Annotated in this window: 84 protein-coding genes, 2 tRNA genes and 2 pseudogenes; 43 read left to right on the forward strand and 45 right to left on the reverse strand. The window is 61.1% G+C overall.

Annotated elements, in window-relative coordinates; genetic code table 11:
* Position 1: 1 nt before the first annotated feature.
* From ugpE to tldD, 7 genes are all read right to left on the reverse strand, one after another.
* Entirely contained in the window at positions 2-850 is an 849-nt protein-coding gene (gene ugpE / locus JJJ17_RS11695) for a sn-glycerol-3-phosphate ABC transporter permease UgpE (protein WP_200686558.1), read from the reverse strand.
* The gene (ugpA, locus tag JJJ17_RS11700) at positions 850-1,728 is read right to left on the reverse strand and encodes a sn-glycerol-3-phosphate ABC transporter permease UgpA (protein WP_200686560.1); all 879 of its coding nucleotides are present in this window, start codon (positions 1,726-1,728) and stop codon (positions 850-852) included. The genes ugpE and ugpA overlap by 1 nt, the downstream gene beginning before the upstream one ends.
* A gap of 66 nt (positions 1,729-1,794) precedes the next feature.
* Positions 1,795-3,114: a sn-glycerol-3-phosphate ABC transporter substrate-binding protein UgpB gene (ugpB, locus tag JJJ17_RS11705; RefSeq protein WP_200686562.1), complete on the reverse strand. Its 1,320-nt coding sequence runs from the start codon at positions 3,112-3,114 to the stop codon at positions 1,795-1,797.
* Between the two features lie 218 nt (positions 3,115-3,332).
* On the reverse strand, positions 3,333-4,328 hold the full coding sequence (locus tag JJJ17_RS11710) for a DUF808 domain-containing protein (protein WP_200686564.1): 996 nt from the start codon (positions 4,326-4,328) through the stop codon (positions 3,333-3,335).
* Positions 4,329-4,522: 194 nt separating this feature from the next.
* Positions 4,523-7,216, reverse strand: coding sequence for a type I DNA topoisomerase (gene topA / locus JJJ17_RS11715; protein ID WP_200686566.1), 2,694 nt, complete (start codon positions 7,214-7,216; stop codon positions 4,523-4,525).
* Between the two features lie 115 nt (positions 7,217-7,331).
* A complete protein-coding gene (gene dprA, locus JJJ17_RS11720) occupies positions 7,332-8,444 on the reverse strand; it encodes a DNA-processing protein DprA (RefSeq protein WP_456152412.1) in 1,113 nt (370 codons plus the stop codon).
* Between the two features lie 91 nt (positions 8,445-8,535).
* On the reverse strand, positions 8,536-9,957 hold the full coding sequence (gene tldD, locus JJJ17_RS11725) for a metalloprotease TldD (protein ID WP_200686570.1): 1,422 nt from the start codon (positions 9,955-9,957) through the stop codon (positions 8,536-8,538).
* Positions 9,958-10,168: 211 nt separating this feature from the next.
* Between tldD and coxB the strand changes: the two genes are divergently transcribed.
* The 10 genes from coxB (at position 10,169) to JJJ17_RS11775 (ending at position 19,294) form a co-directional block, all read left to right on the forward strand.
* Complete coding sequence (gene coxB, locus JJJ17_RS11730; RefSeq protein ID WP_200686572.1) at positions 10,169-11,077, forward strand: cytochrome c oxidase subunit II; 909 nt, start codon at positions 10,169-10,171, stop codon at positions 11,075-11,077.
* 47 nt (positions 11,078-11,124) lie between these two features.
* Positions 11,125-12,042, forward strand: coding sequence for a heme o synthase (gene cyoE / locus JJJ17_RS11735; protein ID WP_200686574.1), 918 nt, complete (start codon positions 11,125-11,127; stop codon positions 12,040-12,042).
* Entirely contained in the window at positions 12,042-12,263 is a 222-nt protein-coding gene (locus tag JJJ17_RS11740) for a hypothetical protein (protein WP_200686576.1), read from the forward strand. Before cyoE ends, JJJ17_RS11740 begins: the two co-directional genes overlap by 1 nt.
* On the forward strand, positions 12,260-12,835 hold the full coding sequence (locus JJJ17_RS11745) for a cytochrome c oxidase assembly protein (RefSeq protein ID WP_200686578.1): 576 nt from the start codon (positions 12,260-12,262) through the stop codon (positions 12,833-12,835). Before JJJ17_RS11740 ends, JJJ17_RS11745 begins: the two co-directional genes overlap by 4 nt.
* Positions 12,836-12,864: 29 nt before the next feature.
* The gene (locus JJJ17_RS11750) at positions 12,865-13,695 is read left to right on the forward strand and encodes a cytochrome c oxidase subunit 3 (RefSeq protein WP_200686580.1); all 831 of its coding nucleotides are present in this window, start codon (positions 12,865-12,867) and stop codon (positions 13,693-13,695) included.
* A gap of 96 nt (positions 13,696-13,791) precedes the next feature.
* On the forward strand, positions 13,792-14,463 hold the full coding sequence (locus JJJ17_RS11755) for an SURF1 family protein (RefSeq protein ID WP_200686582.1): 672 nt from the start codon (positions 13,792-13,794) through the stop codon (positions 14,461-14,463).
* Between the two features lie 10 nt (positions 14,464-14,473).
* Positions 14,474-15,856, forward strand: a complete 1,383-nt coding sequence (thrC, locus tag JJJ17_RS11760) for a threonine synthase (protein WP_200686584.1) — start codon at positions 14,474-14,476, stop codon at positions 15,854-15,856.
* Positions 15,857-15,918: 62 nt separating this feature from the next.
* On the forward strand, positions 15,919-17,127 hold the full coding sequence (locus tag JJJ17_RS11765) for a M16 family metallopeptidase (RefSeq protein ID WP_200686787.1): 1,209 nt from the start codon (positions 15,919-15,921) through the stop codon (positions 17,125-17,127).
* Positions 17,127-17,708 carry a GNAT family N-acetyltransferase gene (locus JJJ17_RS11770; RefSeq protein ID WP_200686586.1) on the forward strand — a complete coding sequence of 194 codons (582 nt, stop codon included), beginning with the start codon at positions 17,127-17,129 and terminating at the stop codon, positions 17,706-17,708. The genes JJJ17_RS11765 and JJJ17_RS11770 overlap by 1 nt, the downstream gene beginning before the upstream one ends.
* Before the next feature lie 185 nt (positions 17,709-17,893).
* Positions 17,894-19,294 carry an FAD-binding oxidoreductase gene (locus JJJ17_RS11775; protein ID WP_200686588.1) on the forward strand — a complete coding sequence of 467 codons (1,401 nt, stop codon included), beginning with the start codon at positions 17,894-17,896 and terminating at the stop codon, positions 19,292-19,294.
* Between the two features lie 70 nt (positions 19,295-19,364).
* On the opposite strand, the gene JJJ17_RS11780 is transcribed toward JJJ17_RS11775, so the two are convergent.
* From JJJ17_RS11780 to JJJ17_RS11790, 3 genes are all read right to left on the reverse strand, one after another.
* The gene (locus JJJ17_RS11780; protein WP_200686590.1) at positions 19,365-19,970 is read right to left on the reverse strand and encodes a hypothetical protein; all 606 of its coding nucleotides are present in this window, start codon (positions 19,968-19,970) and stop codon (positions 19,365-19,367) included.
* Positions 19,971-20,171: 201 nt separating this feature from the next.
* The gene (locus JJJ17_RS11785) at positions 20,172-20,705 is read right to left on the reverse strand and encodes an adenine phosphoribosyltransferase (protein ID WP_200686592.1); all 534 of its coding nucleotides are present in this window, start codon (positions 20,703-20,705) and stop codon (positions 20,172-20,174) included.
* A 1-nt stretch (position 20,706) separates the two neighbouring features.
* Positions 20,707-21,309: a flavin reductase family protein gene (locus tag JJJ17_RS11790; protein ID WP_200686594.1), complete on the reverse strand. Its 603-nt coding sequence runs from the start codon at positions 21,307-21,309 to the stop codon at positions 20,707-20,709.
* Between the two features lie 108 nt (positions 21,310-21,417).
* Between JJJ17_RS11790 and JJJ17_RS11795 the strand changes: the two are divergent.
* Together JJJ17_RS11795 and JJJ17_RS11800 are read left to right on the forward strand one after the other, a co-directional pair.
* A pseudogene (locus JJJ17_RS11795) lies at positions 21,418-21,897 on the forward strand (GNAT family N-acetyltransferase); the annotation flags it as partial.
* An 85-nt stretch (positions 21,898-21,982) separates the two neighbouring features.
* Positions 21,983-22,771: an EcsC family protein gene (locus tag JJJ17_RS11800; protein WP_200686598.1), complete on the forward strand. Its 789-nt coding sequence runs from the start codon at positions 21,983-21,985 to the stop codon at positions 22,769-22,771.
* Positions 22,772-22,812: 41 nt separating this feature from the next.
* Here the strand turns inward: JJJ17_RS11800 and JJJ17_RS11805 are convergent, their stop codons facing one another.
* Positions 22,813-24,339, reverse strand: a complete 1,527-nt coding sequence (locus tag JJJ17_RS11805; protein WP_200686600.1) for an ATP-dependent DNA helicase — start codon at positions 24,337-24,339, stop codon at positions 22,813-22,815.
* Positions 24,340-24,463: 124 nt separating this feature from the next.
* On the opposite strand from JJJ17_RS11805, the gene JJJ17_RS11810 reads away from it, so the two are divergent.
* A complete protein-coding gene (locus JJJ17_RS11810) occupies positions 24,464-25,735 on the forward strand; it encodes an aromatic amino acid transport family protein (protein WP_200686602.1) in 1,272 nt (423 codons plus the stop codon).
* 65 nt (positions 25,736-25,800) lie between these two features.
* Here JJJ17_RS11810 and gdhA read toward each other — a convergent pair whose 3' ends face one another.
* Both gdhA and ccrA read right to left on the reverse strand, forming a co-directional pair.
* Positions 25,801-27,162 carry an NADP-specific glutamate dehydrogenase gene (gdhA, locus tag JJJ17_RS11815; protein WP_200686604.1) on the reverse strand — a complete coding sequence of 454 codons (1,362 nt, stop codon included), beginning with the start codon at positions 27,160-27,162 and terminating at the stop codon, positions 25,801-25,803.
* Between the two features lie 138 nt (positions 27,163-27,300).
* Entirely contained in the window at positions 27,301-28,590 is a 1,290-nt protein-coding gene (gene ccrA / locus JJJ17_RS11820; RefSeq protein ID WP_200686606.1) for a crotonyl-CoA carboxylase/reductase, read from the reverse strand.
* 209 nt (positions 28,591-28,799) lie between these two features.
* Between ccrA and JJJ17_RS11825 the strand changes: the two genes are divergently transcribed.
* Together JJJ17_RS11825 and JJJ17_RS11830 are read left to right on the forward strand one after the other, a co-directional pair.
* Positions 28,800-30,758, forward strand: coding sequence for a protein meaA (locus JJJ17_RS11825; RefSeq protein WP_200686608.1), 1,959 nt, complete (start codon positions 28,800-28,802; stop codon positions 30,756-30,758).
* A 112-nt stretch (positions 30,759-30,870) separates the two neighbouring features.
* The gene (locus tag JJJ17_RS11830) at positions 30,871-31,809 is read left to right on the forward strand and encodes an acyltransferase family protein (RefSeq protein WP_200686611.1); all 939 of its coding nucleotides are present in this window, start codon (positions 30,871-30,873) and stop codon (positions 31,807-31,809) included.
* Positions 31,810-31,909: 100 nt separating this feature from the next.
* On the opposite strand, the gene rpmE is transcribed toward JJJ17_RS11830, so the two are convergent.
* The 11 genes from rpmE to JJJ17_RS11885 form a co-directional block, all read right to left on the reverse strand.
* Positions 31,910-32,131, reverse strand: coding sequence for a 50S ribosomal protein L31 (rpmE, locus tag JJJ17_RS11835; protein ID WP_200686613.1), 222 nt, complete (start codon positions 32,129-32,131; stop codon positions 31,910-31,912).
* Positions 32,132-32,145: 14 nt separating this feature from the next.
* On the reverse strand, positions 32,146-32,529 hold the full coding sequence (rplS, locus tag JJJ17_RS11840) for a 50S ribosomal protein L19 (protein ID WP_200686615.1): 384 nt from the start codon (positions 32,527-32,529) through the stop codon (positions 32,146-32,148).
* Positions 32,530-32,531: 2 nt separating this feature from the next.
* Positions 32,532-33,416, reverse strand: a complete 885-nt coding sequence (trmD, locus tag JJJ17_RS11845; RefSeq protein ID WP_407673354.1) for a tRNA (guanosine(37)-N1)-methyltransferase TrmD — start codon at positions 33,414-33,416, stop codon at positions 32,532-32,534.
* Positions 33,413-33,907, reverse strand: coding sequence for a ribosome maturation factor RimM (rimM, locus tag JJJ17_RS11850; protein ID WP_200686617.1), 495 nt, complete (start codon positions 33,905-33,907; stop codon positions 33,413-33,415). The genes trmD and rimM overlap by 4 nt, the downstream gene beginning before the upstream one ends.
* Before the next feature lie 206 nt (positions 33,908-34,113).
* Positions 34,114-34,485 carry a 30S ribosomal protein S16 gene (rpsP, locus tag JJJ17_RS11855; RefSeq protein ID WP_200686619.1) on the reverse strand — a complete coding sequence of 124 codons (372 nt, stop codon included), beginning with the start codon at positions 34,483-34,485 and terminating at the stop codon, positions 34,114-34,116.
* A 48-nt stretch (positions 34,486-34,533) separates the two neighbouring features.
* Complete coding sequence (locus JJJ17_RS11860) at positions 34,534-34,830, reverse strand: chorismate mutase (RefSeq protein ID WP_200686791.1); 297 nt, start codon at positions 34,828-34,830, stop codon at positions 34,534-34,536.
* Positions 34,831-34,915: 85 nt separating this feature from the next.
* Positions 34,916-35,440: a GNAT family N-acetyltransferase gene (locus JJJ17_RS11865; RefSeq protein ID WP_200686620.1), complete on the reverse strand. Its 525-nt coding sequence runs from the start codon at positions 35,438-35,440 to the stop codon at positions 34,916-34,918.
* Entirely contained in the window at positions 35,437-35,991 is a 555-nt protein-coding gene (locus JJJ17_RS11870) for a GNAT family N-acetyltransferase (protein WP_200686621.1), read from the reverse strand. Before JJJ17_RS11870 ends, JJJ17_RS11865 begins: the two co-directional genes overlap by 4 nt.
* Positions 35,992-35,997: 6 nt before the next feature.
* Entirely contained in the window at positions 35,998-37,494 is a 1,497-nt protein-coding gene (ffh, locus tag JJJ17_RS11875) for a signal recognition particle protein (protein ID WP_200686622.1), read from the reverse strand.
* Positions 37,495-37,691: 197 nt separating this feature from the next.
* On the reverse strand, positions 37,692-38,102 hold the full coding sequence (locus tag JJJ17_RS11880) for a TonB family protein (RefSeq protein ID WP_200686624.1): 411 nt from the start codon (positions 38,100-38,102) through the stop codon (positions 37,692-37,694).
* A 128-nt stretch (positions 38,103-38,230) separates the two neighbouring features.
* Positions 38,231-38,818 (reverse strand): FMN-dependent NADH-azoreductase, encoded by a 588-nt coding sequence (locus JJJ17_RS11885; RefSeq protein WP_200686626.1) that lies wholly within the window; start codon positions 38,816-38,818, stop codon positions 38,231-38,233.
* Positions 38,819-38,937: 119 nt separating this feature from the next.
* Between JJJ17_RS11885 and JJJ17_RS11890 the strand changes: the two genes are divergently transcribed.
* Positions 38,938-39,783, forward strand: a complete 846-nt coding sequence (locus JJJ17_RS11890) for a LysR family transcriptional regulator (RefSeq protein WP_200686628.1) — start codon at positions 38,938-38,940, stop codon at positions 39,781-39,783.
* Positions 39,784-40,242: 459 nt separating this feature from the next.
* On the forward strand, positions 40,243-41,532 hold the full coding sequence (locus JJJ17_RS11895) for an integrase family protein (RefSeq protein WP_200686630.1): 1,290 nt from the start codon (positions 40,243-40,245) through the stop codon (positions 41,530-41,532).
* 24 nt (positions 41,533-41,556) lie between these two features.
* Here JJJ17_RS11895 and JJJ17_RS11900 read toward each other — a convergent pair whose 3' ends face one another.
* The gene (locus tag JJJ17_RS11900; protein WP_200686632.1) at positions 41,557-42,108 is read right to left on the reverse strand and encodes a recombinase family protein; all 552 of its coding nucleotides are present in this window, start codon (positions 42,106-42,108) and stop codon (positions 41,557-41,559) included.
* A gap of 235 nt (positions 42,109-42,343) precedes the next feature.
* Here JJJ17_RS11900 and JJJ17_RS11905 point away from each other — a divergent pair, with 235 nt between their 5' ends.
* Positions 42,344-42,538: a hypothetical protein gene (locus tag JJJ17_RS11905; protein ID WP_200686634.1), complete on the forward strand. Its 195-nt coding sequence runs from the start codon at positions 42,344-42,346 to the stop codon at positions 42,536-42,538.
* Positions 42,539-42,743: 205 nt separating this feature from the next.
* Positions 42,744-43,337: a hypothetical protein gene (locus JJJ17_RS11910; protein ID WP_200686636.1), complete on the forward strand. Its 594-nt coding sequence runs from the start codon at positions 42,744-42,746 to the stop codon at positions 43,335-43,337.
* Positions 43,338-43,464: 127 nt separating this feature from the next.
* On the opposite strand, the gene JJJ17_RS11915 is transcribed toward JJJ17_RS11910, so the two are convergent.
* The 4 genes from JJJ17_RS11915 to JJJ17_RS11930 form a co-directional block, all read right to left on the reverse strand.
* Positions 43,465-45,546, reverse strand: a complete 2,082-nt coding sequence (locus JJJ17_RS11915; protein WP_200686638.1) for a DEAD/DEAH box helicase — start codon at positions 45,544-45,546, stop codon at positions 43,465-43,467.
* Between the two features lie 8 nt (positions 45,547-45,554).
* The gene (locus JJJ17_RS11920) at positions 45,555-46,409 is read right to left on the reverse strand and encodes a HamA C-terminal domain-containing protein (RefSeq protein ID WP_200686640.1); all 855 of its coding nucleotides are present in this window, start codon (positions 46,407-46,409) and stop codon (positions 45,555-45,557) included.
* 554 nt (positions 46,410-46,963) lie between these two features.
* Positions 46,964-47,038 (reverse strand) — tRNA-Asn (locus JJJ17_RS11925).
* A gap of 59 nt (positions 47,039-47,097) precedes the next feature.
* A complete protein-coding gene (locus JJJ17_RS11930) occupies positions 47,098-47,964 on the reverse strand; it encodes an MBL fold metallo-hydrolase (protein WP_200686642.1) in 867 nt (288 codons plus the stop codon).
* A gap of 33 nt (positions 47,965-47,997) precedes the next feature.
* Between JJJ17_RS11930 and JJJ17_RS11935 the strand changes: the two genes are divergently transcribed.
* The 8 genes from JJJ17_RS11935 to JJJ17_RS11970 all read left to right on the forward strand — a co-directional run bounded on the left by JJJ17_RS11935 (position 47,998) and on the right by JJJ17_RS11970 (position 55,530).
* On the forward strand, positions 47,998-49,353 hold the full coding sequence (locus JJJ17_RS11935; RefSeq protein ID WP_200686644.1) for an ATP-binding protein: 1,356 nt from the start codon (positions 47,998-48,000) through the stop codon (positions 49,351-49,353).
* Positions 49,354-49,520: 167 nt separating this feature from the next.
* The gene (gene lon, locus JJJ17_RS11940; RefSeq protein ID WP_200686646.1) at positions 49,521-51,935 is read left to right on the forward strand and encodes an endopeptidase La; all 2,415 of its coding nucleotides are present in this window, start codon (positions 49,521-49,523) and stop codon (positions 51,933-51,935) included.
* A 153-nt stretch (positions 51,936-52,088) separates the two neighbouring features.
* Positions 52,089-52,409, forward strand: a complete 321-nt coding sequence (locus JJJ17_RS11945; protein WP_200686648.1) for a DNA-binding protein — start codon at positions 52,089-52,091, stop codon at positions 52,407-52,409.
* A 132-nt stretch (positions 52,410-52,541) separates the two neighbouring features.
* Positions 52,542-52,616: transfer RNA gene (locus tag JJJ17_RS11950), tRNA-Val, on the forward strand.
* Between the two features lie 684 nt (positions 52,617-53,300).
* Positions 53,301-53,471, forward strand: a complete 171-nt coding sequence (locus tag JJJ17_RS11955) for a hypothetical protein (RefSeq protein ID WP_200686649.1) — start codon at positions 53,301-53,303, stop codon at positions 53,469-53,471.
* A complete protein-coding gene (locus JJJ17_RS11960; protein ID WP_200686651.1) occupies positions 53,468-54,232 on the forward strand; it encodes a hypothetical protein in 765 nt (254 codons plus the stop codon). Before JJJ17_RS11955 ends, JJJ17_RS11960 begins: the two co-directional genes overlap by 4 nt.
* A 53-nt stretch (positions 54,233-54,285) precedes the next feature.
* Positions 54,286-55,080, forward strand: coding sequence for a hypothetical protein (locus tag JJJ17_RS11965; protein ID WP_200686653.1), 795 nt, complete (start codon positions 54,286-54,288; stop codon positions 55,078-55,080).
* Between the two features lie 171 nt (positions 55,081-55,251).
* The gene (locus JJJ17_RS11970; protein WP_200686655.1) at positions 55,252-55,530 is read left to right on the forward strand and encodes an SH3 domain-containing protein; all 279 of its coding nucleotides are present in this window, start codon (positions 55,252-55,254) and stop codon (positions 55,528-55,530) included.
* 137 nt (positions 55,531-55,667) lie between these two features.
* On the opposite strand, the pseudogene JJJ17_RS20720 reads toward JJJ17_RS11970, so the two are convergent.
* The 4 genes and pseudogenes from JJJ17_RS20720 to JJJ17_RS11985 all read right to left on the reverse strand — a co-directional run.
* A pseudogene (locus JJJ17_RS20720) lies at positions 55,668-55,769 on the reverse strand (IS481 family transposase); the annotation flags it as partial.
* A gap of 110 nt (positions 55,770-55,879) precedes the next feature.
* Positions 55,880-58,933, reverse strand: coding sequence for an efflux RND transporter permease subunit (locus JJJ17_RS11975; protein WP_200686658.1), 3,054 nt, complete (start codon positions 58,931-58,933; stop codon positions 55,880-55,882).
* Positions 58,930-60,162 (reverse strand): efflux RND transporter periplasmic adaptor subunit, encoded by a 1,233-nt coding sequence (locus JJJ17_RS11980; protein ID WP_234464041.1) that lies wholly within the window; start codon positions 60,160-60,162, stop codon positions 58,930-58,932. The genes JJJ17_RS11975 and JJJ17_RS11980 overlap by 4 nt, the downstream gene beginning before the upstream one ends.
* 91 nt (positions 60,163-60,253) lie before the next feature.
* The gene (locus JJJ17_RS11985) at positions 60,254-61,024 is read right to left on the reverse strand and encodes a division plane positioning ATPase MipZ (protein WP_200686662.1); all 771 of its coding nucleotides are present in this window, start codon (positions 61,022-61,024) and stop codon (positions 60,254-60,256) included.
* A gap of 291 nt (positions 61,025-61,315) precedes the next feature.
* Between JJJ17_RS11985 and JJJ17_RS11990 the strand changes: the two genes are divergently transcribed.
* Positions 61,316-61,582 carry a hypothetical protein gene (locus JJJ17_RS11990; RefSeq protein WP_200686664.1) on the forward strand — a complete coding sequence of 89 codons (267 nt, stop codon included), beginning with the start codon at positions 61,316-61,318 and terminating at the stop codon, positions 61,580-61,582.
* Positions 61,583-61,590: 8 nt separating this feature from the next.
* Here the strand turns inward: JJJ17_RS11990 and JJJ17_RS11995 are convergent, their stop codons facing one another.
* The 9 genes from JJJ17_RS11995 to JJJ17_RS12035 form a co-directional block, all read right to left on the reverse strand.
* Complete coding sequence (locus JJJ17_RS11995; protein ID WP_234464042.1) at positions 61,591-62,493, reverse strand: DMT family transporter; 903 nt, start codon at positions 62,491-62,493, stop codon at positions 61,591-61,593.
* 2 nt (positions 62,494-62,495) lie between these two features.
* Positions 62,496-63,422, reverse strand: coding sequence for a DMT family transporter (locus JJJ17_RS12000; protein ID WP_200686666.1), 927 nt, complete (start codon positions 63,420-63,422; stop codon positions 62,496-62,498).
* A 67-nt stretch (positions 63,423-63,489) separates the two neighbouring features.
* Positions 63,490-64,065 (reverse strand): peroxidase-related enzyme, encoded by a 576-nt coding sequence (locus JJJ17_RS12005; protein WP_200686668.1) that lies wholly within the window; start codon positions 64,063-64,065, stop codon positions 63,490-63,492.
* Between the two features lie 168 nt (positions 64,066-64,233).
* Complete coding sequence (locus tag JJJ17_RS12010) at positions 64,234-65,544, reverse strand: pyruvate dehydrogenase complex dihydrolipoamide acetyltransferase (RefSeq protein ID WP_200686670.1); 1,311 nt, start codon at positions 65,542-65,544, stop codon at positions 64,234-64,236.
* 12 nt (positions 65,545-65,556) lie between these two features.
* On the reverse strand, positions 65,557-66,933 hold the full coding sequence (locus JJJ17_RS12015) for a pyruvate dehydrogenase complex E1 component subunit beta (RefSeq protein WP_200686672.1): 1,377 nt from the start codon (positions 66,931-66,933) through the stop codon (positions 65,557-65,559).
* Between the two features lie 13 nt (positions 66,934-66,946).
* Entirely contained in the window at positions 66,947-67,987 is a 1,041-nt protein-coding gene (gene pdhA / locus JJJ17_RS12020; RefSeq protein WP_200686674.1) for a pyruvate dehydrogenase (acetyl-transferring) E1 component subunit alpha, read from the reverse strand.
* Between the two features lie 134 nt (positions 67,988-68,121).
* Positions 68,122-68,415, reverse strand: a complete 294-nt coding sequence (locus JJJ17_RS12025; protein WP_200686676.1) for an FtsB family cell division protein — start codon at positions 68,413-68,415, stop codon at positions 68,122-68,124.
* Between the two features lie 138 nt (positions 68,416-68,553).
* Positions 68,554-69,333 carry a 23S rRNA (adenine(2030)-N(6))-methyltransferase RlmJ gene (locus tag JJJ17_RS12030; RefSeq protein WP_200686678.1) on the reverse strand — a complete coding sequence of 260 codons (780 nt, stop codon included), beginning with the start codon at positions 69,331-69,333 and terminating at the stop codon, positions 68,554-68,556.
* A gap of 671 nt (positions 69,334-70,004) precedes the next feature.
* Positions 70,005-70,232 carry a DUF1127 domain-containing protein gene (locus JJJ17_RS12035; RefSeq protein ID WP_200686680.1) on the reverse strand — a complete coding sequence of 76 codons (228 nt, stop codon included), beginning with the start codon at positions 70,230-70,232 and terminating at the stop codon, positions 70,005-70,007.
* A 346-nt stretch (positions 70,233-70,578) separates the two neighbouring features.
* Between JJJ17_RS12035 and JJJ17_RS12040 the strand changes: the two genes are divergently transcribed.
* Positions 70,579-71,700 carry an Mrp/NBP35 family ATP-binding protein gene (locus JJJ17_RS12040; RefSeq protein WP_200686682.1) on the forward strand — a complete coding sequence of 374 codons (1,122 nt, stop codon included), beginning with the start codon at positions 70,579-70,581 and terminating at the stop codon, positions 71,698-71,700.
* 16 nt (positions 71,701-71,716) lie between these two features.
* Here JJJ17_RS12040 and JJJ17_RS20640 read toward each other — a convergent pair whose 3' ends face one another.
* Positions 71,717-72,634: an AraC family transcriptional regulator gene (locus JJJ17_RS20640; RefSeq protein ID WP_200686684.1), complete on the reverse strand. Its 918-nt coding sequence runs from the start codon at positions 72,632-72,634 to the stop codon at positions 71,717-71,719.
* Positions 72,635-72,732: 98 nt separating this feature from the next.
* On the opposite strand from JJJ17_RS20640, the gene JJJ17_RS12050 reads away from it, so the two are divergent.
* The 11 genes from JJJ17_RS12050 to JJJ17_RS12100 all read left to right on the forward strand — a co-directional run bounded on the left by JJJ17_RS12050 (position 72,733) and on the right by JJJ17_RS12100 (position 85,165).
* Positions 72,733-73,491: an SDR family NAD(P)-dependent oxidoreductase gene (locus JJJ17_RS12050; RefSeq protein ID WP_200686686.1), complete on the forward strand. Its 759-nt coding sequence runs from the start codon at positions 72,733-72,735 to the stop codon at positions 73,489-73,491.
* Positions 73,492-73,548: 57 nt separating this feature from the next.
* The gene (locus JJJ17_RS12055) at positions 73,549-74,493 is read left to right on the forward strand and encodes an alpha/beta hydrolase family protein (protein WP_200686688.1); all 945 of its coding nucleotides are present in this window, start codon (positions 73,549-73,551) and stop codon (positions 74,491-74,493) included.
* Positions 74,494-75,211: 718 nt separating this feature from the next.
* Positions 75,212-75,727: a division/cell wall cluster transcriptional repressor MraZ gene (locus JJJ17_RS12060; protein ID WP_200686690.1), complete on the forward strand. Its 516-nt coding sequence runs from the start codon at positions 75,212-75,214 to the stop codon at positions 75,725-75,727.
* A 3-nt stretch (positions 75,728-75,730) separates the two neighbouring features.
* The gene (rsmH, locus tag JJJ17_RS12065) at positions 75,731-76,699 is read left to right on the forward strand and encodes a 16S rRNA (cytosine(1402)-N(4))-methyltransferase RsmH (RefSeq protein ID WP_200686692.1); all 969 of its coding nucleotides are present in this window, start codon (positions 75,731-75,733) and stop codon (positions 76,697-76,699) included.
* Positions 76,699-77,028, forward strand: a complete 330-nt coding sequence (gene ftsL / locus JJJ17_RS12070) for a cell division protein FtsL (protein ID WP_200686694.1) — start codon at positions 76,699-76,701, stop codon at positions 77,026-77,028. Before rsmH ends, ftsL begins: the two co-directional genes overlap by 1 nt.
* Positions 77,029-77,032: 4 nt before the next feature.
* Positions 77,033-78,865: a peptidoglycan D,D-transpeptidase FtsI family protein gene (locus tag JJJ17_RS12075; protein ID WP_200686696.1), complete on the forward strand. Its 1,833-nt coding sequence runs from the start codon at positions 77,033-77,035 to the stop codon at positions 78,863-78,865.
* Between the two features lie 12 nt (positions 78,866-78,877).
* The gene (locus tag JJJ17_RS12080) at positions 78,878-80,362 is read left to right on the forward strand and encodes a UDP-N-acetylmuramoyl-L-alanyl-D-glutamate--2,6-diaminopimelate ligase (RefSeq protein WP_200686698.1); all 1,485 of its coding nucleotides are present in this window, start codon (positions 78,878-78,880) and stop codon (positions 80,360-80,362) included.
* Positions 80,359-81,729, forward strand: coding sequence for a UDP-N-acetylmuramoyl-tripeptide--D-alanyl-D-alanine ligase (locus JJJ17_RS12085; protein WP_200686700.1), 1,371 nt, complete (start codon positions 80,359-80,361; stop codon positions 81,727-81,729). Before JJJ17_RS12080 ends, JJJ17_RS12085 begins: the two co-directional genes overlap by 4 nt.
* Before the next feature lie 16 nt (positions 81,730-81,745).
* A complete protein-coding gene (gene mraY, locus JJJ17_RS12090) occupies positions 81,746-82,828 on the forward strand; it encodes a phospho-N-acetylmuramoyl-pentapeptide-transferase (protein ID WP_200686702.1) in 1,083 nt (360 codons plus the stop codon).
* Positions 82,829-82,908: 80 nt separating this feature from the next.
* Positions 82,909-84,303: a UDP-N-acetylmuramoyl-L-alanine--D-glutamate ligase gene (gene murD, locus JJJ17_RS12095; protein WP_200686704.1), complete on the forward strand. Its 1,395-nt coding sequence runs from the start codon at positions 82,909-82,911 to the stop codon at positions 84,301-84,303.
* A 52-nt stretch (positions 84,304-84,355) separates the two neighbouring features.
* A complete protein-coding gene (locus JJJ17_RS12100; protein ID WP_200686706.1) occupies positions 84,356-85,165 on the forward strand; it encodes a PhzF family phenazine biosynthesis protein in 810 nt (269 codons plus the stop codon).
* On the opposite strand, the gene JJJ17_RS12105 is transcribed toward JJJ17_RS12100, so the two are convergent.
* Positions 85,148-85,792: a hypothetical protein gene (locus JJJ17_RS12105; protein WP_200686708.1), complete on the reverse strand. Its 645-nt coding sequence runs from the start codon at positions 85,790-85,792 to the stop codon at positions 85,148-85,150. The two genes, JJJ17_RS12100 and JJJ17_RS12105, sit on opposite strands and share 18 nt — an antisense overlap.
* 272 nt (positions 85,793-86,064) lie before the next feature.
* Entirely contained in the window at positions 86,065-86,850 is a 786-nt protein-coding gene (locus JJJ17_RS12110; RefSeq protein WP_200686710.1) for an enoyl-CoA hydratase, read from the reverse strand.
* Positions 86,851-86,906: 56 nt separating this feature from the next.
* Here JJJ17_RS12110 and JJJ17_RS12115 point away from each other — a divergent pair, with 56 nt between their 5' ends.
* From JJJ17_RS12115 to rpsI, 3 genes are all read left to right on the forward strand, one after another.
* On the forward strand, positions 86,907-87,329 hold the full coding sequence (locus tag JJJ17_RS12115; protein WP_200686712.1) for a PaaI family thioesterase: 423 nt from the start codon (positions 86,907-86,909) through the stop codon (positions 87,327-87,329).
* Between the two features lie 153 nt (positions 87,330-87,482).
* Complete coding sequence (rplM, locus tag JJJ17_RS12120; RefSeq protein WP_200686714.1) at positions 87,483-87,947, forward strand: 50S ribosomal protein L13; 465 nt, start codon at positions 87,483-87,485, stop codon at positions 87,945-87,947.
* Between the two features lie 2 nt (positions 87,948-87,949).
* Entirely contained in the window at positions 87,950-88,441 is a 492-nt protein-coding gene (rpsI, locus tag JJJ17_RS12125) for a 30S ribosomal protein S9 (protein WP_200686716.1), read from the forward strand.
* Positions 88,442-88,922: the final 481 nt, after the last annotated feature.

Raw genomic sequence — 88,922 nt, forward strand, 5'->3', positions numbered from 1 at the left:
TTTACTTCTCCGTATCGACAAGACCTTTGACGAACAACCGCTGCATGCCGATGACCACCGCGACGGGCGGCAACATCGCCAGCATGGCCGTCGCCATGACCAGATGCCATTGAGGAACGCCATCCACCGCGTCGGCCAGCCGCTTGATGCCGGCGACGATGGTGTAATAATCGCTGCTGGTGGTGACCAGCAGCGGCCACAGATATTGGTTCCAGCCATAGATGAACAGGATGACGAACAGAGCCGCCATATTGGTCCGCGACAACGGCAGAAGGATGTCGCGGAAGAATTTCATCGGGCCTGCGCCGTCGATGCGGGCGGCCTCGGTCAACTCGTCAGGGATGGTCAGGAAGACCTGCCGGAACAGGAAGGTCGCCGTGGCCGATGCGATCAGCGGGACCGACAGGCCCCAGTAGCTGTTCAGCATCCCCAGATCGGCAACGACCTTGAAGGTCGGCACGATCCGCACCTCGACCGGCAGCATCATCGTGATGAAGATGCACCAGAAGGCAAGATTGCGGAACGGGAAGCGGAAATAGACGATCGCGAAGGCCGAGGTCATCGAGATGGCGATCTTCCCGATGGCGATCATCAGCGCCATGATCAGGCTGTTCATCATCATCGTGCTGACCGGCGGGGTGCCGCTGCTGGACACGCCCGAACCCAGCATCCGCGAATAATTCGTGATCAGATCGGGGCCGGGCAGCATCGGGATCGTCCCCGAGACGAATGCGCTTGGCGGGTGGGTCGAGGCGACGAAGGCGATCCAGACGGGCAGGGCGACGATGGCCACCCCAAGGATCAACACCAAATGGGCCAGAAAATCCAGGCCGGGACGGTTCTCGATCATCAGTAAGCCACCTTCTTCTCGACATAGCGGAACTGAACCACGGTCAGCACGATCACGATCAGCATCAGAACCACCGACTGTGCGGCCGAGCTGCCCATGTTCTGTCCGACGAAGCCATCAAAATAGACCTTGTAGACCAGAATATTGGTGGCCTGCGCGGGTCCGCCTTCGGTGGTGGCGTCGATGACGCTGAAGGTGTCGAACATGGCATAGACGATGTTGACGACCAGCAGGAAGAACGTGGTCGGCGACAAAAGCGGGAAGGTGATGTCAAAGAAGCGCCGGACCGGACCCGCGCCGTCGATGGCCGCAGCCTCGCGCAGCGATGCCGGGATCGACTGAAGCCCCGCCACGAAGAACAGGAAATTATAGCTGATCTGCTTCCAGGCGCTGGCAATGACGACCAGGATCATGGCGTCCGATTTCGACGTCATGTGGTTCCAGTCATAGCCGACCATTTCCAGCAGATAGGGCAGGATACCGATGGTCGGGTTGAAGATGAACCACCACAGGATCCCCGCAACCGCCGGGGCCACCGCATAGGGCCAGACCAGCAGCGTCGTATAGATGCTGGTGGACCGGATCATCCTGTCCACCGCCACCGCCATCAGCAGCGCGACCCCCATCGACAGCACCGTCACACAGATCGCGAAGATCGCCGTGACTTGCAGCGAGTTCAGATATTGCGCGCTTCCGGTCAGTGCCTTGAAGTTCGCAAGGCCGACGAATTGCGTGCTGATGCCAAAGGCATCCTCGCGCAGAAAGCTTTGCCGAATGGCCTGCGCGGCAGGCCATAGGAAGAACACGAAGGTGATGATGAGTTGCGGCGCCAACAAAAGCCACGGCAACAACTGATTGGTAAAGGCGGTGCGCTTCATCGGTTTCCTGATGGAAAAGCGAAGGGAAAAAGGCCGCGCAGGTCGCGCGGCCTTCGAGATCTTCGGTTACTGGCTTTGCGCCTGGAACTCTTCCAGCAGCGCGTCGCCACGCTCGACCACCGAATCCAGCGCGCCCTTTGCATCCTTGGAGCCAGACAGAAGCTGCTCGAACTCTTCGTCGATGATGCCGCGGATCTGGACATAGTTGCCGAAGCGCAGACCTTTCGAGTTTTCGGTCGGCTCGTTCAGGGTGATTTGCTCGATGCTGACCTCGGTGCCGGGGTTCGCGTCGTAATAGCCCTGCTCCTTGCCCAGCTCATAGGCGGCCTGCGTGATCGGCAGATAGCCGGTGAACTGGTGCCAGTCGGCCTGAACCTCGGGCGTCGAGAGGTATTCGAAGAACTTGGCAACGCCCGCATATTCTTCGTCCGAACGACCCGACAGAACCCACAGCGTCGCACCGCCGATGATCGAGTTCTGCGGCGCGCCCTCGACATCGTCGTAATAGGGCAGCATCCCGAAGCCGACTTCGAAATCCGGGGTGTTCGCTACGATACCCGCACGGCTGCCCGAGCTGGCCATGTGGATCGCGCATTCCTGCGAATAGAACAGCGGGCCAGAGCCATCGCCGCCGACAGGGCCGCCATATTTGAAGATGCCTTCATCGGCCCAACGCTTCATGTTCTCCCAGTGCTTCACCTGCACCGGGCCGTTCAGCGACAGCCGCGCGTCGGTTCCGCCAAGGCCGTTCTCCAGCGTGCCGATCGGCTGATTGTGCCAAGCGCTGAAATTCTCGGTCTGGATCCAGCTGATCCACTGGCTGGTAAAGCCACAGCTCGCAGCACCCGATTCCTTGATCTTGTTCGAGAATTCTTCAAGCTCGGCCCAGGTTTTCGGGGGCGTTTCCGGGTCAAGACCGGCCTTCTCGAACACGGCCTTGTTGTAATAGAGGATCGGGGTCGAGCTGTTGAACGGCAGCGACAGCATATTGCCGTCAACATCGCTGTAATAGCCCGCGATCGCCGGGATATAGGCCGCGGGGTCGAAACCTTCGCCGTGATCGGCCATCAGTTGATAGACCGGGATGATCGCGCCTTCGGCCGCCATCATGGTGCCGGTGCCGACCTCGAAAACCTGCACGATAGCCGGCTGCTGCTTGGCGCGGAAGGCGGCAATCGCGGCGGTCATCGTCTCGGGATAGGTGCCCTTATAGGACGGCACGATATTGAAATCTTCCTGGCTGTCGTTGAAGCCCTTGGCGATCTCTTCCAGCTTGGCGCCCAGCTCGCCACCCATGGCGTGCCACCACTGGATGTCGGTCTTGGCATGGGCTGCCGATAGCGACGCAATTAAAGCGACCGCCGAAGCGGTGAAAATTCGTGACATTGGTATCCTCCCCATTGGAGTTGCGATTCAGCATCGGGCGTAACGGGCCTTGGTGACGCTGCCGCAACAATCTTGTGAGGGAAATGTGACAGTGTTTGCACAGCTGGTCAACGCTGTGTTTTTTCTTTTATGCGCGAAAATGTTCGAAATCGCGGGTCTTTCGGGCTGTCTATCCCGTAGTGGTTGTTCGGTGCGCGTCTAAGCGCACCGAAACCGAATCATGCGCCGCCGAAGGCGTTCCTGAGGCGCGAGATCAGGGGAATCACCGTCGCCTGCAACGCCGGGTTGATCAGATGCTTGATCACGGGGATCAGGATCAGGCCAAGTATCAGACCGAAAATGCCGTCGAAGAAGACGGTGACGGCCCAAGCGGCGATCCCCGCGGCCTGCGGAAATGCCTGTGCGGCGGCCTCGGCCATGTGGTGAATCCAGTCATAGGGAGCGCTGAATCCCATCTCGGCCAGCCCGTGCAGGATGATTTGCCCGCCAACCCAGATCATCGCGGCGGTGCCGACCACGGTCAGCACCTTCATGAAGCCGGGGGTGAATTTGACGATCCCGCGCCCAAGCGCGGCGGTCGCGGCATTCGCGCGCTGCGACAGGCTGATGCCCACATCATCGGCCTTCACGACCAGCGCGACGAAGCCATAGACGGCGACGGTGATGCCGATGCCGACAACGGCAAGGATCAGCGCCTTCATCCACAAAGTATCCTCTGGCGGGATGGTGGACAGCGCAATCGCCATGATCTCGGCCGACAGGATGAAATCGGTCTTGATCGCACCGGCCACCCGCTGTTCCTCCAGCGCCGCGCCATCGCCTTCCGGGTGAATGTGCTTTTCGCTGTCATGGGTGTCGTTCTGCCCGAAGGCATGGGCGACCTTCTCGGCGCCTTCGTAACACAGATAGGCGCCGCCGATCATCAACAGCGGCGCGATGGCCCATGGCGCAAAGACCGACAGCAGCAGTGCGGCTGGCAGCAGGATCACCATCTTGTTGAACATCGAGCCCTTGGCAATCTTCCAGACGATCGGCAATTCGCGGCTGGCATCGAAGCCCTGCACATATTTCGGTGTGACGGCGGCATCGTCGATCACCGCCCCCGCCGCCTTGGCCCCTGCCTTCGCCGCCTGACCGGCAACATCGTCGATCGACGCCGCCGCCACTTTCGAGATTGCCGCCACATCGTCCAGAAGTGCCAGAAGTCCGCTCATCCATTCCTCGCTGTCATGGGCCGCCCGGACCCGTTGGTTTCAGCATTTGGCGTGGAACGCGACAAAGGCAAGCCCGGTTCATATCAACCAGCAAAGCGCCGCGAATGACGCGGTGAATGTGCAACGCTGCGGGGCATTTGATGCCGCCGCGGACGTGGCGAGGGTTGATCCCGCCGCGCCCGCTGACTGACGGTTTACTCGGCGACTTTCTTTGAAGTCGCCTTTTTGGCGGCAGGTTTCTTCGCCGCAGTCTTCTTGGCGGCAGGCTTTTTCGCCGTCGCAGCCTTGGTGCTGGCTTTCTTCGTGCCCTTCTTCGGCGGTTTCGCAGCTTTGGCCGCGATCAGTTCCAGCGCCTGTTCGACGGTAATATCCTCGGGCGTCATGTCACGGGGCAGGGTGGCGTTGACCTTTTCCCATTTGACATAGGGACCATAGCGCCCGTTCATCACCTGAATCGCGCCGCCATCCGGGTGGTCGCCCAGTTCCTTCAATGGAGCCGCTACCGCGCCGCGTCCCCGGCTTTGCTTCGCCGCCAGAACCTCGACCGCGCGGTTCATGCCGATGGTGAACACCTCTTCGATATCCGCAACATTGGCGTATTTCGAACCGTGCTTCACATAGGGACCAAAACGGCCAAGCCCTGCCTCGATCAGCACCCCATCCTCGGGGTGAGGACCGACGGGGCGCGGCAGCGACAGCAACTGCACCGCCCGATCCAGATCCAGCGATGCCGCGTCCCAGCCTTTCGGCAGCGAAGAGCGGGGCGGCTTCGGCTGTTCCTCGGTGGCCTCGCCGCGCTGAACATAGGGGCCGAAACGCCCGACCTTCAGGCTGATCTGGTCGCCGTTATCATCGCCCAGAATGCGGTCGCCCACGGCTTCCTCGCCATCGGGCGCGGATAGCGGGCGGGTATAGCGGCATTCGGGATAGTTCGAGCAGCCGATGAACGCGCCGCCGGACCGGGCGGTTTTCAGGTTCAGCCGTCCCTTATGGCACAGCGGGCATTCACGCGGATCGCCGCCATCGGCCCGCGCCGGGTAAAGATGCGGGGCCAGAGCCTCGTCAATCGCGTCCAAAACCTCGCTGATGCGCAGTTCCGATGTGCCTTCCAGCGCCTTCGAAAAATCTTTCCAGAACCGCCCCAGAACCTCGCGCCAGACAAGATCGCCGGCGCTGATTTCGTCCAGCTCGTTCTCAAGATCGGCGGTGAAGTCATAGCTGACATAGCGCGGGAAATATTTGACCAGAAAGGCGGTGACCAGACGGCCTTTATCCTCGGGGATCAGGCGGTTCTTGTCCTTCGCGACATATTCGCGGTCCTGAATCGTCGTGACGATGCTGGCATAGGTCGAGGGGCGGCCAATGCCCAGCTCTTCCATCCGCTTGACCAAAGTGGCTTCGGTATAGCGGGGCGGCGGTTGCGTGAAATGCTGACGCGCTGCGGTCGAAGCAGCCTCGTTCACCAACAGGCCGGGTGCCGCGCGCTGACCGGCATGCGCATCGGGCAGGGGGTCGTCCTTTTCGCTGGCCTTGGCGAATTCAGTATCGAAAGCCTTGGCAACCAGCTTTGCCGCCTCGCCTTCGCTGATCGCGGGCAGGCGGGCGCTGTCTTCGCCGTCATCGTCATCGCGGCCTTGGTCATAGACGCGCAGGAAACCATCGAACAGCATCACCTGACCCGTGGCGCGCAGGCCGACCTGATGATCGGGGCTTTCGATTTCCACCGTCGTCCGCTCCATCCGGGCGGCTTCCATCTGGCTGGCAATGGTGCGCTTCCAGATCAGATCATAGAGCTTGCGTTGATCATCCGCGCTGACCCGCAGCTTGTCGGGCGACAGCATCATGTCGGTCGGGCGGATACATTCGTGGGCTTCCTGCGCGTTCTTGGCCTTGTTCTTGTACATGCGCGGGCTTTTCGGCACATAATTTTCGCCGAACCGCGCCTTGATCGCGTCGCGGGCGGCATGCACCGCCTCGGGGGCCATGTCGATGCCGTCGGTCCGCATATAGGTGATCAGCCCGGCCTCATACAGCCGCTGTGCCGCCGACATGCAGGCTTTCGCGCCCATGCCCAGCTTGCGGCTGGCTTCCTGCTGCAAGGTCGAGGTCATGAAGGGCGGCCACGGATTGCGGCTGGCAGGCTTGGCCGCGACGCTGCTGACTTTCAGGTCACGGCTTGCCACCGCGCTGACCGCCATCGCGGCTTTTTCGGCATCGGGTAGGTCGAAGCGTTCCAGCTTCGATCCGGCGAGCGAGACCAGTTGCGCGTCATATTCATCGCCCTGCGGCGTCGCCAGCCGGGCATGGACCGACCAGTATTCGCGGGCCTTGAACGCCTCGATCTCCATTTCGCGATCAACGATCAGCCGCAGGCAGACCGACTGCACGCGGCCAGCGGATTTCGCGCCCGGCAGCTTGCGCCACAGGACCGGCGACAGGTTGAAGCCGACCAGATAATCCAGCGCGCGGCGGGCCAGATAGGCATCGACCAGCGCCTGATCGATCTCGCGTGGCTGCGCCATCGCCTCGGTCACGGCGTTCTTGGTGATGGCGTTGAAGGTCACGCGGCTGACCGCGCTGCCCTTTTTCAACGAGGGTGACAGGGCTTCCAGCAAATGCCACGAAATCGCCTCGCCTTCGCGATCGGGGTCGGTGGCGAGGATCAGGTTCTGATCGTCCTTCAGCGCGTCCTTGATCGCCTTCAGGTGCTTCTTGCTGTCGGAAGCGACCTCCCATTTCATATCGAAATCATGTTCGGGATCGACGCTGCCGTCCTTGGGTGGCAGGTCGCGGACATGGCCGAAAGAGGCAAGCACCCGGTATCCCCCGCCGAGATATTTCTCGATGGTTTTGGCCTTTGCGGGGGATTCGACGACGACAACGGGCATTATAACCTCAAGGCACCTGACAATGGCTCGGCAACATGGGTGCGTCAGCGGTTCCTGTCAACGGGGCGTTCTGTCACCCGGACATGATCGTGATCGGCGAAAGCGGGCTGCGCGGTCAGGCCAGCGCCAGCCTGCCGCCCGGCATCCGGGTCAGCCGCCCCTGCAATTCAAGCGACAGGATGGCAGCACTGGCATGCTGAGTCGGAAGCGCAAGATCGCGGATCAGGTCGTTCTCTTCGGTCGGGCTGGGGCTTAGCCGGGCAAGGATAAGCGACTCGATTTCGCCACCATCGGGCGAGGGTAGCGCACGGGGTGATTCTGGCGGGGAGGGGGCCTCGGGCCCGGCGGGCAAATCTGCCTGCAAGGCCGCCACCACATCTGCCGCGCTGCGGACCAGCAAGGCGCCGTCGCGGATCAGCATGTTGCAGCCCGCCGCGCGGGCATCCATCGGATGACCCGGCACCGCCATCACCTCTCGCCCCTGATCCAGCGCGTTACGCGCCGTGATCAGCGAGCCAGAGCGATGCGCGGCCTCGATCACCACCACCGCCTGCGAAAGCCCCGAAATGATGCGGTTTCGCGTCGGGAAATGCCGCGCTTGCGGTTCGGTGCCCGGCGGCTGCTCGGACACCAGCGCGCCTCGTTCGGCGATCTGGGCGGCCAGAACGATATTCTCGGACGGGTAGATCACATCGATCCCGCCCGCCATCACCGCAACGGTCCCGGTCTGCAGCGCCGCATTATGGGCTGCCGTGTCGATCCCGCGGGCCAGACCCGCGACCACGGTTTGCCCGGCCTCGCCCAGAGCCGCCGCCATCCCACGCGCCATCCTGAGCCCCAAGGACGAGGCATTGCGCGCGCCAATCACCGCAATCGGCGCCAGCGACAGAAATGCCGGATCGCCGCGCAGCCACAGGATCGGCGGCGCGCCGTCGATCTGGCGCAAGGCGGGGGGGTAATCGGGCGAATCGAAGCGGATCAGCCGCGCACCCGCCCGGCGACCGGCGGCAAGTTCGGCGGCTGCGACGCCTTCGGGGCAAATCTGATACTCGGCCAAGCCTGCCTGTGCCGCGATCTCCGGCAAAGCCATCAATGCCGCCGCGACGCTGCCATGTTCAGCCAAGAGCCGGTGAAAGGTCGCAGGACCGACGCGGCGCGAGCGGATGAGACGGAGAACGGAAAGATCGTCGTCCCCAAGGGAGCACGGGGATTGCGAGTTCCGTATCAGATCTGCACCTGCCACTACATCCTCCGTCTCAGCCGCGATCAGCCATAGCGGAGCAGGGATTAAAAAACCGTTAGCAGGCGCAGATTTGTCGTCAGGCGGCTGATCCGCCCACGGTCAGGCCGCCGATCATCAGCGTCGGCTGCCCCACACCCACCGGCACCCATTGGCCCTGCTTGCCGCAATTGCCGATGCCGGGATCAAGCCGCATGTCGTTGCCGATGGCGCGGACCTGTTGCAGAGCCGTCGCCCCGTCGCCGATCAGCGTCGCCCCGCGAATCGGATCGCCGACGATGCCGTTTTTCACCCGATAGGCCTCGGTGCAGGAAAAGACGAACTTGCCGTTGGTGATGTCCACCTGACCGCCGCCAAAGCCCACGGCGTAGATGCCGTCCTTCAGATCGGCCAGAATCGCCGCCGGATCGGCATCGCCGCTGGGCATGTAGGTGTTGGTCATCCGCGGCATCGGCGCATGGGCGAAACTTTCGCGGCGGCCGTTCCCGGTTGGCGCGACACCCATCAGCCGCGCATTCTGCCGGTCCTGCATGTAGCCGACCAGAATCCCGTCCTCGATCAGCACGTTGCGGGCGGGGGGCGTGCCTTCGTCATCAACGCTGATCGAGCCGCGACGGTCGGGAATGGTGCCGTCATCGACAACTGTCACGCCGGGGGCTGCAACGCGCTGCCCCATCAGCCCGGCAAAGGCCGAGGCTTTCTTGCGGTTGAAATCGCCCTCAAGCCCGTGGCCCACCGCCTCGTGCAGCAAAATCCCCGGCCAGCCCGAGCCAAGCACCACATCCATCACCCCCGCAGGCGCCGCGACCGAGCGCAGATTGACCAGCGCGATCCGCAGCGCCTCGTCCACGGCGGGCTTCCAATGCGCCGGGTCCATCAGGCCCGTCAGCGAGACACGCCCGCCGCCGCCATGCGAGCCGGATTCCCGCCGGTCGTTGTTCTCGACGATGACCGAGACATTTAGTCGCGCCATTGGTCGGATATCGCTGACCAGCCCGCCCTCGGGCCGAAGAATGAACACTTCCTGCACCGCCGAGGCCAGCGACACCGAGACCTGCACCACACGCGGATCGGACGCGCGGGCATAATCGTCGATCTCGCGCAAAAGCGCGATGCGGGTGGCAAAGGCGATCCCCTCGGCAGGGTCGATCGCGGGATAGAGCGGGGTCACGGTCATGGGCGAGGGATCGGCCAGCGCGCCCCCTGCATCGCCCACCGCCAATCGCGCCGTTTGAGCCGCGCGTTTCAGCGAAAGCTCTGATATCTCTGTCGAATGTGCGTAGCCCGTGACCTCGCCCCGCACCGCGCGCAGGCCAAAACCTTGATCGGCGGTATAGCTGGAATTCCGCAGCCGCCCGTCATCGAAGACCAGCGTTTCGCCCACCGAACGCTCAAGAAAAAGCTCTCCGTCATCGGCACCTGCCACTGCTTCACGCAGGATGACAAGCGCGCGATCCTGGTCCAGCAAGCGGCCGAACGGGTCGAAATTTTCGCGGTTCATCAGGAAATCTCCGTCTTTGCGGCAACGCTTCGGCAGGGGGCCGGGGTGGGTGCAACCTGCGCCAGTGGCAGGGAAATCACACAAACCGGCATAGGTATCACTTGCCCGTAGGGTCGAGATATGGTCATAGAACGGACATTGTGAAAGGGAAAGGGTCGGCCCTCGGGCGGCCCTTGCGGCCCTGCGGGTCGTACCAAGGCAACGGGATGGGATGATGGCAAAAGCGATGATTCGCCGTGCAGTTGGCGCAGCTTCCGGGCTGGCGACGGCGGGAATGGTAGCCAGCTCGGCTCTGGCGCAGGACGTTCTGGGCGACCTGCCGACGATCGGCAAACCGCATGCGCGCGGGACCGGCTTTCAGGAGCCGGTGACGGAACTGGCGCATGATCAGCAATGGCTTGACCATTTCGTGCTGATCATTATCGCGGTCGTGACCGTGTTCGTCTGTATCCTGCTGCTGATTGTGATCTTCCGCTACAACAGCCGCGTGAACCCGGTCCCGGCCCGTTTCACCCATAACACCCCGGTCGAGATCGTCTGGACATTGGTTCCGGTGCTGATTCTCGTCGTGATCGGTGCCTTCTCGCTGCCGGCTCTGTTCCGCAGCCAGGAGATGCCGTCAGACCCCGACGTGGTGATCAAGGCCATCGGCAACCAGTGGTTCTGGTCCTACGAATATCCAGATAACGGCATCGCCTTTGATTCGATCATGCTGAACAAGGATCAGCTTGCCGAATATGGCTATGCCGAGGATGAATATCTGCTGGCGACCGATACCGCCGTGGTCGTTCCGGTTGGTCAGACCGTGCTGTTGCAGGTGACTGCCAACGACGTGATCCATAGCTGGACCATCCCCGCCTTCGCCATCAAACAGGACGCCGTTCCGGGCCGGATCGCGCAAGCCTGGTTCAATGTCGAGAAAGAGGGCATCTATTTCGGCCAGTGCAGCGAACTTTGCGGTATCAACCACGCCTATATGCCCATCGTGGTGAAGGCCGTCACGCCCGAGAAATACGCAGCCTGGGTCGCCGAACAGGGCGGCACCATGGGCGAAGAAGAACAGGAAAGTGCAGCGATTGACGCTGCGGCGGCGGAGGTCGAGTTGGCTGAAGCCAACTGATCGCCCGCCGGACCGCCAGCCAGAGAGCCAGACAAGACCGAAACGCGATGACCGACATTCATGCATATGACAACGCCCCCGAGGCAGAGTTCGGCGATTATGTCGCCCTGCTGAAGCCGCGGGTGATGTCGCTGGTGGTGTTCACCGCCTTTGTCGGGCTGATCATCGCACCGGTCGATGTTCACCCGTTCATCGCCTTCTGTTCGGTTCTGTTCATCGCGCTTGGCGGCGGTGCCTCGGGTGCGCTGAACATGTGGTATGACGCCGATATCGACGCCGTCATGCGCCGCACACAGGGCCGTCCGATCCCCGCAGGTCGGGTGACGGGCGGTGAGGCGCTGGCAATCGGGCTGGTGCTATCGGGCATTGCGGTGATGATGCTGGGGCTGGCCGCGAACTGGTTCGCGGCGGCATTTCTGGCCTTCACCATCTTCTTTTACGCCGTCATCTACACGATGTGGCTGAAGCGCTGGACGCCGCAGAACATCGTCATCGGTGGCGCCGCTGGTTCCTTCCCGCCGATGATCGGCTGGGCCTGCGCGACCGGCGGTATCAGTATTGAATCGCTGCTGATGTTCGCGCTGATCTTCTTCTGGACGCCGCCGCATTTCTGGGCGCTAGCGCTGTTCATGAAGGAAGACTACCACAAGGCGGGCGTGCCGATGCTGACCGTGACCCATGGTCGCGCCGCCACCCGTCGCCATATCTTCGCCTATACGCTGGTGCTGGCACCGTTCTCGATCTGGCTGGGGCTGACCTCGGTCGGCGGGCCGATCTATCTTGGCGTGTCGATTGTGCTGAACCTGCTGTTCATCCTTGGCGGCTGGCGCATCCTGCGCCGGGGTGAGGATGCAGCGACCGCAGATCAGTATGCGGTCGAGAAGCGCGTCTTCAAATTCTCGCTGTCCTACCTGTTCCTGCATTTCCTTGCGCTTCTGGTGCAGCACTGGATCGGAGGATGGTGATGGCCCTGAAAACCGAACATGAACTGCACGGTCGCCGCCGCTCGCGCAATGTCGGGCTGGCGGTGGTGCTGGCGCTGTTCGTGGCGCTGGTTTTCGGGCTGACCGTCGTGAAGGTTCAGCAGGGCGACATGATGGAGGCGTTCGATCACCAGCCGCGCACCTCGCTGCTGCCGGTCGAAGAACCCGCACCCGCACCTGCAACCGGGGAGGCAAGCCAATGACCCGCCGCACCAGCCGTGAGACCCGGACCGTGATGATGCTGGTCGGCGTCGTGCTGACCATGGGCGCGCTGTCCTGGGCCGCCGTTCCGTTCTACAACTGGTTCTGCCGCGTGACCGGCTTTGGCGGCACCACGCAGGTCGCGACACAGGCATCCGACGTGACGCTGGAAGAGGTCGTTCGGGTGCGCTTTGACGCCAATGTCGACAAGAACCTCGACTGGACCTTCCGGCCGATGCAGACCCGGATGGATCTGAAGATCGGAGAGAACGGGCTGGCCTTTTACGAGGCGATCAACAATTCCGACGAAATCATCACCGCAACGGCCAGCTACAACGTGGCTCCCGAGGTGACGGGCTTCTATTTCGACAAGATCGAATGCTTCTGCTTCACCGAACAGACGCTGAAACCGGGCGAGCGGATCGAGATGCCGGTCAGCTTCTATGTTGACCCGGAATTGGTGAACGACACGGATGCAAGCTGGATCAGGGACATCACGCTGTCCTATACCTTCCATCGTACCGAACCGAAACAAGCGGCGCTTGACGCCGATCGGGTCGATAACGTCAACTGATACTGGAACGAGAGTCGACGGGGACCGCCATGGCGCATGCAAAGAACCACGATTACCACATCCTGCCACCCTCGGTCTGGCCGTTCATCGGTGCGATTGCGGCCTTCCTGATGCTGTATGGCGCGGTCGGCTGGATGCATTCGGGCGAGGTTCACCTGTGGTTCATCCCGGTCAACGGGCCGTGGCTGTTCCTGATCGGCTTCGTCGCCGTGCTTTACGTGATGTTCAGCTGGTGGGTCGATGTCGTCCGCGAGGGCGAGGCGGGCGATCATACCCCGGTCGTGCGGATCGGCCTGCAATACGGCTTCCTGCTGTTCATCATCTCCGAGGCGATGTTCTTCGTCGCCTGGTTCTGGAACTTCATCAAGAACGCCATGTATCCGATGGGGCCGGAAAGCCCGATCAAAGACGGCGTCTGGCCGCCCGAGGGCATCGTCACCTTCGATCCCTGGCACCTGCCGTTCATCAACACGCTGATCCTGTTGCTGTCGGGCGTCGCCGTCACCTGGGCGCACCACGCTTTCGTGCATGAAGGCGACCGCAAGACGACCATCAACGGCCTGATCGTCGCGATCATTCTGGGCGTGTTGTTCTCGATCCTGCAGGCTTACGAATACAGCCACGCCGCTTTCGGTCTGGCCGATACCGCCTATGCCAGCGCCTTCTATCTGGCGACCGGCTTCCACGGTTTCCACGTCATCGTCGGGACGATCTTCCTTGCCGTCTGCCTGTATCGCTTCACCCGCGGTCAGATGACCCAGGAACAGCATATCGGCTTCGAGGCTGCCGCCTGGTATTGGCACTTCGTTGACGTGATCTGGCTGTTCCTGTTCGCGCTGATCTATGTCTGGGGCAGCTAAGCCCCGCTGCTGACAACAACAAGCGCGCGGGGCCCAATGTCCCGCGCGTTTTTCTTTGTCCGACCTGAACGGCACCACCCGAAAAGCTGACCCGCAATGCGCCGCTATATCTTCCCCCTGATCCTCGGCATCGTCGGCTGCGCCATCCTGATCCAGCTTGGCCTGTGGCAACTTCGCCGGATGGACTGGAAGGAAGGCATGCTGGCCGAGATACAGGCCCGCATCGACGCCCCCGCCGTGCCCTTGCCGGCCCACACCGATCCATCGATGAAATACATGCCTGTCAGCGTCGGCGGCACCACGACCGGGAAGGAAATCGACGTTCTGTCCGGCACCAAAGAGCAGGGCGGCGGTTATCAGGTCGTGTCCGGCTTCGTGACCGATGACGGTCGCACCATCCTGCTTGATCGCGGCTTCATCCCGCAGGAAATGCGGCATGTGGAACGCCCGCCTGTCCGCCTGCAAGTTACCGGCAACCTGCACTGGCCGGACGAGAAAAGCAGTTCCACCCCCGACCCGAACCTTGACGAGAACATCTGGTTCGCCCGCGATGTCGCCGCCATGGCCAAGGTGCTGGACACAGAACCGATCCTTGTCGTCGCCAGCTTCGTTCAGGGCGACGTGCAGGGCGTCGAGCCGATCCCCGTCGCCATCGAGGGCATCCCCAACAATCACCTGTCCTACGCGGTGCAATGGTTCCTGATCGCGGCGACATGGGCGGGGATGACAGTGGCGCTGATCTGGCGTATCAGGCAGCGGAAATATTGAAGGATCGCAGATGCGTTACGTCTCGACTCGGGGGCAGGCCCCGGTTCTGAACTTCGAACAGGCGATGCTGACGGGCCTTGCCCGCGACGGTGGCCTGTATCTGCCCGAAACCATCCCGGCATTTTCGGGGATCGAGCAGCTTGACGGCCTGTCCTACGAGGAAGTCGCCTTCCGCGTCATTCGCCCCTTCACCGGCGACAGCTTTACCGATGCCGAACTGCGCGGCGCCATCGACCGCGCCTATGCCCGGATCGAGCATGTCGCCAAGGCGCCGCTGCGCCAGCTTGCCCCCGGCCATCACCTGCTGGAACTGTTCCACGGGCCGACGCTGGCCTTCAAAGACTTCGCGATGCAGCTTATCGCGCAACTGTTCCAGATCGCGCTGAAACGGTCGGGCGAACGGATCACCATCGTCGGCGCAACCTCGGGCGATACCGGCTCAGCGGCGATCGAGGCGTTCAAGGGCATCGATAATGTGGACGTGTTCATCATGTTCCCGCATGGCCGCGTGTCCGAGGTGCAGCGCCGCCAGATGACCACGCCCGAGGCGCAGAATGTCCACGCCCTCGCGCTGGACGGCCATTTCGACGATTGTCAGGCGCGTCTGAAGGATCTCTTCAACGACCACGCCTTCCGCGATCAGGTCGGCCTTGCCGGGGTGAACAGCATCAACTGGGCGCGGGTCGTGGCGCAGATCGTCTATTACTTCACCGCCGCCGCCAGCCTTGGCGCGCCCGCGCGTGAGATCGACTTTACCGTGCCGACCGGCAATTTCGGCGACATCTTCGCAGGCTCCATTGCCCGCGCCATGGGCCTGCCGATCCGTCGCCTGATCGTTGCCACCAACCAGAACGACATCCTGCACCGCGCTTTGACGACCGGCGAATATCGCACCGGCACGGTCGAGCCGTCGATCAGCCCGTCGATGGATATTCAGGTCAGCTCGAACTTCGAACGCGCCCTCTATCTCGCCTATGGCGGCGACGCTGCGGCGATCAGCCAGATCATGGACGAGTTGAAAGCAGGCGGCTTCACCATTTCCCAAGGCGCGTTGCAGGCGCTGCGCGAGCAGTATCTGTCGGGCCGCGTCGGCGAAGATGAAACGCTGGCGATGATCCGCACGATCCGGCAGGAGACCGGCGAAATCCTGTGCCCGCACAGCGCCGTCGGCGTTGCTGTCGCGCGCCAACATATCGAACCCGGCGTGCCGATGGTGACGCTTGCCACGGCGCATCCGGCGAAATTCCCCGATGCCGTCGAAACCGCCATCGGTATCCGCCCCGGCCTGCCGCCGCATATGTCGAACCTCTTCGACCTGCCCGAGCGTGTGACCCGGGTTGAAAACGACGTGGATGCGCTTAAATCGCTGATCCTCGACCGGAGGACCAATTGAGCAACGATCCCGCCATCCGCCTGACCACGCTGCCGAACGGCCTGCGTGTCGCCACCCGCCACATGCCGGGCCTGCATTCCACCGCGCTTGGCATCTGGGTCAGCGCGGGCGGCCGCAACGAGCGGCTTGAACAGAACGGCATCGCCCATTTCCTTGAACACATGGCGTTCAAAGGCACCGCGACCCGCACCGCCCTGCAAATCGCCGAGGCGATTGAGGATGTGGGCGGCTATATCAACGCCTATACCTCGCGCGACACAACCGCCTATTACGTCCGCGTGCTAGAGGCCGATGTGGCACTTGGCTTTGACGTGATTTCCGACATCGTGCTGAACCCGATCTTCGACGAGCGCGAGATCGAGGTGGAGCGCGGCGTGATCCTGCAGGAAATCGGGCAGTCGATGGACACGCCCGACGACATCATCTTCGACTGGCTGCAAGAGGCCGCCTATCCCGATCAGGCAATGGGCCGCACCATCCTTGGCCCGGCCGAGCGTGTCAGCAGCTTCAAGAAGACCGATCTTTCGGGCTTCGTTGCCGAAAACTACGGCCCCGGCCAGATGATCGTGGCCGCCGCCGGTGCGGTCGATCACGAGGCGATCGTCCGTCTGGCCGAGAACGCCTTTGGTCACCTGTCCCCGGTCCATCAGGCCGTGCGTGAGGCGGCACAGTGGCGCGGTCTTGAAACCCGCAAGGTCAAGAAGCTGGAGCAGGCGCATTTCGCGCTGGCGCTGGAAGGGCCGGGCTATCTCGCCCCCGATTTCTACGCCGCGCAGATTTTCTCGTCCGCGCTTGGCGGTGGCATGTCCTCGCGCCTCTTCCAGAAAATCCGTGAGGAACGCGGGCTTTGCTATACGATCTTCGCCCAGTCCGGCTTTCATGACGATACCGGGATGCTGACGATCTATGCAGGCACCGGCGCGGAAGACATTGCCGATCTTGCCAACCTGACCATCGACGAAATCCGCCGCGCTGCCGAGGATCTGACCGAGGCCGAGGTGGTTCGGTCCAAGGCGCAGTTGCGCGCCAGCATGCTGATGGCGCTGGAAAGTCCGACCTCGCAGGCGGAACGGATGGCGCGGACGCTGGCGATCTGGGGCCGCATTCCCGATCCGGCTGAGGTGGCCGAGCGTCTGGCCTCGGTCAGCATGGCCGAAATCCGCGACCACGCCGCAAGGCTGATCCAGACCGCGAAACCGGCGCTGGCTCTTTACGGCCCGGTGAAATCCGCGCCGTCGCTTGAGAAACTGGCGCAAAGGCTCGCCGCCTGATGTTCATGCGTCGCCGTCCGGTCAGGCTTGAAGCCGAGCGGATCGTGCTTCGCCTGCCCGCGCATTCCGATTACATGGCCTGGACGGCCCTGCGCTCGACCAGCCGCGATTTCCTGACCCCGTGGGAGCCGGTCTGGGCGCCGGACCACCTGTCCCGCAAAAGTTTCACCAACCGCGTCTATTGGGCCGCCCGCGCCAGTCGCGGCGGCACCGCGCTGCCGCTGTTTCTGGTGCGCCGTGATGGCGTGCTGGTCGGCGCGATCACCTTGGACAATATCCGCCGCGGTCCGGCCCAGTCCGGCACCATCGGCTATTGGGTCGGCCAGCCCTTCGCGCGCCAAGGCTATATGCGCGAAGCCATCGGCGTTCTGGTCCACCACGCTTTCACGACGATGGACCTGTCCCGGATCGAGGCCGCCTGCCTGCCCGAAAACGCCGCCTCTCGTGGTGTGCTGGAGCAGTCCGGCTTCAAATACGAAGGCGTCGCGCAAAGCTATCTGCAGATCGACGGGCGCTGGCGGAACCACGTCCTCTACGCCAACCTGCGCAGCGACCGCAGGGGGCGCACCGATGCGCGCTGACCCGCAACCCCCTCGAAGTAACAGTACCCAACCGGCCGGGCACCTCGTCACCGTCCCGCGCTACAGATCTGTTCGACGGTGCGGCACCATAAAGCGCCCGGATACAACTGTCGCCGTGCCCATCCGCGGCTGACCTCTGCCCTCATCTCTGACAAGCGACCCCACAACCGCCAAGGAACCTCTTGATGCATAACCCCGCCGATCAATCCCTGGCCAAAAAGCTCCCGCAGGGCACCCTTCGCGACATCACCCCCGCTTATCTCGAAGAACCGCGCAGCCGCTTTCACGGCCAAGCCGGGCTGATCGCCGCGCCCCATGATGCCGCGGAAACCGCCGCCATCATCCGCGCCTGCGCCGAGGCCAATGTCGCCATCGTCACGCGCGGCGGCGGCACCGGCCTTGTCGGCGGTCAAGTTATGCCCGACGGCCCCGCACCGCTGATCCTGTCGCTTGAACGAATGACCGCGATCCGCGCCATCTTTCCCGAGGAAAACGTCCTTCTGGCCGAGGCGGGCTGCACCCTGCAACAGGCCCGCGACGCGGCATCGACCGCGGGCCGTCAGTTCCCCCTGTCGCTCGCCTCGCAAGGCACCGCCCAGATCGGCGGTGTGCTTTCCACCAATGCAGGCGGCGTCAACGTCCTGCGCTATGGCAATGCCCGCGCCCTCTGCCTTGGGGTCGAGGCCGTCCTGCCCTCGGGCGAGATCATCCACGACCTGAAACGCCTGCGCAAAGACAATACCGGCTACGACCTCCGCGACCTTCTGATCGGGGCCGAGGGCACGCTTGGGGTCATCACCGCCGCCTCGCTGGTCATGGCTCCGATCCCGCCCGAGATCGGCACCGCCATGATGGTCGTCGAAAGCCCCGCCGCCGCCCTTTCCCTGCTGGCGCTTGCACAATCGCGCATGGCGGGCTGCGTCACCGCGTTCGAACTGATTTCGGGGCAGGGGCTGCGCTTCCTCGACACCGCTTTCCCCGACCTGCGCCAACCCTTCGCCGACCGTCCCGACTGGCTGGTCCTGATCGAAGTCGGCCTGCCCACCGGTCTTTCCGCCGACGAGGCGCTAGAGGCGCTGTTCGTGGACGGCGCCGAAAGCGGTCTGGTCAGCGACGGCGTCATCTCGCAATCCGGGCAGCAATCGACGGATCTGTGGAACATCCGCGAAACCATCCCCGACGCCAATCGCCAGATCGGCGCCATTGCCAGCCATGACATCAGCCTGCCTCTGTCCGAAATCGCCCGCTTCATCACTGACGCCACCGCCATGCTGTCGGCACAGGGCGACATGCGGATCAACTGCTTCGGCCATCTGGGCGACGGCAACCTGCACTTCAACCTCTTCCCTGCCGAGGGCCGCTCGCGCGACGAATATGACCCGATCCGCAAGGATCTGTCGCGTGCGATCCACGAAATGGTGGTGTCTCGCGGCGGTTCGTTCTCTGCCGAACACGGCATTGGTCGCCTGAAAGCCGCCGATCTTGCCCGCTGGGCCGACCCCGCCCGCCTTGCCGCCATGCGCGCGGTCAAGGCGGCGCTGGACCCGAAGGGCATCATGAATCCCGGTGTGATCTTCCCGACCTGACCGGCGCGACCAAGGAAACGCGACGGACCTCCCACCGCTGATGACGTCCTCTGTCCGGCAGCGCGGTTAATCAAGCCTCAGGCGAAAAGACCGCATTCACCCGCGCCAAGCCCGCGCCGGGCTGCATGAACAAATCCAGCGCCCGCAGCGCAAGCAACTCTGCTTCGTCCGATATCTCTGCGGTCAGATAAAGCCGTTCGACAGGCTCGTCCCCCTCCGACCATGGCGCAAGCAATTCCACCCATGTCCTGACCGGGGAACCCGAATGCTGCTCCTCGGCTGTTTTCAGCGCCTCCGCATAAGACAACGGAAGTCGCATCGCATCGGTGATCGGGAAATCCTCTCCAAAGAGGGCGCGAAGCTCGCCCTCTTCTTCGGGATCTATCCCGCAATTGTCGTGCATCATCTCCCGCGCGGCACCCTCGACATTCGATACGAACAGCATGATCTGTTTCCCGCCGTCCGTCGCTTCAAGCCATAACATCCTGCCGGACCGCATATCATCTTGCAGCGGCATCGTTTCAGGAATGACCGTCCAGTCCGGATCGCTGAAAGACGGAACCGCGTTCACAACCGCGACCCAGTATCGTTTCGCTCCGGCATATTCGTCTGCATCACTGAAATAGCGGTAGAACGGAAAAGCCGCCTCATGTCGAAAACCATCAAGCACGCTCATGCAGGGCGACCGCTTTCGGCCTGTCCGCGCACCCTCACGCAACACCTACCGTTCGCAAGCGGTGTACAGGCTGTGTACATCCTGTGCTCGCCCGGTGCACGCTCTGTGCAGTCAAATTCCCAGCAAATGCTGGACATTTCCACCATTCGATTTCTTCGTTGCGAAAATACCCAAAGCAACGCTCGCAGTCCGTTGCGCCGCTCATGCTCCTTCGAAACTGGTCAGCGCATGAACCTCATAGCCCAGCCCTTCCAGCAGCGTCCGCCCGCCCAGATCCGGCAGATCGATCACAAAGGCGCAACCGACGACTTCCGCGCCCAAGCGCGTGCAAAGTTTGATCCCCGCCTCGGCGGTTCCACCTGTCGCCAGCAGGTCATCGACGATCAAAACCCGCTCTCCCGGCTGCAGGGCGTCGTCGTGGATTTCAACCACTGCCTCGCCATATTCCAGGGTGTAAGCCTCTGAAATCACAGCGCCCGGCAGCTTTCCCTTCTTCCTGACCGGCACGAATCCCGTGGACAACTGATGCGCCACAGCCCCGCCCAGAATGAAGCCGCGCGCCTCAAGGCCGACCACCTTGTCGATCCGCATCCCGGCATAGGGCGCCAGCAACTGATCCACCGCCATGCGAAAGCCGCGCGGATCAGAGAACAGCGTGGTCACGTCGCGAAAGATGATCCCCTCATGCGGGAAATCCACGATGCTGCGAATGTAATCCCTGACCGTCTTTGTCATCTCAGCGCGGACGCTCCATCTCGAAAAGGTCGGTCACGGCACAGTAATTCTTGTGCCCCAACCGCGCCAACCACCCACCGGCTACGCGCGGATCAAAGATCCCGTCGATCAGACAATCCTCGCGCAGATGCACCCCGGTCACCACGCCCAGCACCACGAAATTCGCCTCACCCGCCAAGGGCAAAACCCGGGTCATCCGGCATTCCAGCGCTGCAATGGCCTGCGCCACGCGCGGGCAATCGATCGACTCACATTCCGCCGCGTCGATCCCGGCTTCCTCGAACTCGCTGACCCCGGCGGGCAGAGGCGCGGATGAGGCATTCACGTCGTCCCGCTGATCACCCCCGGCGATGTTCACACAAAACACCCCGGATTCAATGATTTGCGCAACGCTGTCCTTGCTGCCCTTGCGATCCGGTTTGCCGCTGGTCGAGGCGAACATGACCTGCGGCGGCGTATAGGCGACCGCGTTGAAGAACGAATAGGGCGCCAGATTGTCGCCCAGCCGTCCGCGCGTCGAGATCCAGCCGATGGGCCGTGGCGCGATGATCGCGTTGAACGGATTATGCGGAAGGCCGTGGCCATTTTCGGGTCGATAGAACATGTGGGCCTCCTGCCAGAACCCGCCCAAACTGCCACCGCTTTTCCGCTACTGCAATGTTTCACCTGCCGCGCCATCGTGTTAATCCGCCGCCGAGTCCATGGAGGCGCGATGTACGAGATCTGCCCCGAAACGCCCGCCGACGAATACGAGGTCGAGGCTCTCTACGATTTGTGCTTCGCGCCGGGCCGCACGGCGTTGTCCTCGTATCGCCTGCGCGACGGCGTGCCGAAAGTGGCCGAGCTTTGCCTCGTGTTGCGCGACCCCTCGAATATCGTGGTCGCGGCGATCCGCTTCTGGCCGGTTCGTGTCGGCGGCCATGCGACGCTGCTGCTTGGCCCTATCGCGGTCCATCCGACGGCGCAGGGCGAAGGTCTGGGCGGAATGCTGATGCGCGACAGCCTTGCCCGCGCGGCCAGCATCGGCTGGGGCAGGGTGCTGCTGGTCGGCGATGCGCCTTATTATTCGCGGTTTGGTTTCATCAAGCTACCCGGGGTCGAGATGCCACCGCCGACCAACCCGGATCGCATCCTTGGACTGGAACTTCACCCCGGCGCGTGGGTTGACGTGGCGGGCCCGGTCACGCGCGAACGTTCGCCCAACGCCTTGGCCGCGATGGCCCATGCCGAAACGATCACGCCCGCTGAGCCCTGCAAGGAGGTCGCGAAGCCGCAAGATGACGAAGCCCGTCCCGCAATCGCAGGCAATTCTGCCGCCGATCACTGACCCGACCATCCACGCCCAGATCGACCGGCTCGCCCGTCGCTATCTGGATGCGGGCGGCATCGGCATGGAAATCCTCTCCCGGATCGGAGCAAGCGCCGAAGGTCTGATCGAGCGGTTGCCGGATTTCGCCCGTTCGAGGCTGGACGGCGCCACCCATGCCGCGCTTGACCGCGCCTTCTCTGCCGCCTCAGGCTCGCGCAAACTGGTCCGCGACCGGGGCGACTGGTTCAACCGCCTCGCCTCGACCGTCAGCGGCGCGGCGGGTGGTGCGGGCGGCATCGTCGGCGCACTGATCGAGATGCCCTTCACCATCACGCTTCTGCTGCGCGCGATGCTGGAAATCGCCGCCGAGCATGGCCTCGATCCCGAAGATGAAGAGGTCCGCAAGGAATGCCTGCGTATCTTCGCCACCGCTGGTCCGTTTGAGGATGACGACGGCTCCGATCTCGGCCTGCTGGCCGTCCGCTTTTCGGTCACCGGCCAGACGATTCAGGGGCTGATTTCCAAGGTCGCCCCGCGTCTGTCAATCGCGATGGGCCAGAAACTCGCCGCCCAAGCTGCCCCGGTTTTCGGCGCGCTGGTTGGCGCCTCGATCAACTACAGCTTTGCCCGTTTTTATCAGGAACTGGCCCGCGTGCATTTCGGCATCATGCGCCTGTCGCGCGAAACCGGCTTGCCGAAAGAGGCGCTGATCGAGGCGCTGCGCCTCTCCATCGACCGCCAGAAACCCCGGAAATAGCCGCTTCTTCGTTGCCCAAATACCGAAAGGCAACGCGCGCCTCAGATTTCCCCGGCTTCCTCTTCCAGCGCCAAGGGCGCAACCGGCACGTCCAGATCATCGATGGACAACAGCCCCGCAGGCCTCGCCAGCCGCGCCCGCGTCACCCAGAACAGCCGGTTTTGCGCCCGCGTGATTGCAACATAGGTCAGCCGTTTCCACAACGGCACCCCTGCCTCGGTCCGGTTCGACCAAGCGGCGGCGCTGATGTCGGGTGCAAAGACCTGCACGTCCGGCCATTGAGAGCCCTGCGCCTTGTGGATCGTCACCGCCGCGCCGTGCAGAAAAGCCGCCCCCATCCGTGCCGCATAGGGGATGAACGGCTCTTCCTCATCCGGCATTTCGATCTTGACGATACTGGCCGCCGACAGACGCGGCTCTTCGGCTCCGATGACGTGCAGGCGTGAAAAGCCTGGCTTTTTTCCCGGCCCCAGATAAACCACCTGCGCGCCTTTGATCAGTCCGCGCGCTTCCAGATCGATCCGCTTCTTGCGGTGTTTCAGCGGCAGTTCCAACCCGTCGCAGATCAGTGGTTCGCCCGGCAGCAGCGCGTCACCCGGCGCGCCGAAAGCAGTGCGGAAGGCGTGGATCAACCGGATGCGGGTGGCATTGCGCCAGACCAGAACCGGGCTGCGCGCCATCAGATCGCTTTCCACCCGCTCGGCCCAGATCACCCGGTCGTCGCGGGACGCCGCCTCGCGCACCAGCCGCTCGAAAGCGTCGAAGCCGACCGTCTCATCGGCCAGCGCATGCGCCAGATCAAGGATCGGGCTGTCGTCCGCCTGCCGGTGAATGCGGCTGAGAAACAGCTTCTGCCCCTCGGCCAGCCGGTCAAAAACCATTTCGCCGGATTGCCCGACCGGAGCCAGCTGGGCCGGATCGCCGAACAGCACCAGAACCGGAAAGATTTCCCGCAGATCGTCGAACTGCTTCTCGTCCAGCATCGAGGCTTCGTCGATCAGCCCGATATCCAGCCCGTCCTCGCGCCGTTTCCAGCCCCGGATAAAGTCCGATCCGCGCAGCCCCGCCGCCGCCAGCGCGCCGGGGATCGAGGCATGCAGATCATAGAACGCCTTCGCCCGGTCCAGCGCGGTTTCGGTCAGTCCTTCGATCACCGGACGCTCGCCGGTTCCGGTCAGCCATTCGGCGATCCGTTCGTATTCCGGGTCATAGACGGGGGTGTAGAGAATGCGGTGGATTGTCGTTGCGGGCACGCCACGGGTGCGCAGGACGAATGCGGCCTTGTTCGTTGGCGCAAGGATCGCAAGGCTGCGGCGGTCCTTGCGGCGTTTGCCCTCGTAATCGCCGCTGATCAACTCGACCCCGGCGGCGCGCAGCGCGCGGGTGATTTCTGACAGCAGCAGCGTCTTGCCGGAGCCCGCCTTGCCGATCACCGCCACGACCCGGCCCTTGCCCGGTTGCGGCGGCTGCAATTCCTCGGAGACGATATCGATGCCCGCACCGGCAAAGGTCTCGGCCAGGGAATCCCAGGCGTCGGCCTGATCAGGGGAAAGCGTGGGCGTGGTCATGCGCGCACCATATGCGTGGCTTGCGATGGGCGAAAGGTGGGATGAATGCGCATCGCTTATTGGATGATTTGTCTATATTGTAGGCATTCCGGGTGAAGCAGAGTTTGAGAGGGGGGATTTTTCAATGAGCAATGCGACGGAAGCCACATCTCGCGCGGAAGCAAGCCCCGCGGCATGGACCCGCTACGACACGATCTGGATGCTCAGCCTGTTCGGCACCGCGGTCGGCGCGGGTATTCTGTTCCTGCCGATCAATGCCGGGATCGGTGGCTTCTGGCCGCTGGTCATCATGGCACTGCTGATCGGACCGATGACCTATCTGTCGCATCGCGGGCTGTCGCGCTTTGTCTGTTCCAGCAGCAGGCCGGATGCCGATATCACCGAAGTCGTGACCGAGCATTTCGGCCCCGCCGCCGGACGCTTTCTGACGGTTCTCTACTTCCTCGCGATCTATCCGATCGTGCTGATCTATGGCGTCGGCATCACCAATACCGTCGGCAGCTTCATCGAGAACCAGATGGGAATGACCCCGCCCGCGCGCTGGTTGTTGTCGGGGCTTCTGGTGGCGGGGATGATGCTGGTGATGATCGCCGGCCAGTGGATCATGCTGATCGTGACGCAATGGCTGGTCTATCCGCTGGTCGCGATCCTGATTTTCGTATCGCTGTATCTGATCCCCGAATGGAACCTTGCCTCGGTGCGAGAGGTGACACCGATGGGACTGACGCTCAGCACGATCTGGCTGACGCTGCCGGTGCTGGTCTTTTCGTTCAACCACTCTCCGGCGATCTCGCAATTCGCGGTGGCGATGCGCAGGCATTACGGCGCGGATGAGGGCACGGTGAAGGCCGATCTGGTCCTGCGCAACACCGCCGCCATGCTGGTCGGCTTTGTCATGCTGTTCGTCTTTTCCTGCGTGCTGGCGCTGTCGCCCGCGCAACTGGCCGAGGCGAAGGCGCAGAACCTGCCGATCCTGTCCTATCTGGCGAATGTGAACGGCAGCCCCTTCGTCAGCTATTTCGGCCCGGCAGTGGCGTTCCTTGCCATCGTGTCGTCCTTCTTCGGGCATTACCTTGGCGCCGCCGAGGGGATGCAAAGCATCCTGCGCGGCACGGTGATGCCAGATCCGTCGAAGGTGTCGGATCGCAAGATGAAGCAGGGGATCGCCGTCTTTATCTTCTTCACCACATGGGGCGCGGCGATTCTGAACCCGTCGATCCTTGGGCTGATCGAGATGCTGGCCGGGCCGGTCATCGCCGCGATTCTATATCTGATGCCGATGTATGCGATCTACAAAGTTCCCGCGCTGGCGAAGTATCGGCACCAGTTGTCGAACATCTTCGTCATCATCGCGGGGGTGGTGACAATCAGCGCTATTTTCTACAGCTTCTTTTAGGCTGCACGCAGAGACGCAAAACCCGCCATCGCAGGGATGGCGGGTTTTCAGTTTCGATCATCCGATCAGATGACGCCGAAGGCCAGCATCGGTTCGGCAACGCGGATGAAGCCCGCGATATTCGCACCCGTGACGTAATCGCCCGGTGCGCCGAACTCATCCGCCGTCGAATAGCAGCTATCGTGAATGTCGCGCATGATGTCGGCCAGCTTCGCTTCGGTCTTCTCAAACGTCCAGCGGTCGCGCGAGGCGTTCTGCTGCATTTCCAGCGCCGAAGTGGCGACGCCGCCCGCATTGGCCGCCTTGCCGGGACCGAACTTCACGCCTGCCTGCTGGAACAGACGGATTGCTTCGGGCGTGCAGGGCATGTTCGCCCCTTCGCCAACCGCGACCACATTGTTCGAAATCAGCTTCTTTGCATCCTTGCCGGTCAGCTCATTCTGCGTGGCCGAGGGCATGGCCACGTCGCAGGGCACGTCCCAGATGCTGCCATCGCCCGATTTCACGAAATAGATGCCGCTGCCTTCCCCCTTCAGCCTCACATATTCCGAAATGCGACCGCGACGGACTTCCTTGATCTCCTGAACCAGCTTCAGATCGATCCCGCCCTCGTCAACGATGTAACCAGAACTGTCCGAGCAGGCGATGACCTTGCCGCCGAATTCCTGCACCTTCTCGATGGTGTAGATCGCGACATTGCCCGAGCCAGAGACGACGACGGTTTTGCCGTCGAAATCCTGTCCGTCCACCTGCAGCATGGCGCGGGTGAAATAGGTGTTGCCATAGCCGGTCGCTTCCTTGCGGGCCAGCGAGCCGCCGTAGAACAGGCCCTTGCCGGTCAGCACGCCTGCCTCGTAACGGTTGGTCAGGCGTTTGTATTGCCCGAACATATAGCCGATCTCGCGCGCGCCGACGCCGATGTCACCGGCGGGCACATCGGTATATTCGCCCAGATGGCGATAAAGCTCGGTCATGAAGCTTTGGCAGAAGCGCATGACCTCGGCATCCGAGCGGCCCTTGGGGTCGAAATCCGAACCGCCCTTGCCGCCGCCGATAGGCAGGCCGGTCAGGGCGTTCTTGAAGATCTGCTCGAAGCCAAGGAACTTGATGATCCCGACATTGACCGACGGATGAAAGCGTAGCCCGCCCTTGTAAGGGCCCATCGCCGACGAGAACTGCACCCGGAAGCCACGATTGATATGAACCCGGTTCTGGTCGTCGGTCCACGGAACACGGAAGATGATCTGACGCTCGGGCTCGCAGATACGCTCGATCAGCGCGTTATCCAGATATTCGGGATGCTTGGCGACGACACGGCCAAGGCTTTCCAGAACCTCGCGGACGGCCTGATGAAACTCTGCCTCACCGGCGTTACGGCGAATGACTTCATCATAGATCGGGGTCAGCTTGTCATCGATCTGGGGCAACTCTGCACTCCTTCGCATCATTTTCGGAACGCTTAGCTGCGATTTTAGGCAGATTGAATGGGTAATGATGTAAATTTGTGCAATAAAAGTAAAAGCCCGCCAGAAAGGCGGGCTTTTTTGTCGGAATAGCGGCGCGGATCAGGCCTTGCGGGCGTCCAGCGCGTCCTCGAATGTGCGCAGGCCGGTGATCGGCGACTGGACCAGCACTGCCATGTTCCCCGGCTTGTGTTCGTTGCGATACATCTTCGTATGCGCCTGCGGGATTTCGGCCCAGGGGAACACCTCGGACATGCAGGGGTCCAGACGGCGTTCCAGCATCAGCTTGTTCGCGGCGCTGGCCTGTTTCAGATGGGCGAAGTGGCTGCCCTGAATGCGCTTCTGATGCATCCACAGGTAACGCACGTCGAAGGTGCAGTTGAAGCCGGTGGTTCCGGCGCAGATCACGATCATGCCGCCCTTTTTGCACACGAGGGTCGAGACCGGGAAGGTCGCCTCGCCCGGATGTTCGAAGACGATATCGACATTGTTGCCCTTGCCGGTGATGTCCCAGATGGCCTTTCCGAACTTGCGCGCCTCGGTGAACCATTCCTTGTATTCGGGCGTGTTCACCTTGGGCAACTGGCCCCAACATTTGAATTCCTTGCGGTTGATGACGCCTTTGGCCCCAAGGCCCATGACGAAATCACGCTTGTCTTCTTCGCTGATGACGCCGATCGCATTGCCGCCCGCCGCATTGATCAACTGGATCGCGTAAGAGCCAAGCCCGCCCGATGAACCCCAGACCAGAACGTTCATGCCCGGTTTCAACTCGTGCGGCTCGTGCCCGAACAGCATCCGATAGGCTGTGGCCAGCGTCAGCGTATAGCAGGCCGATTCCTCCCATGTCAGGTGACGCGGGCGCTGCATAAGCTGTTGCGACTGGACGCGGGTGAACTGGGCAAAGCTGCCATCCGGGGTCTCATAGCCCCAGATGCGCTGCGTGGGCGAGTACATCGGATCGCCGCCGTTGCATTCCTCGTCATCGCCGTCGTCCTGATTGCAATGGACCACGACTTCGTCGCCGACCTTCCAGCGCTTGACCTTGTCGCCCACCGCCCAGACGATCCCCGAGGCATCGGACCCGGCGATATGATATTCGGCGCCATGGCCGTCAAAGGGGCTGATCGGTTGGCCCAGACCGGCCCAGATGCCGTTGTAATTAACGCCCGCCGCCATCACCAGAACCAGCACCTCATTGCTGTCCAGCGTCGGCGTATCGACGACCTCAAGCTGCATCGCCTGTTCGGGTTCGCCATGACGTTCGCGCCGGATCGCCCAAGCGTGCATCTTTTTCGGCACATGACCCAAAGGCGGCATCTCACCGACCTCATAGAGATCTTTCACGGGCGCATCATAGGGTGCGATCGGGGTCGGTGCGTCCAGAGCCATCAGGTTCTCCTGTCAATGCCGCGTCGCAGAATCGTTTCATGCTGCGTGAGGCAGTCGTAAAATCAACGACGCAATAATGCAATCAAGATTTATGTTACTGCGCAATATTATGTCGTTATGCCTAAATTTTTGCCGCGCCGCGGCGAGTTGACCGGGTATCTTTATTTCTGTATCAACGCATCAACCGTAAGATTGTTGCGAGGATCGTGATGGCGGAGAAGGAAAAGCCTTGGCTGTTTCGGACCTATGCAGGCCATTCGACAGCCGCGAAATCGAACGCGCTTTATCGCAGCAATCTGGCGAAGGGGCAGACCGGGCTGTCGGTGGCGTTCGATCTGCCGACGCAGACCGGCTATGACAGCGATCACGTTCTGGCGCGGGGCGAGGTCGGCAAGGTCGGCGTGCCGATCTGCCATCTAGGCGACATGCGGTCGCTGTTCGATCAGATCCCGCTGGAGCAGATGAACACCTCGATGACGATCAATGCGACGGCGCCGTGGCTGTTATCGCTGTATATTGCCGTCGCGGAAGAGCAGGGGGCGGATGTCACCCTGCTGCAGGGAACGGTTCAGAACGATCTGATCAAGGAATACCTGTCGCGCGGCACCTATATCTGCCCGCCGAAGCCATCGCTCGCGATGATCACCGACGTTGCCGCCTATACGCGCGAGCATCTGCCAAAGTGGAACCCGATGAATGTCTGTTCCTACCATCTGCAGGAAGCCGGGGCGACGCCGCAGCAGGAGCTGGCTTATGCGCTGGCGACCGGGATTGCGGTGCTGGACGATCTGAAGACCAAGGTTCCGTCCGATGAATTTCCGGCGATGGTGGGACGGATCAGCTTCTTCGTGAATGCGGGCATCCGCTTCATCACCGAGATGTGCAAGATGCGCGCCTTTACCGAGTTGTGGGACGAGATCACGGCCCAGCGATACGGGATCAACGACCCGAAATACCGCCGCTTCCGCTATGGAGTGCAGGTGAACAGCCTTGGCCTGACCGAGCAGCAGCCCGAGAACAACGTCTATCGTATTCTGCTGGAGATGCTGGCCGTCACCTTGTCGAAGAATGCGCGGGCGCGGGCAGTGCAATTGCCTGCATGGAACGAGGCGCTTGGTTTGCCCCGGCCATGGGATCAGCAATGGTCGCTGCGGATGCAGCAGATCGTCGCCTATGAGACGGATTTGCTGGAATATGGCGATCTTTTCGACGGCAACCCGGTGATCGCCGCCAAGGTGGAAGAGCTGAAGCAGGGCGCGCGGGATGAATTGGCATTGCTGGACGAGATGGGCGGAGCGATTGCGGCGATCGACTATATGAAGTCGCGGCTGGTCGAATCGAACGCCGAACGCTTCGGCAAGATTGAATCGAACGAAACCATCGTCGTCGGCGTGAACCGCTGGCAGCAGGGTGAGCCTTCGCCGCTGATGGCAGGGGATGGCGGGATCATGGTCGTCGATCCGGCGGTGGAAGAGGATCAGATCGCCCGGCTGGGTGCGTGGCGCGAAGCTCGCGACGAAGCGGCCGTCGAGGCCGCCCTCGCCGCGCTGCGCCTTGCGGCACAGAAAGGTGCGAATATCATGCCGGCCTCTATCGCGGCGGCGAAAGCGGGGGCGACGACCGGCGAATGGGCGGGCGTGATGCGGCAGGTCCATGGCGAATATCGCGGCCCGACCGGCGTTTCGGCCAGCCCGTCGAACCGGACCGAGGGGCTTGAGGAAATCCGCGAGGCGGTGGATGCGGTCAGCAGCCGGTTGGGGCGTCGGCTGAAATTCGTGGTCGGCAAGCCGGGTTTGGACGGCCATTCCAACGGTGCAGAGCAGATCGCCTTCCGCGCCCGCGACTGCGGCATGGACATCACCTATGAGGGTATCCGGCTGACGCCAGAACAGATCGTGACCCGCGCGCAGGAAGAGGATGCCCATGTCGTTGGTCTTTCGATCCTGTCAGGTAGTCATCTGCCACTGATCGAAGATACGATGCAGCGCATGCGGGATCAGGGGCTGGGCCATATCCCGGTGATCGTCGGCGGCATCATCCCCGACGAGGATGCCAGGCGGCTGGTCGAGATGGGCGTTGCAAGGGTCTATACGCCCAAGGATTTTCAGCTCAACACGATCATGATGGATATCGTCGCGCTGGTCGAGCCGGGGGCAGAGGCCGCCTGAACCGCGCCGGTTTCCGGCAGAATTCCACCGATTTCAGAGCGTAACGGAACCAGCCCCGAACCCGAGGCGCGATTTGTCCGTTGGGAAGCGAATACGCGACCAAGGACAAGACATGACGGCTACAGGCGATCGAAGCAGTGCGGTCGATCCATTGCGGATGTTGTTGGCGATCTTCGTGATCGGAATCCATACGGGCTTTCCCGACATTCTGCCGGAAATCCTCAGACAGACGCTGCTGAACGGGATTTACCGTTTGGCGGTGCCAGTCTTTGCGCTGATCTCGGGTTACTTCTTTCTTGATGCCGTGCGCAGCGGGCGCGAGGGGTTGTTTCTGCGCCGTATCCTGACGCTTTACGGGTTGTGGATGGCGATCTATCTGACCCGCTATCTGCCGGTGATCGACACATTCGAGGATGCGTTGAGCATGGCGTTCTTCGGATACTTTCACCTGTGGTATCTGCCGGGCATTTTGATTGCTGCCGTGATCCTTGCCGGGCTGGTGCGGATGCAGGTGTCTCCCCGTGCCATTGCCGTGGGTGCGGTCGTTTTGGCGGCGATCGGTCTGGGCCTGCAATTCGTGGTGCTCTCGGGTCTGGCGGAACTGGATGTGAAAGTCTTCCGTAACGGAGTGTTCTTTGTTTTCCCCTATTTCGCCATTGGCTATCTGCTGGCGATGTGGCGGAAGAAGCGGGATGACTGGCAGCCCGGCGGTCTGATGGTCACGCTTGCTCTGGCGCTGGTCATGGGGGAAAGCCTGATCTGGTATGCGATTGCAGGCAATATGTCGGGGGTTGAGAATATGGCCTCGCTGCTGATCGCCGCGCCGGTGCTGTTTCTGGCAGCACTGGGCACGCCCGGATGGGAGAACGGGCGGCATATCGCCGGAATGGCGGCCTTTACCTATTTCTTCCATGTCCACATGATGTTCACCGCAACGCGGTTGGGCATTTCGGACGATGCGAAGTTTCTGTTCGTGACGGTGGCCTGTGTTGCACTGTATCTGGCGGTGAACGCGATACAGGGCAGGCGGCTGTTGCGGGCGATCACCTGAGGGTCTTACGTCATTACGCTTGCCGGTCTGCGGCACGCCCCTCTGAAACGAAAAACGCCGCCCCGAGGGGCGGCGTTTTGGTATCGAATGGCAGCGGCGATCAGAAGCCGAGGCCTGCATATTTCGATTTGAATTTCGACACGCGGCCGCCGGTGTCCATCAGCTTGGCCGAGCCGCCGGTCCATGCCGGGTGCGAGGTCGGGTCGATGTCCAGCGACATGGTGTCGCCTTCCGAGCCCCAGGTCGAGCGGGTCTCGTAGGTGGTCCCGTCGGTCATCTTGACCGAGATGGTGTGATAATCGGGGTGGATATCTTTTTTCATCTGTTCGACCTTCCTCAGGCTTTCGCGTCCGAGAGGGGACGGTAATTGGTTTTCTCGGCGATACGGGCCGATTTACCGCGACGGTCGCGCAGGTAATACAGCTTGGCGCGACGGACTTTACCGCGACGGACCACTTCGATTGCATCGATATTGGTCGAATACAGCGGGAATACGCGCTCGACGCCTTCGCCGAAGCTGATTTTGCGGACGGTGAAGCTTGCGCCGATGCCGTTGCCACCTTTGCGCGAGATGCAGACACCTTCATAGTTCTGCACGCGGGTCCGGGTGCCCTCGGTCACTTTGTAACCGACGCGGACGGTGTCACCGGCCTTGAAGTCGGGGATGGTCTTGCCAAGCTCGGCGATTTGCTCGGCTTCCAGTTGGGCGATCAGGTTCATCGCTATGTTTCCTTGTCATGCTCGCGGTGATCCCGCGATTGGTCTGATGCGCCCGAGAGCTGTCGGTCCTTTGCCGGGTCCATATGCGTTTCGGCATATGCCCGCCACAGATCGGGGCGGCGTTCCTTTGTCAGCCTTTCGGCCTCACTGGCACGCCAAGCATGAATGGCCGCGTGATTGCCGGAAAGCAGGACTTCCGGGATCTCGCGACCTTCCCACAGGGCGGGCTTCGTGTACTGGGGGGCTTCAAGAAGGCCCCGATTGCCGATGGAAAAGGATTCCTCGGCCAGAGAGTCCTGATTCCCCAGCACGCGCGGTATAAGGCGAACCGTCGCATCGATCAAGACCTGAGCCGCAATCTCTCCGCCGGTCAAAACATAGTCGCCGATGCTGATTTCCTCGATGCCGTGGGCGTCCAGAACCCGCTGATCCACGCCCTCGAACCGGCCGCAAATCAGGGTCACGCCCGGCCCTTCGGCCAAGGCGCGGGCGCGGGCCTGTGTCAGCGGCTTGCCGCGCGGCGACATGTAGATGATCGGGGTTGGCGGGGCTTGCCGGGCCTCGCGCAGGGCCGCGTCCATCACATCGGCGCGCAGCACCATGCCGGCGCCGCCACCTGCGGGGGTGTCATCGACATTGCGGTGCTTGCCGATGCCGAAATCGCGCAGCGGGATGGTTTGCAGGTTCCAAAGCCCCTGAGCCAGCGCCTTGCCGGTCAGTGACAGGCCAAGGATGCCGGGGAAGGCTTCGGGGAAAAGCGTGATGATCCTGGCGGTCCAGGCACCTTTCACCTGCGGCTCGGCCATCAACTCGCGCGGGCGCAGGCTGGCCGAAATCGACAGCCGCCCATGCGACTTCGGTTCCGGGGATTTGGGCGTATCGCTCACTCGTCGGATTCCGGCGGATCGGCGACAATGCGACCGGCCTTCAGATCGACGGTGGGGACGACGGCGCGGGTGAAAGGCAGCAAAAGCTGTTCCTTGCCAATGACTTCCAGAATATCGCCCGCGCCGTGATCGAAGATTGCGCGGACCCGGCCAAGCACCTGCCCGCCAGTATCCACAACCTCCAGCCCGATCAGGTCGGCATGGTAGAATTCATCGTCGGGAAGCGAGGGTAGCACGTCGCGGGATGCCCAAAGGGTGATGCCCCGCAGCGCCTCGGCATCCTCGCGGGTATTGACGTTCGACACCCGCGCGCCAAGCCCGCCGGTAACCGGGCGGGTCAGTTTGACGGTAAAACTGCGCTTGCCGTCCTCGGTCGTCAAAGGACCGTAATTGGCGATATCGGCGGGTTCGGTGCAGAAACTTTTCAGGCGAACCTCTCCACGGACCCCGAAGGCCCCGGCAATCGCGCCTACGCAAATCTTGTCAGTCATTGGTCAAGTTCCCCGCATAATCTGGCCGCAATATCCGGCGCGCAGCCAGACGCCTCCGGATTTTTCGCAAAGATCTTGCTGATGCGCACGTTCAAAAAGCATCCCGCCAACGAAAACCAGCAAGATGAAGATGGCGCGGCGGAACAATTTGAACATGGGCGATCAGGGATTTCAGGCCCGGCTGAACGCCGGGCCTGAGGGTTCGATTATTCAGCCGAAGCAGCAGCTTCTTCGACCGGAGCCGCAGCTTTCGCAGCTTTTTCTTCAGCGCGTTTTTTGGCTTTCGCGCCCGGTTCGGCTTTTTTCAGGTTTTTGCGCTCGGTTTTTTCCTTGGCGCCAGCAGCTTCCAGGAAGCGGGCAACGCGGTCGGTCGGCTGGGCGCCCTGGCTCAGCCAGTACTGAACGCGCTCCATGTTCAGCTTGACGCGGTCTTCGCTGTCTTTCGGCAGAAGCGGGTTATAGGTGCCCAGCTTTTCCAGAAAACGGCCATCGCGCGGCATGCGCGAATCGGTTGCGACGACGGCATAATGCGGGCGCTTTTTCGAGCCGCCACGGGCCAGACGGATTTTCATAGCCATTTGTTTTTCTCCTTTGAAATGGCGGGGATGGTGGGGGGAAACCCCACCCTACGATTGGAAGGTTTCGTGATGCCTTATGACTTCGGCGATCACGAAATTCAGGAATTTGCGCGCGAATTCCGGGTCGAGGTCGGCCTCGCGCGCGAGGCGTTCCAGCCGCTCGATCTGTTGCGCTTCGCGCGCGGGATCAGAGGGCGGAAGATCGTGTTCGGCCTTGAGATGGCCGACGGATTGGGTGTGCTTGAAGCGTTCGGCAAGCGTATAGACAAGGATCGCATCCAGCCGGTCGATGCTGGCGCGGTGTTCCTTGAGCAATTCGGCGGCGCGGGTCACGGCGTCCATCAGCGGGCCTCCGGCGTCTGGCCGCAGCGCCGGGGGCTTCGCGCCCCCGGATCCCCGCGGGATATTTGCGTGAAGAAGAGGCCGAGGGTCATGCCTGCGGCTCCTTCGGGTGGCGGTAGATCAGGCAGGGGGTGCCGCGCACATTGCCTTCGCGTTCGAAGGTTGCGCCCATGCGTTCGGCGAGGCGGCGCGAACGGATGTTCTCGGGGTGGATCTGCGAGATCAGCGGGCCCAGGCCCATGACGTTCTGGGCGTGATCGCGGGCAGCCATTGCGCCTTCATAGGCGATGCCCCTGCCTTCGAAGCCTTCATAGACCTGCCAGCCCAGTTCGGGTTCCGGCCAGTCGATGTGATTGACGACGCCGAGACGACCGGCGACCGCGCCGGTGGCCTTGTCCTCGACCGTCCAGAAGCCATAGCCGCGGATGAACCAATGGCCGATGGGCGCCAGAAGCGAGGTCCAGATCTGCCATTCCTCGAACGGGCCGCCGATATAGCGCGAGCGGTCGGAGAGGCCGAAGGTGCGAACGGCGTCCCAATCGGTCGCGCGGGGTTCGCGCAGGATCAGGTTTGCGGTCTCAAGGATCGGGATGTCGATGGCGATTGTGGTCATGCGATCACCCCGTGGCGGAAGCGCAGCATCGGGCCGTAAGGGGTTTGCCATTCGCCGTCGGCAATCGCGCCCATACGTTCGGCCAGCCGGATCGAGCGGATATTTGTGGCCGTGATCGAGGAAATGGGCCGGGTAATGCCGAAATGGTGGGCTGCGCCGTCGCGGGCTGCGATGGCGGCCTCGAAGGCGATACCTTTGCCCTGATGGCTGTTGTCGTAGAGCATCCAGCCCAATTCCGGCTCGGGCCAGAAATCAGGGTGATAGATGCCCGCGCGACCGATATTGGTGCCGCTGTGGCGGTCGATGATTTCCCAAAAGCCATAGCCGCGCAGCAGCCATGTGCCCGCGGCCGAGGCAAAGGCGCTCCATGCGTCCTGCCGGTTGATCGGGCCGCCGATAGCTTCGCTGTGCGGGTCGGCGTAGAAGGCGGCAAAGTTGTCGAAATCCGACAGGATCGGCGCACGCAGGATCAGGCGTTCGGTCTCCAGAACCGGCGCGAGAGAGGCGAGGGCCGTCTCTTCCTGCAAAGGGGTATGTGCCGCGAAGCTCATGCCGTTCTATTTCTTCCCGAACAGTCCCGAGAGGCCGCTGGGCAGGCCAGCCTTGCCCAATTGCCCGCCAAGACCCTTCGGATCCTGCAACATCTTCGTGGCTTCGGCCATTTTCGCCGGGTCCATGTTATTCATGTCGGGCAGGCCGCCGCCTTTGCCGGTCATCGCGCGCATCGCCTGTTTCAGCATGCCGCCCTTGCCCATTTTGCCGAGCTTTTTCATCGTGTCGGCCATCTGCTTCTGCATCTTCAGCAGGCGGTTCAGCTCTGCGACGTCCATTCCGGCGCCCGCTGCGATCCGCTTCTTGCGGCTGGCCTGCAGCATGTCGGGATTGGCGCGTTCCTTCTTGGTCATCGAGTTGATCAGCGCGACCTGACGGCGGATGGCGCTGTCGTCCATGCCCGCAGCTTCGGCCTGTTTGGCCATCTTCTGCATGCCGGGCATCATGCCCATGATCGACTGCATGCCGCCCATCTTCTGCATCTGCTCAAGCTGGCCCTTGAGGTCGTTCATGTTGAACAGACCCTTCTGGAACCGCTTCATCATGCGTTCGGCCTGTTCGACCTCCAGCACTTCCTGCGCCTTCTCGACCAGCGCGACGATGTCGCCCATGCCAAGGATGCGGCCCGCGACCCGCTGCGCGTCAAAGGTTTCCAGCGCGTCCATTTTCTCGCCAAGACCGACGAAGCGGATCGGCTTGCCGGTGACGGCGCGCATCGACAGCGCGGCACCGCCACGGCCGTCGCCGTCCATCCGGGTCAGAACGACGCCGGAAATGCCGACCTTGCCGTCGAATTCGGTGGCGACGTTGACGGCGTCCTGCCCGGTCAGGCCATCGACCACCAGCAGGGTTTCTCGCGGCTGGGCGATATCGCGAACCGCCTGCACCTCATCCATCAGCACCTGATCGATATGCAGGCGACCGGCTGTGTCCAGCATATAGACGTCATAGCCGCCCAGATTGGCCTGCTGCTTGGCGCGTTGCGCGATCTGAGTGGCGGTCTGGCCCGGCACGATCGGCAAGGTATCGACGCCGATCTGCTGGCCGAGGATCGCCAACTGTTCCATCGCAGCGGGGCGGTTGGTATCCAGCGAGGCCATCAGGACGCGCTTCTTTTCGCGATCCTTCAGGCGCAGTGCCAGCTTGGCGGTGGTGGTGGTCTTGCCCGAGCCCTGAAGTCCGACCATCAGGATCGGCGCGGGCGGGTTGTCGATGCGCAGGGCGTCGGGGTCGCCTTCGCCTTGCAGCACCTTGATCAGCTCGTCATGGACGATCTTCACGACCTGCTGGCCGGGGGTGATCGACTTGGTGACCGCAGCGCCGGTGGCCTTTGAGGTGACTGCCTTGACGAAGCTGCGCGCGACCGGCAGCGAGACATCGGCTTCCAGCAGCGCCACGCGGACTTCGCGCATGGCAGCGGTGACGTCATCCTCGGACAGGGCGCCTTGCTTGGTGAGCCGGTCGAAGACGCCGCCAAGGCGGTCGGAAAGGTTCTCGAACATGGTCGGGCCTCCTTCGGTCCAATCGGATGCCGACCCGAACGGGCCCGCGAAAAACAATATTGCCCCCGTGGGCGCAACGCGCTGACGGGGGGCGATCCCCGTATCGGACGGGGACCGGAAGGCTGTTCCTTCCGGGAGTTCAGGATCACATAGGCAAAACCGACCGGCGAGTCAACGCAGGTCGGCCAGACAAGGCGTCAGCCGCGACGGGTTCCAATCGGCAACGGCAATGTAATGCTGGGCACGTTCATGTCGGGCGTAAAGGCGGGAATGTCGCGGATTGCACTGAAGTGGCGGATGAAAGCTGCGTCCATCGCCGGGTTGCCGCTGGATTCCACGACACGCACATCGGTCACGCTGCCATCACGGGCAATAGTTATGGCAACGATGGTTGAATGGTTGCGGTTGGCCCCGACCGTATTCAGAGCGGTATCCGATCGCCGCAGCGCGCGCCGAAACGCTTGCAGGGTTTGTTCGGTCCATTGCTCTAGGTTCTGCGGCGCTGTGGTTTCCTTGCGCCCGAAAGAGCTTTGGGCCCGAACCTCGGAAGTGAACAGCGGCGAGAGCAGTGACAGAGAGAGGCAGGCGATAAAGAGATGCTTGAACATGGGCGCGAATCCGTTCGTGAAGATATCCGCCATCTATCGCTTGCCCAGCAGGAACGCCAAATGAATTAATTTAGAAAATCCATAGAATTTTCTGGCCGACAAGGAAAACCCGTCGGCCAGAAAAACTGTCAGGCAGCCAGCTTGTCCAGCGCTTCCTGCGCGCGGGCCAGACCTGCATCGCGGTCCATCGCAAGCCGATCAGCAGCGACGAATTCGACGTCGGTAATGCCAAGGAAGCCCAGAATGAAGCGCAGATAGCCCGATGCGTGGTCATATTCGGAACCGATGGGGGTGCCGGCAGCGGAATAGGCGATAATGGCGCGCTTGCCTTTCAGCAGCCCCTCGGGTCCGGCTTCTGTGTAGCGGAAGCTGACACCGGCGCGGGCAATCTGGTCCAGCCAGTTCTTCAACTGCGCAGAAATGTTGAAGTTGTAGATGGGCGAGCCGATGACCAGCACGTCAGCATCCTGCACCTCTTTCAGATAGGCGTCTGACGTGGCGATCAATGCCTTCTCTGCGGGCGTAGGATCTTGCGGCGCAAGGCGAACGGCAGCGAACCAGTTCGCATCGATGGCGGGCACGCCCTCGTGCAGGTCACGATAGACCACATGCGCATTTGAATGCGTGGCCTTCAGCTTGTTGACGATGTCGGCCGTCAGCTTGCGCGAGACCGAGTTTTCGCCGGTGATGGCAGCGTCGAGATGGAGAATGTTCATGGTGATGGTTCCGCAATGTCCGTTTGTCTTGACGGGAATGTAAGGCTGGATATTTTCGAACAAAAGACCGTCTCGCGCGCAGTGTGTGTGCGCTAGCGCACAAAAGGTGGTGAGCTCGAATGCAGATCGACAACTGGGATGACATCCGGGTAGCTCTGGCGGTGGCGCGGGCGGGAACCGTCAGTGGTGCGGCAGAGCTTCTTGGTGTGCATCATGCGACAGTAATCCGGCGGATTGATGCGCTTGAGGAGCAGCTTGGCGCCCGGCTGTTTCAGCGTCATCCACGCGGCTATGCGCTGACAGAGGCGGGACAGGTCCTGCTCAAGACCGGTGTTGAGGCGACCGAGCGGTTTGCGCAAATGGCGTCACAAATTCACGGCACCGGGGATCGGATCGAGGGCGAGCTGATCGTGACCTCTCTGGCCGAACTGGACGATTTGGTGATACCGCGACTGGTGGCGCTGATGCGGGATCACCCAGCATTGCGGCTGACTTATTTGACTGATCCGCGCCTGTTCAGGCTGGATGTGGGCGAGGCGCATATTGCAATTCGCGCAGGCAATCGCCCGACCGAGCCAGATTATGTCGTCCAGCATTTTCGTCACGACACGCATAGCCTTTACGCCTCGCCCGAATATCTCGCCCGGTATGGTGAGGTGAAGGGGGTGACCGGACACCGCTTTGCACTGAACGGTGTCGAGGGTCGGAATGCCCCTTACATGCGCTGGCTGGCCGAGCGATTGCGGCCCGAGAATATCGTCATGGTCGCCAGCGAAAGCGCCGCTCGCGAGGCAGTGATCCGGGCGGGGCTGGCGATCGGCGTGTTGCCAAGATCGAGGACCGCAGGGCTGGTCAAGCTGGACTGGCCGCAGGAATGGGACAGTCAGTTATGGCTGGTGACGCATGTGGACCTGCACCGCACGCCGAAGGTGCAGGCAGCGTTGAGGATGCTGCGGGCGGAATGAGCGGTGGCAGGGTCCGAACGAGATAGCAACTGGTTCTTCTGCTCGTCCTTTATGACCTCGTGGGCAACGCGGATTTTAGCCTCCAACTATAGTAATGCCTGCGAAGTATGAGATGGGTTGCGATGGGCATTCGTGCGCCCTTCGTTGGACGGCCCCGCCACGTGACCTGGGTTACATCACGCAAAACCCGGGCCAGATGTCACCTTGCAAGGTGGTCATCTTCCTTAATTACGTAGCTTCTATGAAAAACTGGCTCCGGCGGTAGGAGGCTTCAGATCGCCTCTAGAATTTTTTGAAAAATTCCCGTGACCTATAATTATTTCACAAAATCATACACTTATGTTAATAATTGACTAAGTCGTTGATTTTTAAACGCTCTCTCCGAGAGAGGATTTGCGAAGTTGAAGTAGGCCAAATAGTAGGCCATAGCTGATTAACGGCGCTGTCGGGGGAAAAAGCATGCCACGATACTCTAGGTTGCTCACAGCTAGGGACGTTCAGGACGCGCTGCGGGGACGGCTAAAGGCTGGCCGCTATGCTGACGGTGAAAACCTCTATCTTCGCGTTCGGAAGGGCGGTTCCTGTAGCTGGACCTTCATTGCTGTCACAGACGGTAATAAAACCGAAGTAAGTCTTGGGTCTGTCAAAAACCTAGGAAGCTCCGCAGGGATAGATGACATCGGCAAGATCGCGTCAGCTTCGCTAACCGCTGCGCGTGATATGAAGGTGAAAACCCATTCCCTGATCTATGCGGGTGGCGATCTATCGTCTTTGAAAAAAACAAAGCGCTCAAGAGTCGTGGTTTCAGACCACACCTTTGATGATCTTGCTCGCGTTTATGAAGGTTTGAGAGGAACATTCAACCAGAAGCGTCAGCAGGAGGTGAAGCGATTAGTTGCTGCGTTGCGAGAGGCCGCTCCCGAGGTCGACGATATACGGCTGTTCACAAAAGCACACGCCCGCATTTGGCGTGATGGGCGTCGAAGCAAGGTATCAGCACTTAGCGTGGAGCGCGAGAATAACGTAATTAAATCAATGTTTTCTGTATATTTTTCAGAGAATGATTTCCATCTAGATAACCCATTTTCTGGCCTGAAAATGCCGGAGAAAGCCATCGGATCAGCAGCGATTAGCAAGCGCTCGCCCTTGTCTATCCAAGAAATTCAAATGGTGCGTGAGCAGCTAGTTCAATCCAGCCGTGAACCGGAGATTACACAGATATGGGATGTTTTAACTATGACCGGTGGGCGCATGGCGGAAATTCAGGGATTGAGAATGCAGGATGTGCATTTAGATGGTCCCATACCACACATTCGCATCACACCTTCAGATAAACGGGGTGTAAAAACGGCCGAATCTATTAGATGGGTCCCGCTTTATGGGATCGCCCTGACTGCTGCCCAAGCTGCTGCGAAGCGCAATGCCTCTAGTGATTTTCTCTTTGGGAAGCAGGGCCATTCGTCTGCTGGCAATGTTAGCGCCAAGATCATGAAGCAGTTTCGAAAACAGATCACTGATCCAGAGAAGGTGACCTATAGCCTGCGTCATAGCCTTATCGATGAGTTTCGCGCACATGGCGTTGCGACGGAAATCGCCTATCCCTTCAGCGGGCATACCAGCGGCGATATCGCAGAAAAAGTTTACGGCTCAAGAGAGAGGCAGCTCAACAGAACGAACGATGTCGTAAAGCCAATTTTGGAAACTTATTCTGACAGGATTTTCCCGCCAAATGATGCTGAAAATGCTTGACATTCCAGCTAAAATGCTGTATATTTAGAGCTTAAGGATATTGTAGACGCTAGCCCGGCTTATGCCGACTCGCTTCGCAATTTCCGAAGCTCCCACACCCTCTGCCATCAGCGCCTTGACCTCCTTGGCTTTGCGCTGGGCTGTAGGAACCCGACCCTTGTATTTGCCATCACGCTTTGCCTTGGCAATTCCCTCGCGCTGTCTCTCAAGCATGATCTCGCGTTCAAATTCTGCGACACCGCCGAGGACGTTCAGCATCAGCTTGCCGGTGGGAGTACTCGTGTCGATGCCCATACTAACGATCTTCAATGCTGCGCTCTTGGCGGTGATATGCTGCAAGATCTCATGCATGTGGGCAACTGAACGCGCGAGGCGGTCAAGCTTGGTGACTACGAGTGTGTCACCTTCACGAAGGAAGTCGAGCGCAAGTGTAAGTTGATCTCGCTGCCTTACATCTACCGATGACACCTGCTCGCGAAACACCTTCTCGCAGCCAGCCGCCAGTAGATCTCGTTCTTGGGCTTCAATCCCAGCGACTTGGTCAAGAGTGGAAGTTCGCGCATAGCCGACAATCATTCTGGCACCGATCTGTCTAACATGATTCTTAGACATAAATATACGAGTGTATATTTTCGTCAAGACAATTCTATTTGGACATAATCTCCGCACTGACCAGCGGTCCAGCACGGGCAAGGTCTAGTTCGACAGCAGCTGCGACTGGGCCAGAAAAAAAGTCGAAGAAATTTGCTAATGCTTGGTCAGGAGATGAACACGCGATATAAATAAATAAGTGTAAACAAAGAGGTGAGTAATGGATGATTTACATATCCGCTTGCCTGAAGGTTTGAAGCGACAATTGAAAAAGCACTGCCGTGACGCGAACATCTCCGTCACCAGTGCCATAATCATTATGATTACGAATGAACTTCGCGAGCAGAAACTGTCGCCACTAGACAGCAGCATTGGCGATGACGACCAGTTCGTAGGCTTCCTCCTAAGGCAGTAGCAGGAAGGCAAGATGAGGGAGCCGCAGGGTGAACTTGAGCCTGAATGCTTTTCTCGACACCTCGATCACCAAATCGCCCGTTTTCCGGGGGATGGTTCAACCATATTAAAAGGATAAAATTATGTTTTATAATGATAAAATTACAGGAGAGCGAATGTGGAAATATGATCTGGTAGATGAAGTGCTTGCAGCAGCTTAATCAGGCATGTCAGCGACCACAGGGTTAGACCAGAGATGTATCATCTTCACAGTACATCTAACCAGCATGGCGGTGCACCCGCCGCTGTGTCGAACTCTGTTCGATACAGCTGAATCATTTTTCTTCAAGAAGGGGATAAAGCGCCGCAGCGCATCCTACACGGGACTTGCGTCCTTCGTAGATGTGAACGGCAGTAAGTACAGCGGGGCTGACCGAGATCGCACGCAGGTGCACTGTCATGGCTTCATATTCATACCATGGCACACAAGCCAAGAAGACACCCAGCAGCTAATAACCCGCCTTGAGTTCGCTGCCCATCAGGCGTGTCTCGAAGGGCAGTTTGTGGTGAAGAACACCCCAGACGCTATAGAGATCAGGGTATTCGACTCTACTCGAACAGATGCAGACCTAGGAAGCTGGACCGGGTACGCGCAGAAGGAAGCTGTCCGCATAGCGACCAACGGCGACCTGATGTTTCTGCTGCCGTTTGACACACGCGGGGATTACGGGGCGAAGGTTGCCGGTCAGATCGAAGGCAAACGCGACAAGACGCTGAATTTGCTGCGCAGTAATGAGAGATTTAAGATTTTTGCTTGTTGATGCAACAAAGGTTGGTGGATGCCTCATGGCGCGGTTGAGATACGGGTATCAGTGGGCAGGAAGCGGACCGTTGCTGCGATACCAAGCACCGGGCCGCCAACGGCCTATGCTTTTAGCCAACCCACCTTTACAAAGCTTGCCGCAACCACTCGCGCTCAAATTCTGATAACGCCCCTTTCGGATTCAGAATGGCTTTGTACAAGCGGTTCCTCAAGGTTGTCTTGGTGTCACCGTCAACGTAGAACGCCTGCGAAATTTGAATCGGTATCCCTTCCTCATCCAATTCCTTGAGAATTTCAGGCTGAAACCAGCTGCCAATGCTACCTAAAAAAAGACTGTAGTCGGCCTGTGCCGAGGACTGGCGGACAAATAGCTCAACCAGAGCAAAGTTTTGTGGCAAACCATACTCGCAAGCCCGCAAGAATTTGAAGATATTGTCTTGGCTTTCGGGTTGCCCCCTGTAGCTTTGATCTTGCCTCAGCAGGAAACTTTTTAGGTCTTCTGCCTTTCGAAGTTTGTCGATAAGTGTAGCAAGCTGTCTGGTATTGAACGCTCCAAAAGAACCGACTTTCTGTTGAGAGCAAAATACCTCACAGACTTCGAGAATTTCGGGCCATCTTGGCCAGTTTTGCCAAATCAATATGTCGCTCTCTTCCAGAGAACGGATTACCCGATCTTTTATTGCTATGGCCGTTTCCAAACCGATTGAAGACGCAAGTTTAAGCTCGTCGCCCTCAAGACCTAACCTGTCCCGGTAGTAACGAAATCTGTCATCTGACCGCTTTGACCTATCAGGTTTATCGATATGTACGATGTACTCGTCAGGCAGCTTGTCGTCGTCTGAAAACAATGTCGGACTGACATCCAGTTCTGTCTGTTCAGGGATATCATTGAAGACCATAACTTGGCCGACGTGATGCTGTCCGAGACGCCCGGCGCGCCCTTTGATATTTGAGTACGTGAAAAAGTCATAAGAGTCACGATTAATCGTTTTGTCAAAGATCATGACTGTCTTTGCAGCCGTGTTTACGCCTTCGATGAGCGTTGACGTGCAAAGCAATACGGGCAGCTTGCCTTGATTGAAGAGGCGAACCATTTGCGCAGCAATTGCTCTCGGAATGCGGCCATGATGAACACCAAACCCATAGTAGACTGCCAAAGACAGGAAATTATTTTGCCCTATATTGCTTTTCAACCAAACAGCGAAGTCGCTTGTGTCTTCCGACACGGCCATCTTTTCAGAAAGCTCGATTGCAAGTTTGTTGGCCTTACCCGGTGACGAGATGAACACCAAGGCGGGCCAATTTCTATCTTCTCCAACTTCTGCGATCAGACGGTCGCGTTTGTTCGATACAGCTCGGAGGTCGAGGGTCTCAACCGCAACCGTAGAAAATCGAGTTCTCAAAAATTCAAAGTTCCAGCGGGAATCTGGCGCAACAGATATCGTGTCGATATTGGGGCCAAGAAAGAAGAACTGCTTTGACCGTTTAAGCAAACGGTAGACTGCAGCGTTAAGTGTTATGCTTCGCTCGTCACGCCTGTCGGGATCAAGTTTGTAAAACTCGTCAACAACGGTGAGGTCCAAATTTCCCAAGTCTTCTCGATATATCAGTCGTTCTTGGGTCCCAAGAAAAATGGTCGGATCATCCGTCGATATTTCGCTCTGATGCATCACTAGTTTGAACTTTTCTGAAAAACGATCCCGAAACCGCCTTCTGAATTCATCGAGTAGCGCAATCGTAGGAAGTACAACAGCCACACGACGATAACGATCAGTCGATAGTAGAGCGTCGATCAGCAGACTCTTTCCGAAACTCGTTGGGGCGCTCAAAATGAGATTTCTGCCCGCGAGTAACGTATCGAGAGCCTTGATTTGTTCGCGGTGAAACGTTACCCCTCCTAATTCTGGAGCAGTTACAGCTTCAGCGATAAGTGCGTCTGTCTCGTCTGCCCACTCCGTTTCGATGTAGTTCCACAGCCCTGTTGAACGGGCCAAAGAACTTACTAGGGGTCGATAACTTAGGAGTTCTTCTGGGTGGGCGTCTAAGAGATCAGCAAGTCTGGGAACAACCTCAAGCAAGTTTGGGTCATCGGTGTCGGTTGACTGAATGGCGAAGGATGCAGCTTGCAGCACTCGAAACGTTTCGCGCTTCAAATCGGATCCAGAAAGCGCACTTAGTTTATTCCAGTTAATATCCAGAACGGGCATGTTACCCCTTATCCAATTTGTAGCGCTTTAAGGCGATCATCGAAGGCTTTGTTGAGTGTATCCTTGTTACCCAACGGGACATAAATAAGTTTGAGTCTTATTTTTTCAGTCAACCCGGATGCCTTCAATTTATCCCAAAGGATTTTCATCTCGACATCCACTTCCGCGCTGTAGTTATCGCTTGCCGACACGTGGCGCGCTGTTGCATCGCTATTCGCCGCGATCAAAACGGGGAAAACTGCATTCTTAATTAGATCGTCTAAAGAAACCTCCGCAGACAGAAGTTTTTTGATCTTTGCGCTGTGTGGAATGTCGTCTGATACCTGTGGGCCAAGCAGTAACTTCTCGTTCCTCAGGAAACCTGCAGTGATATGCCCCTTGATGGACGTGATTGCATCCTTAATCGCGTCATTCCGGTCTTTGAAAAACTTCGCTTCGCCCAACCAAAGCTCTATGTCGTCAACTCCGACATACCGCATATGAACTAGGTCAAATGCCTTTACCGGATCGTTTGACGCACTCAAATAGTTAACTCTAGCCGCGACGGGTATTGTATTGAAAAAGGTTCGGCAAACAGCATGAGCAGCAATCTCGCCTACCTCGCCGCGCCGTTCATATTTTTCACTGGTGTAAACTCTGGAAGCTGCCTGCTTGAGGCGAACAAAGGAGTTGGTATGGTTTGTGTTGCGAAGTTCGTCAGATTTTAGAGCGTAGTCAATAATCCACTCTATCAGATTGTCAGCGAGCCCAGAGCAACGCCACTCGGATAGTTCGAAGCCCGCGCAATAGCTCTCCAAGCTTTCATTCGATTCGGTGAGTCTAGTTAGAACGCAATTGGGAGCAATTTCGTAAGGGTTTGACATTCAACACGACTCTCTTGGCCTTATGACTAGACACTGCCCTAAAACCTTCTATCCGGCAACTCGTAATGGTTGCGCGCCCGGCTGTGCTGCACCCCGTTTCCATGGATCCTGATAGCTCGGATCAGACTATTCAACAGAATGACATCGGTCCCGTCTCGCGGCGACCGCCTCTGCGGCTCGAAGATCCGAGCAAACCTTGATTGTCTGGAATGGGCCGAATAATTATACTGGAAGAGTTGGAGCGTCACGCGACCCATCGCAGGAAGCTCGGTTAAATGACGCGCTTTACACAAGCGCGTTGTGGACGTTCTGTTTGCGAGCGTATCTTAAGGTGCGCAAAGCTACCCTGAAAATTCGCAGTTGATCTGGATCAATAGCAGGGGACGGCTGGGTAAAGAAGGCAAAATTGAAGTACGAATTCTTAGAAAAAAGCCCAGTGCCGAATGTTATACAGCCATGCTGATTCCCGAACTGAAGTAGGCCATAAAGTAGGCCGCCGCGCCTTTTGAAATCAGATTTTATCTGTGGATTTCATGGTGTTATGCCAGAAAAACTGGCTCCGGCGGTAGGGATCGAACCTACGACCAATTGATTAACAGTCAACTGCTCTACCGCTGAGCTACGCCGGAACACGGGGCGGATATAGCAAGGTGGTTCGGGGGCGTCCAGTGGGTTCGTGACGATTTTTTCACGTCAATGCGAAGGCGCTGTCCGCCGCCAGATGGCTGGTTGGCGTGACCGCGCCCAGATCGTTCAGCGCGATCAGATGGGCCAGCACATTGCGGGTTGCTGCAGGCATCAGCGGGGCGGGAACCACGTAGATTTGGTGGGCAATAGCGGCGGCGTTTGCCGGGCCGGACTGGCGAAGTGTCGACAGGATCTGTGCGGTTCGCTGGCGGCGATGGGTGGCCAGTTCGGCGATTCGGGTGGCGGGAGTGTCTATGGCCGCGCCGTGGGCGGGCAGCAGCCGGGTTGCGCCGATCTGGTCCAGCCTGCTCAGTGATCGCAGATAATCGGCCAGATCGCCGTCGGGGGGCGAGATGATCGTCGAGGACCAAGCCATCACGATATCGCCGCAGAAGATATTGTCTTGCCACTGAAAACACAGATGCCCGCCAGAATGGCCCGGCGTGTGCAAGGCGCGCAGCGACCATTCCGGGGTTTCGATCACCTGATCGTCGCTCAATCGCAGATCGGGCTGGAAGGAGATGTCGAGCCCCTCGCCGCCCCCGACCTCGCCCAAGGCAGCCAGCGCCTGCATGCTGGGCGAGCGTCCCGCCATTGCATCGCCAAAGGCCAATATCGGCGCGCCGGTCAGTCGCGCCAGAGCGGGTGCGCCTGCGCTATGGTCCAGATGGGCGTGGGTCACGAAAATATGGCTAATGCGGCCGCGTGCGGCTTCGACGATGGCTGCCAGATGGTCCGGATCGGCAGGGCCGGGGTCGATCACCGCAACCTGACGCTGGCCGATCAGAAAGGTGGTGGTGCCCGGCCCGGTCAGAGGCGACGGGTTCGGCGCAAGGATTCGCAGGGGCTCTTTCGTATTCGTGCTCATCTGGCTAGCCTAACGCCGAAAGGGCGGGTGTCCATGGCGAACCAGAACGAAGCAGGCAGGTTGAAAGGGCTGTTCCCGCGCGGGCTTTACGGGCGGGCTGCGCTGATCCTGTTTCTGCCAATCGTGGTGGTCACGCTGGTCGTCAGCGTCATGTTCCTGCAGCGCCACTTTGAAGGCGTGACGCGGCAGATGACCGCCAGCATGGCCCGCGAATTGGTCTTCGTCGCGCAACTGGTGGACCATTCCCCAAGCGAACAGGACGCTGAAACAGCCGGTCAGGCCGTCGCCATTCCGCTGGAACTGACGCTGGATTTCCCTGCCACCACTGGCGCCGAGGATCAGCGGAATTTCGATGATTTTTCGGGACGGGTGGTGATCGAGGAATTGCGCGCAAGTTTGCCTCAGATATCCGCCGTTGATCTGGCCACCGATGACAAGCGCGTCGCGATCACCATGGATAGCCGCTTTGGCCCCTATTCGGTCACTTTCGACCGTCGGCGGGTCAGCGCCTCGAACCCGCATCAGTTGCTGGTGCTGATGGTGTTCACTTCGCTGCTGATGACCGGGATCGCCACGATATTCCTGCGAAATCAGCTTAGGCCGATCCGGCGGCTGGCGAATGCGGCAGAAGCCTATGGCAAGGGTCGCATGGTGCCCTATCGCCCCTCCGGCGCGATCGAGGTTCGCAGCGCAGGAACGGCGTTTCTGGACATGCGGAATCGGCTGGAACGCCAGAACGAGCAGCGCAAGATGATGCTGTCGGGGATCAGCCACGACCTGCGCACGCCTTTGACGCGGATGCGGCTGGCCGTGTCGATGATGTCTCCTGAAATGCCGCCTGACGATGAGGACATCGCCGCCATGGACGCGGATATCGCAGAGATGAACCGGATGGTGGACGCATTTCTGGAATATGCCCGCGACGATGCGCAGGACAGCCCGCCCGAGCCCGTCAAGCCTGCTGAGTTCCTGCAATCAGTCGTTTCAGGCGCGCAGCGGGCGGGGCAGCATGTCGTGCTGTCGCGGATCGATGGCGATACTGAGGGTCAGGCGACTTTCCGGCGCGATATGTTGCGACGTGCATTGGAGAATCTGATCGGCAACGCCACCCGCTACGGCACCGAAGTCGAGATCGACGCCACTCTGGGGCCGCGCAGCCTGCGGATCGGGGTCGAGGATAACGGGCCGGGCATCCCTCGGGATAGTCTTGAGGCGGCCATGCGCCCATTTACCCGGCTGGATCCCGCCCGCAATCGCAATAGCGGGCAGGGGGCCGGCCTTGGTCTGGCCATTGCCGCCGATGTGGCAAGGGGACATGGCGGGCAATTGCGGCTGGGCCGGGGCGAACGTCTGGGCGGGCTTCGGGCCGAAATCGTCATTCCGCGATAGGCAGGACCAGCAGGATTTATCCTGCGGCGGCCCGGCTGCGGCAGAAATAGGGCGTAATCATCCTGTCATATTGAATGCGGCTTGCTGCGGACTTAGATTGTCGCAAAGCAGGGGTCGTGTGTTGCCATGTCGGGGCCACGACTTCGGGCAGGAAAGGAATGCATAGCATGAACGAATTTGCTTCTCAGACCTATCCGGTGCTGCCGCTGCGCGACATTGTGGTTTTCCCCCACATGATCGTGCCGCTGTTCGTGGGCCGCGAAAAATCGGTCCGCGCGCTGGAGACGGTCATGGAATCGGACAGCCCGATTCTTCTGGCCGCGCAAAAGGACGCATCGGTTGATGAACCGACCGAGGACGGCATCTACCGGACCGGCGTTCTGGCCAATGTGCTGCAATTGTTGAAGCTGCCGGATGGCACCGTGAAGGTGCTGGTCGAAGGCCGCGAGCGTGTGCAGATCACCGGATTTGTCCCTAATGACGACCATTTCGAGGCTGCGGCCATCGTTCTGGCCGAAACGCCGGGCGATGAGGCGACCTCGACCGCGCTGGTGCGCACCGTTGCCGAAGAATTCGAACGGTATGTGAAGGTTCGCAAGAACATCCCCGAAGAGGTCGTGACCGCTGTTGCCGAAGCGAAAGAGCCCGGCAAGCTGGCCGATCTGGTCGCGGGTCACATGGGTATCGATCTGGACCGCAAGCAGGATCTGCTGGACACGCTGGACGTGGCCGAGCGGTTGGAGAAGATCTATTCCCACATGCAGGGCGAAATGTCGGTCCTGCAGGTCGAGAAGAAGATCAAGTCGCGCGTCAAGACCCAGATGGAGAAGACGCAGCGCGAATACTATCTGAATGAGCAGATGAAGGCCATTCAGAAGGAGCTGGGCGATGGCGAGGACGGTCAGAATGAGATCGACGAGCTGGAGCAAAAGATCGCCAAGACCAAGTTCAGCAAGGAAGCCCGTGAAAAGGCCGAAGCCGAGCTTAAGAAGCTGAAGTCGATGTCGCCGATGTCGGCCGAAGCTACGGTCAGCCGCAACTATCTTGACTGGCTTCTGGCGCTGCCTTGGGGCGTGAAGTCGCGCACCCGCAAGGATCTGGTCGCGGCCGAGAAGGTTCTGGACGCCGATCACTATGGTCTGGAAAAGGTCAAGGAACGGATCGTGGAATATCTGGCCGTGCAATCGCGCAGTCAGAAGCTGCGGGGTCCGATCCTGTGCCTTGTCGGGCCTCCGGGCGTGGGGAAAACCTCGCTTGGCCGGTCGGTCGCAAAGGCGACGGGTCGCGAATTCATCCGCATCAGCCTTGGCGGCGTGCGCGACGAATCCGAAATCCGGGGTCACCGCCGGACCTATATCGGCTCGATGCCCGGCAAGATCATCCAGGCGCTGAAGAAGGCCAAGACCACCAACCCGCTTATCCTTCTGGATGAGATCGACAAGATGGGTCAGGACTTCCGCGGCGACCCGGCCTCGGCCATGCTCGAGGTGCTGGATCCCGAACAGAACTCGACCTTCGTGGACCACTATCTTGAGGTGGAATACGATCTGTCGAACGTGATGTTCGTGACCACGGCCAACAGCTACAACATGCCGGGACCGCTTCTGGACCGGATGGAGATCATCAGCCTGTCGGGCTACACCGAAGACGAAAAGCGCGAGATCGCGCGCCAGCATCTGTTGTCCAAGCAGACCAAGGCGAACGGGCTGCGCAAAGGCGAATTCGAGGTAACCGACGACGCGCTGACGCAGATCGTCCGCTACTATACCCGCGAAGCCGGGGTGCGGTCGCTGGAGCGTGAGATCGCCAAGCTGGCCCGGAAAGCCGTGACCGAGATCCTCAAGGGCGAGGTGAAATCGGTAACGGTCGATGCCGCGAAGGCCGAGGAATATCTGGGCGTTCGCCGCCACCGCTATGGTCTGGCCGAGAAAGAGGATCAGGTCGGCGTGGTGACGGGTCTGGCATGGACCTCGGTTGGTGGGGATCTGTTGCAGATCGAAGCCCTGCGGTTGCCGGGCAAGGGCCGGATGAAGACGACCGGGAAACTGGGCGACGTGATGAAGGAATCGATCGACGCGGCGTCAAGCTTCGTTCGCTCGATCTCGCCGGAAATCGGGGTGAAACCCCCGGAATTCGACCGGCGCGACATCCACGTTCACGTCCCCGAAGGCGCAACGCCCAAGGACGGCCCGTCCGCGGGGGTTGCGATGGTCACCTCGGTCGTGTCGGTGATGACCGGGATTCCGGTCCGCAAGGATGTCGCCATGACCGGCGAAGTCACCTTGCGCGGCAATGTGCTGGCCATTGGTGGCTTGAAGGAAAAGCTGCTGGCGGCTTTGCGTGGCGGGATCAAAACCGTGCTGATCCCGGCCGATAACGAAAAGGATCTGGCCGAGATCCCGGACAACGTGAAGACCGGGCTGACGATCATTCCGGTCAGCAATGTCCGCGAGGTCCTGAAACAGGCGCTGGTTCGGATGCCCGAGCCGGTCGAATGGGACGAGGCTGCGGAAGAGGCAGCCGAAGCCGCGCGAGTCGCTGCACGCCAGGAATCCTCTGGCGGGAGCGCTGTCGCCCACTGATCAGTCCGTTGGACTGGAAAAAACCTGTCAGGCCGAACCGGAAATCCGCCGGTTCGGCCTTTTTTGCTGTTTTGCAGGGTTGAACCAGTTAATGACCTTACGTAAACTTTCCCGACCATTCAGTTTATTTTTTCTCAATTACGGGGACGGTTTATGACTCAGCAATTCAGCGCTACCCAGACGAAAGCTCCGAAAGTGCCGCATCGCGCGCGGGTTGTCCAAAAACGGGCCTTCGTTGACCGAGTACTTGCCGCAACGGGCGCTGCCAAGGCCGATGTTCGTCCGATCATCGAGGCCACCTTGGACGAACTTGGCCGTGCGCTTTCGGCAGGCGAAACGCTGGCGGTGCCGCCACTTGGACGTGGTCGCGTGAGCATCCAGAAGAACCCTCGCGGCGGCGACGTGATCACACTTCGCCTCCGCCGCCGCCGCGCTGACATCCGCAGCAAAGCGGCGAATGAGGTGGCCAAATAACACGTGAAAAGCAAGGGGCGCCCATCATCTCGGGCGCCCTTTTCATGTTGGCGCCCCGTCTGCCGATCGCGAAATGAATACGGTATCTTGGACTTGCGGCCCGTATGGCTTGCTGCTAAACGCTGCCTCCACGGGTGATTAGCTCAGTGGTAGAGCGCTTCGTTCACATCGAAGATGTCAGCGGTTCAAATCCGTTATCACCCACCATTCTTCTCCCTTTCTTTTTATTCATGCGGCACTCGAGCGTTTTCTTGGGTGCCCTTCGAAATTTTGCGACCAGTTCCGAAGATTGCCCGCGGTCACGCAGAGTGCTTGGGTCACAGGGTGTCAGGGGACAACGAATCCGACCGACGATGCCGGACAATGCGGCGGCGCAGCGACCGGACGCCTCCTCGAGCGCGATCAGGGCTACGACGAAATTATGGATAGCCTACCAGCGGGGACGGTCGAACTGGCGGCGAGCACAAGGGCAACGATTGCATAGATCAAAGCTTCCGGAGCATTATTGGGCGCATATTGGGCGCATATTGGGCGCATATTGGGCCAAGTTCGGAACGGACGGGACGATGACCACAGGCATGACTCTCGAGCGTCCTATGCGTATCGCCAAGTATCCACCTCCCGATACGATTCCCAACTGGCGCGGCGACGGTTCCCCGTATTTCGGCGCATATCATGATCCGACTGGGGGACTTGCTACACTAAACGAAGCGAGCCTTAATCCAGTCGATTGGGTTAGCGATGATCGATGTCAACTAAAGGCCGGGCATCGCCTTCCTAGTATATGGCGACGAAATCATCGACAATTGGAGTGTCCACGGGCCAAACAGTGTAGGTCATAAAGGCTGGGATGTCATTCAATGGTATGTTCCGATTTAATATAAACCTCAGATGGCAGATAAAATTGAAGATGTAATGAATTTGAGAAATTTTTCGGGAAATGCACACTATGTGCAGGCCCTCAAAGAGGGTCGTATAGTGAAGCAGGTGCGGGAAGGTGATGACCGTGAACATTGGCATCTGGATGGCCGGGCAGCTCCCGATGCAGAAGGCGCAAGATGACAGAAGAGATGTTTGATGGACCGTTGACAGACGCAGATATTCTGCACCTGATCGAACAATTTGAAGCTTGGCAATCGACAACGAAAATATCATCCAATGCCGGCCTGTGGCAGATGCTGTCGTTTTTACGAAATTCTATTGAAAATGGAAAACCGCTTTATTCGAGAATATTGGATCGGCAACGGGAAAAAGCAATGGAACTTGCTAAATTGTCCGGATCTGCTCCTTTCGACGCGACGATCGCCGCCGATTATCTTTCGGAACGATTGCATGGTGATATCGCAAAATTGGATTATGATGGTGTTTTTCTGATTTGCGGAGATTATTTTGAGTCCACCGCAAAAATTCCAGGAACTTATCTTGTGGCACACTACAATTCTATATTCGGCCCTTATCTTTTATTGCGGCTTGTCAACTATTGGTCCGTTTACAGGCAGGGCAAGCAGGGGCATATCGGGGAACTAGAGTGCCCCATCATCAACGATATCCTCTTTGTCGGATTTAATTTGCCCATGTATGTCGATAGTATGCAGTTCGGGCAAGGTGCTTGGGGGGAAGGCGCCGACATTGTTGCGTGCATCAGTAAGCACATTCGGTCGCCTGCTTCGCAAGGTCAACTTTGCTCGCTCACTCCACCAGATGTGCCGGTTCCCGTCGATTGGCGCAGCAATGGCTGGGCTCGGAACGAAATATTTCTAGATTTAGAATTTTCGGGCGATCAGCCTTTGCCGAACTGGGTAAAGGATATGATGCGTAGCTAGGTCATATTCGCAAATGGCGGTGTAGTTCTTGATGCAGAAAGTGATGTATAAAGATGCAGGCCGACGAACAAAAAATAACTGATGCAGATATTCTCAGGCTGATTGCCGAGTTTGGTGAGTGGCGCACCGAGGTAGGTGTATCTGCCAATGGCGGGCTATGGCAGATGTTGGTTTTTCTTCGCGAGTCGATACAAAGCGGTGAAGGGCTTTATGTGCCAATGCTTGATCGGCAGCGTCAGCACGCGAGGGAGATGGCAGTTTATGCACTTGATCACCCCTATGATGCCGCGTTGGCGGCTGATTATCTGTCTGAAGCGCTTCATGGCAATCCGGTCGATCTTGACTATGATGGCGCATTTCTCTTCTGTGGAGACTATATAAATACTATTTCAAATTTAATGAACGCCTCTTCCCGCCCACAGTTGGGCGCAACCTACAACACCATTTTTTCCTTCGCTGTCCGACGTCGTTTGACCGGCTACTGGATAGTTTATCGAGGAGGAAATCCGGAACCGGCAGAAACTTTTCCACTGAGCATCCCGGTCATCGTTGACATCCTGCATCTTGGTTTCAACATTCCGATGTTTGTTGACAGCATGCAGCTTGGACAGGGTGCATGGGGCGCCGGAGAGAGGATTGCTCTTGTGATCGACAGGCACATCAGATCCGCGCGGTCGCAGGGACAGCTGTGCTCGCTCTATCCGCGAGATATTCCGGTTCCAGTTGATTGGCGACGGAATACCTGGGCCAGCAAATCCGAACTTCTTGACTATCTGGACCAACCATTTCGTGGAAACGAGCCTTTGCCGGAATGGGCCAAAGACTGGATGAAAAACGGAACTGCCTGATATCTTGTCATCTTATCCGAAGATGTCCGCGGTCACCGCGCAGTCACTCGGGATGCTCGGATCGGAGGGTGACAGAGACCTGAAATGGGACAGAGCAGTCCAACCAGCTCTCGCCTGCTGTCATTCGGCTTGATGGTGTCGTAGTGATGGTAAAACGATTCAGGTGAGACAATGCGAACTCATATTACTGCTCTTTTCGCCGTCATGATCGTTGCCGGATGCGCGGTCGGTTCCGGTGCGGTGGTCAAAGGTGTCGGGCCAGATGATCTCTTGAAGCTTCGGGACGGCCCGGGCCTCGACCACAACATCATAATCGGCCTGCCCGACGGGACGCGGCTCACCCGCCAGAGCTGCTTGCCGAATAACGGTAAGGTCTGGTGCATGGTCTCGCTGACCGATCGGCCCACTATCTCAGGATACGTCTCAGCCGAGTATCTGGCGCATCGTTGACCGAGACATTCGGCCTGCAGCTACCGTTATTCGAGTCTAACAAAAGGCGCTAGGCGGCCCCAAAGCGGGCAGCCGTGCAGTGGGCTACTCGCCACCGCCAAATTTCCTGTAGCCATCTCATACGGTGGACATCGGTGAGTGTTCGGTCCCGGCATCTGGTGGTTCGGTTTCAGGATGAAGCTGTCCGGCACGAACGTCCAGATTTTGCAGATGTATTCGTAGGTCGTGAGGCTGCAGAGAACCTTGCGCTTCCATGCAAATTGTATGCCGCCGGGTCGGGCCTCAGCCTAGAGCGCGTAGCGCCTCGCCGATCCGGCCAGAGTTAAACGTCCCTCATCCGGGACGCCCCCTACATCTCCGCCTGTCTCGGCGCGTTCAGCCCGATCCGCCGCCCAATCGCTCCGAAGATCCGCCGCTGTCCGCCGTGGATCACCGAGAACAGCGCCGGAACGAAGACCAGCGATAGCACCGTTGACAACAGAAGCCCGCCAATCACTGCGATCGCCATCGGTGCGCGGAATTCGCCACCTTCGCCGGTCGCCAGCGCCGAGGGCACCATGCCCGCGCTCATCGCGATGGTGGTCATGACGATGGGGCGGGCGCGCTTGTGGACGGCGTCAAGGATCGCCTCGCGCTTGGGCGTGCCTTCTTCCATTGCCGACAGCGCGAACTCCACCAACATGATCGAGTTCTTGGTCACGATCCCCATCAGCATCAAAAAGCCGATCACCACCGCCATGCTGATCGAGTTGCCGGTGAAGAACAGCGCCAGAATCGCCCCGCCGATGGCCAGTGGCAGCGACAGAAGGATCGTCACCGGCGTCACGAAATTGTGGAACAGCAGCACCAGAACCACATAGACCAGCAGCACCCCGGCGCCCATCGCGGTGCCGAAAGCCTCGAACACCTCGCCCATGATCTCGGCGTCGCCCGAGGGCTGAATCACCGTGCCGGGCGGCATCTCGATCGTCTCTTGCAGCTTCGCCACATCGGCGCTGACCGGGCCCAGCAGCGCGCCCTCGGCAAGGTTCGCGGCAACAGTCGTCTGGAATTGCCGGTCATAGCGCGAAATCTCGGTCGCACCTGCCGAGAGGGTCACATCCGCGACCGAGGCCAGCGGCACCTGCCCGGCAGAGCTTGGTATGCGCAGGTTCTGGATGGTCATCAGATCGGCCCGCGCCGCCTCGTTCAGGCGCACGACGATGGGGATCTGCTCATCGCCCGCATTGAATTTGGCAAGGTTCGATTCGACATCGCCCAAAGTCGCCACCCGCAGGGTCGTGGCAAGGGCGCTGGCCGTCACGCCAAGCTGCGCGGCAAGGTCCATCTTGGGATGGATTTGCACCTCGGGGCGCTGAAGGTTCGCCGATGAACTGACCCCTTCCAGCGTCGGCAGCCCCTCCATCGCTTTCTTCAACCGCGCCGCGCCGGTGGCGGCACCGTCTTCGGTCGCACTCAGGACGTTGATGGTCAGGTCGTTGACCCCGGCCTCGTTCTGGAAGTTGATCCGCATGTCGGGGATCGCCGACAGCCGCTCTTTCAGCTCTTCCTCCAGCACGAATTGCGAACGTTCCCGTTCGTGCTTCTTGCCGTAGTTGATCATCATCCGCGCCTTGGTCACGTCGCTGCCGTCGCTATAGGCAAAGACCGAGCGCGTCTCTTCCGTCTCATCCACACGGGCCGTCAGCATCCGAATAGCGGTTTCCGTGTCGCCGATGGTTGAGCCTGGGGGCAATTCCACCTCGATCTGGCTGCGGCCCACGTCTTCCGAGGGGATGAATTCGGTCGGAAGCAGGGTCGAGGAAAAGATCGACAAGGCGAAGACCAAGATCCCGCCCAGAAGGGTCAGGCCGCGATGCCGCATCGTCCAGCGCAGGACCGACATCAGGCCGCGCATGATGAAGCCGTCTTTCTTGTCGGCCTCGTGCACGGTGCCGCGCATGAAATAGGCGGCCATCATCGGCGTGATGATCCGCGCGACCAGAAGCGAGAACAACACCGAGACCGCGACCGTCAGCCCGAACTGCTTGAAATACTGCCCGGCAATGCCACCCATGAAGCTGACCGGCGCAAAGACCGCGACAATCGACAGGCTGATCGCAATGACAGTCAGACCGATCTCGTTTGCGGCTTCCTCGCTGGCCTCGTAGGGCGGGGCGCCCATGCCGATATGGCGGACGATGTTCTCGATCTCGACGATGGCGTCATCGACCAGAATGCCGGTGACCAGCGTGATCCCCAACAGGCTGACCCCGTTCAGGGTGAAACCCATCATGTGCATGACGAAGAAGGTCGGGATGATCGACAGCGGCAGAGCCACCGCAGCCACCAACGTCGCCCGCCAGTTGCGAAGGAACAGGAACACCACGATCACCGCCAAAGCCGCGCCTTCATAAAGCGTTTCCATCGCGCTATGATAGCTGGCCGAGGTATAGGTGGTGGCATCGTCGATCAGCGAAATCTCGATATTCGGATAACGCGCGCGCAATTCATCTAGCCGCGCCTTGACCCCGTCGCCGGTCGCCAGATCCGAGGCGCCAGTGGTCCGCGAGATGGCGAAGGCCACGACCGGCTGGCCGTTCATCAGCGCAAAGCTGCGCTCATCTGCGGGGCCATCGATCACCTCTCCCAACTGGTTCAGCGCAATCGTCCGGCCGTCGGCCAGCGCGATCGGGGTCAGCGCCAAACGCGCCACGCTGTTCGCGGCGCCCAGCGTGCGGATGGAAAACTCGACCCCCGCCAGATCGCCGCGACCGCCGCCCATGTCGATATTCTTGGCGCGAAGCTGGCTTGAGACTTCTGCCGCCGTCAGGCCATGGGCCAGCAGTCGGTCGGGGTTCAGCTCTACCTTGATCTCACGCGCTGCGCCGCCGATGCGGGGGCTTTTTGCGACTCCATCGACCGTGGACAGTTCCCGCGACACCACATCATCGACGAATTTCGACAGTGACTCGATGGATTGCGTCGGGTCGCTGACCGCATATGTCAGGATCGGAAAGCCCGCGACATCCAGCCGCTGCACCAAGGGCTCGCTGATGCTTTCGGGCAATTGCGACCGCACCGTCGCCACCGCATCCTTCACATCGTTGACCGCCCGGTCGCTGTCCGTCTCAAGCTCGAATTCGACGGTGATCGTCGCCAGCGAATCCGTTGCCGTCGAAGAAATGTGCCGGACCCCGGTGATCGAGGCGATGCTATCCTCGACCGGCTGGATCACCTGCGTTGTCAGTTCAGACGGCGCGGCACCCGGCTGGTCGATGGTCACCTGCACGATGGGCAAGTCGATATTCGGCATCGCCGTGACCGGCAGGCGCATGAAGCTGTAAAGCCCGACCACAACCAACACCAGAAACAGCGCGATTGGCGGAACCGGGTGACGGATGGACCAGGTCGAAAAGTTCATGGCTGATCCGCCTGCCCGACAGCGCCAGCGGTTTCTGCGGTTGCGGCGGCCTCGGCGTCGTCGGGTTCCTGGGACCTGTCCTCATCGATCACCCGGATCTGGTCGCCATCGCTGAAGAACGCTCCGGCGCGCGCCAAAACGGTTTCTCCCTCGTTGACACCCTCGACGATTTCCCGGCGGCCTTCCCATAGCAACCCGGCCCGAACCTCGCGGCTTTCGATTTGGCCATCGACGACCACCTGAACCCGCTCGCCATCGGCATCGGTCAGGACGGCAGCCATCGGCACCGTCACCGCCTGACGCTGGGCGGTGGTGATCCAGCCATTGCCGAACAGGCCGGGCCGAAGCCCCGGCTTCTGTTCCAACGAAATCCGCATCAGCCCCAGACGGCTGACCTGATCGACCGCTGCCGGGATCAGGCGCACCTGACCGCTGATCTCGCCCAGACCGGCAATGCTGACCGTCGCCGGAGCGCCGGTTGCAAGCTCGGGCAGGGCGGTTTCGATGACTTCGGCGGAAAACTCGATCTCGCCATTTTCGATCAGGGTGAACAGCGGATCGGTGCCGCCCCCGGCCATCGCGCCAAGCTCTGCCGTGCGGGCCGAGATGACGCCGCCGACCGGCGCAATGATCGCGGCGCGGTCCCGGTTCAGTTCCGCGATCCGCCGTGCCGCCTGTGCCTGCCCAAGCGCCGCCTGCGCCACGGCCAGCCCGTCGCCGGCCGAGGCGGCCTGCGCGCGGGCATTGGCCTCATCCGCGACCGCCTGATCCAGCACTGCCTGCGAGGCATTGCCGCTTTGCCGCAGCCGCTGCACCCGTTCCAGCGCGGTGGTGGCCTGTGTCAGACTGGCCTGCGCGCTGTCGATATTGCTGCGCGCCTGACCCACGCCCGCCTCGGCCCGCGCATATTCGGCCCGCGCCTGTTCAAGCTGCGCATCCAGCGTATCGGTCGCAAGCCGGGCCAGAACCTGTCCCTTTTCAACCGTATCGCCTGCCTCGACCAGAATTTCGGTGATCTCATAGCCCGAGACCTGCGGAAAGACCTGCACCTGCTGCCGCGCGACCAGCGAGCCGGAGACCGGAACACGCGCAAAAACCTCTGCCCGGGTTGCTTCGACGACCGACACGGCGGGCAGATTGCGGGCGGTTTCCGTCGAGGATTCGGCCTCGTCGGCCAAGGCCGCAGATGACAGACCGGCAGCGACGAGCAGCGGAAAGAGCACGCGCATCAATGGATTAATCTCCATGCGAAATCGGCGCGACCTTACCCGCTCACGGGTGCATCAACAATCGTCCAGCATGCGATGCGCGACCCGCTGCCTAGAATGTTATGCTGACGTTAGGTAAGTTTAGCTCGCTGATCAGATCGCGCAATTCCTGCCGCGCGGCGATGTTGGACATCGACAATTGCTCGGTCCCGATATCGCGCAGGTCCAACAGCGTCAGCCCGCGCGGAAACAGTTCGCGAAAGATCACCCGTTCCGAAAAGCCTGCCGCAACGCGAAAGCCGATCCGCTTCGACAATTGTTCAAGCGCGGTGCCGACCTTGCGTTTGTTGTGCATGGCCTGCGTGCCCAGACGGTTCCGCAGCACCAGCCAGTCGATCGGCCCGGCCCCGGCCTGCGCCCGCATCTGCCGCGCGGCCCAGACCATCTCGGCATAGATTGAGGGGCCAAGCACCTTACCCTCGGGCGACATCCGGGCCAGCAGGTCGAAATCGATGAAGCTGTCGTTCATCGGCGTGATCAAGGTATCGGCCAGCGTATGCGCCATCTGGCTCAGCTTGGTATGCGAACCGGGGCAGTCCAGCAGGATAAAATCGCATTCCGCCTCAAGCTGGGTCAGGGCAGGGGTCAGAGGGTCGTTTCCATCGCCCAGAACCCCAAGGATCGGCGAGGGCAGGTCCAGATTTTCGCGCTTCACATAGGCAAAGCGATTCTCCAGATAGCGGCCGAATGTCCGCTGGCGCACGTCCAGATCCAGACCGCCGACGCGATACCCCATGCGGGCCAGTGCAGTCGCCACATGCATCGAGGTGGTGGACTTGCCCGATCCGCCCTTCTCGTTCCCCACAACGATGATATGCGCCACGAAGATTCCTCATTTCGTCTTTCGCGCGGAACCTAACGGGGACGTGAGGCGAAGAAAAGCGCGCCAGCGACGTGCAGGCTATTTTGCCCTTTGTGATGGTTTCCGAGGCCGTCGACGGCAGCATAATTATTCTGCGGACCGGCTGGAATATGGAACTATCTTCTCCCGTCTGGGGCGGATTTTGCTTGATAATCACGACAGACTTTGTCGATAATAAACCTATCGCCGCTTCGAATGCCACGCGACAGGCAAGGAATTCGGGGCGGCCCATGTTGACAGAGGGAGATCGACATGACCCCGAATTTTCTGACCGGCCTTGCGCTGGCAAATCCGACCGCAGACCCGGTTTATCTGATCCTCGAATCCGATGACCGCCCGGAAGGACCGTTCGCAACGATCCGCGTTGGCAGCACCGGCATGGCTCAGGGGCCGATCCTGCGCAGGTTCTTCGACGGCTCGGTCACCATCGATGCGGGTGGTCGTATACTGACCGGCCATCCGGTGCGGGTGGATGCGCAAAAGGGCTTTTGGGCGCGGCTGAGCAAACATCTGAGCTGAGGTCGCGGTTAGTCCGCCTTCAATAGAATGGCGAGCGCGGCCACCGTGGCCAGCACGCCAATCAGCACCGTTGCGCCGGGCAGTCCTTGCCCGGCGATTGCTTCCAGCACAATGACCCATACCGGGGTCAGATAGGTATAGGCCATGACCTTGGCCGACGGCAGCCGCAGCGCCGAATATTGCACCAGCATGGTCGTGCCCGCGCTGGCAAAGATGCCCAGATAGAAGATGGTGATCCAGACGATTGCGGGCAGGCTGGTCCAAGCGGTCGCGCCGATTGCCTGCCATCCCCAGACCGCCGTTAGCATCCCGCCCGCAACCAATGTCCCAAGACTTGACACCAGCGGTCCTTCGTCCCGGTTCAGGCGGCGCACCAGCGGCGTGTAAAGCGCATGCAGCACGCAGCCCAGCAGATAGATCGCCTCGCCCCGGCCGATCTGGAACCGCGCAAGTGCCTCAAGATCGCCGCGAAAGATGACCCAGGTTGCGCCAAGCGCGCCAAGCGCCAACGCAACGGCGATATCCAGTGTCATCCTTTGGCGCAGCAGCAGCCAGCCGAAGCCCGCCGACATCAGCGGCGTCAGTGTAAAGACCGCACTGGCAGAAACCGGCGCCGCGGTTTTCAGCCCCTCGAACATCAGCACGAAATAGCCCGCGAAGGCTGCGCCAAGCAGCAGATAGCGCCATGGCTGGATCAGCAGCGCCGCCGGACGCCCTTTGCGGCTGACGATGACGAACCCCGCCAGAACGCCCGCCGCCACCACAAAGCGCGCCACGGTGATCGCCGTCGGATCGATCAGGTTCGCGGCCCTTGCGCCCAGCGAGAACGACCCCGCGACCAGTGCCGAGAACAGCAGCATCGCCGCATGACCGCGCAGCGCCTCTTGCCTTGCGGGGTTGGTGCCCGCCATGCTTATCGCCGCCGCTCCAGCAGCCGACCGTCGATCAGCGCCAGCCCTGCCGCGATCACCGCCATGCCAAAAAGATGGGCCAGCCCAAGGCTTTCGTTCAGGATCATCCAGCCCAGAATGATCGCGGATACGGGAACGAGGAAGGTGACCAGTGAGATATTGGTGGCACCCACTCGGTCGAGCAGCCGGAAATACAGCACATAGGCCAGTCCCGTGCTGATCACCCCAAGCGCCAGCAGCGCCATCCACACCGGCATCGCCACATCGGCGGCAGGCAAACCGTCAACGGCCAGCGCCACCGGCGCCAACATCAGCGCCGAACAGGTAACGGTGCCAGTCGCCGCCACGATCGGATCGATCCCCATGCGCCGGAACCTGCGGCCAAAGGTGCCTGCGAAGGCATAGGAAACCGTCGCCCCAAGGATCGCCAGTTGCGGCAGGATCGCATGGCCAAGCCCGGTCAGGCTGTCCAGCCCGATCATCACCGCAACCCCGCCAAGGCCGACGACGACCCCGGCCAGCATGCGCAGGCTTGCCCCCTCATCCGGCAGGAACGCCGCCGACACGATCACAGTCCAAAGCGGCGTGGTGGCGTTCAGGATCGAGGCCAGTCCAGAAGGAATCTGGGTCTGGCCGAAGACGATCAGCGAAAAGGGGATGACATTGTTCAGCAGCCCCATCACCGCCATTGCGGCCCATGCGCGCGGATCGCGCACGGCCTTTCTGCCGGTCGCCAGCACGATCAACCACAGGACCAGCGCCGCAATCATCAGCCTGACCGCAACGATGGTCAGCACCGGCAGGCCGGTCACCGCGATGGCGATGAAGAAAAACGACCCGCCCCAGAGGACCGAAAGCAGGATCAACTGTGCCCAGTCGCCCGGCTCCATCCGCGCGGAAATCGATGTTACCGCTGGTGCGACGGTCATTCTCTATCCTCGCGACATGGGGGCTGCCTGCGCTGAAAGCGCCGCCCTTCGGATTCTGTTCGGATGATCATCCCCGGCCCAGCATGTAAAACTCATCATTGGGCCGGATATCACCCGCATTCACCAGCCGGTTCGACATGCCAAAGAAGGCCGCAATCGCGCCAATATCCCAAATCTCGTCATCGTTGAATCCGGCCTCTTTCAGCGCCAGATGATCGGCCTCGACGATCTGCTGCGCATTCAGCGCGACCTTTTCGGAATAGGCCAGCATCGCGCGTTGCCGGTCGTTCAGATCGGCCTTGCGCCAGTTCACCGCCACCTGATCGGCAATGAACGGGTTCTTTGCCCTGATCCGCAGGATCGCTCCGTGCGCAACCACGCAATACTGGCACTGGTTCAAGCCGCTGGTCGCGACCACGATCAACTCACGCTCGGCCTTTGACAGGCCATCGTCCTTGTCCATCAGCGCATCGTGATAGGCGAAAAACGCGCGGAATTCGGCCGGACGATGTGCCAGCGCCAGAAAGACATTCGGAACGAAGCCCGATTTCTCGGAGACCTTTTCGATGACCTCGCGGATGTCATCGGGCAGGCTGGCCAGATCGGGGACAGCAAAGCGGCTGATCGGATGGGTGTCGGTCATGAGCGTCTCCTCTTCCGCGTGCATCCTGCGCCAAGCAGAAGCGAGAGGGAAGGGTGCCCGATTTCCAGGCCCTGAAACGATGGTTTTCCGCGCCAGGCGCGTATGATGCGCGACATGAAAAAGGGGCCTCGCGGCCCCTCAGTCTGTCTGTGATTTACGGGCGATCCGTCAGGCGAGCATGCCCATCGGATTTTCCAGATGCTTGACGATGGCGTCCAGCAATTGCGCGCCAAGCGCACCGTCAATGACGCGGTGATCGACCGAGAGGGTCATCGACATGACATTGCGGATCACCACTTCGCCATTCTCGACCACCGGGGTCTGGATACCCGCGCCGACGGCAAGGATCGCGCCGTGGGGCGGGTTGATGACCGCGTCGAAATTCTCGATCCCGAACATGCCGAGATTCGAGATGGCGAAGCTGCCGCCCTGATATTCGTGCGGGGCCAGCTTCTTGGTCTTGGCGCGGTTGGCCAGATCCTTCATCTCGGCTGACAGGGTGGACAGCGTCTTTTGCTGGGCATCCTTCAGGACCGGGGTGAACAGCCCGCCTTCGACCGCGACGGCAACCGCCACGTCCGAAGGTTTCAGCTTCAGGATACGGTCGCCCGCCCAGACGGCATTGGCATCCGGCACCTCTTGCAGCGCCAGGGCACAGGCCTTGATGACGAAGTCGTTGACCGACAGCTTCACGCCACGGCTTTCAAGCTGCTTGTTCAGCGTGCCGCGGAACTTCATCAGCTCGTCCAGCTTGGCCGACTTGCGCAGGTAGAAATGCGGGATGGTCTGCTTGGCTTCGCTGAGACGTGCGGCGATGGTGCGGCGCATGCCGTCCAGCGCGACCTCTTCGGTCTGGCGGTCGGCATACATTTTGAGGACCGTCTCGGTCGAGGGGCCGGTCGGAGCGGCAGCGGCGGGCGCTGCGGCCTTGGGGGCCTCGGCGGCTGCGGCGGCAGCGGGTTTGGCCGCGCCGGGCTTGGCGCTTTCGACATCGGCTTTGACGATCCGACCGTTCGGGCCGCTGCCGGTCACGCCGGCAAGGTCGATCCCCTTCTCGGCCGCCAGACGGCGGGCGAGCGGCGAGGCGAACATGCGGCCACCGTCAGCTTTCTTCGGCGCTGCCGGGGCAGGGGCCGCAGCAGCAGGGGCGGCAGCGGCTTCCTTCGGTGCTTCCTCTTTCGCCGCCGGAGCAGCCTCGGCCTTGGCCGGGGCGGAACCGATATCGTCGGCGGATTCACCGTCTTCCAGCAGGACGGCGATGGGCGTGTTCACCTTCACGCCCGCGCTGCCTTCGGCAACAAGGATCTTGCCGATCTTGCCTTCATCGACGGCTTCGAATTCCATCGTCGCCTTGTCGGTTTCGATCTCGGCCAGAATGTCGCCGGATTTGACCTCGTCGCCTTCCTTCACCAGCCATTTGGCCAGCGTGCCTTCCTCCATCGTAGGAGAAAGCGCGGGCATCAGGATTTCTGTTGGCATCGTGCTATCCCCTTACTTGTAGGTGACTTTTTTCACGGCATCGACCACTTCGGCAGAGGTGATCAGTGCGTGTTTCTCAAGGTTCGCGGCATAGGGCATGGGAACGTCCTTGCCGGTGCAGTTGATCACCGGCGCGTCGAGGTAATCGAACGCGTTCTCCATGACATAGGCCGAGATGTGGTTGCCGATCGATGCGACCGGGAAGCCTTCCTCGACCGTCACCAGACGGTTGGTCTTCTTCACCGATTCAATGATCGTGGCATAGTCGAGCGGGCGCAGCGTGCGCAGGTCGATCACCTCGGCCTCGATCCCTTCCTCATGCAGCTTTTCGGCGGCTTCCAGAGCATGGGCCATGCCGATGCCAAAGCTGACCAGCGTCACATCCTTGCCCGAGCGGGCGATACGGGCCTTGCCGAAGGGGATGGTGAAGTCCTCCAGATCCGGCACCTCGAAGCTGCGGCCATAAAGGATCTCGTTCTCAAGGAAGATCACCGGGTTCGGATCGCGGATCGCCTGTTTCATGAGACCCTTGGCGTCAGCCGCCGAATAGGGAATGACCACTTTCAGGCCGGGGATCTGGGCGTACCAGGCTGAATAATCCTGGCTGTGCTGTGCCCCCACGCGGGCGGCGGCACCGTTCGGGCCGCGGAACACAATCGGGCAACCCATCTGACCGCCGGACATATAGAGCGTCTTGGCGGCCGAGTTTATGATGTGGTCAATCGCCTGCATGGCGAAGTTGAAGGTCATGAACTCGACGATCGGGCGCAGGCCGGCCAAGGCCGCCCCGGTGCCGATACCGGCAAAGCCGATTTCGGAAATCGGGGTATCCACCACGCGCCGGGGGCCGAACTTGTCCAGCAGACCCTGCGAGATCTTGTAGGCACCCTGATATTCGCCGACTTCCTCACCCATGAGGAACACGGTTTCGTCGCGGTTCATTTCCTCTTCCATGGCCTCGCGCAAAGCCTCGCGCACGGTCATGGTCTTCATCTTCGTGCCTTCGGGCCAGTCGGGCGAGCGGTCCGGTTCGGGCGTGTTCACCTGCTCCACCGCCGATGCGGCGGGGGCTTCGGCTTTCGCCTCGGCAGGGGCGGCCTCGGCAGCGGCGGGCGCTGCGGGGGCGGCGATGTCGTCGGCGCTTTCGCCTTCCTCGATCAGCACGGCAATGGGGGTGTTCACTTTCACGCCCTGCGCGCCTTCCTCGACCAGAATCTTGCCGAGGATGCCTTCATCCACCGCTTCAAATTCCATGGTGGCCTTGTCGGTTTCGATCTCGGCGATGATGTCACCGGATTTCACCGCATCGCCTTCTTTCTTCAGCCATTTCGCCAATGTGCCTTCTTCCATCGTCGGCGACAGGGCGGGCATCAGGATTTCGGTAGCCATATCTGTTCCCCCCTCAGGCGTTCTCTTCCGCGCTGCCTTGCGGCAGGTCGGCGGCATAGATGTCGGTCCACAGCTCTTCCAGAGCAGGCTCGGGGCTTTCCTTGGCGAATTCGGCCGAGTCGTTCACGATATCCTTGATTTCCTTGTCGATGGCTTTCAGGTCATCTTCGGATGCGTGCTTGCCTTGCAGCAGCAATTCGCGGACATGCTCGATGGCGTCACGCTCGTCCCGCATCTTCTGGACTTCCTCGCGCGACCGATACTTCGCCGGGTCGGACATCGAGTGGCCGCGATAGCGATAGGTCATCACTTCAAGGATATACGGACCTTTGCCCGCGCGGCAGTGCGCCACGGCCTTTTCGCCAGCAGCTTTCACCGCCAGCACGTCCATGCCGTCGACCTGTTCGCCCGGAATGCCGAACGCCTCGCCCCGCCCGAACAGCGAGGTCGATTTGGTCGAGCGCTTGACCGAGGTGCCCATGGCATATTGGTTGTTCTCGATCACGAAGATGACCGGAAGATCCCAAAGCTCTGCCATGTTGTAGGTCTCATAGACCTGACCCTGGTTGGCGGCGCCGTCACCGAAATAGGTGAAGGTGACGTTGTCATTGCCCAGATATTTGTCGGCGAAGGCCAGACCCGCGCCCAGCGGAACCTGTGCCGCGACGATACCATGACCGCCGTAGAAATGCTTTTCGCGGCTGAACATGTGCATCGAGCCGCCCTTGCCCTTGGAATAACCGCCCTCACGGCCAGTCAGCTCGGCCATGACGCCGCGGGCTTCCATGCCACAGGCCAGCATGTGGCCGTGGTCGCGATAGCTGGTGATGCGCTTGTCGCCTTCCTTGGCGGCGGCTTCCAGCCCGACCACCACGGCTTCCTGCCCGATATAGAGGTGACAGAAGCCACCAATCAGGCCCATGCCGTAAAGCTGTCCCGCCTTTTCCTCGAACCGGCGGATCAGCAACATGTCACGATAATACTTGAGCAGCTCTTCCTTCGAGGTGTTCGAAGGGGCCGCCTTGGCAGCAGTGGCGGCAGGTTTCCTGGCCATCCTGGGTATCCTCCTCAGCGCGCGGTCAGAATAGTTCAGCGTTAAACTATCCGTAGCGCATCAAAAAGCGACGTGCAACGTGTGAACGTCCGCTGGCGCGGAAGAAGCAGTATTGCGCAGATGAAGGGGTGTTTTCAGGGCAGGATGATCTCGTCCGCGCGAGCCATTCCAAGGACTTCGCGGGCACGTTCATCCAGAAGATCGATGTCCAGATATTCGTCCGACAGGCGGCGGGTCAGGTTCTGCATGCGGTCCACCTCGGTCTTGAGGCGGTCGCGTTCGATGGCAAGTTCGGCAGATTCGGATTCGATCTGGATGCGGCGGAGGATGCCTGACGGCCCCTGCACGGCGGCAAAAGCGAAATAAAGGCCAAGCGCGACTGTCAGCACAAGGAAGATGGTGGCGCTGATGGAAAGGCGCTGCGACATGGACTGCCCGATCTGCTCGTTCTTCTTTTGCGGGCGATCATGCCACAGCGGGCAGGGCAGGGGAATCCCCCAGTGACGAGGGGGGTGACGTTTCAGCCCTTTCGTGCCTGCCGCCCTTTGGTCAGCGCCGCTGAGGCCTCAGGCATGGCGTTGAAACATTGCCTCCAGCCGCTCAGCCTCTTCAGCCAGCCCGTAAGGCGGGTTCAGCACCCACATGCCGGAACCGACCATCGAATGCCCCGGACGGGCAGGCGCGAAGCCTACCTCGGACCGCAGGGCTTCGGGATGCGCGTCCTGAAGCGCTTCCAGCATCGGCAGATGCCGTTTGTCGGTCAGGATCGGATACCACAGCGCGATGACGCCCACGTTCCATTTCCGCGAAATCTGCCCGACCGCGCGCGGGATGGTGGCGTATTCGGCCTTCACCTCATAGGCCGGATCGATCAGCAGCATCCCCCGGCGCGGCGTCGGCGGCGTCACCGCCTGCGCCATCTGGAAGCCGTCACGGTGATGCAGACTGGCGAACCCCGCCACCTGCTCCAGCGCCGCAAACTCGGCCGGATGCAGCTCGGCCAGATGCGCGCGATCCTCGAACCGCAGAAACTGCGCGGCGATCAGCGGCGAGCCGGGATAGGTATTCGCGCCATAGGCCCGCCTGACCTTCGCCACAGCCTCCAGCAGCGGATGGTCCGCAGGCAGCCAGCCATCGGCCTCGGCCCGCAGGATGCCCGCATTTGCTTCGCCGGTCTTGTGCGCCTCGACCCCGTCCAGCCGGTAAAGACCGCGCCCGGAATGGGTCTCCAGATAGGTCAGCGGTTTCGGTTTCTGTGTCAGGTAATCCAGCGCCGACGCAAGCAATGCGTGCTTGTGCAGATCGGCCAGATTTCCGGCGTGATAGGCGTGCTGATAGCTAAGCATGGCTCGCCATAGCGCATGCAGATCGTTCGGGAAAGGGGGTGCGGCGACGCTCAGGGAGGAGGAGGAGCGTCGCCGCTAAACGCTGGCCCGGGGAGGAGGAGAGGGCCGCGTATAGATGCGGTGAGCCGGGGAGGAGGAGAGGCTGCACCGCCACAGCGCAGGCTCGGGGAGGAGGAGAGAGCCTGTGCATCGGGTTGCCGCAGATGAGGCGGCTATATGGGGGCGGCAGCGCCGGGGAGGAGGAGAGGCGCTGCCGCATAACGCTGGCCCGGGAGGAGGTGGGCCGCGTAAGGGGTGCGACAAGGCCGGGGAGGAGGAGAGGCCGTTGTCGCTTACGAGCGGTCCCGGGGAGGAGGAGAGGGACCGTCGTATCAGGGTGCCGCGGGATGGGGCGGCTATATGGGGGCGGCAGCGCCGGGGAGGAGGAGAGGCGCTGCCGCATAACGCTGGCCCGGGAGGAGGTGGACCGCGTAAGGGGTGCGACAAGGCCAGGGGAGGAGAGGCCATTGCCGCTTACGACAGGTCCGGGAGGGAGGAGAAGGACCGTCGCATCGGGTTGCCGCGGGATAGGGCGGCTATGTCTTTGGGCGGCATCCTCGGGGAGGAGGAGAGAGGATGCCGCCAGTCCCGTGCCCTCAGGGAGGAGGAGAGAGGGCGAGGGAGTTCTGTTCTTACTTCGCTTTGCCCCAAGCGGCTTCGTAAGCCAGGCTTTGGATCATTGCGCGGCTGATGCCCAGATCGTCCAGGTCGCGCAGGCTCAGTTCGCTCAGCTCACGCACGGTCTGCCGGTAGATGGCGCGGCGTGCGCGCTCGTCCTGCAGGCGCTGGATCAGGTTTGCAACGCGTCCACGCAGGCCAATGTCGTCAAGGGCGATAGTCGGGTTTGCGATTGCAGTCATAGTCATATTCCTTCGTCTCTTCTTTCGGCGGTCTGCGCCCTGCCCGGATGGCCCGGCGCTTTCGATGACACCAAGATGCGCTCTATGCTGCGGATGCACAATGCGGCCTTTTGCCATTGCTGCCATGCGGCAACTGCATGGCTGTGGCTCAAGGAGCCGTTCGCTAACTGCTGAAAAGTCACGCGAAAGAATATGTGTCAGTAATGTTACCGTTCACGCTGCAGTGCAGAAAATGCTTGTTTCCCTATGCTCTGTCGCATTCGTGCAGACATTGACGCAGGGGGGTGGGTTGTTCACAGACTGCCCATAGATCATGCTGTGTGTGACACTCATGACAGGCGATAACATGTCCGTTAACCGCGAAGCTGCCCTAAGGGAAATATCCGAAATCCTCATGCCGGACGGAAAAACGCTGGAACAGGCGGATATCGTCAGGGCTTTTTCGATCGATGGCGCTACCATCAGATTCGTTCTTGAAGTGCCCGATGCCGACGCCGCCCGCGCCCTGTCCGCGGTCGAGGCCGAGGCAAAGCGGCGGCTTCAGGCCTTGCCCGGCGTTGAAAAGGTCCAGATCGTGATGACCGCCCCCGCCGCGCGGCAGACGCGCCCTCCACAGGGCCAGCCCCAAGGCCAGCCGGTGCGCAGTTCCGGCGAGGGTGGGCCGCCGTCGCTGCAGATCGGTCGCCATCCCACCGCGCAGGCCGGTCCCCAACCGATCCCCGGCGTGAAGAACATCATCGCCATCGGTTCGGGCAAGGGCGGTGTCGGAAAATCCACCGTCACATCCAACCTTGCCGTCGCTTTGGCAAAGGCCGGACGTAAAGTCGGCCTGCTGGACGCAGATATATATGGTCCCTCGCAGCCCCGGATGATGGGGCTCTCGGGTCGTCCCGCCAGCCCCGACGGTCAACGGATCGAGCCGCTTCACGCGCACGGCGTCACCGTCATGTCGATCGGCCTGATGCTGAAAGAGGGCGAGGCAGTCGTCTGGCGTGGTCCGATGCTGATGGGCGCGATGCAGCAGCTTCTGCAACAGGTGAACTGGGGCGAGCTTGATGTTCTGCTGATCGACTTGCCGCCCGGCACCGGCGATGTGCAGCTTAGCCTGTGCCAGAAGGCTCAGGTGACGGGGGCGATCATCGTCTCGACCCCGCAGGACGTGGCCTTGCTGGATGCGCGCCGTGCCATCGATATGTTCAACAAACTCAAAGCCCCGGTTCTGGGCCTGATCGAGAATATGTCCACCTATACCTGCCCGAATTGCGGCCACGAGGCGCATCTGTTCGGTCATGGCGGCGTCGCAGCCGAGGCGCAGCAGCTTGGTCTGCCCTTCCTTGGCGAACTGCCCCTGCAGCTAGAGGTGCGTCTGGCCGGCGATTCGGGCAAGCCCGCAGCTTTGGGTGAGGGTGCGGTGGCCGATGCCTATGCCCGGCTGGCGGATCGGCTGATCAAAGGCGGGATTGCCTAAAAGCGTCCCCGCCTGACTACCCGGCGGCTTCATGCATATCCGCATAGGCGCCGGGCGATATGCCTTCGTGCCGCACGAACGCCATTCCGAATGCGCTTGCCGAGCCATAACCGACCCGTCGCGCGATCTGGCTGTTGCTCAGCCCGCCGCGCGACAGAAGATCGCGCGCGACCGCCATGCGCCATGCGGTGAGATAATCCATCGGCGCGCGGCCGACCTCTTTGCGGAAGCGCTCGAAGAAGCCTGACCGCGAAATCCCTGCATCCCGCGCCAGATCGCTGACCGACAATTGCTGCGAGGCATCGGCGTGAATGCGGCGCAGTGCCCCTGCAAGCTGCGGGTCCGACATGCCGCGCAATAGCCCCGGCGGCAGGTCCGGGCCGGGATGCGCGCGCAGCGCCTCGATCATCAGAACCTCAAGCAAACGCTCCAGAATCATGCTGCGCGCCAGCCGGTCTGACCGCGTCTCATCATGGATCATCGAGACCAGTACCGTCAGCCGTTCCTGACCGCGCAGATGGATCACCTCGGGCAAAAGCGACAGCAACAGGTCCTTGTCAGGGGCATTGAAGTCGCAATGCCCGACCAGCGAGCGCAACTGAACCGGCGCATCGGGCGGGCCCAGACGGAACGTGCCCGGCCCGATTTCAAGCGGCATGCGAACCGTATCAACGGCAGGCGGCTGCAGACTGGACATGGTAAAGCTGTGCGGGTTCGGGATCAGCAGGAAATCCCCCGCCGCAAGCGTCACCGGATCGCGACCAGTGATGGTCAGCACGCATGCACCCTCGACAATCGCGCAATAGAAGGGGCTGCTCAGGTCTTGCCGCTGAACCTGCCACGGGCCGCCAGCCTCGACCATCTTGGAAATCGACGGCGACGGCTTCAGCAGCGCCACCACGCTGGCAAGCGGATCTTTGTCTGGATCGGCCACGGGTTTGGACTTTCGATGAATAAATAAGGACTATCGAATATAGTTTGTCCTGCCACGCATGTCTATCTCTGCCTCACATGAAATAAGGAGATCACAACATGCCTCGCATTATTATCACTGGCGCATCCTCGGGCTTTGGTCAGGCCATCGCGGCGCGGTTTCTTGACGAAGGCTGGGATGTCGTTGCGACGATGCGCACCCCGTCGGGCGAGGGACTGCCCGAATCCGACCGTCTGCATATTCTGCCGCTGGACGTGACCAACGCCGACAGCATCGCCACCGCGGTGGCCGAAGCGGGGCAAATCGACGCGCTGGTGAACAATGCAGGCGTCGGCATGCTGAACGTGCTGGAAGGATCCGAGATCGCAAAGGCCCGCGAATTGTTCGAAACCAACGTGCTTGGCGCGATGGCGATGACGCAGGCGGTCCTGCCCTCGATGCGCGCGCGTCGGTCGGGCGTCGTGGTGAATGTCAGTTCCAGCGTCACGCTGAAGCCGCTGCCCGCACTGGCGATCTATTCCGCCAGCAAGGCCGCGCTGAACGCCTTCACCGCCAGCTTCGCGCTTGAGGTAGAGCAATTTGGCATCCGCGCCAGCGTCGTCCTGCCGGGAAGCGCGCCGGAAACCGCGTTCGGGCGCAATGCGATGGCGCGGATGGGCATGGATGTGCCCGAGCCTTATGCCGAATTCGTACAGTCCCAGCTGCAGGCTCTTCGCGCCTCGACCGAAAACACCACTGCTGAGGATGTTGCCAATGTGGTCTGGCGCGCGGTCACCGATGCGGATTCGCCGATGATCATGCCCGCAGGCGCCGATGCCGAAACCCTGTTCCGACAAGCCCGCGACCTGAGCGCGTGATGTCGATGGCCGCAGCGCGCGAACGAAGCGCTGCGGCCGCTTCGCAGAGGGATGACTATGAACAGACTCATTACTCAATCCAGCCAACTGCCGACGCCCGCGCCCGCAATGACCGTCGCCTATACGCCGATCCAACTACCCATGCCGGGAAGGCCCCCGCTCGAGCTACGCCTGACCGCCCCGACCAGCGGTGGCGATCTGCCTATCGTGCTGCTGTCGCACGGTTTCGGGCCGTCGAATTACATCCCCTCGAAGGACGGCTATGCCCAGCTTGCCCAGTTCTGGGCCGAAAGGGGGCTGGCGGTGATCCAGCCCACCCATGCCAGCTCGCGCGTCGGCGGGCTTGACCCTGATTTGCCCGACGCTCCTTTCTTCTGGCGCGAGCGGGTCGCCGAAATCCGTGCGATCATCGACAACCTGCCTGAGATCGAGCGGCATGCCCCGGCCATTTCAGGTCGGCTTGACCACCGCTCAATCGCCATCGCGGGGCATTCCTTCGGAGGCTTCACCGCCGCACTGCTTCTGGGCGCGCGGTTGCACGGCGAGGATTTCACCGATTCGCGGATTGGCGCCGGGGTGCTGCTGGCGGCACCGGGGCGGGGTGGGGCGGACCTGACCCCCGAAAGCGCCGCACGCTTTCCCTTCTTCGACGTGGATTTCGGCCATATCGACACACCGACGCTGGTGGTCTGTGGCGCTGACGACAATCCTCATTTCACCACGCGCGGTCCCGAATGGCATGCCGATGCCTATCACGACGCCCCCGGTTCCAAGGCTTTGCTGACCATCGCAGGCGTCGGGCATGGGCTGGGCGGCATCGCCGGGCTGGATGCGAAGGAGACCGAGAAGGAAGACCCTGACGCGTTGGAGGCGACGCGCCGCCTGACCCTTGCATGGATGCGCTGGAAACTGGGCCTTGGTGCCGACGACTGGCAGCAAAGCCGGGATGCTTTGGACAGGATGCAACCGATGATCGCGCAGATCGTCACCAAGGAAGGCTGATCAGCCTCGGGCGCGGAACCGACGCGCTTTGCCGAAACTCGATTGCGGGTCACGTCTGGTCGGCGTGGCCCGCTGCGGTATGTTCAAGCCACAAATCGGGCGGGTGATCCGGTCTGGGAATTCACGCCACCACGCCTCGGGATTTCGTGGGACTGCGCTGCAACCCCGACTCCCGGCTTCGTGATTCGTCGTGATTCGGCGAAGAATTTCCGTGAATCTCCTCACCTTGTCGAAAGAACCTGAAACCCGTCGAGCGGATTTCTGCCCTTGATGGGATTTTCCGCCACAGGGCGCTGATGTCTATATCTTGTGGTGTTGCCGCAACTCCTTACCAAAAATTGCGTTATCGTGTCCTGAAAGGCACATATGCGAGCGATTCTTCGTCCTGAAACAGCAAGTTCACCTTGCGCTTCGGTGAAGAATTCCGTTGCTTCCCATGTTTTCCCATGTCACAACGGAATCACGGAAACGGGCAGTACAAGGGGCATCAAGACCCCGAAGGCGATGCAGGTCTCATACAGGCACCCGTTTTCCAATGAAGACCGTCCGCGTGTGCGAGCAGCACCTCCCCCAGGTGGCGCGCGAAGGGCGGATAACCCCGAAAACGGGGCCCAGCAAATGGGAACGAGGGCGGCGGATCGGGCAGTGGCAGCAGCCCGATCCGCCCTTTCTCTTTCGGGCGGGCGGAAGAGAGCAGGACAGTGAGGGCGGGCCTAACGTGGCGCGGAAATTCAGAGGGACCGAAACCGTCAAGGTCGATGGCAAGGGGCGCATGTCGATCCCGGCACGGCTACGGCGCGTCTTCGACGCGGGTGATCCCTCATTCCCCACGACCAATACCGGACGCACCCAGCTTGTTGCCGTCTACGGCCCCGACTGGTGGAACTGGATCGAGCTTTACACGCTGGAAGCCATCGAAGAAATCGACGAACAGATCGACGCCCTTCCGCGCGGCAGCCAACAGCGCCGCTGGCTGGAACTGTTGATGAACGGCCAATCGACCGAGCTGGAAATCGACCGCGAAGGCCGTCTGGTCCTGCCGCTGAAGCTGCGCGAGAAGCTGGGCTTCCTTGACGGCGTGGAAACCACCTTCGAATCCCGCGGCGATTATATTCAGGTCTATAATCCCGATCAGCGCCCGAAAGATGTCGAGGCGCTCGAGGATTTCGCCTCAACCTATGGTCCCGAATTCGATCCGCGCGCCTTCCTTGATCCACAGACGGACGAGGAATAGCCGATGGCCGACCCGCATATCCCCGTCCTGCTGAAGCCGCTTCTCAGGGCGGTCGAACCCGTCTCTGGCATCTGGCTGGACGGCACATTCGGCGCGGGTGGTTATGCACGCGGGTTGTTACAGGCAGGCGCGGATCAGGTGATTGGCGTGGACCGCGATCCGGCGGTGTTCGACATGGCCGCCGCGTGGAGCGGTGAATATGGCGACCGGCTGCGGCTGGTCGAAGGCACGTTTTCGCAGCTTGACGAATATGCCGATCAGCCGCTGGACGGTGTCGTGCTGGATCTGGGCGTCAGCTCGATGCAACTGGATCAGGCCGAGCGCGGCTTTTCCTTCCTGCGCGATGGCCCGCTGGACATGCGGATGCAGCAATCCGGCCCCTCTGCTGCCGATCTGCTGAACGGGGCTGATGAGGCGGTGATCGCCGATGTCCTTTACCATTACGGCGAAGAACGCGCCGCCCGCCGCATTGCCAGGGCGATTGTCGCGGCCCGTCCGCTGACCCGGACGTTGCAACTGGCAGAGGTGGTGGCATCCTGCCTGCCGCGCCCGAAGCCGGGGCAGAGCCATCCCGCCACCCGCAGCTTTCAGGCGATCCGCATCTGGGTGAATGACGAATTTCGCCAGCTTGTCGATGGCCTCTCCGCCGCCGAACGCGCCCTGAAACCGGGCGGAAAACTGGCAGTGGTCAGCTTTCATTCGCTGGAAGACCGCATCGTCAAGCGCTTCATGCAGGCGCGCTCGAACAGCGCGGGCGGCGGCAGCCGCTATGCGCCGGTGCAGGATAGCGCCCCCGCCGCCTTCACCATGCCGTTCCGGCGCGCCATCGGTCCCGACCCGGACGAGATGGACACCAATCCCCGCGCCCGTTCCGCGCTTTTGCGCGTCGCGATCCGCACCGACGCCCCCGCAGGCCGCGCCGAAGATGGCGCGCTGGCGATGCCGCGCCTGCCCGTGAAGGGGGGTGCCTGATGCGTTCGCTGACCTATCTGGCCTGTGTTCTGGTGGTGATGGCCTTGGCCTTCTGGGCTTACCGCGAGAATTACAGCACGCAGGCCGCCATCGATGAGATGCGTCAGGTCCAGCGCGAGATCGCCGGTCTGCGCGAGGATCTGGGCGTTTTGCGCGCCGAATGGGCCTACCTCAACCGTCCCGAGCGCCTGCGCGATCTGGTCGAGCTGAATTTCGACCGCCTGCAACTGATGCCGCTGGCTGCTGGTCAGGTCATCGACCTTGGCAATATCGATTACCCGAAACCCCCGGCACCCCAGCCGGACCCGTCCGAAAGCCCCGAGGAGTAACGCCATGATCCGCACGCCCTTGCGCCCACTGGCCCGCATCCTTCGCGCCCGCGAGCGCGGCGAGAACCCGGACGAGATCGAGGCCGAAAACCGCCGCCTGCGCCACGAGGCGATTCAAGACAAGGCCCGCCGCCGGGCCGAGGGGCGGCTGATCCTGATGTCGGCCTGTTTCGTGCTGGCATTCGCGACGGTCGGCGTCCGCATGGGCATGCTGGCCTCGGCCGAGCCAAGCGAGCCGCAGGATCAGGTTCTGTCCGCGCAGATCATGTCGCAGCGGTCTGACATCACCGACCGGCGCGGACGGGTGCTGGCGACGAACCTGCTGACGCATTCGCTTTACGCCCACCCGCATCAGATGGTCGATCCGGTCGGCGCAGCGAAGGGGCTGGCGCAGATTTTCACCGATCTCGATCAGGAACAACTGACCCGCGACTTCACCAGCGACCGCAAGTTCATGTGGATCAAGCGCAAGATGAGCCCGGAACAGATGCAGGCCGTCCATGACATTGGCGAGCCGGGCCTGCTCTTCGGCCCGCGTGAGATGCGCGTTTATCCCAACGGCCATATCGCCAGCCATATCCTTGGCGGTTCGGGCTTTGGCAATGAGGGCGTGAACAGCGCCGAGGTGCTGGGCGTCGCGGGGGTTGAGAAAGCATTCGACGGCTGGCTGCGCGATCCGGCCAATAACGGCGCGCCGCTGGAATTGTCCATCGATCTGACCGTGCAGTCGGCGATGGAGGACGTGCTGGCCTCGGGCATGCAGGTGATGAGCGCCAAGGGCGCCGCCGGTATCCTGATGGAGATCGAGACGGGCGAGATCGTCGCCATGGCGAGCCTGCCCGATTTCGACCCGAACGAACGCCCGCGTCCGCTGTTGCAGGGCGATCCGTCCGATAGCCCGCTGTTTAACCGCGCGGTTCAGGGGCAGTATGAGCTTGGGTCCACCTTCAAGATCTTCCCGGTCGCGCAGGCGCTGGATTTGGGGCTGATCAACCCCAATAGCGGCATCAACACCACCATGCCGATGCGTATTGGCCGTTTCCAGATCCGCGACTTCTCGAATTACGGCCCGCAGCTTTCGGCGACGGATGTGATTGTGAAATCCTCGAACGTCGGCACGGTGCGGATCGCTCAGATGCTGGGAGCAGAGCGGCAGAAGGACTTCCTGCAAAAGCTTGGCCTGTTCGACCCGACCCCGATCGAGATGGTCGAGGCGCCGACCGGCAAACCGCTGGTACCGCAGCGCTGGCCCGCCGTGACCTCGGCCACGGTGTCTTTCGGCCACGGCCTTGCCGCCAGCCCGCTGCACCTTGCCGCCGCCTATGCCACCATCGCCAATGATGGTCGTCGGGTGTCGCCGACGCTGATCCACGGCCGCACCCGGCCCGAGGGAGAACAGGTGCTGTCGCCGCGCGCCGCCGATATGGCGATCTCGATGCTGCGGCAGGTGGTGACGCGCGGCACCGCCCGTCAGGCCGAGGTTGCAGGCTACGAGATCGCGGGCAAAACCGGCACCGCCGACAAGCCGCGTCCAAGCGGCGGCTATTACGAGAACAAGAACGTGGCGACCTTCGCCTCGGTCTTCCCGGCCAGCGATCCGAAATATGTGATGGTGGTGACGCTTGACGAACCGACGGTCCGGCTTGCGGGCGGTGCCGAAAGCCGCACGGCGGGTGCGACCACCGCGCCGGTTGCCGCCGAAATGGTCCGCCGCCTTGCCCCGCTGATCGGGCTAGAGGCGCATACCGACGTAAAGCTGCCGACATTCGAGCCGCGCTTCTCGCCGCATGTTGAACCCCTCTCGGACGATGAGATAAAGCTCGTCTCAAATCAGTGACGGGTGAATGACTTGAGCCAGGACACGAAAACGCTGTCGCAACTGGGGCTGAGGGCGCGCGACAGCCGCGACCCGCAGATCACCGGCCTGTCGCTGGACAGCCGGACGGTGAAACCGGGCCATCTCTTCGCGGCGCTGCCCGGCTCTGCGGTGCATGGCGCCGAGTTCATCCCCTATGCGCTGCGCATGGATGCGGGCGCGGTGCTGACCGACCGCGCGGGTGCTGAAATGGCTGCCGAGGCGTTGGCCGGATGGGATGGCGCGCTGGTCGTGGCCGAGGATCCCCGCGCCGCCTTTGCCGGGGCCGCCGCCCTGTGGTTCGAGGCGCAGCCCGAAATCGTGGTCGCCGTCACCGGCACCTCTGGCAAGACCAGCGTGGCAACCTTCACCCGCCAGATCTGGCATCGGCTGGGCCTGAAGGCGATCAGTCTTGGCACGATGGGGGTCGAGGGCGATTTCCACGCCAAGCTGGCCCATACCACGCCCGACCCCCTGACCCTGCACCGCATCCTGTCCGAGGCCGCCGCCGAGGGCGTCACCCATGCCGCGATGGAGGCATCAAGCCACGGCCTTGACCAGCGCCGTCTTGACGGCGTGCGGATCGAGGCGGGCGCCTTCACCAATTTCAGTCAGGACCATCTGGATTACCACGCGGGCTTTGACGAATATTTCGCGGCCAAGGCGCTGCTTTTCAACCATATCCTTGAAGAGGGGGCGTCCGCTGTCATCAATACCGACAGCGAACGGGGCCGCCAGATGGCCGATATCGCCACGGATCGCGGACTGGCCGTCACCACCGTCGGGCAGAACGAAAACGCCATGCTGCGGATTCTGGGACAGCGTTACGATGCCACCGGGCAGGATCTGCGTTTCTCGATCATGGGTCGGCCCTATATGATCCGGCTGGGCCTGATCGGCGGGTTTCAGGCGGAAAACGTGCTGCTGGCGGCGGGTCTGGTCATGGCCGCCGGATCGCCTGCCGAAGAGGTTCTGGAATCGCTGCCGCAGTTGGAAACCGTGCGTGGCCGGATGCAGCTTGTCGCGCAACGCGAAAACGGTGCAGCGGTCTTTGTCGATTACGCCCACAAGCCCGGCGCGGTCGTGGCGGCGCTGCAATCGCTGCGTCCGCATGTGATGGGCCGGATCGTCTGCGTCATTGGCGCAGGCGGCGACCGTGATCGCGGCAAACGTCCTCTGATGGGACAGGCGGCGCGTGACTATGCCGATGTGGTCATCGTCACCGACGACAATCCCCGCACCGAAGACCCGGCCCTGATCCGCGCCGCCGTTCTGGAAGGCGCTGGCCCCGAGGCAACCGAGGTCGCCGACCGGGCCGAGGCGATCCTGCGCGGCGTCGATGCCCTGCAACCGGGTGACGCGCTGCTGATCTGCGGCAAGGGACACGAGACCGGCCAGATCATCGGACAGGATGTCTATCCCTTCGACGACGCCGAACAAGCCTCGGTCGCCGTCGCCGCTCTGGACGGCAAGATATGAGCCTCTGGACCGCCGAAGAAGCCGCCGCCGCGACAGGTGGCCGGGCGCAGGGCGACTGGATCGCCTCGGGCGTTTCCATCGACACCCGCACCATTCAGCGCGGCGATCTGTTCGTGGCGCTGACCGATCTTCGCGACGGCCATGATTTCGTGGCACAGGCGCTGGACAAGGGTGCCGCCGCCGCTTTGGTCAGCCGCATCCCCGAAGGCGTCCCGGCCAGCGCGCCCCTGCTGATCGTTCCCGATGTGCTGAAAGCGCTTGAGGCGCTTGGCCGGGCAGGGCGCAAACGCATGGGCGGCAAGGTGATCGCCATCACCGGATCGGTCGGTAAGACCTCGACCAAGGAAATGGCCCGCGTGGCCTTGGCAGGCCAAGGCCGCATTCACGCCGCCGAAGCCAGCTACAACAACCACTGGGGCGTGCCGCTGACATTGGCCCGCATGCCCCGCCACAGCGATTTCGCCATCATCGAGATCGGCATGAACCATCCGGGCGAGATCGCCCCCCTGTCGCGCCTGTCCCGCCCGCATGTGGCGCTGATTACCACCGTTGCCGCCGCCCACCTTGAGGCTTTCGAGTCAATCGACGGCATCGCCCGCGAAAAAGGTGCGATCTTCGAGGGGTTGGAGCCGATCGGCACCGCCATCATCCCCGAAGACCTGCCCGTCACCCGCATCCTGCGCGACTGTGCCGATGAATCCGGCGCGCTGGTCGTGGGCTTCGGCACCAATGGGATGGCCAAACTGGTGCAATCGAAGATCGAGAACGCCCGCCTGAAATGCCGCGCCCGTATCTCTGGCGAGACGGTGGATTTCACTTTGAACACCACCGGCACCCATTTCGCACTGAACGCGGTCGGCGTCCTCGCCGCCCTCGCCGCCGCCGGGGCCGATGTGAAAGAGGCAGGCAAGCGTCTCTCTGACTGGCAGCCCCCCAAAGGTCGTGGCGCGGTCGAAGAACTGGGCGCCATCCGCCTGATCGACGACGCATTCAACGCCAACCCCGCCTCTCTCTCTGCTGGCCTCGCCACGCTCGCGGGCCTCGAAGGCGGTCGCCGCGTGGCGATCCTTGGCGATATGCTGGAACTCGGCCCCGATGAGATCGCGCTGCACCGCGCCATCGCCGACGATCCTTCGATGGCTTCCGTCGATCTGATCCACCTCGCCGGCCCCCGGATGCGCCATCTCTACGACCTGCTGCCGACCGCGCGGCGCGGCGCATGGTCCGAGACTGCCGCCGAACTGGCCGCGCAAGCCACCGATCTGGTGCAACCCGGCGATATCGTGCTGGTGAAAGGGTCGAAATCCTCGAAGATTTCGACCGTGGTTGACGCCTTGCGCAAATCGGCGCAGACGCCCTCGACCTGAGAAGGAAGGAACACGAATGCTCTACTGGCTGAGCAGCTTTTCCGAAGGGGGCGACCTTTTCAACCTCTTCCGCTATATCACCTTCCGGGCAGGGGCGGCCTTTTTCACGGCGCTGATCTTCGGCTTCATCTTCGGCAGGCCGCTGATCAATTACCTGCGCCATGTCCAGAAAAAGGGCCAGCCGATCCGCGACGACGGCCCCGAAACCCACTTCGTCAAGGCAGGCACGCCGACCATGGGCGGGCTTCTGATCCTGTCGGCGCTGTTCGTCTCAACGCTGCTCTGGGCAAGGCTCGACAGCGGCTATGTCTGGGTGGTGCTGTTCGTGACGGCGGGCTACGCCGCGATTGGCTTTGCCGACGACTACGCAAAAGTCAGCAAATTCAATACCAAGGGCGTGCCCGGCAGGGTCCGCATGGTGCTGGGCCTGCTGGTCGCGCTGGTCGCCTCGGCCTGGGCGATGTGGCTGCACCCCGCCGACCTGACCGGCCAACTGGCGCTGCCGGTGTTCAAGGACGTGCTGGTCAATCTCAGCTTCTTCTTCATCCCCTTCGGCATGGTGGTGATCGTCGGCGCGGCCAATGCGGTCAACCTGACCGACGGGCTTGACGGCCTTGCGATCATGCCGGTGATGATCGCCGCAGGCACGCTGGGCGTCATCGCCTATACCGTTGGCCGCGTCGATTTCACCAATTACCTCGGCGTCCACCACGTCCCCGGCACCGGCGAGATCCTGATCTTCGTCGCAGCCCTGATCGGCGGCGGTCTGGGCTTCCTGTGGTATAACGCCCCGCCCGCCGCGGTTTTCATGGGCGACACCGGCTCGCTTGCCTTGGGCGGCGCCCTCGGTGCCATCGCCGTCGTCACCAAGCACGAGATCGTTCTGGCCATCGTCGGCGGCCTCTTCGTGGTCGAGGCGCTCAGCGTCATCATTCAGGTCGCCTATTTCAAACGCACCGGCAAGCGCGTCTTCCTGATGGCCCCGATCCACCACCACTTCGAGAAAAAGGGCTGGGCCGAGCCGCAGATCGTCATCCGCTTCTGGATCATCTCGCTGATCCTCGCGCTGATCGGCCTTGCCACGCTGAAATTGCGCTGACAGCGATTGCGCTTCTTCTTCATCCAAATATCCTCGGGGGTCCGGGGGCAGACAGCCCCCGGCGTTGAAAGGCACCTGATATGATCCCGGTCGTCGGCGTCGAAGATCAAACCATCGCGGTCCTCGGGCTTGGCCGCTCGGGCAAGGCCACCGCCGCAGCGCTTGCGGCAGGCGGGGCGAATGTCATCGCATGGGATGACGGCAACGACACCCGCGAAGCCGCTGCTGCCGACGGCCTGCAAATCGTCGATCTGACCAAGGATGCCAACTGGCACGGCGTCACCACACTGATCACCTCGCCCGGCATTCCGCATCTTTATCCCAAACCCCACCCGATCATCGCCAAAGCCTATGAGCTTGGCATCCCCGTCGATAACGATATCGGGCTGTTCTTCCGCAGCTATGCCACCGCTGGCTGGGACGAATTCGACCGCGCCCCCCGTGTGATTGCCGTCACCGGCTCGAACGGCAAATCCACCACCACGGCGCTGATCCACCATATTCTGCAAGAGACCGGCCGCCCCACCCAGATGGGCGGCAATATCGGCACCGGAGTCCTGTCGCTGGAACCCGCCGAGGATGGAGAGGTGGTGGTGCTGGAACTCTCCAGCTATCAGACCGACCTTGCCCGCGCGCTGACCCCCGATGTCGCCGTCTTCACCAATCTCTCGCCCGATCACCTTGATCGTCATGCGGGGCTTGGCGGTTATTTCGCCGCCAAACGTCGGCTGTTTGCCGAAGGCGGCCCCGACCGCGCGGTGATCGGCGTCGATGAGCCAGAGGGTCTTTATCTCGCCGGCCAGATGTCGATGTCGCCCGCCGATGACCGGGTGATCCGCGTCTCGTCGGGCCAGAAACTGGATCGCGCCGCATGGTCGGTCTTTGCGCGCAAGGGCTTTCTGTCCGAATATCGCAAGGGCCGTCAGGCGGCCTCGATCGATCTGCGCGGCATCACCGGCCTGCCCGGCGCGCATAACCATCAGAATGCCTGCGCCGCCTATGCCGCCTGCCGTGCCGTGGGCCTTGCGCCCCGCCAGATTGAGGCGGCGTTCCACAGCTTCACTGGTCTGCCGCATCGCAGCCAGACCGTGCGCGAACTGAACGGCGTCCGTTATGTGAACGATTCCAAGGCCACCAATATCGACGCGGCAGCCAAGGCGTTGCAGGCCTTCGACCGCATCCGCTGGATCGCCGGGGGCTTGGGCAAGGAAGGCGGCATCGCCGCGCTGCAACCACATCTGGACCGGGTGACCAAAGCCTATCTCATCGGCCATTCCGCCCGCGATTTCGCGCTGGAGATCGGCCAGACCGCTTACGAAGTGGTGGACACGATGGAAGCCGCCGTCGCCCGCGCCTCTGCCGAGGCGGAACCGGGCGATACGGTGCTTCTGGCCCCGGCAGCGGCCAGCTTCGACCAATACCCGAACTTCGAAAAACGTGGCGAGCATTTCACCGCGCTGGTCGAGGGTCTCTGACCGCCCTCATTTTCGGCTGTGCGGTCTGTTCTGCCAAAAAGGGAACACGTCAATGCGCATGTATCAGGTGGACGCGTTTACCGACCGGCTTTTCAAGGGCAATCCCGCGGCTGTTTTGATCCTGCAAGATTGGCTGCCTGACGAATTGATGCTTGCGATCGCGCAAGAGAACAATCTCGCAGAAACCGCCTTTGCCAAGGTGCAGCCTGATGGAAGTTGGGCGCTACGATGGTTCACCCCTGCCTATGAGGTCGATTTCTGCGGCCACGCCACCTTGGCGACGGCACATATCCTGTTCACTACGACCGATGCGGTTTCGCCGATTATCTTTCATACCCGTGTCGGAGAGCTTGGTGTTTCCCGTTCCGAGGGCGGCTACCACCTCGATCTGCCCCGCCTGTCGCCCGAAGCTCTGGATGCATTGCCCGAAGACATCATCGGACTATTTACCCACCCGCCCGTCCATATCTTCCGCAATTTCGAGAACCTCTTTGCAGATCTGGGCAGCGCCGAGGCGGTTATCCAATTCGTTCCTGATTTCGCGGTGATTGGCAGGCTTGGCCCGATTGGTCTGGTGATTACCGGGCAGGAAGGACATGGCGCAAAGGCGGACTTCGTGTCGCGCTACTTCGCGCCCGGTGCCGGAATACCCGAGGACCCGGTCACCGGATCAATCCATGCGACGCTTGTGCCATATTGGGCTGCCCGGTTGGGTCGCCCAAAGCTTGTCGCCTATCAGGCATCCGCGCGTGGTGGATGGCTGGATTGCGAATTGACCGATGATCGGGTCGTTCTGGGGGGACATGCTGTGACCTTCATGGAGGCCACGATATCCCTGCCTCCATCACGGACAGGGGCGTAGTTCTAATGTTTCGGGATCGGGATAGGTCGCTGCCATAACCAGATCGGCTTCGATCCTGACCCTTTCGATGATCTGATCGGTGATGTTTCCGGTCTCGGGGTCGATCCATTTCGGTGTCAGCCATTCCGAGGATCGCGTCGGATCGCCAATCACCGCGACCTCTATCGGCTGCGGCGCAAAATCCCAGACCGTGTCGATCACCCAGTCTCGTCCCTCAATGCGGGGATTCGTTTGCGGAAGCCAGGCTGCCAGTTCCTCGGCTGTGCTATTGGCGCGGATTTCCGGCCAGATAAAGATCTGGCCCGGCTGACCGCCCATGCTGTCGATTTGAATTCTCGGGCGGTTCAACTCGTATTCGTTGAACTCCATCTGGACCGTGACCAGACCTTTACGCAAATCGCCAAGATAGCTGGTCGACACGAAGTTGCGGACAAGCGGCGCCGCGCAAAGCGCTTGCGGGTTGTCGGGCATGACCAGCGTGATCTCTTCCCGAAAGTCGCCGACCTCAAGCGTCTCGACGGTGCCGTCACTCAGGGTAAAGGCGATCCGCACCGTGCCGGAAGGCGCCTCGGCCCCGGCGGTTGTCGCGATCAACAGGGCGGATGCGATGATGGCAAAAGGTTTCAAGGCTGATCTCCGTCATAAAATAAAGAATATAAAAATCTGTCCTGCGCTGCCGATCATAGGCGCCAGCTGCGATCAGAATGCCAGATAGCCCCCAAAAAATCGCCTCACGCAACACCCACCGTGCGCAAGCTGTGTACGCCCTGTGTACATCCGGTGCATGCGCTGTGTACGGGTTGTGCAGCCAATTCCCCAGCATTCGCTTACCAAAACACCAACGCGGCTTCTTCGTTGCAAAAATACCGATTGCAACGCCCGCACCCTGTTGCGCCGCCTCAATTCCAGTTCGGCACCCGCTTCTCCAAAAACGCCGCGATCCCCTCATCGGTCTCGGCCAGCATCATGTTCTCACACATCACCCCGCCCGCGCTGTCATAGGCGTCGGCCAGACCAAGCCCACGCTGCGCCTGAAACGCCCGTTTTCCCAACCTGACGGCGGCAGGCAGCTTTGCCGCGATCACCTCGGCCATCGCCATCGTCTCTTTCGCCAGTTCTTCGGCAGGGACGACCCGGTTGACCAACCCCAGTTCCCTAGCCCGTTCCGCACTGACAAACTCCCCCGTCACCAACATCTCGAACGCCGCCTTCGCCGGAACCGCGCGCGTCAGCGCCACCATCGGCGTCGAGCAGAAAAGCCCGATATTCACGCCGTTTACGCCGAATTTCACGCCCTCTGCAGCCACCGCCAGATCGCAAGAGGCGATAAGCTGACACCCCGCCGCCGTGGCGATGCCCTGCACCTCGGCAATGACTGGCTGGGGCAGGGCAGGGATCATCTGCATCATCACCGCGCAACGCCCAAACAGATCCTCAAACGCCCCGCGCCCGCCATCCTCAGCCTTCCGCGCTGCCTGCATCTGCCGCAAATCATGTCCTGCCGAAAACGCCTTTCCGGTTGCCGCAAGGATCACCACCCTAACCGCCCGGTCCTCGGCCACGGCCCGGAAAGCATCCGCCAGCGCCTCTATCATCTCCAGCGACAGGGCGTTGAACTTGTCCGGGTTATTCAGCACCAGCCGCGCCACATGCCCGCGATCCTCACGCAACACCAGCTTATCCATCTTGATCTCCCCTCGGTTTGCAGGAAGCCTAAGCCGCAAGCGGGCAGGGGAAAAGCATGGATATCGCAATGGACGCAAAGGCGCTGAACGCCTTTCTTTCACAGGAATTCGAGCAGGTTGCGGGACAGTATCAGGTCGAACGCGCCGACGCCGCAGGTGTCACGATTCGCCTGAATGTCTCGTATGACCACCTGCGCCCCGGCGGCACTGTCAGCGGCCCGGCGATGTTTGCCCTTGCCGATGTCGCGATCTATTGCGCGATCCTGTCCCGCATCGGCCCAGTCGCCTTGGCGGTCACGACGAACGCCTCAATCGACTTCATGCGCAAGCCGGAAGCGGGTCAGGATCTGCTGGCCGAGTGCCGTATCCTGAAGCTGGGGCGAGTGTTGGCCGTGGCCGAAGCGATGATTCACTCCGCAGGGGTGGACGAGCCGGTGGCTCGCTGTTCAATGACCTATTCGATTCCGCCGAAACGGTAGGTTTTCAGCATGCTGCGACACGGTAAATAGATACCTATTTTATATCATGCTGATTTTGCTTGGATAATTGGCCTGTCAGCCCCTTGACCTGTCGCGATGAATTCCCGATATACCGCCATCTCGAATTCACACACGACCCTGAAGGGACGACAGATGAAAACCTATACCGCGAAACCGGCGGAGATCGAGAAGAAGTGGATCCTGATCGACGCCGAGGGCGTCGTTCTGGGCCGTCTTGCTACGATCGTCGCCAATCGCCTGCGCGGCAAGCACAAGCCGACATTCACCCCCCACATGGACATGGGTGACAACGTCATCATCATCAATGCCGACAAGGTGCAGATGACCGGCAACAAACGCGATGACAAGAAATACTACTGGCACACCGGCCACCCGGGCGGCATCAAGCACCGCACCGCACGTCAGGTGCTGGAAGGCGCCCACCCCGAGCGGGTGGTGATCAAGGCCGTCGAACGCATGATCAGCCGCAACAAGCTGGGCAAGCTGCAGATGACCCATCTGCGCGTCTATGCCGGTGCCGAGCATCCGCATGAGGCTCAGCAGCCCGAAGTTCTGGACGTTAAGGTCCTGAACGCCAAGAACACCCGGAGCGCGTGATTATGGCCGAAGACATCAAAACTCTCGACGATCTGAAGTCGGCCGTTTCGGGCAGCGACGCTGTTGTGGCCGAGGCTGCCGTCAAGCGCGACCCGCAGCGCGATGCGCAAGGCCGCTCCTACGCGACCGGCAAGCGTAAAGACGCTGTCGCCCGCGTTTGGGTGAAGCCCGGTTCGGGCAAAGTCATCGTGAACGGCAAAGACATCAACGAATACTTCGCCCGTCCGGTGCTGCAGATGATCCTGCGCCAGCCGTTCGACGTGGCAGGCGTTGCCGGTCAGTATGACGTTCAGGCGACCGTCAAAGGCGGCGGCCTTTCGGGTCAGGCCGGCGCGGTCAAGCATGGCATCAGCCAGGCTCTGCAACTGCACGAACCTTCGCTGCGCGCAGCTCTGAAAGCCGCTGGCTTCCTGACCCGCGACTCGCGCGTGGTCGAGCGGAAGAAATACGGTAAGGCCAAAGCCCGCCGTTCGTTCCAGTTCTCGAAGCGCTGATACCGCTTCTTGCAGGACAACTATCGAAACGCGCCCCTCGGGGCGCGTTTTTTCATTTTCGGGGCCGAATTCGGGGGGCGGGGACATCGGTGGCCTTCGCGGCATGCCGATTCCTCGGGCAGTCGCGGCGATTCTGCCTTGGGGCACGATAAATCGACCGCGATTCAGGCTCTCGATTCCCGATTCTCGTCACGATTCTGACGTGTTTAGCGGCTTTAATGGAGAAATCGGCAGAAGCGCGCACCGGAACGGTGATCGCAGCTTTCTGGCTTCATCCTGAATTATTAAGTTAATTCAGTGTGTTGAGAGAATGTGGGGAGAAAGTCGTTTTTTCCTCTTGCACCCGTCGTCCCATCTTCATAAATACCGCTTCACCGAAGGCGGGAACGCAGACGGGGCGGACGGAAGCGCGGTGAGTGCGGAGGTTCGGAAGACAATCTGGGAATGACTGACCGGACGGTGCGTCGATGAAGTGGCGCCT

Origin of the sequence: Paracoccus caeni (genome assembly GCF_016629665.1) — a bacterium.
In the GTDB taxonomy this organism is placed as follows: domain Bacteria; phylum Pseudomonadota; class Alphaproteobacteria; order Rhodobacterales; family Rhodobacteraceae; genus Paracoccus; species Paracoccus caeni.

Bases quoted from the DNA above. Each gene is read 5' to 3' on its own strand.
- ugpE (WP_200686558.1), bottom strand. From the start codon at position 850: ATGATCGAGAACCGTCCCGGCCTGGATTTTCTGGCCCATTTGGTGTTG.
- ugpA (WP_200686560.1), bottom strand. From the start codon at position 1,728: ATGAAGCGCACCGCCTTTACCAATCAGTTGTTGCCGTGGCTTTTGTTG.
- ugpB (WP_200686562.1), bottom strand. From the start codon at position 3,114: ATGTCACGAATTTTCACCGCTTCGGCGGTCGCTTTAATTGCGTCGCTA.
- JJJ17_RS11710 (WP_200686564.1), bottom strand. From the start codon at position 4,328: ATGAGCGGACTTCTGGCACTTCTGGACGATGTGGCGGCAATCTCGAAA.
- topA (WP_200686566.1), bottom strand. From the start codon at position 7,216: ATGCCCGTTGTCGTCGTCGAATCCCCCGCAAAGGCCAAAACCATCGAG.
- tldD (WP_200686570.1), bottom strand. From the start codon at position 9,957: ATGAACCGCGAAAATTTCGACCCGTTCGGCCGCTTGCTGGACCAGGAT.
- coxB (WP_200686572.1), top strand. From the start codon at position 10,169: ATGATGGCAAAAGCGATGATTCGCCGTGCAGTTGGCGCAGCTTCCGGG.
- cyoE (WP_200686574.1), top strand. From the start codon at position 11,125: ATGACCGACATTCATGCATATGACAACGCCCCCGAGGCAGAGTTCGGC.
- JJJ17_RS11740 (WP_200686576.1), top strand. From the start codon at position 12,042: ATGGCCCTGAAAACCGAACATGAACTGCACGGTCGCCGCCGCTCGCGC.
- JJJ17_RS11745 (WP_200686578.1), top strand. From the start codon at position 12,260: ATGACCCGCCGCACCAGCCGTGAGACCCGGACCGTGATGATGCTGGTC.
- JJJ17_RS11750 (WP_200686580.1), top strand. From the start codon at position 12,865: ATGGCGCATGCAAAGAACCACGATTACCACATCCTGCCACCCTCGGTC.
- JJJ17_RS11755 (WP_200686582.1), top strand. From the start codon at position 13,792: ATGCGCCGCTATATCTTCCCCCTGATCCTCGGCATCGTCGGCTGCGCC.
- thrC (WP_200686584.1), top strand. From the start codon at position 14,474: ATGCGTTACGTCTCGACTCGGGGGCAGGCCCCGGTTCTGAACTTCGAA.
- JJJ17_RS11765 (WP_200686787.1), top strand. From the start codon at position 15,919: ATGCCGGGCCTGCATTCCACCGCGCTTGGCATCTGGGTCAGCGCGGGC.
- JJJ17_RS11770 (WP_200686586.1), top strand. From the start codon at position 17,127: ATGTTCATGCGTCGCCGTCCGGTCAGGCTTGAAGCCGAGCGGATCGTG.
- JJJ17_RS11775 (WP_200686588.1), top strand. From the start codon at position 17,894: ATGCATAACCCCGCCGATCAATCCCTGGCCAAAAAGCTCCCGCAGGGC.
- JJJ17_RS11780 (WP_200686590.1), bottom strand. From the start codon at position 19,970: ATGAGCGTGCTTGATGGTTTTCGACATGAGGCGGCTTTTCCGTTCTAC.
- JJJ17_RS11785 (WP_200686592.1), bottom strand. From the start codon at position 20,705: ATGACAAAGACGGTCAGGGATTACATTCGCAGCATCGTGGATTTCCCG.
- JJJ17_RS11790 (WP_200686594.1), bottom strand. From the start codon at position 21,309: ATGTTCTATCGACCCGAAAATGGCCACGGCCTTCCGCATAATCCGTTC.
- JJJ17_RS11800 (WP_200686598.1), top strand. From the start codon at position 21,983: ATGACGAAGCCCGTCCCGCAATCGCAGGCAATTCTGCCGCCGATCACT.
- JJJ17_RS11805 (WP_200686600.1), bottom strand. From the start codon at position 24,339: ATGACCACGCCCACGCTTTCCCCTGATCAGGCCGACGCCTGGGATTCC.
- JJJ17_RS11810 (WP_200686602.1), top strand. From the start codon at position 24,464: ATGAGCAATGCGACGGAAGCCACATCTCGCGCGGAAGCAAGCCCCGCG.
- ccrA (WP_200686606.1), bottom strand. From the start codon at position 28,590: ATGGCTCTGGACGCACCGACCCCGATCGCACCCTATGATGCGCCCGTG.
- JJJ17_RS11825 (WP_200686608.1), top strand. From the start codon at position 28,800: ATGGCGGAGAAGGAAAAGCCTTGGCTGTTTCGGACCTATGCAGGCCAT.
- JJJ17_RS11830 (WP_200686611.1), top strand. From the start codon at position 30,871: ATGACGGCTACAGGCGATCGAAGCAGTGCGGTCGATCCATTGCGGATG.
- rpmE (WP_200686613.1), bottom strand. From the start codon at position 32,131: ATGAAAAAAGATATCCACCCCGATTATCACACCATCTCGGTCAAGATG.
- rplS (WP_200686615.1), bottom strand. From the start codon at position 32,529: ATGAACCTGATCGCCCAACTGGAAGCCGAGCAAATCGCCGAGCTTGGC.
- rimM (WP_200686617.1), bottom strand. From the start codon at position 33,907: ATGACTGACAAGATTTGCGTAGGCGCGATTGCCGGGGCCTTCGGGGTC.
- rpsP (WP_200686619.1), bottom strand. From the start codon at position 34,485: ATGGCTATGAAAATCCGTCTGGCCCGTGGCGGCTCGAAAAAGCGCCCG.
- JJJ17_RS11865 (WP_200686620.1), bottom strand. From the start codon at position 35,440: ATGACCACAATCGCCATCGACATCCCGATCCTTGAGACCGCAAACCTG.
- JJJ17_RS11870 (WP_200686621.1), bottom strand. From the start codon at position 35,991: ATGAGCTTCGCGGCACATACCCCTTTGCAGGAAGAGACGGCCCTCGCC.
- ffh (WP_200686622.1), bottom strand. From the start codon at position 37,494: ATGTTCGAGAACCTTTCCGACCGCCTTGGCGGCGTCTTCGACCGGCTC.
- JJJ17_RS11880 (WP_200686624.1), bottom strand. From the start codon at position 38,102: ATGTTCAAGCATCTCTTTATCGCCTGCCTCTCTCTGTCACTGCTCTCG.
- JJJ17_RS11885 (WP_200686626.1), bottom strand. From the start codon at position 38,818: ATGAACATTCTCCATCTCGACGCTGCCATCACCGGCGAAAACTCGGTC.
- JJJ17_RS11890 (WP_200686628.1), top strand. From the start codon at position 38,938: ATGCAGATCGACAACTGGGATGACATCCGGGTAGCTCTGGCGGTGGCG.
- JJJ17_RS11895 (WP_200686630.1), top strand. From the start codon at position 40,243: ATGCCACGATACTCTAGGTTGCTCACAGCTAGGGACGTTCAGGACGCG.
- JJJ17_RS11900 (WP_200686632.1), bottom strand. From the start codon at position 42,108: ATGATTGTCGGCTATGCGCGAACTTCCACTCTTGACCAAGTCGCTGGG.
- JJJ17_RS11905 (WP_200686634.1), top strand. From the start codon at position 42,344: ATGGATGATTTACATATCCGCTTGCCTGAAGGTTTGAAGCGACAATTG.
- JJJ17_RS11910 (WP_200686636.1), top strand. From the start codon at position 42,744: ATGTCAGCGACCACAGGGTTAGACCAGAGATGTATCATCTTCACAGTA.
- JJJ17_RS11915 (WP_200686638.1), bottom strand. From the start codon at position 45,546: ATGCCCGTTCTGGATATTAACTGGAATAAACTAAGTGCGCTTTCTGGA.
- JJJ17_RS11920 (WP_200686640.1), bottom strand. From the start codon at position 46,409: ATGTCAAACCCTTACGAAATTGCTCCCAATTGCGTTCTAACTAGACTC.
- JJJ17_RS11930 (WP_200686642.1), bottom strand. From the start codon at position 47,964: ATGAGCACGAATACGAAAGAGCCCCTGCGAATCCTTGCGCCGAACCCG.
- JJJ17_RS11935 (WP_200686644.1), top strand. From the start codon at position 47,998: ATGGCGAACCAGAACGAAGCAGGCAGGTTGAAAGGGCTGTTCCCGCGC.
- lon (WP_200686646.1), top strand. From the start codon at position 49,521: ATGAACGAATTTGCTTCTCAGACCTATCCGGTGCTGCCGCTGCGCGAC.
- JJJ17_RS11945 (WP_200686648.1), top strand. From the start codon at position 52,089: ATGACTCAGCAATTCAGCGCTACCCAGACGAAAGCTCCGAAAGTGCCG.
- JJJ17_RS11955 (WP_200686649.1), top strand. From the start codon at position 53,301: ATGGCAGATAAAATTGAAGATGTAATGAATTTGAGAAATTTTTCGGGA.
- JJJ17_RS11960 (WP_200686651.1), top strand. From the start codon at position 53,468: ATGACAGAAGAGATGTTTGATGGACCGTTGACAGACGCAGATATTCTG.
- JJJ17_RS11965 (WP_200686653.1), top strand. From the start codon at position 54,286: ATGCAGGCCGACGAACAAAAAATAACTGATGCAGATATTCTCAGGCTG.
- JJJ17_RS11970 (WP_200686655.1), top strand. From the start codon at position 55,252: ATGCGAACTCATATTACTGCTCTTTTCGCCGTCATGATCGTTGCCGGA.
- JJJ17_RS11975 (WP_200686658.1), bottom strand. From the start codon at position 58,933: ATGAACTTTTCGACCTGGTCCATCCGTCACCCGGTTCCGCCAATCGCG.
- JJJ17_RS11980 (WP_234464041.1), bottom strand. From the start codon at position 60,162: ATGCGCGTGCTCTTTCCGCTGCTCGTCGCTGCCGGTCTGTCATCTGCG.
- JJJ17_RS11990 (WP_200686664.1), top strand. From the start codon at position 61,316: ATGACCCCGAATTTTCTGACCGGCCTTGCGCTGGCAAATCCGACCGCA.
- JJJ17_RS11995 (WP_234464042.1), bottom strand. From the start codon at position 62,493: ATGGCGGGCACCAACCCCGCAAGGCAAGAGGCGCTGCGCGGTCATGCG.
- JJJ17_RS12000 (WP_200686666.1), bottom strand. From the start codon at position 63,422: ATGACCGTCGCACCAGCGGTAACATCGATTTCCGCGCGGATGGAGCCG.
- JJJ17_RS12005 (WP_200686668.1), bottom strand. From the start codon at position 64,065: ATGACCGACACCCATCCGATCAGCCGCTTTGCTGTCCCCGATCTGGCC.
- JJJ17_RS12010 (WP_200686670.1), bottom strand. From the start codon at position 65,544: ATGCCAACAGAAATCCTGATGCCCGCGCTTTCTCCTACGATGGAGGAA.
- JJJ17_RS12015 (WP_200686672.1), bottom strand. From the start codon at position 66,933: ATGGCTACCGAAATCCTGATGCCCGCCCTGTCGCCGACGATGGAAGAA.
- pdhA (WP_200686674.1), bottom strand. From the start codon at position 67,987: ATGGCCAGGAAACCTGCCGCCACTGCTGCCAAGGCGGCCCCTTCGAAC.
- JJJ17_RS12025 (WP_200686676.1), bottom strand. From the start codon at position 68,415: ATGTCGCAGCGCCTTTCCATCAGCGCCACCATCTTCCTTGTGCTGACA.
- JJJ17_RS12030 (WP_200686678.1), bottom strand. From the start codon at position 69,333: ATGCTTAGCTATCAGCACGCCTATCACGCCGGAAATCTGGCCGATCTG.
- JJJ17_RS12035 (WP_200686680.1), bottom strand. From the start codon at position 70,232: ATGACTGCAATCGCAAACCCGACTATCGCCCTTGACGACATTGGCCTG.
- JJJ17_RS12040 (WP_200686682.1), top strand. From the start codon at position 70,579: ATGTCCGTTAACCGCGAAGCTGCCCTAAGGGAAATATCCGAAATCCTC.
- JJJ17_RS12050 (WP_200686686.1), top strand. From the start codon at position 72,733: ATGCCTCGCATTATTATCACTGGCGCATCCTCGGGCTTTGGTCAGGCC.
- JJJ17_RS12055 (WP_200686688.1), top strand. From the start codon at position 73,549: ATGAACAGACTCATTACTCAATCCAGCCAACTGCCGACGCCCGCGCCC.
- rsmH (WP_200686692.1), top strand. From the start codon at position 75,731: ATGGCCGACCCGCATATCCCCGTCCTGCTGAAGCCGCTTCTCAGGGCG.
- ftsL (WP_200686694.1), top strand. From the start codon at position 76,699: ATGCGTTCGCTGACCTATCTGGCCTGTGTTCTGGTGGTGATGGCCTTG.
- JJJ17_RS12075 (WP_200686696.1), top strand. From the start codon at position 77,033: ATGATCCGCACGCCCTTGCGCCCACTGGCCCGCATCCTTCGCGCCCGC.
- JJJ17_RS12085 (WP_200686700.1), top strand. From the start codon at position 80,359: ATGAGCCTCTGGACCGCCGAAGAAGCCGCCGCCGCGACAGGTGGCCGG.
- mraY (WP_200686702.1), top strand. From the start codon at position 81,746: ATGCTCTACTGGCTGAGCAGCTTTTCCGAAGGGGGCGACCTTTTCAAC.
- murD (WP_200686704.1), top strand. From the start codon at position 82,909: ATGATCCCGGTCGTCGGCGTCGAAGATCAAACCATCGCGGTCCTCGGG.
- JJJ17_RS12100 (WP_200686706.1), top strand. From the start codon at position 84,356: ATGCGCATGTATCAGGTGGACGCGTTTACCGACCGGCTTTTCAAGGGC.
- JJJ17_RS12110 (WP_200686710.1), bottom strand. From the start codon at position 86,850: ATGGATAAGCTGGTGTTGCGTGAGGATCGCGGGCATGTGGCGCGGCTG.
- JJJ17_RS12115 (WP_200686712.1), top strand. From the start codon at position 86,907: ATGGATATCGCAATGGACGCAAAGGCGCTGAACGCCTTTCTTTCACAG.
- rplM (WP_200686714.1), top strand. From the start codon at position 87,483: ATGAAAACCTATACCGCGAAACCGGCGGAGATCGAGAAGAAGTGGATC.
- rpsI (WP_200686716.1), top strand. From the start codon at position 87,950: ATGGCCGAAGACATCAAAACTCTCGACGATCTGAAGTCGGCCGTTTCG.